Genomic DNA, 113,023 nt, shown 5'->3' with positions numbered 1-113,023 from the left:
GAGCCATGCCCAGAGATTGCCGAACAGGCCCTGCAGCAGGGTCAGCCCGACCCAGAGCAGCGTCCAGACCGTCAGCGACAGTGGATTGGACAGCGGATCGCGGCTGCCATTGAAGCCGGCGACGATCAAGGCGGCGAGCATGGTGAAGGACAGCAGGCTTACCGGCAGGCGCAGATCGGGAACCGTGCCAAGCCGGATGCGCCCGCGCCAGAAATCGCCAAGGCGCTGCGGCGGCAACAACGCCAGCACGATAAACGACGACGCCACCGCCATCGCCGCACCGGCGATGTAGTGCCCGGTGGGCAGGAGCAGGACATGGCCGCGATCCGAGGCATGTGCGAGGGCAGGGGAGATGGCCCAGCCATGTGCGACGGCAGCAGCGGCGACAGCCGTCGCCGCGCATCTGGAAATCCGGACCGATGCGCTGTTGTTTCCCCAAGCCACCAAGGAGGTTTGCCACACCCGCGACGCGGCGAAAAGGGTTGCGGGGCGGTGCTGGGGTGCGCCGGCGATGCGGCGTGGCTCTCAGCCGCCGGCAATGCGCCTGTATGCCAGACCGGCCAGGGCGATGTCCTGAAGCCCGACCCCGACCGACTTGTAGATGGTGATCTGCTCGCCTGTGGTGCGGCCCATCGACTTGCCGGCGAGGATCTTGCCGAGCTCGACGATCTTTTCCGCCGGCAGGGCCGCGGGGTCGGCCATGACCAGGTCGCCGGCTTCGCGCAGGCTCTGGTCGCGCCATTCGACGGCCACAAGAGACGCGCGCGCCATGGCACGGTCGTCAAGTTCACGCGTGTTGGGCAGACTCGAGCCGACGGCGGCAACGAAGCTGCCTGGTCTGAGCAGGTCGCCCGAAAACAGCGCGCTCGGCGAGCGCGATGCAGTGACGACGATGTCGGCCTCCGCCGCGGCTTCGGCGGCGGATGCCATGCGTGTCTCGACGCCGCAGGCGGCTTCGAGGTCGATCGCCAGTGCCGGGTCCGAGGAACGGCTCGCGAGCAGCACGCGCTTGAGCGCGAACGCCTGGGCCATCTGCACGGCGTGCGCTCGGCCGAGCGGGCCCGAGCCAAAGACCGAGAGCGTTGTGGCGCCGGCGCGCGCGAGATGTCTTGCTGCGATCACCGAGCAGCCGGCCGTTCGCAGCCTGGTGATGGCACCGGCGTCAAAGGTCGCCAGTGCTCGGCCGTCGACAGCCGAAAACAGCAGGATGACGAAGGAGAACTGACCCTTGATGGTGGTGTAGACCTTGGCGCCGACCACTTCCTGGCCGGGGATGACGGCGCCCAGCGTCGACAGCTTGACGCCACCGGCCTCGCTGCGGATGCGTGCCTGCATCGCGGCGTCGCCGTTGCCGAATTGCAGGAAGGCATCCGCCAGCACCTGTTGCGCGTCGGCAGGGCTGACCGCCGCTTCGACCATTTCGTCGGTGATGTGGATCATCATGACACCAGCGCCCGGGCGAGGATGCCGAGCGCGCCGAGCCCGGACATGGTGAGAAGCAGGATGCGCACGCCGCGCGGCGAAAAATAACGATGAAACCGTCCCGAGACGAAGAAGCCGCCCAGCATCAGCGGAAAAAGCAGAATGCCGAGCCAAAGCTGGGGCAGGGTGAACCGGTCGACATATGCCAGCATCATCAGCGACAGGATGGCGCCAGCGAAGAACACGCAGCTGATGGTCGCGCGCATCTGGCGCGGGGGCACATATTGCATGACGATGGCGAAGGGCGGCGCGCCCGAAGAGGTGATGGTGCCCATCAATCCCGAGGCGACGCCGGCCAGCGCCAGGTTTGGATGCGAGGCCTCGACCTTCCAGCCGGCGAAGCTCAAGCCGACGCCGGCAAGGATCAGCAACGCAAAGACGATCGAAAAGGCATTGGTAGGCAAAGCCGCGAGAGTGGCGCCGGCAAGCAGCGTTCCGCCGACACGTCCCACCATCAGCGTGGTGACCGACGCCCAGTCGACGGCGTCGAAATCGCGCAGCACGCCGAGCAGCGCCAGGCCAGCGCCGAGCACCAGCAGCGGCCCGGGCGCCATCTCGGGAAAGAACAGCACGGCCAGCGGCGCCGAAACCATGGCGAAGCCGAGCCCGCCTATGCCCTGCAGGAGGGCGGCAACGAAGACCATGAGCCCCATGCCGAACAGATGACCCGGCACGAAGGTGCCGGGCATCGACGACATCAGGGTCTGCAGCATGTCATGCCCCAAGATAGATGCTTTTGATGCGGCTATAGAAGTCCATGACGTTGGCGCCGCCCTGTTCCTTGGCGGCCTGGTTGCTCGAGTGCTTCAGCCCGCCGAACGGCGCGTTCAGCGACACGCCGGTTGTCGGGCTGTTGACCTTGACGATACCGTGCTGGGTTTCGCGGGCGAAGCGCAACACCGAAGGCAGGTCGTTGGTGACGAGCGAGACAGCGAGGCCATATTCGGTGTCGTCGGCGAGTGCGATCGCCTCGTCGAGGCTGTCGATCGGGCGAATGGCGACCACCGGCCCGAAGATTTCCTCGCGCCACAGGCGGCTGTTCTCAGGCAGTCCCGATACCACGGCCGGGCGGACGAAGTAGCCATGCGCCAGTGCTTCGTCGCCGCTGTCGCGCAACGCTTCGCCACCGACGACCCTGCCACCCTCCTCGCGGGCGATGGCGACATAAGACAGCACCTTGTCGTATTGCGCGCGGGTGGCGAGCGGGCCCATCTGCACGCCATCCGACGTGCCGGGGCCGACTTTGATGGCGCTGGCGCTTGCTTCCAGGCGGGCGACGAGCTGGTCATGGAGCGAGCGGGCGACCAGCACGCGGCTGGTGCCGGTGCAGGCCTGGCCAGTCAGGCCGAAGGCGCCGCGCTCGATTGTTGCAACTGCCTTGTCGATGCTGGCGTCGGCCAGGATGACGGTGGCGTTCTTGCCGCCCATTTCCAACTGGACGCGGGTGTCGGTCGACAGCGACGCCGCGATCTGCTTGCCCACCGCATAAGAGCCGGTGAAGGTCAGCGCATCGACGCCGGCTTGCGCGGTGATCGCCTGGCCGACCCTGGCGCCCTTGCCCTGCACAAGCGCGACGAGCTTTGGCGGCAATCCGGCATCGAGCAGCACTTCGACCAGGCGCTGGCCCATCAAGGGCGTGATTTCGGACGGCTTGAAGACGACGCCATTGCCAGCGGCGAGTGCCGGCCCAAGCTTGCGCGCTGCCATCGACAGCGGGAAATTCCACGGCGTGATGACGGCGACGACGCCGACCGGCTGGCGCAGCGACAGCACCATCTGTCCGCTCTCGCTGGGATAGGTCTCGCCATTGAGGCGCAGCGCCTCGCCGGCATAGAGGCGGAAGTTGGCGGCGATGCGCCTGGCCTCGTTGCGCGCCTCGTTAAGCGTCTTGCCCTCCTCGCGGGTGAGCTCGGCGGCAATCGTGTCGGCGCGCTGCGACATCAGGTCGGCGGCCTTGAACAGGACGTCGGCGCGCACCTCCGGCGACTGGGCGGCCCAGACCGGCCATGCCGAAGCGACCGACGACACCGCGGCGGCGACATCGGCGGCATCGGAGTCCGGGAAAAGCCCGATCACGTCGCGTTCGTCGGCGGGGCTGCGGTCTTCGAAGGTGGCGCCGCTGCGTGAAGGCTGCCATTCGCCGCCGATATAGTTCAGGTGTCGCTCGGTCATCGGTCGTTTGCTTTCGAAATCGTCGCGTCAGCGCGTCTTGGGCACCCAGGAAACGCTGACGTCGCCAAGCACGAAGGTCTGGCAGGCCATGCGGAAGCCGGCGGCCAGGTCCTCGGGGGTCAGGTGGTTGCGTTCCTTGGGCTTGACCGCATCGGTGTTTTCGATGCCGGTCTCGATCTTGCACTTGCAGGTGCCGCACAATCCACCGCCGCACTTGAACGGGATGCCGCCTTTTTCGCGCAGCGAGACGCGCAACAGATTGCTGTTGTCGGGCGCGGTCGCCTGCTTGCCGTCATTGGTTATGAAGGTGATGGTGATCATCGGCGCATTCGGTACAAGGTTGGCGATGCAAGGTTATGAGGCTAGCGGCTTCAAGCGCGTCAGACGCGCTTGAGCTGGATGTCCATGCTGCCGTAGGTGGTGAGCGTCTTGAGCTCGTGGCGGGCCTCCTCGACGGAGTCGAATTTCTCGAACAGCTTGGAGGGGACGTTGTTTTCGATCTGCGGCGGCTCGTCTTCGACGATGCGGATGCGGGTCTGTTCCTGGTCATTCAGCTTGGCGATCGTGAAAGACGCCCGCTTGCGGCCATAAAAGATGTAGTCATAGGTTTCGACCGCCTGCACGCCAGGGCTCATTTCGGTCCGGAATTCGCCCGGCTTGGTCGTCAGAACCACATACATAGTTTTACCTCATGCTGAGTTTGCTTGCTCGCGTCCGTGTGCGCGAACGCATCCACGGTCGGTGTCTCTTCACGCCACGCCAGCGGCGTGGCGCATCTGGGGGCTAGGCCTGCGGCTCCGTCACCTTCTCCTGGCGAAGCTCGATGTCATGCTTGATCCATAGCTGGCAGACGAGCCGGAAACCCTCGTCGATCTTGTCGCCGAGTTGCTTCTTTTCCTTCCAGTTTGGCGGCGGCAGATGCTCGGCGCCGGCGAGGATGCGGCTGGCGCAGGTGCCGCATTTCCCCATGCCGCATTTGTAGGCCAGATGCGGAAAGGGAAACTGCTTGATACCGGCGCGGACGACGAGGTTGGTGTCCTCCTTGACCTCTCCGGTATAGGCCTCGCCCTTGCTATGGATAATGACTGTCGGCATGTCTGACCTCAGACGCCGCCGATGCCGGCGAGTTCCGGCTCCATCGGCGCCACGCGCCCAAGCTTCACGTCGCCAGCGACATAGTCGTTGTAGAGCGCGGTGGTGTAGAGCAGGCGCATCTGGGCGCCGACTTCGCAGATCTTGAGGCAGCGCTGCTGCATCTCGACGGTGCGTGCGTGCTCGAGCACGATCTGGTAACCGCGCTCGCCATGGATCTCGTCGGAGACGATGTGCAGGTCGAAGAATTCGACCTCCTCGTCGGTGAAGCCGTAGCTGTCGCGCAGGGTCGGCGTCTGCTTGCGGTAGATCGACGGCACCTGCGATTCGAGGCCGACGACGAGGCCGGCAACGGCGACGATCGGGTCCTCGCGCATGGCAACCGCGTAGCACCAGCTCTGCAGTCCGCGCGTGGTCGCCGACATGTTCTCCGGATCGGTCATGCGCTCTCTAGACGTGCCGCAGGCCTCGCCGAAGCGGATCAAAAGGTCGGTGTGGCGGTCGCCGCCGATCTCTTCCTCATACATGTTGGCGAGCAGGAAGTCCTTCGCTTCGACATACTGCTCCGGCATGCGGGCATAGATGTAGCCGAGATAGTCGGCGAACGGCCCGACATAGTGGTAGTGGTTCTCGGCCCAGCGCGAGAGATGGTCGCGGCTGAGCTTGCCGCTCGCCCAGGCCAGGCTGAAGGGCGACTTGTTGGCGCTCTTGCCTTTGATGGCGTTTTCCAGCGCGGTACGAAATTCATCCGGGTTCATCGGAGCAGTCATGGCGTTCCCCTGTCGTCTCAACGGATATTCGAAATCGATTTAGAATACTGTATACCAAATTGACATGAGCGCAAGTCGCATTCTACTGTTCGAACAGTGAGAGGCTCACGGCCTCGCATACAATATTGCGCTGGCTGAAATGCCTGGGCGAGCGGAGAGGAAAAAGCCGATGACCATTTCGTCCCGGGGCATGGGTGTACGAAGCGACTCCGCGATGGTTGCGACCGGCCATCCGCTTGCGGCACACGCTGCCAAGGACATGCTGGCGTCGGGTGGTTCCGCCATCGATGCGGCGATCGCCGCGGATGCGATCCTCGGGGTCGTCGAGCCAATGGCAACCGGGATCGGCGGCGACCTGCTTGCCATGCTGGTCGAGCCCGATGGCCGAGCCATCAGCTACAATGGTACCGGGCGCTCGCCGAAGGCATTGTCGCTTGACGTTGTGGAGAAGCTCCCCAACCAGCGCATCCCGGAACGGCATGCGCTTTCTGTTACCGTGCCGGGAGCCGTGCGGGGGTGGTTCGACCTGCATGCCCGCTACGGCCGCCTGCCGATGGCCAAGCTGCTGGCTCCGGCGATCGCGCTTGCGGCGGAAGGCTTTGCTGTCCTGCCGATCACAGCGCGTGAATGGGCCGTGTTCGAACCGGTCATCAGGCTGGATCCCGCCTGCGCGGAACTTTACCGGGCCGGCGGCACGCCGCAGGCCGGCGATCAGTTCGCCAATCCGCTGCTTGCCGCGGTGTTGCGGGCCATCGCGACCGAAGGTCCCGACGCATTCTATCTCGGAGACCCGGCGCGCCACGCCGCAGCCGCCAACCAAGCCAGGGGTGGAGTGCTTTCGGCGGACGACTTCGCGGCGCACCGCGGCGATTTCACCGTGCCTCTCGAACGACAGTTTCGCGGGCTGAAGGTGCTCGAATGTCCGCCCAATACGCATGGCGTTGCCGTGCTCGATGCGCTGGAAGAACTCGACGGCCTGGCCCTCGACCGCAACGACCCAACGACGACGCTCGCAATGGTCGAAGCCGTCGGGCGTGCAATGGCCCAGGCCCAAAAGACCGTCGCCGATCCTGCGGGCAACACCGTCTGCACCGTTGTCGTCGACCGCGACGGGCTGGCGGTGACGCTGATGAGCAGCGTCTTCAAGCGCTTCGGTTCGGGCATCGCCGTGCCCGGTGGCGGCTTTGTGTTGCAGAACCGCGGATTCGGGTTTTCAGAGCCGGGCCACATCAATGGGCCCGGGCCGGCCAAGCGTCCTTATCATACGGTGGTTCCGGGGGCCGCACTCAAGGACGGGCATTTTTACGCCGGGTTTGGCGTTGTCGGCGGTGCGATGCAACCACAGGGGCATGTTCAGCTGCTTGTGCGGCTCGCTGCCTGGGGCGAAGACCTGCAGTCGGCAATCGACGCGCCACGCTGGCGGCTGGAGGGAGCCAAGGCTTTGGCCATCGAACCGGGAACGCCTGACACTATCGCCAAGGCCTTGCGCGCTGCCGGCTACACCGATCCCGTTGGGGCTGGCGAACTGGCGGGGCGCAGCGATTTCGGCGGCGCGCAATTCGTCTTGCGCGCCGAAGACGGAAGCCTTCATGGCGGCTCGGACAAACGCAAGGATGGCGTGGCTCTTGGGGCTTGAGCCGCAGCCGTCAATCATCGATCTCAAACAGCCTAGGGGGCCAGGAATTGACCACAACATTTGATCGCATCGTCCTTATCACAGGTGCCGGCAGCGGCATCGGCGCCGAGACGGCGCGACGGCTCGCAGCACCCCGAACAGGTCTGGTGCTGCACACGCGCAAGAACGCCGAGGGGCTGAAGGCGGTGGCCGAAGCCTGCCAGGCGGCAGGCGCATCCACGGAAATCGTGCTCGGCGACCTTGCCGATCCTGCGGTCCCAGCCGCGATGATTGCTGCCGCACGCGCCCGTTTCGGCCGCGTCGATCAGATCGTCAGCAATGCTGCCCAGGCGGCGCGTTCGACGCTTGCGGAGGTCCGGCCAGAGGACCTCGACCAGGCTTTCGCCACCATGCCGACCGCCCTGCTGCGCATGGTCGATGCGGCGATGGACGACCTCATATCTTCAAGCTGGTCGCGCGTGGTGGTGGTCAGCTCCTTTGTCGCCCATATCTTTGGCACGGCCGGCATTCATTTCCCTGCGACGACAGCGGCCAAGGGCGCGCTCGAGGCGTTGGCCAAATCGATGGCGGTGCAGCTCGCGCCAAGCGGCGTGACGGTCAATTGCGTCGTACCCGGCTTCACCCGAAAGGATCCGACCGGGCATTTCGCCGCTACGACCTCGGCACTGGAAAAGGCTGTTGCCGTGACCCCGACCGGGCGGCTGACCGAGCCGGCCGATGTTGCCGCTGCGATCCTGTTCCTGCTGTCGCGCGAGGCAAGGCAGATTACCGGCCAGTCACTGCATGTCGACGGCGGACTGACATTGCCCTGAGAGCGTCGGCGCGGGGGTGGAGGACGGTGCGCCTGCACGGGGCACCGACCCTGCTAGCGCGGCTCCGGCGCGAACCGAAAATCGGCTCGCCCCTCCCGCTATGTGATCAGCACCCGAACCGCGCCGGCGAGAAGGCGTCAATGGGAAACGCGGCGCGTTCGCCTTTGATGAGGCCAGCCACGATATCGCCAGTCATCGGACCGTTGGCAAAACCGATATGGCCATGCCCGAAAGCAAAGATCAGGTGCGGATGGCGGACAGCGCGACCAATCACCGGCAGGCCGTCGGGTGTCGACGGGCGACTGCCCAACCAGGGTTTTTCTTCGACCGGCGCGGTGAACCGAAGCGTCTTGCGCGCATCGGGCTCGACGCTCTCTATCTGCGTGGCGTTGCCCGGGTCGTCGGGTCGCGCCAACTCAACGCCGGACAGCAGGCGCACCTTGCCGTTCATCGGCGAGAGCACGTAGCCGCCAGCGGCATCGTATACCGGGCGACGCAGTTCGATGCCTTCGGCAAGTTCGAAATGACGATGATATCCGCGCTCGGCTGCTAGCGGAAACCGATAGCCGAGCGATCTTGCCAGTGCAGCCGAGCGCGCGCCGGCCGCGAGCACGACATGGCTGCCCTCGATCCGCTCGCCGCCGACATAGACCGCCATGCACCCATCAAGCTGCGAAATCGCATCCGCCGTGCCGGCCACGAAGGTCGCGCCCCTTGCTTCGGCAGCTTGGCGGTAGAGCTCAACCAGTTCGCCCGGGCTTTCGACGGATCCGGTGTCGGGGAAAAAGATGCCGTTCGAAAAGCGGTGGGCCAGGTGCGGTTCGAGCTGCCGGATCTCATCGTCGCCGAGACAATCGATGCGCACGCCATTTTCAGCCAGGACCTGTCGTTCCAACACGCTGCCATCGAAGGCCTGCTGGCTCCGGTAGAGCCTGAGCCAGCCGTTGCGCTTGATCAGGTGGCGGCCACCGACGAGATCGGCCAGGGCGACATGGCGGTCAAAAGCCTGTGCCACCATCGGGTTGAGCGCAGCAGCCGAACGACGCCATGCGTCCTCGTTGGCTGCGAGCAGAAAACGCGTCAGCCAGGGAAGCAGGAAGGGCAGCGAACGCAGGCGCGCCCGCACGGCGATGTCGCGGCCCATGGCATAGCGCGGCAAACGCGACCTGATGCCGGGTCCGGCCATGGGGAAGATCGAACCGCGGCTGAGTACGCCGGCATTGCCGTAGGACGCACGGCCTTCAGCTGATCCAGGGTCGACAATCGCAACTGTGCGCCCGCAAGACTGCGCTTCGAGCGCCACCGACAGCCCGACGATGCCCCCGCCGACAATGACCACGTCGAACCGCTTTTCATGCATTCTGCATTGCCTGATTTCCAACCGATTGGTTCCAACAATGCATGTTGGAGGTGTGCTGATCAAATCGCAATTGACGCCCCGAAGGCGACCAGGTCGAAAGAGATGGAAGGGGGTTGCAATGCTGCAAAGATGGAAGGGTTGCCATGCTGCCAGTCGGCGGGGTTGTCTTCTAGAAACGCGATAACAGTAATTAGGCCATTGCCATCAAGTAGCCTACGATAAGTAACAATCCAACTGGAAGTGATGGCGTTACCATCAAGTCGTCCTTGTCGGCTTGAAGCGGACGAAATGTACCGCCAATGCGTTGAAAGCTGGGCTCCGCATCCACTGTTTCGCGATGTATTGTGTGTCGGTCCGGCTCGCCAGGTCGCGCAAGCAACCCCAAACCCTCTCCATGAATGGTCATTTTTGGTATACTATATGCAAGAAATTGCCGAAACTCAAGGCGAAGTCCTGGAGTGGGTTGCCATCACTGAATGAAATTTCAGCAATCACGTTCTAATTTTTGTGCAATCTCAATGGCTTATGTGGTATTTTCGGCATCTCTGATACGCGACAGCGTCGAGGCTGGAAAAGTTGATCAACAAATGCTTGACAGTCAATTGCATACAATCCACTCTTGCCGGTGAGGGATGTGGCGACCCGCGATATCAGCGCAGCATAAGACTGCGAACATTCGCTCGTTTTTGTTGTTTTTGGCTAATGGGTGGACCAAATGAACTTACTGACGAGACTGGCAAGCAGCGCCGCCTTGGCGGCAATCATGGCGCTTTCGCCGCTTGCGGCGCAAGCTGCGGACATCACGATCGCGATCGGCTCCGAGCCGTCGACGCTCGACCCGCAGGTGCGGGACGACGGCGGCGAGCGCGCTGTCAATGACAACATCTATGAGACGCTGATGGCGCGTACGCCTGATGGCGAGCTCGTGGCCGGCCTGGCGGCGACGCCGCCGACCCAGGTCGATCCCAAGACCTGGGAGTTCAAGCTCAGGCCCGACATCAAGTTTCACAATGGCGAGGCGTTCAATGCCGACGCCGTCGTCAATAGCGTCAAGCGCGTCATCGATCCTGCCCTGAAATCGGAGCAGGCGGCCTATTTCGGAACAATTACCGGTGCCGAGAAAGTTGACGACCTGACGGTGCGGATCACCACGTCGGGCCCGGATCCGATCCTCCCGTCGCGCATGTACTGGATGAAGATGATCCCGGCGTCCTATTCGGCAGACGCCAAGTTCGCCGAAGCGCCTGTGGGGACCGGCCCCTACAAGTTTGCAAGCTGGAACCGCGGCCAGGATCTGGTGCTGGAAAAGAACGCCGATTACTGGGGTGCCCCGGCCTCCATCGACAAGGTGACGTTCCGCTTTGTCGGTGAATCGGGCACGCGCCTTTCCGGCCTGATGGCCGGCGAACTCGACGTGATCACCAATCTTCTGCCGGAGTTCGCACAGCAGGCGCCGAAATTCGCTGCCGTCAGCGGCATGGAAACCTCGGTGATCGTTCTTTCGGCTGACAACGAAGCTACCAAGGACGTGCGTGTTCGCGAGGCGATGAACCTTGCCATAGACCGGCAAGCGCTTGCCGAGAGCCTGTTCGGCGGTTACGCGAGCCCGGCCAAGGGCCAGCTCGTGAACCCGAAGGCATTTGGCTACAACAAGTCGCTGCCGGAATATAAGCACGACCTCGAAAAGGCCAAGGCGCTGGTCAAGGAGGCCGGGGCCGAGGGCAGGACCGTCCAGCTCGTGGGCGAAGCCGGCCGCTGGCTTAAGGACCGCGAACTGATCGAGGCGGTCGGCGCGTATTGGACGGAAGCGGGCCTCAAGGTCGACATTAAGATCGAGGACTTCTCGGAGTACCTCAACCAGTTGTTCGACAAGAACAAGCGGCCTGATGCGATCTTTGTCTCGAATTCGAACGAGCTGCTCGACGCCGATCGCGAGATGACCTCTGCCTATCAGAGCGGCGCCAGCTATGCATCGAACAGCGACAAGGAAATGTCGGATCAGATCAGCGCCGCCCGCGTCGAAACCGACGTCGAAAAACGCCAGGCGCTGTATGATGCCGTGACCACGAAGGCCTACGAGCAGTCGTATCTTGCCCCGCTGCTGAACCAGCAGGACATCTACGGCTTTTCCAAGCGCCTGGAATGGCAGCCCCGTGTCGACTCCAAGCTCCTCGTCAAGGAGATGAAGGTCACGGAGTAGCCTGACAACAAACGGGTTCGATACAAAAACAACAGCGAACCCGAACCGTTCCGAAGCCGGCTTGCATAGGGGGCCGGCTTCGGGCAATGGAGAGGAATATGGGTGGTTTTCTGCTCCGCCGCATCGGACAAGGCCTGCTTGTCGTCATCGGTGTGACTCTGATTGTTTTCATTGCGACCCGGATGGTCGGCGATCCGGTGAAGGTGATGTTGCCGCTGTCGGCGACCGACGCGCAGCGCGCGGCCTTTGCTCACCAAGTCGGGCTTGATCGACCGATCGGCACGCAGTTCGTCGATTTTGTCGGTGACCTGACCAGGCTCGATTTCGGAGAAAGCCTGTGGCAGCGCCGCCCGGCGCTGGACATCGTGCTGGAGAGATTGCCCAACACCTTGAAGCTCATCGGTGCGGGCCTCGGGCTGGCAATCCTGCTGTCACTTCCGCTTGGTGCGATTGCCGCGCTCAAGCCGGGTGGGTGGGTCGATCGCACGACAGTGTTCGTCGGCTTGTTCGGCCTGTCGCTGCCGCAATTCTGGTTCGGCCTGCTGCTGATCGTGTTCTTCTCGGTGACACTCGGCTGGCTGCCGACATCGGGCATGGGCGGCGCCGTCTACTACATCCTGCCGGCGATCACGCTCGCCCTGCCGTCATTGGCCCGGTTGGTCATGCTTGTCCGTTCCTCGATGATCGACGAACTCAACCAGCAATATGTCCGCACCGCACGGGCCAAGGGCTTGCGCTTCCCGCGCGTCGTGCTGGTTCATGCGATGCGCAACACGCTGGTGCCGTTCGTCACGCTTGCCGGCTGGGAGCTGATCAGCGCACTTGCGGGCTACACTGTGGTGGTCGAAACCGTCTTCGCCTGGCCCGGCCTCGGATTGACGGCGATGCAGGCCATCCAAAAGAGCGATTTGTTCTTGCTGCAGGCGATCGTGTTCACCGTCGCCGTGCTGATCGTGGTCATCAATGTCGGGCTCGACATCGTCTATAAACTCATCGACCCACGGATAAGGTTGGCTTGAAATGGCTATCCCCATGCCTGTGACGACACCTGCGGCGATCCTGCGCAACGCCGGACGCGGGCCGACCATGCTGAAAAGACTTGGCGAGCTTGGCCGCGAACTCTGGCAAGACAAGCTCGGTACGCTTGGCTTCGCCATCATTGTCGGCTTGCTTCTGATGGCGATCTTTGCGCCGCTGCTTGCGCCCTATGATCCGGCCGCCCAGTCGGTGGTATCGCGACTCAAGCCGCCGGCTTGGCTGCCCAAAGGCAGCTGGGAACATGTTCTTGGAACAGACCATCTCGGGCGCGATGTGCTTTCGCGTGTCATCTACGGTGCCCGCGCCTCGTTGCTCGTCGGCGTGGTGGTCGTGCTCGCGGCAGGCACGTTTGGCGTCGTTGTCGGCCTGTGGGCTGGCTTCAAGGGCGGACGCACGGACGCGATCCTGATGCGCATTGTCGACGTCCAGGTTGCGTTTCCGGGGTTGCTGCTCATCCTGCTGATCATCTCGGTGATTGGCCCGAGCATGATGACGATGATCATCGTGCTCGCCGTGACCAACTGGATGGTCTACGCGCGTGTCGTGCGTGGCATTGTGCTGTCGGTACGGCAGACGCCCTATGTCGAAGCGGCGGAGATGATCGGTTGCCGTACCTCGCGGGTGGTCTTCCGCCACATCCTGCCCAACCTCTCGTCGCCGCTGCTGACGCTTGGCATCCTCGAGTTCACCAACATTGTGCTTGCCGAAGCAGCACTGTCCTTCCTCGGCCTTGGCGTTCAGCCACCGGCGACAAGCTGGGGCCTCGATGTCGCCAATGGCCGCGACTACATCTTTATTGCCTGGTGGCTGATCACTTTCCCTGGCCTGTCGATCGCGATCACCGTGCTTGCGGTCAACCTGTTCGCCAGTTGGGTCCGTGTCACCACCGACCCTCAAGAGCGCGAGAAGCGCTACGCCTACCAACGCGCCAAGGCGGCAGCGCGCGGTCGTCGCCAGTCGCCAGCCAACAGCGAAGGAGGATCGGCATGAACATTCCCGCAATGAGCAGCCAGGAACCCCTGCTTGAAATCGAAAAGCTCAAGGTCGAGTTCGACACGAGGCGCGGCCTGGTGCAGGGTCTGCGCGGGGTCACGCTGTCGATCGGACGCGGCGAAACGCTTGGCGTGGTAGGTGAGTCCGGTTCGGGCAAAAGTGTCACGGCGCAGGCCGTGATGGGTTTGATCGACATGCCCGGACGCATTGCTTCGGGCGACATCAGGTGGAAGGGCCGCTCCTTTCTCGGCAACGAAGGCGAGCGCTATGCGCGCGACATCCGCGGCAAGGAAGTTGCGATGGTCTTCCAGGACCCGATGACGTCGCTCAATCCCGTGCTCAAGATCGGCACGCAGATCGGTGAGGTGCTGGAACGCCATCTCGGCATGACACGCAAGCAGGCGCTCAACCGCGCCGAGGAACTGCTCGCCGCGGTCGGCATCAGCGCGCCCAGGCGCAGGCTCGACCAGCATCCGCATGAATTCTCAGGCGGCATGCGCCAGCGCGTGATGATCGCCATGGCGATTGCCTGCGAGCCACAGCTGCTGATCGCCGACGAGCCGACGACCGCGCTCGACGTTACAATCCAGGCGCAAATCCTCGAGCTGCTTGCCGAATTGCAGCAGTCGCTTGGCCTGTCCATCATCCTAATCACCCATGATCTTGGCGTCGTCGCCGGCCTCTGCCACCGCGTCGCCGTGATGTATGCCGGCCAGATCATCGAAACGGGGCAGGCCGAAGACGTGTTCGAGCGTCCCGCTCATCCCTACACGCAGGGGTTGCTGCGCTCGACGCCGCGGCTCGACGAAGTCTCGGACCGGCTGATTTCAATCGAAGGTACCCCGCCCAATCTGGTGACGCCGCCAGAAGGCTGCTCGTTCCAGCAGCGTTGCCCGCTTTCGGGCGAAGCCTGCAAGAAGGCGCCGCAGCTGGCCCATATCCGCCCCGATGCGGAGGCCGCTTGCTGGCAGCCGTCGGTGCCGGCCTGGGCCAATCCTTTGATGTCGCCCACGTTCACCGGCTAGGAATTACCAATGCTCAATCCTGTGCCAGCCAACTCGCCAGCACCGCCGCTGCTCAGCGTGCAGGGGCTCGACGTCACCTACGAGACGGCAGCCCAAGGTTTTTGGGGGCGGCCCAAGGCATTCAAGGCGCTTGAGGATATTACATTCGATCTCCGGCCGGGCGAAACGCTCGGGCTGGTCGGCGAATCCGGCTCCGGCAAGACCACAACCGGCCGCGCCGTGCTCCGGCGCATCAAAGCGTCGTCTGGCAAGATCGTGTTCCAGGGCAACGACATCACCAACGTCAACGGTGAGGCGCTGCGCAAGCTGCGCCGCAACATGCAGCTCGTTTTCCAGGACCCCTATGCAAGTCTCAATCCGCGCATGCGGGTGATCGATCTCGTCGCGGAGCCGCTGCTGGTGCACGGGCTGGTGCGCCATGTCGACGAAGCGCGCGACCGCATCACCGAGCTTCTGCGCGTCGTCGGGCTGCCGGCCGACGCGCATGACCGGTTTCCGCACGCCTTTTCCGGCGGCCAGCGCCAGCGCATCGGAATTGCCCGCGCGCTGGCCTTGCAGCCTGAATTCATCGTCGCCGACGAACCGGTGTCGGCGCTTGATGTTTCGGTGCGGGCGCAGGTCGTCAACCTGATGCAGGACCTGCAGCGGGAAATGGGCTTGAGCTACTTGTTCATCGCCCATGACCTGTCTGTCGTACGCCACATTTCACATCGCGTGGCCATCCTCTATGCCGGCCGCATGGTCGAGATAGCCAACCGCGACGAGCTCTATGAGCACCCGATCCATCCCTATACCGAAGCGCTGTTGTCGGCGGTGCCGGTGCCCGATCCCAAGACCCAACGGCAGCGCAAGCGTATCATCTACGGTGGCGAGATCCCGGATCTGATCAACCCGCCGCCCGGCTGCCGTTTTTCCACCCGCTGCCCGCTGGCGACGGCGCAATGCCGCCAGGAAGCTCCGAAGCTCACCGAACGGTCGCCCGGCCATCTTGTTGCGTGCTGGAACAGATAAAGGTCAGTCGCCGAACTTGCCCGTCGCCAGCGCTGCGCGGCCGTATTTGTTGTTGGTCTCCAGCAGCTTGAGCAAGGTCGCCAGAAACGCTTCGCGTTCGTCGGCGCTGAGGGTGTCCATGAGGCGTTCTTGCGCGCGGCTCATCGCCGGATGCATGGCAGCCACAAGTTTTTCGCCTTGCGCAGTCAGCCGGGCAAGGACCATGCGCTTGTCTTCGGTGCTGCGGGTGCGCTCGACGAGCCCGCGCTGCGCCAGCCTCGTCAGCACATCGGCGACATTGGTGCGGTCGATGCCGAGCGCCTGGGCAAGCGATATCTGGTCGGAATCGGGATTGCCGGACAGGATGGTCAGCAGGCCGTACTGAACCGGAGTGATGCCGAACTCGTGGCATTCCTCGAAGAACAGCGCGTAGTGGATCTGATGCAGGCGGCGGATCAGATAGCCCGGCCGCTTCCATAGCGGCAGCCGCTCGATCAGTTGCTGCAGTTCGGGATTGGGCGCGGCTTCCGCCGCTTCCGCGACCCTGGTCCTGCCCACCTTTTCCGTTGTCGGTGCCTTGGCCAACCAGCCTCTCCCCACGAATGCCACGATCCTCTGTCTATCGCGTGTGGCCATGCCAAGAAAGAGCGGGGCCGCCTCATATTTTGGCGGCGGCATCCAACCCGTTGCCTGCCAGCCAAGGCGTTCCAGCACCTGTCGCAACCCGGAGAATTCAAGGCTTGCCGCGTTGCCAGCCTGAAAAAACGATGTATACTGATTAATATTGCACAAGACCCCGGAGGAATGCTGAATGGCACAAGAACCGCTGGCGACGAAGGGCAACTTCCTGCACATATACGACTTCCGCGTCGAAGCCGGGCGCGAGGAGGAATTCGTCCGCCTGTTCGAGGAATTCGACTATTCCGACGGCAACCCGATGCATAAATCCTGGGCCCAGGTGAAAGACGGCGTCTTGTGCCGCGATACCGAGGACCCGCAACGATTTTTCCTGATTGCCGAATGGTCGGACATCGTCGAGCACGCCAAGATCCGCAAGGTTCTGGCCGAGGACATAAGGCCGGCTTTTGTCGGCCTCATCGAGGGGCGCAAGTTTGTCCCCAAATATGTCGAGGTTGTTTCTTCTACGCCTGAGGACATCCTGAACGCGGCCGCCCAATAGATAGCTCGACGGTGCGCAAGCTCTACACCTTCTTCAGATCGTCGACCTCCTATCGGCTGCGCATTGCGCTGGCGCTCAAGGGGCTCGACTGGGAACCGCGGTTTGTCAGCCTGCCGCGGATGGAGCACCGAACCGCCGACTACATGGCGCTCAATCCGCAAGGTTTGCTGCCCGCGCTGGTGGAGGACGGCAGGCTGTTCGCGCAAAGCCTGGCCGTTCTCGAATATCTCGACGAAACCTATCCGCAACCGCCGATCCTGCCCAAATCCGCCGTCGACCGCGCCTATGTCAGGGGCCTGTCGCAGATCATCGGCTGCGACATCCATCCGCTCAACAATGTGCGCGTGCTGAAGTACCTGAAATCGCGCTGGCAGCTTTCCGACGACGACGCCACCGAGTGGTACCGCCACTGGATAACGGAGGGGTTCCGCTCGTTCGAGGCGACGCTGAAGGCATCAGGCCTGTCTGGCAGCTATTGTCTCGGCGACGCCATCACCATCGCCGACATCTGCCTGGTGCCGCAGGTGGCGAACGCCCGGCGCTTCCTCTGCGACCTGGCCGCCTTTCCGCTGTCGGTCGCCATCGCCGGCCGCGCCGCCGCCCTGCCGGCTTTCGAGGCGGCGCATCCGAGCCTGCAGGCGGACGCGTTTTAGCGCATCGGCCCGAAAATCGGACCCGATTTTCGGAAAGCACGATGCGCCAACTCAGTAAGTTAGAGCGTCCTTTGTGCGTCCATTCGGACGCACGGCGCTCTAGGGGCGCCGGACTGCGGGCTCACGCGTGTCGGCTTGTCGCCGTTCGGGTGCTCCCGTCGTCGCCCGAGATCTGCCATTCGTTCGGCTTCCCTTCGACGGCAAAGCCGAGGCCGCGAGCAGCTTGGAGGCGCGGATTTTCAGAAGCAGACGCTCAGGCAGCGGGGGCGCCGAGGTGAGATGACCCGTTGTTGGCCTCCGCTTTGGCGAAGATCGCACCCTGTAGAGCAGCAGAGCCTGTTTCAGTCGCTGGCACCGGGCTGCTTGCCAGAAGGTGTGCCATCAGGATTCATACCGTAGCGGCGGTAGAGAGCCTGCTCGTCGCGAGCCAGTTGGGCATCCATGCGCGCGTCAGCACTTTTCGCCAATGCGTTTCGTGCAGCAAGTCCAACCGGGGCCTTGATAAAGCTGGAAATGCCGGTCGGATCGACAGATGCGGCCAGACTTGCTGCGCCTTGGGCCGCGCCCAGTGCCGCAGCTTCCGCATCGTGTCGCTTTTCCAACGCTCTCGTTTCGTCAGAAAAATTCGATCCCTGGAAACTGGATGGGAACTCTGGCATGCAGTCAGCTCAAATACAGCCAGTGATAGAAGAACAATACAAGTGATGTGACCGTTCCAATACATGATCCAAACGCACCTCAATTCGTGCAGCGCCTAATAGCAGGCAATTCTGTATTGGCCCTGGCCACGTATCGCCATGCTGTTTGCTGGACCCATCGCGCGAGCGGCCAGTGCGCCACCTGGTCCAGCGAAGCTGACAGCGGCCAGTGCGCCTCTCGTCGCCATTTCCTGCGCCTGCACGGCTCGCGAATGCGCCTGAAGCTTATCGATGCAAGACTGCGCGGAGGCATAACCCTTGGCGCGTTCCAGATCCTCTGGTCTGCCTTCGGGGCGGCCAGCCGCCATTTCGGCAGCGGCCTGGCGACTGGCCATGTCGGCCCGCAGCGCCGTCATCCGGGCATCGCTGCTGCTGCAACCCATAGCAGGCAGGCAGAGTACAGCTGCAAAAAGCCATCTGGTATTCATTACAACTCTTCCTACGATGCGGTTTGATGTATCTGATGCTGTTCGTCGTCCAACCCCCGTCGTCAGGTGCGGGCGAAGATGTCCTGCGTGCTCCGCTGACGGCCCGTCTCCCGAGCCGCAGCAAGGTTCGCAACGAAGACTGGTCTTATCGAGCTATAGCGGGCCTCGCAGAGACGCCGAAGGGGCAATCAATTACAATTCTTCTGTCAATTTCGGAGCGTCGAGCCGGGTGCCAGCACGCTTTGGTTCGAACAGCCGACCACACTGAAGCGTATTCATTGCGCCAGATGACTGGCGAAACACGATTGTCGTGTCTGGCTTCTAAGGCATAGACACAATGCCAGCCGTCACGAGGAAATCGTCTTATGGGGAACAAGAAAACGCCACTGCCACCGAAGGAAGTATTTGATGAAGTGCTGTCTATCGACCTGCATTCGGAGGTGGCGCTCGATCAGGAGCACCGCGCCGTGCTCGCTTCGGATGTGTCATGGCTTGAATACCGGGCCGAGTTTCGCAAGCAGATGATCAAGAGCGGCTTCCTCAAGCATCCATGGCGCAGCATCTTCGAGGCGGATATGATCTTCACCCTTATCGGCCACAAATGGCTACAGGGCGACATACTGACGGTGAAGGAGGTGGCGACCTATTTCGAGGCCTTCACCAGCAATGTCACCATCACCCGCCACATCGACGACATGGTAGCATCCGGCACGCTCGTCCGCACGCCAGACCCCAAGGATCGCCGGCGGTTGCTCTTGATGCCGACCCAGCGCCTTTTCGAGATCGGCCGGATATTTCTGGAGGCGCGTAAGGAAATCGGCCGCAAACACGGCTTCGTCTACGATCCCGATCGCGCCAAGGCGGAATAAGAGTTGTCGCGATTGCCAATTCGCCATGATTGGCCCTGGGCCAAGCCTGATCGCATGCGGTGTAAGCTGCCCGACCGTTTGCGATGGAAGCTGACGCCACATAGTATCCGACAGAGTCGATACCTCAACGACAACGAGCCGCGCGCGAGCGTTCTACATGCGCAGCAGACCATCGGCGTCGGCTGCGCCGTGTCCTCTCTTCGGCCTTCGAAAACGGGCGGCCAGCGACCGGCTTCAGGGCGGCTGCCGCCGAAGCTCGTTGGCCCGATGATGGCAGCTTCCCGAAGTAGCCGCCCGAAACCTGCCAGTCCGCTTCCCACCCATGGGCGACCTCGCCCCTGCTCCCCTCACGCACTCCGCCGCGCGGCCACTGTCGCCTTGTCGTAGCCCGCGACCTTCTTGTAGCTGTTCGACAGCGCTGCCAGCTCGTCCTGGGTGATGACGTCGTCGAGGCGCGCGAACGGCCGGTCGCCCGTGCGCTCGTAGACCTCCTTGAGGATGACGTCGGGCGGGGTTGTGCGGTTGGTGCGTACGACGGTCGCCGTCGCCTCCAGCCGCTTGTCCTCATAGGCCTTGAGCACGCCGCCGACGTCGCCGCCCGCCGCAAAGCTGTCGGCCAGCGCCCGCGCGTCGAGGATCGCCTGGCCAGCGCCATTTGAACCGCGCGGATACATCGGATGGGCGGCGTCGCCCAGCAACGTGAGGCGGCCAAAACTCCAGCGGGCGAGCGGGTCCTTGTCGACCATCGGGTATTCGAGGATCGCTTCCGCGCCGCGGATCAGGCCAGGTACATCGAGGAAATCGAAGTTCCAGTCGGCGAAGGCACCGATGAAGTCGTCGATCTGGCCGCGGCGGTTCCAGTCCTGCTGGTGGTAGCGCGGCGTCTCGATCTCGGCGACCCAGTTGATCAGTTGCCGCCCGTCGGCATCGAGCTTGTTGCGGATCGGGTAGATGACCATCTTGCCATGGGTCAGCCAGCCCGCGCGCACATAGCTTGCGCCGCCGAGATAAGGCTTCCACCAGGTGGTGCCGCGCCACATGTTGACGCCCGAATAGATCGGCGCGCCATCGTCGGGCACGAGTTGGCGGCGCACGACGGAATGGATGCCGTCGCAGCCGATGATGGCGGCGCCTTGCTGGATCGGGCGGTCCTCGCCGGTGCGGCCGTCCACGAAATGGGCGACCGCCGCGTCCGTGGTTTGTTCGGCGCGGATACATTTCCAGCCGGTGACGACACAATCGGGCCCGGCACGCTCGACCAGTGCATGGTAGAGGATCTGTTGCAGGTCGCCGCGATGAATCTGGAACTGTGGATAATCATAGCCGGCAAAGGTTCCGACAGGCTCCTTGTAGATCAGCTGCCCAAACCGGTTGAAAAAACAGGATTCGCGTGCCGTTACCGCCACCTCGGCGAGCGCGCCCCGCAGGCCGAGTTCGCTCAGCTCACGGCTGGCATGCGGCAGGATGGAGATGCCGACACCGATCGGCCTGATTTCTTGTGCGCTCTCGTAGACCTTGAAGGGAACGCCGGCCTTCTCCAGCATCAATGCAAGCGTCAGCCCGCCGATGCCTGCCCCTATGATCATAACCGTCATGCGGTTCTCCATGAGATCAACAGTATACTGACTAGTTTGCTGCAAGATGACGGCACTGGCCGCTTCTCGAGCGGCTAGACCGCTTCCCGGAATGGCAATTCGAACTCCTGGCGGGCGTTGCGGTCGAGAATTTCCTTGGCGAGTGCGGCGGCAACCCCCGTCGGCTCGTTGGCCGCGCTGGTCAGGATGAATTCGACCTCTTCCAGTTGCGGCAGCAGCGGGCTGGTCGGCAGCACCATCAACCCCGATGACACCATGCTCCGCGGCTGGACCATGATGCCCAGTCCGGCACGCGCGGCTGCCTGCAGTCCGCTCAGGCTGCCGCTGGTGCACACGATGCGCCAGGCAATGCCCTTGCGGTCAAGCGCCTCAATGGCGGCCACACGGGTGATGCCGGGGCGGGAGAAAAGGATCAGCGGCAGCGGTTTTCCGGCTTCGACAACGGAGGGGTCGCGCGCCGCCCACACCAGCCGTTCCGTGCGCACCGCCACGCCACTTCGCGCCTCGCGTTGCTGGTTGAGCCCGACGCGGCGTTTGGCGATGACAAGGTCGAGGGCGCCTTCGTCGAGAAGATCAAACAACGTACTGGAAAGCGCCACGGTGAGTTCAAGCTCGACCGACGGGTGGCGCTCGGTGAACTTGTGCAGCACGTCGGCCAGCCGGGTGGTGACGAAATCCTCCGATGCGCCGAAGCGGATGCGGCCGCTCAAGCGCGCGCCTTGAAGGTAGCTGCGCGCGCGTTCGTTGGCATCGAGGATCGAACGGGCGAAGCCGAGCATCGCCTCGCCATCGGGCGTCAGCATCACCGAATGCGTGTCTCGAACGAGCAGGCGCCGCCCGGTGCTGACTTCGAGCCGGCGGATGTGCTGGCTGACAGTCGACTGGCCGAGCCTGAGATGCACGGCCGCACCGGTGAAGCTGCGCGATCCGGCGACGGCTACGAAGGTCTGGAGGAGTATCGGATCGAACATGATCCCTCCCTGTGTTCACGAAACGAAATGAGCATCATTTTTGTATGCGCCATTCACAATGCAGTTCGCGTTTGGCATACTGTATACAAATTTAGCTCGCTGCCAAGGGATCAACCGCTTGTTCGCACGATTTCGCCCAGACACATTCATCCTGCTGATGATCGGCTGTATTGCCCTGGCCTCGCTATTGCCTGCCCAGGGCAGTTTCGCGCGCCATTTCGGCACGGCCACCAATATTGCCATTGCCCTGCTGTTTTTCCTTCACGGAGCGAGGCTGTCGCGCGCGACCGTGCTTGCCGGCATGACGCACTGGCGCCTGCATTTGCTGGTCTTCTCCTCGACCTTTGTGCTGTTTCCCATCATCGGCCTCGCGATCGGCCTGCTGGTGCCGACGGTGCTGCCCGCCGCCCTCTACGCCGGTGTGTTGTTCCTGTGCGTACTGCCCTCGACGGTGCAGTCGTCGATAGCCTTCACGGCGCTCGCCGGTGGCAACGTGCCGGCCGCCGTGTGCTCGGCGTCGGCCTCCAACATCATAGGCATGTTCCTGACGCCGCTGCTGGTCGGGCTGTTGTTCACCAAGACGGGCGGCGGCGGCGTGTCGCTATCGGCCATCGAAGGAATCATGCTGCAGCTGCTGGCCCCCTTCATCGTCGGGCAGATCATGCAGCCATGGCTTGCAGGCTGGCTCGGCCGCCACAAATGGCTGACCACCGCCGTTGACCGTGGCTCGATCCTGATGGTGATCTACCTTGCCTTCTCCAAGGCGATGGTCGCCGGACTATGGCAACAATTGCCTGTGCAGTCGCTGGTTGTGCTGCTGCTGATCGCCGCCTTCCTGCTGTCGAGTGTTCTGGCCATCACCATCTTGGCCAGCCGGTTTTTCGGCTTCTCCAGGCAAGACGAAATCACTGTCGCCTTCTGTGGCTCGCACAAGAGCCTGGCGTCGGGCATACCGATGGCCAACGTCATCTTCGCCGGCCAGGACATAGGCGCGATCGTGCTGCCGTTGATGCTTTACCACCAGATGCAGCTGATGGTCTGCGCATGGATGGCGCGGCGCTATGCCGAACGCACGGCCGCCGAGGCGCTGGTTCCCCGGCCCCAGGGCGCCGAGTAGCTGCCTGCAGTAGACCTCGCCCATCAGACGGTTCCGTGCATCTGCCGCGTGGGTCGAGGCCTGGCAGGTCTTCGGCGGCCGGGGCGGGCCTTGCGGGATTGCGTAGATGTCAAAGTTCGCCGGCCAAGGCGCGGCGGTCCGCCAGACCATCTGATTTGCGGTGGCATTGCCGAAAAAGTAGTGGCGCACCCGACAGGATTCGAACCTGTGACCTCTGCCTTCGGAGGGCAGCGCTCTATCCAGCTGAGCTACGGGTGCCTGTCCGCGGGCAGGCCGCGAACCACGCCCGGCGCACCGGACGACGCGCGTTCATAACCGATGCTGCGGCAAGCTTCAACGGGGGAAATGGCGTTGCGCATTCCTAGGCAGAGGTCACAGGGTTCGAGCCCTGTCGCAGGCTCAACGCGCACGCGGTCGGAATGTTCATACATCAGGCGTCGGGAATGCTCCCCGGCACCTCGCCATTTGTCGAATGCTCGGAGTTTCGGGAGAAAACGACCACCTCGGTTCGGTTCGTCGCATGTAGCTTACGCATGATGTGCGAGATGTGCGACTTGACCGTATTCTGCGACAGATTCAGCTCGCTGGCGATGATCTTGTTCGACAGGCCACGCAACAAGGCCGCGAGCACCTGCCGTTCGCGTTCGGTGAATGCGACGTTGGTCCTGGTGCCGATGGCGGGCAGGTCATGTGTCTCGCCATTGCAGGTCAGGGCCGGTTGCAGGGCAACGATGCTCTCGGATGAGATGGACATCGATCCCGCGCTGCCCACCAGCACCATTCGTGGAAAGTAGACACCACCAGCCATCACCAGCCGAAAGGCGGCCAAAGCGATCTCGACGGATGCCGATTCCGTAATGAAGCCCCTGACGCCATAACGCGTCACGTCCGAAATCATCGCATCCGATATCGTTGCTTCGTCGAGCTGGGTAAGAAGCATGACTGGTGCCTCGGCCAGAGACCGGCGAAGGTGGGCGAGACAATGCAGCACACCATCGTCTGTCATCGCCGAGCTCCCTATGTTGAGAGCGACAAGACCGATATGCTTCGTAATGATGCTTTCCAGTCGGTGGGCAGTCTCAACCTCCAGGATGGTGTAGTCCTGGAATTCGCTCCGAAGAATCCGGGCGAGACTACTTCGCGACAGCGGATGGCAGTCGATGACGACTATGGAAGGATTTTCGTGAGCAAAGCCGTTCTGTTCGGCCGAAAACGAGATAGTCAATCGCTTACCCGTTATTGCCGCCCAAAAACATTTAAGCCCATTAGGCAAATCTAATCTACTCCTAGTTCGGCATATGGTTAAGATGGTCGCATTTTAGATAAATTTTCCGCAGTTGCCGGCTCGTTGGCGTAGACATTCAGCAATATCGGCGCGTTGCCCGGAGGGCTTTCTAGGCCAGGGCAAAGTCGGCGCGCACGATGATTTCCTGGTCGACGGCAGCCGTCTGCATGGCATCCACGTCCATGTCGATCTCGCCATTCCAGTCCGAAATGTCCACCGCCGCGTCCTGGACCGCATCGACGTCGCGAAGGACGTCGACATCCAGCTTGATGTCATAGCGCTCTTCCAGTTCGTCCTCGATATCGATGTCAATGCGGACGTCCTGGTCGAGATCGATGTCCTGGTTCACCTCGACCGTGCCGCCAGCAGGCCCGTCGCTGATGCGGATGTCGATTGATGTGTCCTGTTCGACGTCGATCGAGTCGCGCAGGAAGACATCCACATACAGCACGCCGTCTTCATCATAGATATTGACGTCCAGCTCGGTCTCCTGGTCGATGTGCATGCTTTGATCGAGCAGAACCGCGAAGTGTCCGTCACCGTCGATGGTGACGGAAATGTCCACATCCTGGTCCATCGTCAGGTCCTGGTCGATGTGCAGGCGCGCCACCACGTCGCCGACATAGCCGTTGACGGTGATGCTCGCGTCCTGTTCGACCTCCGCGACTTGCGTCACCCGAATGCTGTGGCCGCCATCGGATGCACAGTCGCCGGTGCCCGGTTCGGCCTGCAGTCCTTGCGTGGCTTCATGGTGGTCACGGCTGTCGCCGGCGCCCGGATGGGGGATCTTGGTCAAGGTCGCCGCGAGCAATTCGGGAGGCAAAGACATGGAAATGACGTGAAGTCCCCCTGCCTCGCCCACTGGGGTCTCCGGGCCGTGGGCCGCGGCAAGCGACGTCGGCGGCAGCTTGATCGGCATCGTGGCGTGCGCTCCATCGGCGTGATCCTCGGCTGCGGGCAGGTCGGCAGGTCGGTGCATTGCCGAGGGGGTGGCCGCGTGCGGGAATTCTCCGGCAGGAGCGGGGGCGCCACCGAACGCCGTCTCTTGACCGGGCATCTCTTGGCGACCAGCGTCGATGACCGGCAACAGATCGCGCGTGCCCTTGTCGAAGGGGATCATCCGGCCTCAATCCTCCCTGAAGGCCCGGTTGAAGCTGTCGAGGACGGGGCGCAGGGCGTAGTGGGCGACCGTGAAGGTCCCCGTGTTGATCAGCACCTCGACCGGCATTCCGGGCATGATTTCCACTTCAGGCAGCGCGCGCAGCGACGCCTCGGAAAGGCGGATGCGCGCGGTGTAGAATGCCCGCTTCGTTTCGTCGTCGACAAGGCGGTCGGCAGAGACATAGGTGAGAATTCCGTCTACCGGCGGCACGCGACGGTGCTTGTAGGACAGGAGGCGGACGCGGGCCTGCAGCCCGGGATGGACCAGGTCGATGTCCTCGGGCTTGACCAGGGCCCTGACGATCAGCCGGTCCTGGCTCGGAACGAGGTCCACCAGAGGTTCTCCCGCAGCGATCACCCCGCCCGGTGTGTGGACGCGCAGGTCCGTCACAGTGCCGGCCTCAGGCGCGCGCACCACCGTTCTCGCGAGGACGTCGCTCGCTGCCTGGAGGCGCTCGAGGATCTGGATGATCTGGGCCTGCGTGTCGCGCAGGCTTTGTGCGATTTCCGTCTGGTAGTCGCTCTCCAGCTTGAGGATCATCGCCCTGGACTCCCCGATGGCTTGCCCCGCTCGCGACATCTGGGACATCGTGTCGCCAATGCGGCCGTCGATCTCCGCCTGTTCGCGTTCGAGCTGCAGGAGGCGCGCACGCGTCTGCAGGCGCTTGGCGACCAGCGGCGCTACCGCGGCGATCTCTCCCTTGATGATGGCCGCGCGCGTCGCCGCCGCCGTCGCCTGAAAACGCAGCCCGGCGATCTCCTGCTCTGTCTGGGCCTTGCGCTGCTGGATGATCTCGATCCGCGACGCCTGGAGTTTGCGCCGGGTGTCGAAGATCTTGTTCTGTCCGACGATGATCCCAGCCACGGCCGGGTTAAGCCCCGCGGTCGACATGAGGTCCTGCGGGAACCGGACGGTTTCGCGGCCGTCGCGTTCCGCCACCAGCCGCGCCTCCAGGGCCTGTGCGTCCCAGAGCTGGCCCTGAAGCATCTGGACGGTGGCGCGGGCCCTTGTGTCCTCCAGGCTTATCAGCGCCTGTCCGGCAGCCACCTCGTCGCCGTCGCTCACCAGGATGTGCCCGATGATGCCTCCCTCCAGATGCTGGATTGTCTTGCGGCTCGACTCGGCCTCGATGGCGCCTCCCGCGATGGCAGCGCTTTCCAGCGGGGCATAGGTCGCCCAGACCCCGAAACCAATTACAAACACCCCGACGACCGCGAAGGCGCTTGCAGCAAGGAGACGCAACCGGTGGAACGGCGTCGGCGGCGTAGCGTCCGCACCATGCGCATCGTTGACGGTGCGTGCGTTCCGGAGCAGCCCCGCGGGTGGGTGCGTCCCTTCGCCGTCTTGAGGGAGCCAGGAACCCTCCTGAACCACGGATGTCGCTGCGATGGGGGCTGGAGGGTTGGTGATGAAGCCGCTCAGCCCGCCCCACAGGTAAGACAGCCGCGACCTGGCGGATCGTCCGGCCGAAAGCAGCAGGCGCCCGGAGGCTGCGCCGTGCCTTGCGGCGAAGATGCCGAGGTCAGTAACTGTCGCATCGACCAGATGGCGCAGCCGGTCGAACGACCTTGCCGTCGCCGGCCGGATGGCTGCAAGGTGCGCCGCAGTCCGGTTTCGGCCGGCCGAGAGAAGGTCCCGTGCCGCCGCGCCGGCGAGACCCATCTTGCCGCTCAAGGCGGCGATGACCTGCCGGAGCCGAGTGTTTGCAAGCGCCAGCGCCTGGGACGTGAAGGAAGAAAAACGTAGGGCGCAACTTGCCAGGCTTGCTCGCGAGCGCGCGCCATGCCTCGCCAGAGCCTGGCTCGAGACAACGCAGATGCCCAGCGCCTGGCTGCCGGCGGTCGTGGCGAGGCTTGCGGCGCGGTGACCCTGCCGCCGCAACGATCCGATAACGGCCAGGCAGAGTGCAACAACGCGGTCAGGACGTCTCATGAGCCGACCCTTTCGGTGTCTTCGGCAACGTGTCCGTTCGCCGTCCCGGATCGCCCCGATTGCGCGCCCAGTTGCTTGACGGTCTTGCGTGTGGTGATGATCTGCTGGCGCCTGACCGGAATGGCGGTGCGCCCGCTCTTGATCTTTCCGGCGATGTCCCGCCGGTTCCCGAAGGCGTTCATCATGCCGTTGTCGAGCACCAGGATCTTGTCGGACAGGCTCAGGATCTGAAGGCGCTGGGCGATGATGATGATCGTCGATCCGCGCTGGCGCATGTTCTGGATCGCCTCCCGCAAGGCTTCTTCGCCTTCGGCGTCGAGGCTGGCGTTCGGCTCGTCCAGGACGATGATGCGCGGATGGCCGAAGAAGGCCCGCGCCAGCCCGAGGCGCTGCCGCTGTCCCCCCGACAGCCTGACGCCGCTCTCGCCGATGTCGGTCTCGTAGCCCTGGGGAAGCCGCATGATCGTCTCATGCAGGCCCACCATCGAAGCGGCCGCGATCACGTCGTCGGCCGAGGCGTTCTGCAGCCGGGCGATGTTTTCGCGGACCGTGCCGCCGAACAGTTCGATGTCCTGGGGCAGATAGCCGAAATGGCGGTGGCCGCCAGAGGCGAGCCAGATAGACATGTCGGCGTTGTCGAGGCGGACATGCCCGGCGGTGGGACCGATCGTGCCGGCAATGAGGCGGCCAAGGGTCGATTTCCCGGCGCCCGAAGGACCGACCACGCCGAGCACTTCGCCCGGATTGACCAGCAAAGTTAGCCGGCGCAGCGCCGGCGTGGTCGCGCCGGGTGGCACGAACGTCACCTGCTCAATCGAAAGCTGCCCATTGGGGCGCGGCAATTCCATGGCCTTTCGAGGCTTCGGCGCGGCCGCCAGGATCTTCCGGAGGCGGCCATAGCCGAGACGCGCGCTGGTCACCGCCTTCCAGGTGCCGATGGCCCCCTCCACCGGCGCCAGGGACCGCCCGAGAAGGATAGAGGTCGCAAAGATGGCCGCCGGGCTGACGGTGTTCAGGATCACCAGCCAGGCAGCGCAGGCCATGACGACGACCTGGGCAAAGAGGCGGACGAAGCGGGCGAGGGCCTGGATGGCGCTGGCTCGCGCCGCGGCGGACCGCTGGGCTTGTTTTGCCTCGGACTGTCCATCGTGCAGGAGGCTGGCTACGCCCGGCAGCATGCCCATGGCGCTGATGGCTTCGACATTACGCAGAAGCGCTTCGAACCGGTGCTGGTTTTCAGCCCAGGCGGCGCTCGCGCGCGCAAATGGCTTGCGCGTCACCATCTCGTTGAGCAATGCCAGCCCGAACAAGGCAAGCGATGCGACGAGGCCGATCGCCCCGAGAAGCGGATGCACGACGATCATCGCGAGAATGAAAATCGGTGTCCAGGGAAGGTCGAACAGCGAAGTGCTTGCGGTGCCGCCGAAGAACGATCGCAAGCCCCCGACATCGCGCCAGGCCTGCGCTGCCGCGGCGGCATCGTTGCGCAAGGCCGATTGCACGGCCGCTACGAGAACCGATGCCTGTAGGCGGTCGTCCAGCCAGACTCCGATCCGGGCGAGCATGGCGCGGCGCAGCGCCTCCAGGATCGCGTGCACCGCAAGCGCCACGATGACGATCAGGGTCAGCATCACCAGCGTGTCGAGGCTGTGGCTCGACAGGACGTGATCATAGACATGGAGCAGGTAGAGCGGAACGGTCAGGGCGAGGAGGTTCACGAAGAAGCTCAGCGCAAAGACCATCAGCAGGGAGGCCTTGCAGCGATGGAAAGCACGCTCGACTTCGGTGGTTGCTCGGTCCTTGGAGAGAGCCATGAATGTCTCCGCGAGGGCGTCACGGCCGGGACCGGGGCCTGCAGCAAGGGCAAGTCCGTCCGGCATGGCTCGCCGCCATTGCAGCACGAGCCGGCGCCCGGATGAGGTCCGGGCGCCTCTTTGCAGCAAGACCAATCAAGCGAAATCGAAGTCAAAATCGATGTCTATGTCGGCGTTCTGCTCTGCGGACTGATCCTGATCGACATCCACGTCGACGTCCTGATCCTGGTCGACATCCACGTCGTTGTCGTTGGATTGGGTGACGTCGTTGTCGTTGTCGCTGTCATTGTCGGCATCTGCGTCCGCATCTGCGTCGCTGCCGTCGTCAGCATCGGCGTCTGCATCGGCATCAGCGTCCTGGTCGGTGTCATTGTCGACATCCGAATCGTTGTCGTTGTCGATATCGACGTCGGAATCCTGATCAGTATCGACGTCCACATCCTGGTCCTGGTCTTGGTCGAGGTCCTGATCGATGTCGGCATCGATGTCGATGTCGAAATCGTTGTCTTTGATGTCAGGCATGGGTTTACCCTCCCTGTTCGAGCAACGCCGCCCTGGCGAGCGCCTGCTTCCGGAGCGGATCGACAGCTACCGGGTCCATCCAAACGGATCCTGCGACAACCCATCGATGCTGCGGAGCATCCCTGTTTCGAGCCGTGGAAAATAGTTGCCAATTTGCACCCGGCCCAAACGGCATTCCCAATGCAAATTGGCTCATCCGAACGGGTGAAAGTGACCCGAACAGGCTAACCGTTCCGGGTCGTTCAGCATGGCGGCAGGGGCCAGAGCAACTGCAAATACCAAGAAAGCCGGGAGAGCCCCGGCTTTCTTGGCGTTGCAGCGTCGAAACTCAGGCGTCGACGTCGTTCAAGTCGACGACGATATCGACATCCGCGTCAGTGGCGGCTTCGTCTTCGAGATCGACATCGATCGCGGTGCCGTCATCGTCTTCTTCGAGCGCCACGGCGCCCTGTGCCAGGGTGCCGATCAAGGAAGCAATATACACATCGACCTCGGCGTCGAGGTCGTCGCGGATTTCGACGTCGACATCGACATTCCCGTCGCTTTCGCTGTCCTGGTCGAGCTCGGCATCGATACTGTCTTCGTCGTCATCTTCCACATCGACATCCAGGTCGCTTTCGATTTCGACATCGTCTTCCACGTCGGCGTCTATCTCGACAATGATGTTCCCGTCGTCATCTTCACTGACTTCGACATCGACATCGATCCGCTGGTCGACTTCAGGCCGTTGTGCGCCGGCCACTTCGATGTCGCGGCCTCCGGGGTCTCCTGCTTCAGTCTCGATATCCGCATCCTGGTCCAGCTCACCATTCTGGTCGATCTCGGTATCGAGTTCGACGATGGCGGGGCGCGAGCCGATGACCAGCACGCCGATGTCGACGTCGTCGTCGATTTCGGAGTCCTGCTTCAGGTCGAGGTCGATGTCACGAACGTCGCCAACGGTGTCGTCGGCTTCGTGGTCGCGCTCGTTGCCCGCAATGGTTTCGCTCTCTTGCCGGCCATCCTCGTCGAACGCATCGCGCGCGCCTTTGTCGTCAGGCTCCATCATGCGTCTCCATGGTGCGTGCCAACCGTTGGCCCAGCATCACATCTTCCAAAAAGCGGAGATAGACACCAAGTCGGGTGACGAGCGGCGACACGAGCAACGATGGTGGAACTCCTCCGCGTTAGCTCATCTGTATGTGAACCCACGCTGCCAGAAGTGGTATCAGCAGTCGTGCCGGGAGAGGCGAATGGCGAACCGTTGAAAGAACAGCCGGCGGGTCGCGTCGGCCGCGAGCCACGCCCGCGCACCGGACGACGCGGCAAATTACCTATGCGGCGCGCAGGCCAAATGTCCGGGCCAGCAGTTCATAGTTACGCAGCCGCAGTTCCTGATCGTGCAGCACGTCCTGAACCATGATTTCGCTGGCACCGGTGACGGCGACCATCCGCGCGATCGTCGCTTGCACGCGCTCGGGCGAGCCCACGACATAGGCAGGCCACGCGGCGTCCTCGGCCGGGAGCACCCCGCCCATCAGGGCGATCGCCTCGTCAGGCGTCGGCATCTTGTCCAGCATGAGGTTGTCCTTGCGCCGGAGCTTGAACAGGGCGCGCATCGGCATGGCCAGCCGCTCGGCCTCCTCCTGGGTTTCGCCGATGATCAAGCGGATGGCGAGCAGGGTCTCGGGCTTCGAAACACCGGCGGCAAATCGCGACGGCCGGAAGTTGTCGAGATAGGCCTTGAAGGCGCCGGGCGCGTTCTCGGGCACGTGGAAGGCGCTGCAGGCCAGGGGCAGGCCCAGCCGCGCCGCGCGCACGGCGGTGCCTTGCGTTGCCGCCAGCACCCATGGGTGCGGCCCCGCGGCCTCGTCGGGCATGATGCCGATCGAGCGGAAGGACGAGCCTGCGGGAAGATCGTTTCCCAGCCAGCCGACGAATTCCTCGGTCTGGCTGTCGTGGTCGTCAGGCGTTTCAACGTCGCGGTGGCGCTTCAGCGCGGTGTCGGCGTTGGGCCCCGCGGTCGAGCGGCCGATGCCGACATCGATGCGCCCCGGAAAGAGCACGCCGAGCGTGCGTGCGGCTTCCGCCGCCTTGTAGGGGCTGTAGTGGTTGAGCAGGACACCGCCGAGACCGACGCGGATGGAGTTGGTGGCACAGGCGATCACCGTCGCCAGGACCTCCGGAGCGGGGTTGGCCTCGTAGGCGACGTCGTGGTGCTCGACGAGCCAATAGCGATGATAGCCGAGCCGCTCGGCGGCCTGCGCCAGGGCGATGGACCCGCGCATCGCTTCGCCAGACGTCTGGCCGACGGGGATCTGCACGGGGTCGAGAATGGAGAACTTCATTGCAATATCTGGAACGGGGGCGCGCCTTTGCGCCCCCGACCGCCCTGACTGGTTACTTGATCGAGAAAGCGGAAGGCGCGACGAGATCGGCCCTGATGTCGATGACGTTGTCCTTGGGCATCATGCCGGTATCGACCATGAAGCTCTGGTCGGCCGTCAGGTTGGCGATGTCGTCGTCGCTCATGACCGGGTTGAAGTCATAGAGCGGCATCTGCCTTGCCGCTTCCTCGACGGAGATCTTCTGTTCCTTGGCGGCGATTGCGAGGGCATCCTGCGGATGGGCCGCAATGAAGTCGAGCGCCTTGAGGTGCGCCGCGAAATAGGCCTTGACCAGATCGGGATGCTCCTCGGCAAACGTGCTGCGCGCCGCAACGACGTTGGTCGGCTTGATCAGGCCTTCGCCGCCGACCAGCACCTTGCCGCCGGCCTGCTCGACCATCACAGCGTTGTTTCCGGCAAGGGTAGCCACGTCGACCTGCCCGGAAAGCAGGGCGGCGCGCGCCGTCGGCAGATCCATGTTGATGTATTCGACATCGTCGAGCGTCAGCTTCTGCGAGGCAAGCGCGGCGGCCAGAAGCTGGTTGAGAACAGTGCCTTTCGGTCCGGCGATCTTCTTGCCCTTGAGGTCGGCAAGGGTCGCGGGGCCATCGGCGCGCGTCATCAGGAAATAGGCCTTTGGCGAGCGGGCATAGGCCGAGACGACAGTGAGATCGACGCCGTTGGCCTTGGCCAGAATGGCCGACGTGCCGCCCAGTACCGAGGCGATGTCGATCTCGCCCGCCGCTATGGCCTGCGTCTGCTGCGCGCCGGAGGTGATCTCCGGGCTCTCGACCTTGACGCCATGGGCGGCGAAGGCCTCATCGAGGAAACCCTTTTCGCGCATCACGATCGACGGCACGTTGAACGGCGCCGATACATAGGTGATGCGCACGGTCTCGGGCTTGTCGGCGGCGAATGCGGGGGCGGCGATCATCGAAAGGGCGAGCGCGAAGCAGGCGAGGGTTTTCATGGTGTCTCCTGACTGAGAGCTGGGGTGGAAGGAGGGGATGACGGCTGCGGCGCAAGCAGGCGCTCGAGAATGCGCCTGCGGTACTGCGTAACAGCCGGGTCGGTGGGGTCGCGCGGATAGGCGGCCTCGATGGCGTCCTGTCCGACCAGCCGTCCCCGTTCGAGTTCGAGCACGTGCTGGCCGAGCAGCACGGCCTCTTCGACGTCGTGGGTGACAAAGACGATCGTCGGCCGGCGCTTTTGCCAGATGTCGACAAGTTCGTTCTGCATGGCGCGCCGGGTGAAGGCGTCGAGCGCGGCGAAGGGCTCGTCCAGCAACAGCAGATCGGGTTCCATGACGAGCGCCCGCGCTATCGCCACGCGCTGCGCCATGCCGCCGGAGAGCTGCGCGGGCATGGCTGCGCGGAAACTTTCAAGGCCGACGAGTTCGAGGACGGCACTGCAGCGCTGCTCGATGATTTCGGGCGCGAGCCTGCCCTTGAGGCCGAAGCAGACATTGTCGAACACCGAGAGCCACGGCATCAGCCGCGCCTCCTGAAACACCACTCCCACCTTGGGCGGCGAGCCGGCGCCATGGCTGACCGTGCCTTCGCTCGGCGCCGTCAGGCCGGCAAGGATGCGCAACAAGGTGGTCTTGCCGCAGCCGCTGCGCCCGACCACTGTGGTGAGGCTGCCACTTGGCAAGGTCACGCTGATGTGCTCGAGCGCCACCACCGCGCGCCCGGCAACGTCGTAGCGCCGGCCGATGTTGCGCAGTTCAAGCACGCGCCATCTCCAGGTCTGATGCAAGCCAGGGCGCAGCCCTCGATACGCTCCATTTCAGCAGCTGGTCGGCAACGAGGCCGATGACACCGATCACCAGGATGCCGGCCAGAACGATGTCGGTGCGCGCCAGGTTCTCGGCGTCGACGATCAGGTAGCCGAGCCCCGCCGACGAGGCGATCAGTTCGGCCCCGACCAGCGCGCGCCAGCTGTAGCCGAGCCCGATGCGGAGGCCGACGACGATGGAGGGCAGCGACGATGGCAGGACGATGCGTCGCATGATCTCGCCATGGCCGAGACCGCAGACCTTGCCGACCTCGACCAGCTTGGGGTCGACCTGGGCAATGCCGCCGCGAACGCCGAGGAAGATCGGGAAGAAGCACGACAGCACGATGATGCCGACCTTCTGCATTTCGCCGATGCCGAGCCACAGCATCAGCAGCGGCATCAGGGCAAGGGGCGGCACCTGGCGCAGGAATTCGAGCAGCGGGTCGAGCAGGCTGCGCAGCGCGGCACTTCTGGAGAACACCACGGCCAGAACGATGGCCGCCACCACGGCAATCCCGTAGCCAAGCCCGACGCGCTGCATGCTGACCAAGGCATGCCGCGCAAGCGCCCCTGACAGGGCGAGATCCGAAAGCGTTGCGGCAACCTTGCCCGGCGAGGGCAGCAGGAACGCGTTGACCCAGCCGAGCGCGCTCGCCAGCCACCATAGGCCGAGCACCGCCGCGAAGACGGCTATCGTAAGGAGTCGGCGGGTGGGGCGCATTGATCACTTGGCAAGTTTTGGTTCCCGGCCGGGATAAGCCATAAACATGATTGTTCCAATCATATTATATTCCCGTGCGACAATCGGCGCAGCGCGCCGACTGCGAACGGAGCCGATCCCCCGCGATTGACGATTGCTGCCGGCCATTGTCTAACGGCGGCCGAGATGTTCACCCTCGCCCGCACCGAGAGCCTGTCGCAGGAGATCAGGAAAAGCCGATTCCTGGCGGTTGCCGGACCGGTGGCGGACGAGGCTGCGGCGCGCGCTTTCGCCGCCGCCCACGCGCACGCCGACGCCAACCACAATTGCTGGGCCTGGCGCGTTGGCCAGAACTACCGTTTCAGCGACGACGGCGAGCCGAGCGGAACCGCGGGCAAGCCGATCCTGCAGGCCCTAGACGGCCAGGATCTCGACAATGTCGCCGTTGTCGTCACGCGCTGGTTCGGCGGTGTGCTTCTCGGCACCGGCGGACTGGTGCGCGCCTATGGCGGCACCGCGGCGATGTGCCTGCGGGCCGCGGCGAAAGTGGAGCTCGTGGCGACCGTCTCGGCGAAGGTCACCTGCGGCTTCACCGACCTGGCGCTGGTGCAGGCGCGGCTGGCGGCGTCGCCCGGCGTCCGCATCGAGGCAGAGACCTTTACCGGCACAGGCGCCGACCTCACCGTGTCGCTGCCCGAAGCCAATGTCGACGCCATCGTCCGGATGCTTGGCGACCTGACCAGCGGCCGGGTCATCGTCGCGTTGCCCGACTGGAAGTTCCGGCACGAACGTGCAAGCAAGCCGCCTTTGTCATAGGGTGAAGACAGACAGGCCGAATGCCAATCCGGCGGAGGGAGAGAACAATGGAAATCAAGCGCTGCGGCTCGCGCCCGTCATCAAGACCGTCGCCGGATTATTTCACCGGGAGCGTGCGTCAGGACCCGATCTTCGAGGCGCCCGCCCCGGCGCGGATGCGCTCGTTGTCGGTCACCTTCGAACCGGGCGCCCGCACGGCCTGGCACACCCATCCGCTCGGCCAGACGCTGATCGTCACGTCAGGCATCGGCTGGGCGCAGGTCTGGGGTGAAGCAGCCCAGGAGATCCGCTGCGGCGACGTGGTCTGGTTCGCCCCCGGTGAAAAGCACTGGCACGGCGCTTCGGCGCTGACGGCAATGTCGCACATCTCGATCCAGGAGGCGGTCGACGGCAAGGCGGTCGACTGGCTGGAACATGTGACGGACGCACAGTATATGGCGGCTGTGTAGCCGCCTCTGGCTCAGCGCATCTCGGCTACGGGGACTGGCGCGCTCACGCCCATCGGGACCGGGGTGCCATCGGGCATCGGCGCGGCCAAGGTCTGCGGCTGCGAGGTGACGACGTCGACGGGCATGGCAGCAGCAGGGGCAGCCGGCGCCGGCGTGAACAGCGACGAGGCGAGGCTCCCGCCCGAAGCCTGCGGCAGGTAGCGCACGATCAGCTCCTCGACATGGTCGTTGCGCTTGCGGGCGCTGTCACCGCCCATCACCACCACGACCAGCTTGCGGCCGTCGGCATTGACGGAGGTGACAATGTTGAAGCCCGAAGCCCTGATGTAGCCTGTCTTGATGCCGTCGACGCCGTTGACGCGACCCAGTAGGTCGTTATGGCCGCGCACGCGCTTGCCACGGAAAGTGAAGTCGGTCGCCGAGAAATAATAGTAGTGCTGCGAAAAATGCTTGCGCAGCGCCATGCCCAGCACCGCCATGTCGCGCGCGGTGGTGCGCTGCTCCGGATCGGGCAGGCCCGAGGCGTTGCGGAAGGTCGTCGCCGTCATGCCGAGCTGGCGCGCCTTCGCTGTCATCTGGCGGGCAAAGCCCTCTTCGCTGCCGCCAAGATATTCGCCGACCGCAACGGCCACGTCATTGGCCGACTTGGTCGCAAGCGCGCGGATCGCCGCTTCCGTCTCGATCTGCTCGCCGCGCCGCAAGCCGAGCTTGGACGGCGGTTGCGATGCGGCATGATCGGAAACCGGGATCATCGTCGTCTTGGAAACGCGCCCTTGCTGCATCGCTTCGAACAACAAGTACAGCGTCATCATCTTGGTCAGGGACGCGGGGTAGCGCGGCGCCGTGGAATAGGCCTGGAACAGCGTGCGGCCATTGCTCGCGTCGACGACGATCGCGGCGTATTTCTCCGGCGCGGCCTGGGGCGCGACGTTCAGCGTCTCCGATGTCGTCGAACAACCGGCAACCAGGGCGGCGACGACGAACAGCGCCGCGATCCGCCGAACGATCCCGGCGAGCGGCAGCCGGTGGTAGCTGAAGGACGTCGGCAATGAATGGGCCTGGACTAGCAAAAGGGAAACCTGTCGATTGTCGCCGGTGGGCTGTCTGAATCACGTGCCGGGCGGCGGCAGCAGCCGAAAACTACTAAAGCAGCGGCGCGCCGTCCATTTGCGACGCGGCCGCAGGCTCATCTAATGCCTTCAGTGTTGAACATTGGTTACACTTTTGCTTGCACAGCCAGCGCCAACGCGGCTTGCTGGGGCAAACGCAGCGAGGTGATTTGGCAATGAGCGAGCATGAGTTCCAGGCCCGGGGCATCAGGGCCAAGATCGATCTTGCCGTCGGCCACATCGCCGATTTCGCCATCGACGATGGCGGCCGGACTCTGCGGCCGCTGCATCGCGCGCCGTGGATCGGAGAACCGGACCTGCCCGCCGGGCTGCCGGAGGGCGTGGTGAGGCTGTCGGGAGATTTTCTCTGCGCGCCGTTTTCGACCAGCGACGTCGAGCCGGCGCCGCTGCACGGCTGGCCCGCCAACAGCGCCTGGGACCTGGTCTCCGACGAAGCGTTTTCGGGCGGCCGCACGGTGACGATGCGGCTGCAGCGCAAAGTTCTGGGGGCCACTGTGGACAAGGTGCTGACGCTGCGCGACGGCCATGCCTTCCTCTACCAGCAGCATGTCTTTACCGGTGGCTCCGGCGCGATTTCGGTTGCCCATCACCCGATGACCGGGATGCGCGCCGGCGGACGCCTGGCATTCTCGCCCAAGCGGCTGGCGGCCACGCCCGACAACACTCCCGAGCCCGATCCGGCGCGTGGCGCCTGTCTTTTCGCCTATCCGGCGCGCTCGCAGGACCTCGGCCGTTTTCCGGCGGCCGCCGGCGGCACCGTCGACCTTGGCGACTACAGCAGCGAAATCATGCACGAGGATTTCATCACCCTTGTCGAGGCGCCGCATGGCGGCATGGGCTGGACGGCCGTGGCGCGCAAGGCGGAAGGCGACGTCGTCCTGGTGCTGAAGAACCCGGTCGAACTGCCCGTGACGATGCTGTGGGTCAGCAATGGCGGCCGCTTCTATGCGCCGTGGAACGGTCGCGCCGGCGTGCTCGGCATCGAGGATGGCCGAACCGCCGTCGGCCACGCCGCCTCGCTCGGCGACAACTGGCTGAAGCGCGAGGGCGTGGCGACCGCTTTTGAGCTCGGGGCCAGCGTATCGTTCCGCCAGGTCGTCGGCGCGCTGCCGCAGAAATCCACCGCCGCGCCGGTTTCGGTGACGGCGGGAGAGGGCCGGCTTCGGCTCGGCTTTTCCGATGGTTCGGCCGAAGAGACGCCGTTCGACGACAAGTTCCTGCGGATCGGCGAGCGGCCCTTGAACTGACGTCACCGCCGCCTCAATTTTGACTGATGCGACGTCAGGATATCACGCGAAACGATCGGGAAGGCCTATGTCTGAAATAGCCCACATCGCCGCTACCCTGTTCAAACGCGCCCACCATGCCCAGCGCTTCGTGGTCGGCATCGCCGGCCCGCCCGGCTCCGGCAAGTCGACGCTGTCGGCCGCGCTGTACGGCGTCCTGCCGGAGGGTTCCGCTGCCGTGGTGCCGATGGACGGCTTTCACTTCGACAACGCGGTGCTGGAGGAGCGTGGCCTCAGCTCTCGCAAGGGCGCGCCGGAAACATTCGACTTTGCCGGCTTCGAGGTCTTGCTCAAGCGCCTGCGCGCCTCAGAGCCGGATGTCGCGATCCCGGTGTTCGACCGCAGCATTGAATTGTCGCGAGCCGCAGCCGCCGTCGTCGGCTCGGACGTCAAGTTCATCCTGGTCGAGGGCAATTACCTTCTGCTCGACGAGGCGCCCTGGCAGCGCCTCGAGTCGTTGTTCGACTTCACCATCTTCGTCGATGCGCCGCGCGAGGAGCTCGAGCGCCGGCTGGTCGAGCGCTGGCGTGAGCATGGGCGCTCCGACGACGACGCGCGCAACTGGATCGACACCAACGACATGCCCAACATCGACCGGGTCCTTGCGGCCCGCCGCAAGGCCGACCTGGTGATCTGATCCTTCGAACGTAAGGGGGCCGGAGCGGGGCTCCGGTCCCGCGTCAGGGGCGAGCCGGGATGTTCAGGCCAGCCTGCACCGCCGGCCGCGCCAGACCGCGCTCCAGCCACGCGGCGACATTCTTGAAGCTGTCGAAACCGACGAGATCGCGCGCCTCGTAGAAGCCGATCAGGTTGCGCACCCAACCGAGCAGCGAGATATCGGCGATGGTGTAGTCGTCGTCCATGATCCACTTGCGGCCTTCGAGCCGCTGGTCGAGCACGCCGAGCAGGCGGCGCGACTCGTCGCGGTAGCGCTCGAGCGGTCGCTTGTCCGCGATCTCGCGGCCGGCGAACTTGTGGAAGAAGCCGAGCTGGCCGAACATCGGGCCGACCGAGGCCATCTGGAAAAACACCCACTGGATGGTCTCGTAATAGCGGGCGCGGTCGGCTGGGATGAGGCGGCCGGTCTTTTCGGCGAGATAGAGCAGGATGGCGCCCGACTCGAACAACGCCAGCGGCTTGCCGCCCGGGCCGTTCGGATCGAGGATCGCAGGGATCTTGCCGTTCGGGTTGAGTGACAGGAATTCCGGCGTCCAGCTCTCGTTCTTGCCGATGTTGATGGCATGCGCCTCATAGGGCAGGTCAAGCTCCTCCAGCGCGATCGACACCTTCACGCCGTTCGGCGTGGGGAAGGAATAGAGCTGGATGCGCTCGGGATACTTGGCCGGCCAGCGCGCGGAAATCGGAAATGGGGTCAGGTCGCTCATCGACAGGTCCTTGTGGGGGTGGCCGGCGATGCGCTGGCCGAAAGGTGGGGCATGCAAGAGTTAGGCATGCTGCCGCGCTGCATCAATATGCAGTTGCCGAGATTTATCGAGTTGATTGCCAGAGGTTCGAAGACGGTCAGATCGCCCTGACCGCCACCACCGCGTTGGTGCCGCCGAAGGCGAAACCGTTGCTGATTGCCACGCGCACATCGCGCAGCTTCGCCATGTTGGGCGTAACGTCGAGATCGCAGTCGGCATCCGCTTCGCGGTAGTTGGCTGTCGGCGGAACCACTCCCTCGCGCACGGCCATGACGCAGGCGATCAACTCCAGAGCTCCGGACGCGCCGAGGCAGTGGGCATGCATCGACTTGGTCGACGACACCGAAAGCTTGTGGGCATGGGCGTCGAACACGCGCTTGATGGCCGCAGTCTCGATCTGGTCGTTGGCCTTGGTCCCGGTGCCGTGGGCGTTGATGTAATCGACGTCCTCGGGCGCGAGCCCGGCGTCGAGCAGGCAAGCGCGCATGGCTGCGGCAGGGCCTTCGATGGTCGGGGCGACGATGTCGGACGCATCGCCCGACATGCCGGCGCCGGCGAGCTCGGCCAGGATGGTCGCGCCACGCGCGACGGCGTGTTCGTAGGTCTCGAGCACCGCCATGCCGGAGCCTTCGCCGAGCACCAGGCCCTGGCGGTCGGCCGAGAACGGACGGCAGGTGTCGGGCGACAGCACGCGCAGCGCTTCCCAGGCCTTGACGATGCCCCAGACCAGCGGCGCATCGGTACCGCCGGCAACCATCACGTCGGCGCGGCCGAGGCGAAGTTGGTCCATGGCGGCCGAAAACGCGTGATTGGACGAAGCACATGCCGAGGTGACGCCAAACACCGGACCGCGAAGTCCCAGGCTCATGCTGACCTGTCCGGCAGCCGCACCGGGCATGACCTTCGGTACGGTGAAGATGCCGGCGCGGTTTTTGCCTTCCAGCAGGATGGCTCGATAGTTCTCTTCGATGGCTTCCCAGCCGCAGACGCCTACTCCGACGACGGTGCCCATGCGATAGGTGTTGGTTTCGTCCGAGACCAGTCCCGCCTGCGCCATGGCCTCGCGCGCCGAAATGACGGCGAGCAGGCTGAAGCGGTCCATCGAGACCAGTTGCTTGCGGTCGATGCCGTGGTCGGGCAGTTGCGCGATCTCGGCGCCGCTGCGGGTCTTGAGGTCGTGCAGCGGCGAATGCACCAGCGGACCGATGGCCGAACGGCCGTTGCGCATGGCATCCCAGATGGCAGGCGCGCCGGAGCCGAGCGCGCACAGCCCGCCGATGCCGGTGATGACGATACGCTGGCGGGTCATGTCAGGCTTTTTGCGCGATCAGGCCGCGAACGGCTTCAACCATGTCGCCGACGTTCTTGAGGCTGGCCCAGGCATCAACCGTGTTCATCTCGATTTCGATGCCATAGTCCTCCTCGAGATCGAAGATGATCTCGGTGAGTTCCAGCGAATGGATGCCAAGCGCGGTCAATTCAGTGTCGAGCGTGATCTCTTCGCCGCCAGACTCGGCATGCGCCTTGATCTTGTCGATGATTTCCGTCGCCAGCTGATCAGCCATCAGTACTCTTCCCCGAAACTCTTAAACTTGGCGGGTGCGTGACGCGCCGCTGCCGGCGGGCAAATATGCTGCCCAAACTCGCAATACGCCCCCGAAATGAGCCCAAAAGGCTTCCCTGTATAGAAACCGAAACGCCTACAGGCAACAAGCTTATATATCGACCGGCGCGCAAACGACGCGGTCGCATGTCGAATCTGTGCACGATCCCTGACAAAACCCGCTTCTGCTGTCCGACGGCACGCGCTGGCGCAAAACGTTGGCTCATGATCCCCCGCTCCTCATAATCGGCGGCGGCGGATGCAACTGCGATGTCGTCGCAACGCGTGTCCGCCATCGGCAGGCTCGACATCGAACACCGGGCCGGCCGTAGCCGCCTCGTCACCTGTATCGCTGGTGGTGTCACCACACTCGGCGGCTGGCGCTCGGGGCTTGAGACTGAAATCATCCCGCCGAGGGCTTGATCGAGATCAGCAACGGCTTGAAATTCGACCGCGAACAGGCGCGCGGCATGCGGTTAGACATCGCCGCCGGCATTGCCGTGCGCTTCGAGCCCGGCCGATGGCGCGACGCTACTTCCTGTTCTGACATTCCTTCGGGCGGGTCGAAATCCTCCCGGGGTTTCGTCTCGTCCCCGCGACCTGATGCCACGCCGTCAATGCTGGATCAGGTTCCGGCCAGTTGTTATCTAGCCCTCGCTAGCCAAAAATTCGGCAGGATTCCCCGAGCCCCAAGATCGGGGATCCCGTTATCTTGGAAATGGAGTTTCAAATGATCGGCAAGAAAGTTCCTGCTGTCACTTTCCGTACGCGCGTGCGCGACGAGGCCGTCGGCGGCCCGAATCCCTTCCGCTGGGAAGACAAGACCTCGGCCGACTATTTCGACGGCAAGCGCGTCGTCCTGTTCTCGCTGCCGGGCGCCTTCACCCCGACCTGCTCGACCTACCAGCTGCCCGACTTCGAGAAGCTGTTCGGTGAGTTCCAGGCGCAGGGCATCGCCGAAATCTACTGCGTCTCGGTCAACGACGCCTTCGTCATGAACGCCTGGGGCAAGTCGCAGAACCTCGACAAGGTCAAGCTGATCCCCGATGGCTCGGGCGAGTTCACCCGCAAGATGGGCATGCTGGTCGCCAAGGACAATCTCGGCTTCGGCATGCGCTCGTGGCGCTATGCCGCCGTCATCAACAACGGCCAGATCGAGAAGTGGTTCGAGGAAGAAGGCTTCTCCGACAACTGCGACAGCGACCCCTATGGCGTGTCGTCGCCGCAGAACATTCTTGAGGCGCTCAAGAACGACGACGTCGCCGAAGCCGCATAAGCTTCAGCATCTCGCTGAGCACGAAACCCCGGCCGCATCCGCGCGCCGGGGTTTTTTTGTTTGCGCCTCTGCCTGGTGGCACCTTGTCGCCATTCCTCCCGGCTACGGGCGTTTCCCTCACGCCCTCATCGCGGCTAGCTCAGGCCAGACCGAGCAGCGCCCGCACCTCCTCGGCGCTGTGGGCGACGAGCGCCCCAGCCGGCCCATCGATCTTGTCCTGCGGCCAGAAGATGGTCTTCATGCCGGCGGCAAGCCCGGCCTGTGCGCCGGTGACGCTGTCTTCCATGACGAACGTGTCGGCGGGATCGATGCCGGTCAGCCAGGCGGCCCGCAGATAGGGCTCGGCGTCGGGCTTGCCATTGCGCACGTCGTTGCGGCTGATGGTCCTCATGGCCGGCTCGTGGATGCCGACGGCGCGCAGGTTGACGTCGACGACCATGCGGTCGGAGTTCGACACGATGGCCTGCACCACGCCGCGTGCCTTGAGGTCGCGAAAAATCTCAATCGCGCCTTCGCGCGGCAGGAGATTGGGCGCGTGTTTCATGTAGTGGTCGTATTTGCGGTTGATCCATTCGGCGAACTCAAGGTTCAGCCCGAACTGGTCGCGCAGCACCTCATAGACCGGCTGCGCCGCCTGGCCGACGACGCGGGCGTGCAGATCCGAGGGCGGTTCGACCCCCGCGCTGCGCAACGCGGCGATCAGCGATTGCTCGTGCAGCGGCTCGCTGTCGATCAGCGTGCCGTCCATGTCCCAGTACACTGCCTTGGCTATCATCTGACCGACCTTTCCTCGTTGCCTTGGTCATAGGACCTTTGGCCGGGAAAATGAACCGCTCAGGTGATGGCGTTGACATGGCCATGGCTTCGAACGCCGTCAGAGACGGCGTCCGCACGGGTACTTGCCGTCGAGAAAGCCCATGTCGCGCTTGAGGTGGTCGGGCAGATCGCGAATGTCGAGTATGCGCCTGCGCGCGCGCAGCCCGAACGTGCTTGCCAGCCGTGACATCAGGGAAACCGGTTCGCAATGAATGAGACTTGCCTGTGCCGTGTTCATGATCGTCAACCTCCATCGACGCATCAGGCAAGGAGTCGCGCGCCGGCCAGGCTGGCCGCGCGTTGTTCCGATACTTGCAACTTGCTGATGCGTTGGAATAGATATTGGTTCAGAAAACCTAGATATTCCAATCAAACGTCGATCAAGGTCCATAAAGGGGCCTTATGTATAGGAGGTCCTGCCCGATGACACTCCAGCTGCCGCCCCTGACGGCCATCCGGGTCTTCGAAGCCGCTGCGCGGCACGCCAGCTTCACCAAGGCCGCTGCCGAGCTGGGCATGACCCAGGCGGCCGTCAGCTACCAGATCAAGCTGCTCGAGGAGCGCGTCGGCGCGCCGCTGTTCCTGCGCAAGCCGCGCCAGGTGGCGCTGACCGAGATCGGCCAGCGCCTGGCGCCTTCCGTCAGCGAGGCGTTCAACATACTGAGCGAGGCCTATGCCGCCACGCGCACCGGGTCGCGGGGCACATTGAGCATCTCGACCGTCCTGACCTTCGCCTCGAACTGGCTGGCCCGTCACATCGGCTCGTTCCAGATGCAGTACCCCGAAATCGCGGTGCGTCTCGACACCTCCAGCCAGATGGTCGATTTTGCCCGCCAGGAGGTCGACATCGGCATTCGTTCCGGCGATGGCAACTGGCCCGGCCTGGCCAGGCACCTGCTGTTTCGGGCCGAGTACACGCCGATGCTGACGCCTCGGCTTGCCGACAGCATCGGCGGGGTCAAGGAGCCGGCCGACCTGCTCAAGCTGCGCATCCTCGATCCTGGCGACATCTGGTGGCGGCGCTGGTTCGAGCTCGCCAACGTGGCGTCGGACAGCCTCGACGGCCGGCCCGACGCAAGCATGGGCTCGCAAGCCTATGAGGCGAGCGCCGCGATGGCCGGGCAGGGCGTCGCCATCCTGACGCGCGCGTTCTTCACCACCGAACTCGCCGAAGGCCGGCTGATCCAGCCTTTCGAGCTGACCAGGTATGACGGCCACGGCTATTACCTCGTCTATCCGGAATCGCGCCGCAACGTTCCCAAGATCAAGGCGTTCCGGGAGTGGATTCTGGCCGAGCTGGACTGCGCCGAAAGCTGAGACGGCGTGTCAGGAGCATCGCCCTGGCTCAACGCTTGAGGGCGTTGACGCCTTGCCAGTTCGGCCGCATTGCGTCAAAACCCGCGAAGTGGCGAGGCAAATCGGCGGAATTTGCGGCCAAAACACCCGATATCTGCATCAAAAACCGGCGATATCGGCACCGAAAGACGACAACTATGTCTGCGATTGACACCGGCGCGCAAACACCGGCGAACCCTTGGCGTGACGAACTTCGTGCGATGCTGGCGCTTGCCTGGCCGATGATCCTCACCAACCTCGCGCAGACGGCGATGACGGCGACCGACGTGATGATGCTCGGCCGGCTCGGGCCGCAGGCGCTTGCCGCCGGTGCGCTCGGCTCCAACCTCTACTTCGCGCCGCTGATCTTTGGCCTCGGCCTGATGTACGCGACCTCGCCGATGATGGCGGCCGAGCTCGGCCGCAAGCGCCATTCGGTGCGCGATGTCCGCCGCACCGTGCGCCAGGGCCTGTGGCTTGCCGTCATGGTTTCGGTTCCGATCTGGATCCTGCTGTGGTTCACCGAGTCTCTCCTGCTGGTCATGGGCCAGGAGCCCGAACTGGCCAGGCAGGCCGGCATCTACGTGCATCACCTTCAATGGGCGGCGTTGCCGTTCTTTGGCTATATCGTGCTGCGCTCGTTCATTTCGGCGCTGGAGCGCCCGGGTTGGGCACTGGCCATCATGGCGATTGCGGTGGCGGCCAACGCGCTCGGCAACTGGCTTCTGGTATTCGGCAAATGGGGTTTCCCGCAGATGGGAATCGCCGGCTCCGGCCTCGCCACCAGCATCGCCAGCGCCATGATGTTCGTAGGCATGGCGGCAGTCGTGATGATGGAACCGAAGTTCCGCCGCTACCGCCTGTTCGGCCGCTTCTGGCGCGCCGACTGGCCGCGCTTCAAGGCGCTGCTCAAGCTCGGCGCGCCGATCTCGGGCATCCTCGCCTTCGAGGTGACGATCTTCAACGCGGCGGCGTTCCTGATGGGCCTCATCAATTCGGCCTCGCTGGCCGCGCACGCCATCGCCATCCAGATCTGCGCGGTGACCTTCATGATCCCGCTTGGCCTCGGCCAGGCCGTCACGGTACGCGTCGGCCTCGCTTTCGGCGCAAAGGACCGCGACGGCATAACCCGTGCCGGCTGGACGGCCTATGTGCTCGGTGTCGGCTTCATGGCGCTGATGGCGCTGGTGATGGTGTTCTGGCCGCATCTGCTGATTTCGGCCTTCATCGACACCAGCGACCCGGCCAACGCCCAGGTGATCGGTCTCGCCGTCAGCTTCTTGGTATTCGCAGCACTTTTCCAGGTTGTCGACGGCGCCCAGGCGGTGTCGGCCGGCCAGTTGCGCGGCCTACAGGATACGACTGTGCCGATGATCCTGGCGGCAATAGGCTATTGGGGCATCGGCCTGCCGCTCGGCGTCATCCTCGCCTTCCACTTCGGCTTCGAGGGCCGCGGCATCTGGATCGGCCTGTTCTCCGGCCTCGCGGTGGTGTCGGTGCTGTTGCTGTGGCGCTGGCTCAGGCGCGACCGGCTTGGCCTGATGGACAAGCCGGTGATCTGACGAAGAATTGCCGCGAAAATACCCCAGCCCTTCTTGCGTCAGCTCTCGGAAGACATCGCGCCGAGCAGCTTCCTGATGTCGCCATACCTGGCGATCAGGCCGAAGACCAGCGCCGCCAATGCGACGAAGAACACCGACACCGATGCCATGGTCGGCGTGTAGCCGTAGCGCAGCGCGTTGAATATCTTGATCGGCAGCGTCTCGATGGTGAAGCCGACGGTCATGTAGGCGACGATGTATTCGTTGAGCGACAAGACGAAGGCGAAGGCGTAGCCGGAGACCAGATAGGGCCTGATCAGCGGCAGTACCACGGTCTTCAGCACCGTGCGATCGTCGGCACCCATCGTCGCTGCCGCCTCGACCAGCGAGCGGTCGATCGACGAGAAGCCGAGCGACAGGGTGACCAGCGGCAGCGTGACGAAGAAGATCGCGTGGCTGATGACGGCCGTCCACGGCTGGCCGTAGAAGCCTGTCGTCGCCCAGAAGGTCAGCATGCCGAGCGCGGTGATAACAGGCGGCAGGATGAACGGCGCCAGCCCGAGGACCTGGAAAACGCTGGCCCAGGGCGCGATGCGCCGCCACTGGAACCAGGCCAGCGGCAACGCGATGGCGACGGCAAGCGCCGCCGCCGTCACCGCAAGGGTGACCGAGGCGAAAAGCGCGGCGCGCCATTCGGGGTCGAAGAAGATCTGGCCGTACCAGGCGAGCGAGAACCCTTTCGGCGGGAAGGCGAGGTCCTGCTTTTCGTTCACCGACACGCCGGCGACGACGATGATCGGCGCCGACAGGAACAGCGCAACGAGCGTGAAGTAGAGACGGCGAAGGAAGGTCTGTTTCACAGCGCGTTCTCCTTGCGGCCAGCCAGCATCGTCAGGCCGACGAGCGCCAGCGACATCAGCACCAGGAACACCGCCATTGCTGCGGCAAACGGCATGTTGGACTGGTAGATTGCCTGGTCGGTGATCAGCACCGAAAGCGTCCAGTGCGACGGCCGGCCGAGGATCTGCGGCAAGAGATACGAGCCCAGCGCGAAGACGAAGACCATGATCAGCGTGGCGACGATGGTGTTGCGCAACGCCGGCACCACCACGTTGAAGAAGGCGCGTGTCGGTGATGCGCCGAGCGTGCGCGCCGCCTCCAGAAGCTGCGGATCGAGGCGGACGAGAGCGGGATAGAGCACCAGGATTGTGTAGGGCAGGGCCTGGTAGACCATGCCGGTCAGCACCGCCCAGAAGCTGGGCAGCAGCGCCACCGGCTCGTTCATCAGGCCGACGGCGACGAAGAGGTTGGTGATGCCCGCCGTGCGCGAGAACAGCGTCGACCAGGCAAAGCCGATGATGACCTCCGACAGCGACAGCACCGACAGCAGGCAGACGAGCCAGACGGTCTGGACCTTGCGCGGGCTCTTGGTCAGCAAGAAGGTGAAGGGGAAGGCGATCGCCACGCAGCAGATCGCCACCATCACCGCCAGCATCAGGGAAAAGCCCAGCACCTTGCCGAAGAACGGGGTCAGGAAGCGCGCGTAGTTGGTGAAGACGAAATCGGGCGTGTAGAAGCCCGACGGGTCGCGCTGGAAGAAGCTGACGGCGATCATCGTCGAAAACGGGATGACGAAGAAGACGATCAGCATCAGCCCCGGAAAGAACAGCGGGGTGTAGTCCGCAATCGATTTCGGCGCTTCGCGTTTCATGACTTGAGCACCACGCAGGCTTCGGCCGGCAAGATCACGCCGACCTGCTGGCCGGCGACGACATTGGGCCGTTCGCGCGGGGTTGCCACCGCGATGATCGTCTTGCCGCCAGCCTCGACGAACGTCTCGATGGTGCCGCCAAGGTCGCGCACGAAGGTTACCGTGCCAGAAATGGCGTCGCCCCCGACCGGGCCGAGATGGACGTCCTCGGGGCGGATCGACAGGGCAGCCTTGGCCAGGCCTTCGGGCATCGCAAGGCCAGGAATTGCCTGGCCGAGTACCGAGACGCGACCGGCGCGGTCGAGGTCCGCGTCGAGCAGGTTTGTCATGCCGATGAAGTCGGCGACGAAGGCATCGGCCGGCTTGCGGTAAATCTCGATCGGCGGCGCTGCCTGCAGGATCTTGCCGTGGCCCATGACCACGACGAGATCGGCCATGGTCATCGCCTCGCGCTGGTCGTGGGTGACGACGAAGGTGGTGATGCCGAGCCTCTGCTGCAGTTGCCGCAACTCGACCTGCATCGCTTCGCGCAGCTTGGCGTCGAGCGCCGACAGCGGCTCGTCGAGCAGGAACAGTTTCGGCGACAAAGCGAGTGCGCGGGCGATCGCGACGCGCTGGCGCTGGCCGCCGGACAGCTTGGCCACCGGGCGGTCGGCGAAGCCGGGAAGATGGATCAGCTTCAGCAACTCGTCGGCGCGCTTGTTCTGGTCCTCGCGCGAGGCGCCGCGGATGCGCAGTGGATAGGCGATGTTGTCGCCGACCGACAGGTGCGGAAACAAAGCCAGCGACTGGAACACCATGCCGAGGTTGCGCTTGTGCGTCGGCACCGGTGTGATGTCGTCGCCGTCGAGCAGGATCGTGCCGCGGGTCGGGTTTTCGAGCCCGGCGATCATGCGCAAAAGCGTGGTCTTGCCGCAGCCGGAGGGGCCAAGCAGGCAGACGAACTTGCCATGCGGCACAGTCAGGTTGGCGGAGTCGACGGCAGTGAAGTTGCTGAAAGACTTGGTGATGTCCTTAAGCACGAGTCCGGACATGAGGGGGGCCTTGAAACGTTGGAACGGCGTTGCGGAAAGCGTCCCTTCTCCCCGCGAGCGGGGAGAAGGGCAGATCCAGATCAGCCGACGATCAGCTCGGTCCACTTCTGGTTAATCCAGTCGGCCTTGGTGGTGTAGAGGTCGTAGCGCGGGATGATCGGCGCGATATCAGAGGAAACCGCCGCGAACTCTTCCGGCGTCAGGTCGAGCAGTTCGCGCTTGACCGTCGGCGAGGTGCCGACCTTGCGCGACATCAGCGCCTGCACCGCCGGCTGGCTCATGTGGTCGATGAAGGCGTGCGCCTCATCCGACTTCTTCGACGCGCGCGACAGAACCCACGAACCCGAATCCTGGATGCCGCCTTCCTTCGGGAAGGTCGAGCGCACCGGCTGGCCCTCGGCCGCGGCGAGGCCAGTGACGTCGTGGTAATACTGGCCCATCGGGATTTCGCCCGACTTCAGCGCCTGCTCGAACTGGGCCTCGTCGCGATACCACAGCCGCACGTTCGGCTTGACCTCGGCGAGCTTGGCGAAAGCTTTTTCGATGCCCTCTTCGGTGTCCAGCGCGTTGGTGCCGCCCATGAAGGTCTTGGCCGTCACTTCGAGCAGGAACGAGTTGGAGGCAAGCGCCAGAAGGCCGAGCTTGTCGACATTCGCCGGATCCCAGAACGCTGCCCACGAGTCGGGCGCAGTGGGGAAAGCGTAGGTGTTGGTGACCAGCGTAATGTACCAGGCAACCGCTCCGATGCCGGCGACGCGGCCGTCCGGATACTCGTTGACGAAGTGGTCGATGAGGTTTGCGCTGTTCTTGATCTTCGCCAGGTCGAGCGGCGCCCACAGCTCGGTCGACTGACCCTTGAGCACTGACGTCTGCGACATCATCGAGAGGTCGGCGGGCGCCTGGCCGGCCTTGGCCGCCTGCTCGAGCTGCACCAGCCACGCTTCGCCGGTCGGCTCGGCGACGGACTCGACTGCGATGCCGGTGGCCTTGGTGAACTCGGGGAAGATGTGCTCGTCGAACGACTTCTTGAAGTAGCCGCCATAGACGCCGATCTTGATCGACTTGTCCTGCGCCCTCAGGATCGAGGGCATGGCGAGCAGGCTGGCGGAAGCAACGCCGGCGCCGAGCACGGCACGGCGGCTGATCGGGGTATCCAGTAGCTTTTTCATTGGTCTTCTCCTCATTTGCTGCCGGATCGTTCCGGCTGTTCCCATTCTTGTCTTGATGACGGAGGTACGGATCAGCGTGCTGTGGCGCGGGCCTCCAGCGCGCGAGCGTATTGGGTCAGCGGGTAGCAGATCACCAGGAAGATCAGGGCGACCAGGCCATAGACGATGAAGGGTTCGAAGGTGGCGTTGTTGATCGCGTTGGCGGTTCGCAACAGCTCGTCGAAACCGATGATCGAGGTCAGGGCCGTTGCCTTGACCAGCTGGACTAGGAAGCCGACGACCGGCGCGCGGGTGATCGCGAAGGCCTGCGGCAGGATGATCAGGCGCAGTTCCTGCAGATGGTGAAGCCCGAGGCTGGCGCCGGCATCCCACTGGCCCTGCGGCAGCGCGTCGACGCCGCTGCGCCAGATTTCGGCCAGGTAGGCGCTGGCGAAGAAGGTCAGGCCGAGCATCGCCGCCGTCCACGGCTCGATGCGGAAGCCGAGCATCGGCAGGCCGAAGAACATCAGGAAAAGCTGCAGCAGCAGCGGCGTGCCCTGGAACAGCGCGATGTAGCCGCTGGCGAAGCGGCGCATCCAGTTGGTCTTGGAAATGCGCAGGAACAGGATGGCTATGCCGACGATGCCGCCGCCGATGAACGCGGCGATCGACAAAAGCACGGTCCAGCGGGTGGCGAAGACGAGATTGCGCAGGATGTCCCAGAAGGTGAACTCGATCATGAGACACCTGGGGAAAGCGTGCGGCGGCCGATGCCGACGAGAATCCGGCGCAAGGCGATGGACAGGCCAAGGTAGATCATGGCGACGACGAAATAGGTCTCGAAGGGGCGGAAGGTCCGCGCCTGCAGCATGTCGGCCTCGTAGGTGAGTTCACGTACGGCGATCTGCGACACGACTGATGACTCGAGCATCATGATCACGATCTGGCTCGTCAGCGCCGGGAAGATGACCTTCATCGCCTGCGGCAGGACGATCTTGACGAAGACCAGGCGTGGCCGCAAGCCCAGCGCCAATGCTGCCTCGCGCTGGCCTTTCGGCACGGCGTCGAGGCCGGCCCCGACGACCTCGGTGGTGTAGGCGGCCATGTTGAGCGTCATCGCCAGGATGGCGGCGAACACCGGGTCGAGCCGGATGCCGAGGCTCGGCAATCCGAAGAAGATGAAGAACAGCTGCACCAGGAACGGCGTGTTCCTGACCACCTCGACATAGACCGTGATGGCGCGCTTGAGCCACAGCGGACCGCTGCGGCGGCCGGCGGCGGCCAACACGCTGATCAGCGTGCCGGCGAGCGTTGTCACGGCGATCAGGAAGACCGTCATGGCAGCGCCTTGCGCTATTGCGCCCGCCGCGCCTTCGAGCCAGCCGAATTCGAGGCTGTAGCTCACCGATCAATCCTTGAGGTTGTCGGGGTTGAGCGGGGTCTTGAGCCAGGCTTCCGAGGAAGCGTTGAGGCGTCCGTCGTCGTAGCCCTTGAGGCTCATGTCGGCGCTCGCCGACGAGAACGGCGGGAAGTCGGCGAAGACGCCGACATTGAGCTGGCCCGCCTTGGCGATGTCTTCGAGCGCGTCTGCATTGGCCGGAGCTGCGGCAAGGAGCGCGGCGCCCGCGACAACCAGGGCTGCGACCGTCGGCTTCAGAAACGTCATGTTCATGTGCTGGGTCCCTTTCGAGCGGGTTGGAGGCTGTCGTTGCATTCTGGCCGGCGGCAACTGGACCGCCGGCCGCTGGAAACAGTTGGTCAGGCGCCCTTGCCGGTGACGAACGGGCTGAACATCATCAGGCTCAGGATTTCGAACAGAACCTGCGCGCCGGCATGTGCCGTGTTGGTGGTCGAATCGTATTGCGGCGCCACCTCGACGACGTCGCCGCCGACCAGGTTGAGGCCCTTGAGACCACGGATGATCTCCAGCACCTCGCGCGTGGTCAAGCCACCGACTTCGGGCGTGCCGGTGCCGGGCGCAAAGGCCGGGTCGAGGCTGTCGATGTCGAAGGACAGGTAGGTCGGGCCGTCGCCGACGATCTGCTTGGCCTTCTCGATGACCGCCGGGATGCCCATGCCGGTGATCTCCTCGGCATGGATGACGGTCATGCCGGATTCGTAGGAGAACTCCCACAGATATTCGGCCGAGCCGCGGATGCCGATCTGGATGACGCGGGTCGGGTCGAGCACGCCGTCGAGCACCGCGTTGCGGAACGGACCGCCGTGGTGGAACTTGGTCAGGTCGTAGGCACCGCCGGTGTCGCAATGGGCGTCGATGTGGATCATGCCGACCGGACGCTTCTTGCCGACGGCCTTGAGGATCGGGTGGGTGATCGAATGGTCGCCGCCGACCGACAGCGGCACCACGCCGGCATCGACGATCTGACCGACGCGGCGCTCGATGTCCTCATGGCTGAGTTCGAGCCGGTAGCGGCTGCGGAACTGCACGTCGCCGATGTCGGCGACGCGCAGTTCCTGCACCGGGGCGCAGTCGAGGACATGGTTGTAGGGGCCGATGCGCTCGATGGCGCGAACGGCGCGCGGGCCGAAGCGCGAGCCCGGACGGTTGGTCACACCGAGGTCCATCGGCACGCCGACCATCGCCACCTGCAGGTCGCCGAAATCGGGATTGTCGTTGTCGACCGGCACGTAGGGTGCGGTCAGGAAGGTCGGGATGCCCGAATAGGGTGCCAGGCGCGTGCCCGACTTGTTGAAGATCTTGTCGGCGACGCGGCGGAATTTGGGGTCGAACAGGTCGCCGCCATGGCCTTCGCCATATTTCTTGCGCAGCTCATCGAGCTTGTTGCCGTCGAAACCCATGATTGCCTCCTGCAGGTCAGGTCGCAATGCGGGAACGCGCTGGTGCGGCGGACCGCTGTCCGCTGCCGTCGCTGTCAAATGTTCCCCGCATGCTTTTTGGTTTTATCAGGCGATCTTCCGGCAGCGGCTTTGAATTGGCAATTGATATTGTTAAGCTCTTCGGTGTGAGAATTTCTCACAAACTGGAAGCCTCCGGAAAGGGATCGATTGTCCAGGCGCCTGCCTCCGCTGAACCCGCTGCGCGCCTTCGAGGCGGCGGCGCGGCACGGCTCGCTGACCAAGGCTGCGGGCGAGCTCAACGTCACCCATGGCGCCATCAGCCACCAGATCCGCGCGCTTGAGGCGACACTCAAGGTCAGGCTCCTGGAACGCTCGGGCTCGCGCCTGAAACTGACGCCGCAGGGTGCGGAGCTGTTGCCGGCCGTGTCTGGCGCGTTCGAGAGCATCGCAGCAGCGACAGCGCGCATGACGCGCCCGACCAGTTCCGGCAAGCTGACGGTCAGCTGCGTGCCGGCCCTGCTGTCGTTGTGGCTGGTACCGCGGCTTGGCGGCTTCACTGCGCAGTATCCGGGTATCAGCCTGACGCTGAACGCCACCAACGACCCCCGCGATATCCATTCGCCAGATACCGATGTCTGCCTGCTCTATGGCGATGGCCGGTGGAGCGACTGCTGGACGAAGAAGTGGTCGACGCTGGAGCTGTTTCCGGTGGTCAGCCCGACGCTGATCAACAACCGCCCTATCCGCAGTGTACGCGACCTTGCCGACCATGTGCTCCTGCATGCCGACGAAGGCCGCGAGTGGCACACTTGGTTGGCCGCCGCCGACGCGCTCGACATCAAGCCGCTGCAGCAGCACCGCATGGCCGGCGCGAGCCTGACCACGGAAGCCGCGGTGCACGGCCACGGCCTGGCGCTGGGCGACAGCGTGACGGCAAGCTCGCTGCTCGCCAAGGGCCAGCTGGTGACGCCGTTCAATTTCTCGGTTCCGGCGGTCGATGCCTTTTATGTCGTGTGCCGCAACGAGGTGCGTTCGGCGCCGATTGCCCAGGTGTTCATCGACTGGCTGTTTGCCCAGCGCGAGGAGCTTCCGGCCCGCACCGAACAGGCGGTCACCGGGCAGATCAGCATTCGCAAGCGGCGCGGGCAGAAGCAGGTCCAGGCCGCTGGCTGAAGGCGATACCGGCGGCTACTTCATTCAGCCGATGCAACCAATGAGGCCACGGTTGCTTTTTTGATGCCTGCAGCTTGATCGCCCGGACGCGATATCCCAATGCTGTCAGCGACGATGCGGTGCGCGCCTGCAGGACGGGCTTATGCGCCAGGGAGGAATGAAGCGGCATGGCCAGGACCGACATTGCGAGGCGTGTGTACAACCACACCTGGAAGCTCGACCCGATCGTCCGCTCGCTGCTCGACACCGACTTCTACAAGCTTCTGATGCTGCAGATGATCTGGGGCATGCATCCCAAGGTCGACGCCACCTTCTCGCTGATCAACCGCGCCACAACGGTCAAGCTCGCCGAGGAGATAGACGAGGGCGAACTGCGCGAACAGCTCGACCATGCCCGCACGCTGCGTTTCTCCAAGAAGGAGATGATCTGGCTCGGTGGCAACAATTTCTACGGCCGCAAGCAGATCTTCGAGCCGGAGTTCCTGGCCTGGCTGGAGAACTTCCGGCTGCCGCCCTACCACCTGGAAAAGCGCGACGGCCAGTATGAGCTGACCTTCGCCGGTCCCTGGGTGATGACCTCGATGTGGGAAATCCCCGCACTTGCCATCATCAACGAGCTGCGCTCGCGCTCGGCGATGAAGGCCTTCGGCCCCTTCGCGCTCGATGTGCTCTATGCCCGCGCCAAGGCCAGGATGTGGGACAAGACCGAGCGGCTGAAGATGCTGCCCGACATCAAGATTTCGGATTTCGGCACCCGTCGCCGGCATTCCTTCCTGTGGCAGCGCTGGTGCGTCGAGGCGCTGAAGGAAGGCATCGGCGACGCCTTCACCGGCACCTCCAACGTGCTTCTGGCGATGGACACCGACCTCGAGGCGCTCGGCACCAACGCGCACGAGCTGCCGATGGTCTATGCCGCGCTCGCCGACAGCGAGGACGAGCTCAAGCAGTCGCCCTACAAGGTGCTGCTCGACTGGCAGCGCTATTATGGCGGCAACCTTTTGATCGTGCTGCCCGACGCCTTCGGCACGGCCGCCTTCCTGCGCGACGCGCCCGACTGGGTGGCGGACTGGACCGGCTTCCGCCCCGACAGCGCCCCGCCGATCGAAGGCGGCGAGCGCATTCTCCAGTGGTGGCGCAAGAAGGGCCAGGATCCGAGGAACAAGCTGCTGATCTTCTCCGACGGTCTCGACGTCGACACGATCATCGAAACCTACCGGCATTTCGAGGGCAAGGTGCGCATGTCGTTTGGCTGGGGCACCAACCTGACCAACGATTTCGAAGGCTGTGCGCCCAAGGAAACCGACCGGCTCAACGCCATCTCGCTGGTCTGCAAGGTCACCGAGGCGAATGGCCGTCCGGCAGTCAAACTCTCCGACAATCCGGCCAAGGCCACCGGCGACAAAAAGGAGATCGCGCGCTATCTCCGCATCTTCGGTGAGAAGGATCGCGTCGAGCAACTGGTCAAGGTGTAGGAAAGAAGCATTCCGGCCGCCTTCCGGCATTTCTCGCCGGGGTGACAGATCTAGCTTTTGTTTTCGAAGCACCACCGGTTGGCGGCGCGCCAAGACAGTGCCCATCGGGCCGCGCTGTCGAAAGATGCGATGGCGAGGATCGCCCGCCACCGGTCCTTGCTAGAGCGCAGTGCGTTCGAATGGACGCACAAAGGACGCTCTAACTTACTGAGTTGGCGAATCGTGCTTTCCGAAAATCGGGTTCGATTTTCGGGCCGATGCGCTAGTCCTGCGGGATCTCGGCCGCGTTGTAGACATGGCGTGCCGCGAGGAGGGCTGCCAGTTCGCTGTCGCCGGCAATCACCGCGCGCAGGATATTGGCGTGCTCTTCCCAGTTCTGGCGGCCGCGCCGCCGGCTGATCGGAGCAAACAGCATCACCGTGCGGTCGCGCAGCGAACGCACCATGTCCTGCAGCACAGAATTGGCGGCAACGGTTGCAAGGGCCTCGTGGAATTCGGTGTTCTGCCGGGACAGCAGAACCGGGTCGTCGGTGTCGGCCAGCTTTGCGCCGTCGTCGAGGATCTTCTGAAGGGCAGCTATCTGCTCTGGATCGTGGCGCTTGGCGGCAAGCTTGGCGTTCAGCGCCTCCAGCGTCGCGCGCACTTCGACCAGCTCGCGCTTTTGCTCTTCGGTGAAGATCGTGACCGATGCGCCACGGCGCGGCTCGATGGTGACGATGCCCTCGGCGGCGAGTTCGCGCAGCGCCTCGCGAACCGGCATGCGCGACACGCCCATTTCTTCCGAGAGCCGTCCTTCGACCAGCCGTTCGCCGACGCCGATCTCACCACTGACGATACGCTCGCGCAACGCGGCGGTTATCAGCTTGGTAAGCGGAGCGTGGATTTCTCCAAGTATGACGGTCATGTCCTGCACTTCCTGGGAGTAGAGGGCGAATCAGCCGACGGAAGCGACTCCTGATTGCAAATGATATAGCCTCCGCGGTTTGGATTACAATATTCAATCCGCGCTGCGATCACCGCCATCCGCCGTCGCGCCGTGGGCCAAGGTCCCGACTGCCCTCCAGGGTCGCGTTTCGATACCGGCCTGACAACAAGGCCCGGCGGGGATGTCATGCCGGCGCCAGGGTGTGCTGGAAGTTGAAGGCGTCGGAATAGATGAAGCCGGGGTTTGCCCCGTTTTCGATGAAGAGCTTTTTCGCGCTCGAAATCATGCTGGGCGAGCCGCACATGTAGATGGCGTGCTCGGAGAAATCGCCAAGGTCTTCCAGGGCGGCGTCCTGCACATAGCCTTGGCGCCCGGTCCAGGACGAACCGGGGCGCGACAGCACGGGCACATACTGGAAGTCGCACAGCCGGTCGGTCCACGACAGGATTTCATCGTGCAGATACAGGTCTTCCTCGGTGCGCATGCCCCAGTAGAGCGATACGGGCGGACAATCAGGATCGTCCATCAGGGATTCCAGGATGCTTTTGATCGGCGCCAGCCCGGTGCCCGTCGCCACCATCACCAAGGGCCGAAAATCTTCCTTGCGGCAACAGAACAGGCCATGCGGCAGTTCAACGTCGACCCGGTCTCCGGGGCTCAGTCGCATCAGTTGGCCTCCGGTGAAATGGCCGTCGCGGACACGACGTATGTGGAGGTCGACAGTCCTGCCGTTTTGCACCGAAGCCATGGAAAAGCTTCGCTTGTTGCCATCGCCCAGCAGCACGTTGAGATATTGGCCCGGCCTGTAGACGAGGTCCTCGGCCCCGGGCAGCGCCAATGTCAGATGCACCACGTCGCGGCCAAGATGGCGTACCGACTCCACCACGGCAGCATGGCGTTCGGGATCGGAGCAGGGCTCTACCGGTCGCTCGGTGCTGATCACAAGGTCGCTTTCCGGGCGCGCCTGGCAGGCGAGGGCGAAACCCAGTTCCTCGTCTTCCGGCGTCAGCGCCAGGGGGTATTCCTCGTAGCGCACGCAGCCTTCCGTCAACCGTACGCGGCATGTTCCGCATCCGCCCTCCGTGCAGTCGTGCCGCAGCGCAATGCCCTGGCGCAAGGCGGCTGTCAGGACGGATTCTTCCGAATCCACGGTGAATTGGTCCTCGGTTTCGAGAACGCGCACAACATGGCTCATCCATGTCTCCACTGAAGCAGGGGGTCGGGCCGCGTGTCGCGGCCGCCTGTCATTTCTTGATGTCGGCCTGCACCATGACCTTGTGGCCCTTTGGTTCCAGCAACGCCTGCAGCGCGCCGAGTGCCGCCACACCGCAGGCAATGTCCTGCTCGCCATTGCCCCCGCTAAGGCCCACACCGCCTATTACCTCACCGTCGACGACGACAGGAAAACCACCGACAAACGCGGCGAAGCGGCCCTCGAAGCTGAGCTGGATGCCGAAGGCTTCGTTGCCGGGCAGGGCCGGGCCGTTTGGCGGCGTGGTGAAGAGGTGCGTCGAACGCTTGTGGCCCGCGGCGGTAAATGCCTTGTTCCAGGCGATCTGAGGCCCGGTCACGCGAGCGCCGTTCATCCGCTCGAGGACGATCGGATAGCCGCCGTCATCGGCGATGCACACCGTTTCGGGAACATTGAGTTCCAGGGCCTTGGCGACAGCCGCCGCCGCCATGACGCGAGCTTCTTCGATTTCGAGTTTGAGAACCTGTTTCACTGTTACGCGCCCTTGTTATGTCATGTCTTTGCTGTTTTCGAGGGGAACGCGCTGACCGGCCCCTCCACCGGTCCGCGCGCTTCCCCCCGCGCCAAGAGTGTTGGCTCAGGCGGCGAGGAGTTCCTCGAGCGGCAACTCTGCGGCGACATAGTCGTTGTAGAGTGCGGTGGTGTAGAGCAGGCGCATCTGGGCGCCGACTTCGCAGATCTTGAGGCAGCGCTGCTGCATCTCGACGGTGCGTGCGTGCTCGAGCACGATCTGGTAGCCGCGCTCGCCATGGATCTCGTCGGAAACGATGTGGAGGTCGAAGAACTCGACCTCCTCGTCGGTGAAGCCATACTTGTCGCGCAGGGTCGGCGTCTGCTTGCGGTAGATCGACGGCACCTGCGATTCGAGGCCGACGACGAGGCCGGCAACGGCGACGATCGGGTCCTCGCGCATGGCAACCGCATAGCACCAGCTCTGCAGGGCGCGTGTCGTCGGCGACATGTTGTCGGAGTCGCGCATCCTGTCGCCCGTCGTGCCGCAGGCTTCGCCGAAACGGATCAGCAGGTCGGTATGGCGGTCGCCGCCGATCTCTTCCTCATACATGTTGGCGAGCAGGAAATCCTTGGCCTCGGTATAGCCCTCCGGCATGCGGGCATAGATGTAGCCGAGATAGTCAGCGAACGGCCCGACATAGTGGTAGTGGTTCTCGGCCCAGCGGGCGAGGTGCTCGCGGCTGAGCTTGCCGCTCGCCCAGCCGACGCTGAAGGGCGACTTGTTGGCGCTCTTGCCCTTGATGGCGTTTTCCAGCGCCGTGCGGAACTCGTCCGGATTCATTGCAACGGTCATTCACTGCTCCCTGGCAAAGTCGAAAGATTGATTTGGAATACTGTATACCAAAATTGCCTTGGCGCAAGTGTTCGCTGCTGCTCCGGCAGCGCTGCTTCCTGGTGAAGTCCGGATGATGCGCTCCGAAGGCCACCGACAAGGCTGGTCACGGTGCGAATCCCCGTATCGCGACAACGCGATGCCTTTCGCATTTTTGTGCACTGCACCCAGAAAACGAGCGATGCGGGACGTTCTGCGCATTCGTGTTGTCGTCGGTTGGGGTTCGTGTGCTTTCGTTTTCGCGTTGACTCTAGAAAGGCTCTTCACTACGACACGTTCTGCATTCTATAGAATGTAGAACATAGGCATTGGCGCACCGGTCAGGTCGCGGCATGACATGCGGTCATGCTCCCTGTTGGCCGGAGCCATAAGGGAGGCTCATGTGAAGCAGACGAGTACGGGCAAGTTTTCCGTGTCGCGCCGCGCGGTTTTCGCCGCAGGCCTGTCGGCGGTTGCCGCAATTTCCATTCTCGCGACCGGCGCCAGCTACGCGCAGGACGCTCTCGGCACAGCCGAGCAGCCGGTCGAGATCCGGATGATCGCCAACGAGGCGTTCGCCAATCAGTGGCAAACCAACATGGTGCCCGAGTTCAACAAGGTGTACCCGAACATCAAGGTCACCATCGACGGCGTGCCGTATGCCGAGCTGCTGGCCAAGAGCCTGCTCGATGCGACCGGTCCGGCTCCGACCTACGACATCATCATCGCCGACGATCCCTGGATCCCCCAGCTCGCCAGTGCAGGCGTCCTCGTCGATCTGAAGAAGGATGCGGCAGCATGGACGTCCGCCGACTACGACTGGGCCGATTTCAACGCCGCCCCGCTCGCCGCCGGTGAATGGAATGGCGTGCAGTACGGCGTGCCGCTGCGCTCGAACCTGCTTTTGATGTTCACCAACAAGGCGCTCTACGAAAAGGCCGGCCTGCCCGCGCCGACACCGGAGCTGACCTGGGAGCAGTTCTTCCAGCAGGCCGAGAAGCTGGTGCAGGACACCAATGGCGACGGCAAGGTCGACGCCTGGGCAGTCGACACCTACTTCATGCGCGATGCGCTGACCCCGACCATCTGGCAGACCATTCTCAATTCGAATGGCGGTGCGCTGCTCGACGCCGGCAACAAGCCGACCTTCAACAACGAAGCCGGCGTCAAGGCGCTGCAGACCCATATCGACCTGCTGAAATACGCGCCGACGGGCGCCGTCAGCCACGGCTTCAACGAGTCGCTGCAGGCGTTCCGCCAGGGCCAGGTTGCTTCCATGTTCATGTGGGGCAGCGTGTTCAAGGGCACGGCCGTCGATCCATCGACCACCACGCTCAAGCCTGAACAGGTCGGCATCCAGGTCATGCCGGTCGGTTCGAAGAGCGCCGGCGCGCACCGTGGCATCTGGAGCGGCGCGATCAACAACAAGAGCGAAAACCAGCAGGCAGCCTGGGCGCTGCTGCAGTGGCTCAGCTCCAAGGAGGGCGAAGTCTGGCAGTCGAACGCTCTTGGCGTCTTCCCGGCGCGCAAGTCGACCCTTGCAACCACGCCCGAGCATGAGTGGCTGAAGCCGGTATTCGCCGCCCTGCAGCAGGGCTATGACGCCGCCGGCGAAGGCCAGATGTGGCGTCCGCGCCATCCGAAGTCCGACGCCGTGCAGCAGGTTCTCGCCGACGAGACCGCCCGCGCCGTGGCCGGCCAGGCGACGCCGCAGGAAGCGCTGCAGGCTGCTGCCGAAAAGATCGAGAAGCTGCTCGACTGATCTGCCAAGAAGGCGCCGCGCGTTCCACGGATGCGCGGCGCTTCGTCCTTCGATTTCGAATTCTGGGGCCAGGGCCTCGAGGAGCATCAGTCACATGGCAACTGTTGGACGTAGTCGCTCGCGCGGCGCCGCCAAGCTGGCGGACCTGACCAGCCGCTGGGCGTTCATGGCGCCCGCGACCATCATTCTGCTGGCGATGCTTGCCTATCCCATCCTCTACACCATCGAGATTTCCTTCTCGGAACTCGACCTTGCCACGTTCACCGCCACCGAATGGGTCGGCTGGGACAACTACATCGAAGTGCTGAACGACGCCCGTTTCTGGGAATCGCTCCGGATCACCGGCATCTATCTGGTCCTGGCGCTGCCGCTGCAAATGATCCTCGGCTTCGGCATTGCATTCCTTATCAACGCCAACTGGCAGGGCCGCGGCCTTGTCCGCGCGCTGTTCATCATCCCGATGGTCGTGGCGCCGGTGGTGGCCGGCGGTGTCTGGCGCATGATCCTCGACCCGCTGTGGGGCCTCGCCAACTATGTCATCGGCCTTGCCGGCTTCGAGCCGCTTGACTGGCTCGGCAACCCCAGCCTCGCCATGCTGACCGTCGTCATCATCGACACCTGGCGCTGGACGCCTTTCGTCACCCTGATCGCCACCGCCGCCCTGATGTCGCTGCCCAAGGATGTCTTCGAGGCGGCCGAGATCGACGGCGCCAACTGGTGGACCATGTTCTGGTCGATCACCCTGCCGCTGCTGCTGCCGATCATTGCCGCGACCTTCGTCGTGCGCTGGCTGGGTGCGGTGAAGATGTTCGACATCGCCCTTGCGGCGACAAACGGCGGTCCCGGAGCGGCGACCAAGGTCATCAACCTGTTCATCTATGAAGAAGCGTTCCGATCGCTGAAATTCGCCGAGTCCGCGGCGATGGCCGTGATCATCCTCGTCCTGACCATGGTTCTGACGGCGCTGTTCCTGCGTGGCAGCCGCAAGCTGGAGGAAATGTATTGAGCGCCGCCGTTTCTGTTCGCCGTCGCAAGGTTCCGGTCGGTCACTATGTCCGTGTCACCTCGGGCGTGGTTGCCTGCCTCTTGTTCCTGTTCCCGGTGTTCTGGATGGTGCTGACATCGTTCAAGATGCCGCGCGACATCTTCACGACGCCGCCGACGCTGTTCTTCACGCCGACGCTCGAGACCTACATCAGCTACATGTCGCGGGCCGACATCCCTTATCGGATGCTCAACACAGTCATCGTCGCCTTCGGCTCGGCGTTCATCTCCATCATCGCCGGCTCGATGGCCGGATATGCCCTGGCGCGCATCCGCCTGCGCGGGGCGGGCATGCTCGGCGCGCTGATCCTCCTGTCGCGCGGCGTGCCGCCGATCGCACTGGCGGTGCCGATGTTCCTCGTCGCCCGCAGCCTCGGGCTCACCGACAAGCACATCACTCTGATCCTCGCCTACTGCACCTTCCTCATCCCCTATGTGATGTGGCTGATGCGCGGGTTCTTCATGGCTTTGCCCAAGGAGCTCGAGGAATCGGCGATGATCGACGGCTGCACCCGTTTCGGCGCCTTCTTCCGCATCATCGTGCCGATCTCGCTGCCGGGCATCCTGTCGACCATGATCTTCAGCGTCATCCTCGCCTGGGAAGAGCTGCTGTTCGCCCTGGTGCTGACCAATCGCAACGCCTCGACCATTCCGGTGTCGATCGCCGGCATCGCCGGCGACTCGGTCAACGGCGCCAACTGGGGCGCACTGACGGCTGTCGGCACTCTGACCGTCGTGCCTGTGGTCATCTTCGCGCTGCTCGTTCAGAAATGGCTGATTCAGGGGCTGGCCGATGGCGCGACGAAGGGATGACGCCAATGGCCTGTTCGCACAATTGCCAGCCGGGAGGACAGCGATGAAACCGAAAGCGGTCTTCATGACCAAGGCGGAGCTGGCGCGCCAGCATATCCAGGAGATGATCGTCTCCGGCGCGGTCCGCGCTGGAGCCCGCATCACCACGCGTGAAATCGCCGAGGCCCTCGGCATGAGCGAGACGCCCATCCGCGAGGCATTGCGCAGCCTGTCGGCCGAAGGCTGGCTCGACTTCCACGCTCATCTCGGCGTCGTCGTCGCCTCTTTCAACAGCGACCACGTGCATGAAGTCTATGCACTGCGCGGCATGCTTGGCGCGCTTGCCATCGAACTTGGCGCGCCGAGCTACGACGTGGACAGGCTGGCCGAGATTGATCGCAACATAGCGGAGAGCGAAGCTGCCGTGTCTTCAACCGACGCCGGTCTCTACGCCCGTCTCAATCACGATTTCCACGTCCTGTTGTGCGACACGCCGCACTCGCAGTGGAGCCTCAAGCTGCTGGTAAACCTGCGCGCCCAGACGATGGCCATGCATCGTGGCTTCGAGGCGGTGCCTCAGCGCATGCGCGCTTCGCTCGACGAGCACCGCGACATCCGCAAGGCGATCAGCAGCGGTGACTACGATCGCGCCGCGACCCTGGTGCGCCAGCACGAAGAGGCCGCCGGGCTTGCGCTGATCGGCGAGCTCGACCGTTCGCGGGCGGAGCTGGCCGCGAAGTGAACCAGGTAATCGACCCAGCGACGCGCGCCACCGCAGCGCGACTCGAGCGCGAGCTGACTGCGCCCGTGGACATCTGCCTGCCGAGCGGCCGGCTCAATCCGGCCGCCGTCGGCTGGAGCCGCAGGCCGTTGCATCGCGCCAACCTTCAGGGCTGGGGCCGCAACAAGCGTTTCGAATACTGGTGCATCGTCGCCCGCGACTTCATCGTAACCGCCAACATCTCGCATCACGACTACCGCGCCAACGTCGCCTCGACCTTCATCGACCTGAAGTCCGGGCACACCATCTCGAAGCGCCAGAACCGCTGGTTCCCGCCGGCCGGCACGCTCTCCGGCCACGATCCGTCGGCTGCAATGGAGGCTTCCGCCGAAGGCATCACGGTGCGCCTTGCGCCCATCCGGAATGGCACGCAGATCCGCGTCGACAACGCATCGGTCCACGTCGACCTGCAGGTGACCGAAGAGCCCGGCCGCGAATCGATGGGCGTGCTGGTGCCGTGGAGCGAGCGCCTGTTCCAGTACACGCGCAAAAACAACTGCCTGCCGGTCGAGGGTTCGGTCTGGGTCGACGGCGTCGAGCGCCGCGTCCGCCGCGGCGAGGCCTACGCCATCCACGATCACGGCCGCGGCCGCTGGCCCTACAGCACCTGGTGGAACTGGGCGGCCGGCAGCGGCGTCACCGACGGCCATGAGATCGGCCTGCAGTTCGGCGGCAAGTGGACGGCCGGCACGCCCTCGACCGAAAACGCGCTGCGCATCGACGGACGCCTGCACAAGATCAGCCAGGAACTGACCTGGACCTACGACCGCTCCAACTGGATGGCGCCCTGGCGCATCCAGGGCGACAGGGTCGAGCTGACCTTCACGCCCTCGATCTATCACCACCACTTTTTCAATCGCTACGTCATCAGCGCCCGGGGCGACCAATGCTTCGGCAATTTTGACGGCGAGATCGTTTCCGACGCGGGAAAGACGTTGCGGGTGCGGAGTGTATTCGGACTGGCTGAGGAGGTTCACCGCAAATGGTAGGCGGCGTAATGAAGACTGAACGCGAGATCACCGAGCCGGTGGACCTGTGCTTGCCCAACGGGCGCCTGAACCCGGCTGCCGTCGGCTGGACGCGCAAGGCGCTGCACACGGCCAATCTCCAGGGCTGGGGCCGCAACAAGCGTTTCGAATACTGGTGCATCACCACGCCGGACCTCACGGTTGCGGTCAACATCTCGCACAGCGACTATCGCGTGACGCTTGCGACCTTCTTCCTCGACATGAAGACGCTTGCGACCTTTTCGCAGGCCGAGATCCACTGGCTGCCGCGCGGCCGCGTCACGCCCATGCCGCAGAAATCCGGCGACGGCTCGCTCGTCGGCCAGGGCGACGCGATGAAGATCGAGATGCTCGAGATCGACAACGGCACGCTTTTGCGCGCCGCAACGCCGCGTCTCGACCTTGAAATCGAGGCGGTCAGGGAGCCCGGCCACGAGGCCATGGGCGTCGTCGTTCCGTGGGACGACAAGCGGTTCCAGTACACGCTCAAGGACAACTGCATTCCGGCGCGCGGCTGGGTCAAGGCCGACGGCAAGCGTTACGAGCTTTCCGCCGATACGGCATTCGCCACGCTCGACCATGGCCGCGGCCGTTGGCCCTACTCGATCGTCTGGAACTGGGGCGCGGGCAGCGGTCGCACCGCAGATGGCGAGGTCATCGGCTTGCAGTTCGGCGCCAAGTGGACCGATGGCACGCCCTCGACCGAGAACTGCCTGCGCATCGACGGGCGCATCCAGAAGATCAGCCAGGAGCTGGAATGGATCTATGACCGCAACGACTGGATGGCACCGTGGCGCATCAGCGGCGAGCGCGTCGACCTGACCTTCACCCCTGTCCACGATCGCTATTCGTGCTTCGACCGCCTCGTCGTCATCTCGAAGGAACATCAGGTCTTTGGCTGGTACGACGGCACGATCGTCAGCGAGGACGGCCGACGGATCACGGTCGAGAAGATTTTCGGTTGGGCCGAAGAGGTCAAGCGGCGGTGGTAACGCCGCCCGACACGCCCGCGCCAGTCACACGAATTCCAGGAAGCAATCATGAGCAATGTTGAAATCAGGGACGTCCGCAAGGCCTATGCCGGCCATGCCGTCATCCATGGCATCACGATCGACATTCCCGATGGCGAGTTCGTCGCCCTGGTCGGTCCGTCCGGTTGCGGCAAGTCAACCCTGCTGCGCATGATCGCCGGCCTAGAGGAGATCACCGACGGCGAGATCGCCATCGGCGGCCGCGTCGTCAACGATGTCGCGCCCAAGGATCGCGACATCGCCATGGTGTTCCAGAACTACGCGCTTTATCCGCACAAGTCCGTGCGCGAGAACATGGGCTTTGCCCTGCGCATGCGCCGCACGCCGAAGGCCGAGATCGACACGCGCGTCAACGAGGCGGCCCGCATTCTCGGGCTGGAAGCTCTGCTCGACCGCAAGCCGCGTGCCTTGTCCGGCGGCCAGCGTCAGCGCGTCGCCATGGGCCGCGCCATCGTGCGCAACCCCAACGTCTTCTTGTTCGACGAGCCGCTTTCCAACCTTGATGCCAAGCTGCGCGGCGAGATGCGCTCCGAGCTCAAGGAACTGCACCAGCGCCTCGGCACCACCACCGTCTACGTCACCCACGACCAGATCGAGGCGATGACCCTGGCCGACCGCGTGGTCGTCATGAATGGCGGCAGGGTCGAGCAATCCGGTCCGCCGCTCGAACTCTACGATCGTCCCCACAGCCTGTTCGTCGCCGCCTTTATCGGCTCGCCGCCGATGAATTTCCTCGAAGGCAAGATCGACGCGGCGGGCAAGCTGGCGCTCGATACGGGCGAGGCGCTCGATCTGCCGGCACTCGGCCACCCAGCCGGTACTGCCGTGACCATCGGCGTTCGGCCCGAACATTTCGCGCTCGCCGACAAAGGCTGGCCAGCGACCGTTTCGGTGGTCGAGCCGACCGGTTCGGAAACCCAGATCACAGCGCGCCTGGCAGGTCGGGTCATCCGCGTGCTGATCCGCGGCCGTACCGATGTCGGTCCCGGCGACACCATCCATCTGCATGCGGACCCGAAGGACGTCCATGTGTTCGACACGTTGACGGGCAAGCGCATCTAGACCTCGTCGAAGAGCCTGGCGGCAGGCAGGCGCAAGCCTGCCACTGTCGATGCGGTCTTGTGGACGGCGGCGGGCTAACCGGTCCCGCCGCCGTTGCCGTTCGTGCGTTGTCGCACGGACTCGCCATGCCTCGAAACTTCGGTTAGCTTTCTTCATCCGAAACATTCCGGTGAACCTTTTTGCGGCGAGCAACGACCAAGCAGACAGGAGCCCGGCGGTTGCACCGGCCATGAACATCGCATCTGACCCGATGTCCGATCGTGATCTCGTGAGCCGCGTCGCAAACGGCGATCGCGCCGCTTTGCGGCTTCTGTTTACGCGCCACCATGCACGGGTCTACCGTTTCGTGGCGCGCCAGACGGGATCGGAAGCCGTGGCGGATGATGTAGCAAATGAAGTGTTTCTTGAGCTGTGGCGCCAGGCGCCGCAATTCGAAGGCCGCTCCGAAGTCTCGACCTGGCTGCTCGGCATTGCTCGCTTCAAGGCGCTTTCGTCGCTGCGCAAGCGCAAGGAAGAGTGGCTCGACGACGACGATGCGGCGGCGGTGCCTGATGGTGCAGACACCCCGGAAGTGGTGGCCATGAAGCAGGACAAGGGCGCCGCCCTTCGTCGCTTCGTCGACGGGCTTGCCGAGGAACATCGCACCGTTATCGACCTCGCCTATTATCATGGCAAGTCGGTGACCGAGATCGGCGACGTCCTCGACATTCCGGTCGCCACGGTCAAGACGCGGATGTTCTACGCCCGCAAGAAGCTCGGCGAGGCCTTGAAGGCCGCCGGATACGACAGGGGCTGGCCATGAGCGCTGCCGAAAAGATGACCCGCCGCGACGAGATCGAAACGCTGCTGCCGTTTTATCTGAACGGCACGCTGGAAGGCTCGGAACTGGCGACCGTGGAAGACTGGCTCGCCGGCGATCCGGCCGCCATGGGTGCGCTTGAGGCTGCCGAAGCCGAGTTCTCCGGCACGATGGCCGCCAACGAGGCGATCCGTCCGCCCGCCGATGCGCTGAGCCGCTTCTCCAAGATGCTCGAGGTCGAGGCTGGCCCGGTGCGCGAACCGAGGGCACAATCGTTCTTGGCGCGCGCCTGGCAGGGCTTCATGGGCCTGCCCGTCGGCGTCGCCTGGGCCGCGGCCGCCGCCATGCTTGCCTTCGTCGCTGTCCAGGGCGTGATGGATCGTCCCGGTGCCGGTGGTGGCTCCAACTTCGAGGTCGCCGGCACCGGCGGGGACGCAGCCAAGCTGCCCTTCGCGCTGGTCACCTTCAAGCCGGACGCCAGGATGTCGGATGTCGCGACCCTGCTTGGTGACAATGGCGCCTCGATCATCGACGGTCCGACCGCGAGCGGCGTCTTCCGCATCGCCATCCCGGCCGAAACTGTCGCCGAATACGACCGCATCCTCGGCCTCATCGCGGCCGCACCCTTCGCCGACACCGCCACGGCCGGCAGGAAGCCGGCCGGATGACGCGCGGGGGCAGGGTCTTTTTCATGACGATAGTGGCGGCGCTGTTTGTCGCCAGCCCTGCATTCGCCCAGACCAACGACCCGAACATCACGCCCGAGCAACTCGACTGCCTGAGCAGGGCCACCGCCGCGAATGCCGCCGATTGCCTCAAGCCTGGCGGCGGTGGAGGTGGCGGTGGCGGAGCGGCGGGCGAAGGTGCTGCCGGTCCCGTCGGTGTTCCAGACATGCTGGTCGATCTCTTCCCCGCGCCCGGTGGCCCGTCGACTGCCGCCCCCCCGACCACGGCACCGCCTGCGGCAGTGCCGGTCCCCACGCCCAACCCGCGGGGCCCGAATGGCCAAGCGGCAGTGTCCGATCTCGCCGCTTCGCCGCCGGTTCCGCCGTCGCCGAATGCCGCCCTTGCGATTTCGCCCCGGGCCATCGCGGGCGCCTTCGTGCCCGACGAGGTGCTGGTGACCATCGACGGCGGTCCTGCCGTGGCGCAGGCGGTTGCCGCGAGTCTCGGACTCGACATCCGCTCGCAGCGGCAGTCGACCCTTTTGGGCACCAGCGTCGTGCGCTTTGGCATTCCCGACGGTCGCCCGGTGCCGGTCGTGCTTGCCCAGCTCGCCGGCGACGGCCGCACCGCCGAGCGCGCGCCCAATCACATCTATGAACTGCAGCAGGCGGCTTCTACGCCCAATTTCGCCTTCCAGCGCATCGCCCTCGACGAAAGTGCCGCCAATGGCGAGAATGTCGACGTCGCCGTCATCGACACCGCCATCGACGAAACCCATCCGGCGCTGAAGGACGTCGTCGTCGGCATCTTTGACGCCATGCCGGGCGTCGCCGTCAGCGCGCGCGACCATGCCACCTCCGTTGCGGGGCTGATTGCCGGGGTCGGTCCGTTCAGGGGCATGGCGCCGGGATCGAAGATCCATCACGCCCGTGCGTTCGAGGGCGGCAAGTCGAACATGGAAATCATCCTCAACGCGCTCGACTGGGCTGCGGAGCAGGATGTCCAGATCGTCAACATGAGCTTCGTCGGGCCAAAAAACGCGCTTTTGGAGCAGGCCGTTCGTGCGGCACGCGGGCGCGGCCTGATCCTTGTCGCTGCCGCCGGCAACAATGGGCCTGGCGCACCCTATGGCTATCCGGCGGCCTACAAGGGGGTCATTGCGGTGACCGCCACCGACGCCAGGGATGCGCTGATGAAACAGGCCAATCGCGGCCCCTACGTCTATGTCTCGGCGCCCGGGGTCGATGTGATTGCGCCGGTCGGCGGCGGTACCGACCTGGTCACTGGCACATCCTTTGCCGCAGCGGTTGTCAGCGGTGCGATCGCCAATCTATTGCACAAGGAGCCGGGGCGTTCGGCCGACTCCGTCGAAAAGGCTTTGGCCGACACGGCGACCGACCTCGGCGACAAGGGCCGCGACGCCGATTTCGGCTTCGGGCTGATCAACACCAAGGCCGCCGAAGCGGCGAAGGAGTAGGCTTACTCCCCGCCTCACGAGGAAGCGGAGTAGCTTACCCCCCGTCCTAACCCGCCCCCACGAGGGGGAGGGCTAACTGGTTACAGCCTCGCACCGGCGATGGACCCCCGCACGACCAGGTCCACCGGCCAGACCTCGCCGCGCGCGCCATCTTCCAAACCCGAAATCCGCGCCGCCAGCCGCTCGGCGACGCGCGCGCCGGCGGCCCGGATCGATGAGCGCGTCGTCGTCAGCGGCACCGAAAAATGCTCGGGCTTGAGCCAGGGGAAGACGTCGTCATGGCAGATCAGCGACAGGTCGCCCGGCAGCGACAGGTTGAGATCGCGCGCCGCCCGCACCACGCCGAGCGCCATGATCAGGCTCGAGCAGACGATCGCCGTCGGCGCATCCGCGCCTTCCAGCAGGCTGCGCGTGGCGCGGTAGCCGTTCTCCTCCGTCATGACCTCGGAACGAATGTGCCTGGGGTCGAGCGCCAATCCGTTTTGCGCCAGCGCCCGCCTGACGCCGCGTTCGCGGAAAATCGCAAAGGTCTGGGCGTCGTCGCCGTTGATGAGCCCGACGCGCCGGTGCCCGAGCTGCACCAGCAGCCGCGTCGCGTCATGGAACGCCCCTTCATTGTCGATGTCGATGAAGGGATAGTCGAAGTCGAGGCCTTCGCTGCGCCCGTGCACGATGAAGGGGATGCCAAGCTGGTGGACCAGCGTCAGGCGCTTGTCGGCTCCGCGCGGCGCCGAGATGTAGAGTGCATCCACCTGCTTGTTGGCGACGATGCGCCGGTAGGTCGTCTCTTCGTCCTGGGCGTCGGCGGGGCTGAGCACGAGGTCGAGTTCGTGGCCGCGCGCATAGTCGCCGAGACCCGACAGGAATTCGACGAAATGCGGATCGATGTCGACGGCGGCCCCTGTCGGCAGAACGTAGCCGATCATCCCGGCCTTGCCTGTCGCCAGTCTTCGCGCGCTCGGGTTTGGCCGGTAGCCGTGGCGCTTGGCGGCATCCGTGACGCGCCGGCGCGTTTCCTCGTTGACCTCGGGATAGCCGTTCAGGGCGCGGCTCACCGTCGTCTGCGAAAGCTCCAGCATCAGCGCCAGTTGCTTGAGGTTCACCTCGGCTCCAATTCTCAAAGCGCTTTAAACGACAAGCGGTTGTCCAGCATTCTAGCGGCAGAGGATAAGGCTGAATTGCAGGGCTTTGAAGCAAAATGTTCTGCTGCGATGCCCAAAAACGTGCTGCATCGCACGCTAGCGCAAAATTAAATCGATTAGCTATGCATGGCTCTTGACTCGTCAGGAATTCGATGGCGTGATGAAGAAAGCCAAAGCGCTTTGAGATGCCGTAACGTGAAGCGAGTTGCAGGCTGCGCGATCATGGGGCAGAGTTCGAGGCGGTGCCGGCCGGCGGAATGGAGGTTCCGTCCGGAGTTTTTCGATCCACTGGGAGGAAGACCATGAGGAAGACCCTGTTGCTGGGCGTGGCTTTTGCTGCCGTCGCCCTGAGCGCGCCCGCGTCTGCGGAGCTGAAGTTCAAGCCGGGCGAAGACGCCCGTTTCACCTGGTCCAATTTCGACGACCTCAAGAAGGTCGACCTGAAGGGCGAGACGCTCTTGATCTTTGGGCCGTGGCGCGGCGAAGACGAGGCGCTGGCCCGCTCGGTGCTCGACTATTTCAGCGAGGCCACCGGTGCGACGATCAATTATTCGTCGTCCGAGAACTACGAACAACAGATCGTCATCGACACCCAGGCCGGCAGCCCGCCGAACATCGCCATTCTGCCGCAGCCGGGTCTGATCCAGGACCTGGCCTCGAAGGGCCTGCTGACGCCGCTCGACGAGGGCACCGCCAACTTCGTCAAGGAGAACTACGGCGCCGGCCAGTCCTGGGTCGATCTCGGCACCTACAAGGACAAGGACGGCAAATCAGGCTTCTACGGCTTCCCCTTCAAGGCCGACCTGAAGTCGCTGGTCTGGTACGTGCCGGAGAATTTCGAGGAAGCCGGCTACAAGGTGCCGGCGACCTGGGAAGAAATGCAGGCTCTGACCGACCAGATCGTCGCTGATGGCGGCGTGCCATGGTGCATTGGCCTGGGCTCCGGCGGCGCCACCGGCTGGCCGGCCACCGACTGGGTCGAAGACATCATGCTGCGCACGCAGTCGCCCGAAACCTACGACAAATGGACCAGGAACGAGATTCCGTTCAACGATCCCGCCGTCGTCAACGCGCTCGACATCTTTGCCAAGATCGCCACCAACGACAAATATGTCGACGGCGGCAAGGCAGCGGTTTCCGCAACCGACTTCCGCGACAGCCCCAAGGGCCTGTTTGCGGTTCCGCCCAAGTGCTACCTGCACCGCCAGGCGTCGTTCATCTCGTCCTTCTTCCCTGAAGGCACCAAGCTCGGCGAAGACGCCGACTTCTTCTACCTGCCGCCGATGGCGGCGAAGCCCGAGCTCGGCAATCCGGTGCTCGGCGGCGGCACGCTGTTCACCGTCGCCAAGGACTCCAAGGCCGCGCGCGCCTTCATCGATTTCCTGAAGATGCCGCTGGCCCACGAGATCTGGATGGCGCAGTCCGGCTTCCTGACCCCGCTCAAGACGGCGAACAAGGAGGCCTACGCCAACGAGGCGCTGAAGAAGCAGGGCGACATCCTGGTCAATGCGTCGACCTTCCGCTTCGACGGGTCGGACCTGATGCCGGGCAAGATAGGCGCCGGTGCATTCTGGACCGGCATGATCGATCTGGTCGGCGGCAAGCCGGCAGCCGATGTTGCGTCCGACATCCAGAAGAGCTGGGACGCGATCAAGTAAGCAAGGATAGCGCTTAGCCCCTTCATCTCGCCGCTTCGCGGCCGCCTTCTCCCCACAAGGGAGAGGGCACCGGCGGCGCCGTTCCCGGTTCCTCTCCCGCTGGGTAGAGGCTGCCCCCGGGGCGTCGTGGAGCGCGGGTGAGGGGGCATCTTTCCTGGCCTGGCAGTCTGCTCGAACCAGCCCGTTGAAAAGGGCCCGTTGAAAAGGGACTGATTCCCATGACGGCACAGATACTTTCGGCGATTTTCACGATCATTGTCGGCGTCGGCGGCTGCGTCATCTATTACTGGGGCGCCAACAAGCTTCTTGACGCCATTTTTCCCTCGCGCGGCGTGTCCGGTGCGGCTGCCGTCGACAACCTGCGCCGCCAGGGCTTCATCCGCCCGTGGCTGTTTGTCGGACCCGCGCTGCTCATCGTCACCGTCTATCTCGTCTATCCCGTCATCGAGACGGTGCGCCTGTCGTTCATGGATCGCAGCGGCGAGAATTTTGTCGGCCTTGCCAATTACAGCTGGGCGTTCGGCGATCGCGAGTTCCGCAATTCGATCTTCAACAACTTGCTGTGGCTTGCCGTCGTGCCGGCCGCCTGTACCTTCTTTGGCCTGGTCATCGCCGTGCTCACCGACAAGATCTGGTGGGGCAACATCGCCAAGAGCCTCGTCTTCCTGCCGCTCGCCATCTCGTTCGTCGGCGCCAGCGTCATCTGGAAATTCGTCTACGAATACCGTGCCGAAGGCCAGACCCAGATCGGTATCCTCAACGCTGCCGTGCAGCATCTCGGCGGCAACCCGCAGGTGTGGATCTCGACCCCGTTCTGGAACAACTTCTTCCTGATGGTCATCCTGATCTGGATCCAGACCGGCTTTGCCATGGTCATCCTGTCGTCAGCCCTGCGCGGCATTCCCGAGGAAACCATCGAGGCCGCCGTCATCGACGGCGCAAGCCCGTTCCAGATCTTCTGGAAGATCATGGTTCCGCAAATCTGGGGCACGATTGCGGTTGTCTGGACCACCATCACCATCCTGGTGCTCAAGGTATTCGACATCGTCCTGACGATGACCAACGGCCAGTGGAACAGCCAGGTGCTGGCAAACCTGATGTTCGACTGGATGTTCCGTGGCGGCGGCGACTTTGGCCGTGGCGCTGCGATCGCTGTCATCATCATGCTCGCCGTTGTGCCGATCATGATCTGGAACATCCGCCAGGCCAACCGCGAAGGCGGGGGAGGGCACTGACATGGCCGCAACCGGAAAGTCCTTTCTTGGCCGCTTCGGCGTCCACATCGCCGTCTTCGTCTTCGTCGCCATCTGGACCATCCCGACGCTCGGCATCCTCGTCAGCTCGCTGCGCGACAAGGACCAACTCATCGTCTCGGGCTGGTGGACGGCGCTCGGAACATCGTCGCAAACCGACGCCGGTCGCACCGACACCGCCGAAAAGCAGGTCCAGAAGGACGGCAAATTCCACATCGTGGGCAACCTGTTCGAAGCAGGCGATGCCCGTACCCTGACCCATTTCGGCACCAAGGCGCAGCAGCCGACGCAGCATCCGGCGGGCGAGGTTGCCGATCTCGGCGAGGGCATGACGCTGCAGGTCAATGATGACGGCTCGTACGTCATGTCGTCGCCCGAGGCGTTCGAGGGCACACGCGGCCAGCGCGTCTATTTCTCGGCTTCGTCGCCGCCGCGTTTCACCACCGACAACTACCGCACCGTGCTGTTTTCGGAGGGCATCGGGCGCTCGTTCATCAACTCGCTGACGGTGACCATTCCGGCGACCATCATCCCGATCCTGATCGCCGCCTATGCCGCCTATGCGCTCGCCTGGATGCGCTTTCCCGGCCGCGCGCTGCTGATCGCCGTCATCATCGGTCTATTGGTCGTGCCGCTGCAGATGTCGCTCATCCCGCTGCTCAAGCTCTACAATGGCGTCGGCCTGTTCTTCGGCGTGCCGGCCAAGACCTATCTCGGCATATGGCTGGCGCATACCGGCTTCGGCCTACCCTTCGCCATCTACCTGTTGCGAAGCTACATCGCCGGTTTGCCGCGCGAGATCATGGAATCCGCCCGCATCGACGGCGCCAGCGATTTCGAGATCTTCGTCAAGATCGTGCTGCCGCTGTCCTTCCCGGTGCTCGCCTCCTTCGCCATCTTCCAGTTCCTCTGGGTCTGGAACGATCTTCTGGTGGCGATGGTGTTCCTTGGCTCAGGCTCCGACCAGCTGGTGCTGACCGGCAAGCTCAATGCCCTGCTCGGCTCGCGCGGCGGCGACTGGGAAATCCTCACCACCTCGGCCTTCGTCACCATCATCGTGCCGCTGATCGTGTTCTTCTCGCTTCAACGTTATTTCGTCCGCGGCCTGCTCGCGGGTTCAGTCAAGGGAGGCTAGCGCCATGCAAGCCGCAATGCGCAGAAACGAAAACCCTGAAACCGCTGTCGATCGCGACTGGTGGCGGGGGGCGGTGATCTACCAGATCTACCCCCGCAGCTTCCAGGACTCCAACGGCGACGGCATTGGCGATCTCCAAGGCATCATCGAGCGGCTGCCGCACATCGCCGACCTTGGCGCCGACGCGGTCTGGATCTCGCCCTTCTTCAAGTCGCCGATGAAGGATTTCGGCTACGACATCTCGGACTATCTCGACATCGACCCGATGTTTGGGACGCTTGCCGACTTCGACGCGATGATATCAGAGGCCCATCGCCTCGGCCTCAAGGTGATGATCGACGGAGTCATCTCGCACACCTCCGACCTGCACCCCTGGTTCAAGGAAAGCCGGGCGAGCCGCGACAACGCCAAGGCCGACTGGTACGTCTGGGCCGACGCCAAGCCCGACGGCAGCCCGCCCAACAACTGGCTGTCGATCTTCGGCGGCTCTGCCTGGCAGTGGGACACCAGGCGTATGCAGTACTACCTGCACAACTTCCTGTCCGAGCAGCCCGACCTCAACTTCCACAACCGCGACGTCCAGGACGCGTTGATCGACGTCACCCGCTTCTGGCTCGACCGCGGCGTCGACGGTTTCCGGTTGGACACCATCAACTTCTACTTCCACTCGGCCGGGCTTGAGGACAATCCGGCACTGCCGCCGGAACAACGCAACGACCAGACCGCACCGGCGGTGAACCCGTACAATTTCCAGGACCACATCTTCGACAAGAGCCGGCCGGAGAACCTCGAATTCCTCGCCCGCTTCCGCGCCGTGCTCGACGAATATCCGGCGGCAGCTGCGGTCGGCGAAGTCGGCGATTCCCAGCGCGGCCTCGAAGTCGTTGCCTCCTACACCGCCGGCGGCGACAAGGTGCAGATGTGCTACGCCTTCGACTTCCTGGCGCCTGAGAAGATCTCTGCTGCCAAGGTTCGCAGGGTGCTGGAAGATTTCGGCAAGGCCGCCAGCGACGGCTGGTCGTGCTGGGCCTTCTCCAACCACGACGTCGTCCGCCATGCCTCGCGCTGGGGCATGGGCGAAGCCGACGGCACCGCCTATCTCAAGGTGATCTCGGCGCTGATGATGTCGCTGCGCGGCTCGGTCTGCATCTACCAGGGCGAGGAACTTGGCCTCACCGAAGCCGGTCTCGCCTTCGAGGATTTGCAGGACCCCTATGGCATCCGCTTCTGGCCCGAGTTCAAGGGCCGCGACGGCTGCCGCACGCCGATGGTCTGGAACAAGGACGCCAAGAACGGCGGCTTCTCCAGCGCCAAGCCGTGGCTGCCGGTGCCGGCGGATCACCTGGCCAAGGCCGTCGACACGCAGGAGGGCGACGACGCCTCACTGCTCGAACACTACCGCCGTTTCCTTGCCTTTCGTCGTGCCCATCCCGCGCTCACCAAGGGTGACATTTCGTTCCTCAAGGCCGAGGGCGACACGGTTGCCTTCACCCGCCGCGAAGGCAACGAGGAAATCGTCTGCGTCTTCAACCTTGGCGGTTCGCCGGCTAACGTCGACCTTGGAGGTCGAGGCCTGCAGCCCTTGCCGGGGCACGGACTCGATGGAAATGCCAATGCCGGTGCCGTCCGGCTCGGTGGTTACGGCGCCTGGTTCGGGCGCTTCGTCTGACCGCAAATTCTGGGAGGAAATCATGGCCGATCTAACGCTCAGGGACGTCAAGAAGTCCTACGGCAATCTGCACATTCTCCACGGCATCGACCTCGACATCAAATCCGGCGAGTTCATCGTCTTCGTCGGCCCCTCGGGCTGCGGAAAGTCGACGCTGCTGCGCTCGATCGCAGGTCTTGAGGAGATCACCGGCGGCACGCTGGAGATCGCCGGCGAGAAGGTCAACGACGTGCCGCCATCCAAGCGCGGCATCGCCATGGTGTTCCAGTCCTACGCGCTCTACCCGCATATGACCGTCTACGACAACATGGCCTTCGGCATGAAGATCGCCAAGGAAAGCAAGGCCGAGATCGACAAGCGGGTGCGCGCCGCCGCCGAAATCCTGCAGCTGACCAAGTATCTCGACAGGCTGCCCAAGGCGATGTCGGGCGGCCAGCGCCAGCGCGTCGCGATCGGCCGCGCCATCGTGCGCAATCCCAAGGTCTTCCTGTTCGACGAGCCGCTGTCCAACCTTGACGCAGCACTTCGCGTCGCCACCCGCATCGAGATCGCCAAGCTCAAGGAATCGATGCCCAACACAACGATGATCTACGTCACCCACGACCAGGTCGAGGCGATGACGCTTGCCGACCGCATCGTCGTGCTCAAGGACGGCCGCATCGAGCAGGTCGGCACGCCGATGGAGCTCTACAAGCATCCCGGCAACCTGTTCGTCGCCCAGTTCATCGGCTCGCCGGCAATGAACATCGTCGCTGGCAGCATCGACATGGCAGGCGAGACCAGCCTTGTCAGCCATGTCGGTGGCCACAAGACTTCAGTGCCGGTGGCAACGCCTGCCGAGGCCCAGGACAAGGCGGTCAGCTTCGGAGTGCGGCCCGAAGATCTCTATGTCGCGACCGGCGACGATTATCTGTTCGAGGGGCTCGTCGACTATGTCGAGCAGCTCGGCGAGGTCCAGCTCGTCTATGTCGACATCGGCCGCGCCGACCAGCCGCTGGTTGCCAAGCTGCCGGGCAATGTCGAGATCAAGCGCGGTGCCAAGATCCGGCTCGCCGCCAGCCCCGACGAGCTGCATATCTTCGACAGCGACGGCCATTCGTTTGCCCGCCGCCGCACGGCCGCGGCGGCGTAGGCTTTTTTTTGACCAAGCCGCTTGTGGCACTGCCTTTGTGGTGCCCCGATAGCAGGTTCGAGGGTGAGGCTGGACGTTGACGTCCCCCTCTCCCCGCCTGCGGGGAGAGGGTAAGGGTGAGGGGCAATCTGCAACGCTTGCGCCGCCCCTCATCTGCCTGCCGGCATCTTCTCCCCGTAAGGACGGGGAGAAGAGCGCTGGTCGCCGTCGCTCACTCCGCCACCACCTGCCTCTGCCGCAGCGCCGATTTGCGCGTGGCGACGAAGAACGCCACCACGAAGGCCAGGCTCATCAACAGAACGATGGTCGGTGCCGGCGCGCTGTCGATGAAGAAGCTGAGATAGACGCCAAAGAACGAGCACAGCACCGCCACCAGCACCGACACCAACAGCATGCGCTCGAAGCGGTCGGTGAGCAGGTAGGCGATCGCACCCGGCGCGATCAGCATGGCAATGGCGATGATGATGCCGACGGCCTTCAGTGCGCCGACGATGGTCAGCGACAGGATCGATAGCAGCCCGTAGTGCAACAGCTTGACCGGCAGGCCGATGGCCTGTGCGTGCTGCGGGTCGAAGGCGTGCAGCAACAGGTCGCGGCGGAAGATGCCGATGGCACCCGTGGCGACCAGCGCGATGACAGCAGTCTGGCCGACGTCGCTCCAGCTCACGCCGAGCATGTCGCCGAACAGGATATGGTCGAGATGCACGTCGGTCTGGATCTTGGTGTAGAGCACGATGCCGAGGCCGAACATGCCGGAGAAGACGATGCCCATGACGGTGTCTTCCTTGATCCGGCTGTTCTGCTTGAGATAGCCGGTCGCCAACGCGCAGGTCATGCCGGCGGCGAAGGCACCCATCGCCAGCGGCAGGCCGGCGATATAGGCCAGCACCACGCCGGGCAGGACGGCATGGCTGATAGCGTCGCCCATCAGCGACCAGCCCTTGAGCACCAAAAAGCACGACAAAAGCGCCATCGGCACCGCGACCAGAAGCGCAATGGCGAACGCCTGCTGCATGAACGGGAAGGCGAAGGGGAGGAAGAGGTTCTCGATCATGGTCGTGCCTCGCGTTGCAAAGACACGCGGCCTTCAAAGCCCCTCATCCGCCTGCCGGCACCTTCTCCCCGTGAAGAACGGGGAGAAGGGACAAGCGGCGACGTCGGCGATCTCCCTCTCCCCGTCATTACGGGGAGAGGGTAAGGGTGAGGGGCAGCGATGACGGTCGCAAATTCGCTCATGCCCCCGCCTCCAGTTCCAGCCTTGCCCGCCGCTTCGCCGCCAGCAATCCGTGCTTCGGCGCGAAGACAAAGGCGATCAGGAAGATCAGCGTCTGGGCCACGACAATGATGCCCCCCGTTGCGCCGTCGAGGAAATAGCTGGCATAGGCGCCGACAAAGCTGGTGACTGAGCCGATGGCGACACTGATGACGATCAGCCGGGGAAAGCGGTCGGTGAGCAGATAGGCGGTGGCCCCCGGCGTCACCACCATGGCGATGACGAGGAAGGCGCCCACGGTCTGCAGCGCCGCCACCGTCGAGGCCGACAGCAGCATGAAGAACAGCACCTTGAGCAGATCGGGCCTGAGCCCGATCGAACGCGCATGGTTCTCGTCGAAGAAGGCGACCATCATGTCCTTCCATTTGGCGAGCAGGATGGCGAGCGAAATGCCGCCGATCAGCACAAGCTGCAGCGTATCGGAAGGCGTCACCGCCAGGATGTTGCCGAGCACGATGGTCTGGATGTTCACCGAGGTCGGCGACAGCGAGATCATGAACAGGCCAAGCCCGAAGAACGAGGTGAAGATCAGCCCGATGATGGCGTCCTCCTTCAGCTTGGTGCGCTGGTTGAGGAACAGCATCGCGCCCGCCGCCAGCCCGCCCGACAGGAAGGCGCCGAGCGCGAAGGGCAGGCCGAGCATGTAGGCCCCGGCGACACCCGGTACGATCGAGTGCGAAAGCGCGTCGCCGATCAGCGACCAGCCCTTGAGCATCAGATAGGCGGAGAGGAAGGCGCAGACGCCGCCGACCAATGCGGACACCCACATGGCGTTGACCATGTAGCCATAGCCGAAGGGTTCGAGGAGCAAAGCCGTCATTTCTTGCGCCCGCCCTTCTTGGCCGTGGCGTCGTTCTCGGCGTCGTCGCCATAGATGACGAAGGGGCGCTCGTCGTCGGTCAGCACCGTCACCTGGCGCGTGTCGGCGGCGTCCTGGTGCAGTTCGGCGCCGCCGAGGATGAACTGGCGCAAGACGCCGCCAAAAGCCTTTTCGAGATTGGCCTTGGTGAAGGTTTCGGCCGTCAGCCCGGAGGCAAGGACGGTGCGGTTGACCAGCACGGCGCGGTCGCAGAAGCGCGGGACAGAGCCGAGATTGTGCGTCGACACCAGCATCACCCGGCCTTCGTCGCGCAAGCCCTGCAACAGCGTGATGATCGCTTCTTCGGTGCGCACGTCGACGCCGGTGAACGGCTCGTCGAGCAGGATGACCTGGCCTTCCTGGGCCAGCGCGCGGGCGAGGAAGACGCGCTTCTTCTGCCCGCCCGACAACTCGCCGATCTGGCGCTTGCGGAAGTCGGCCATGCCGACGCGTTCCAGTGCGGCATCCACGGCGTCACGGTCGATGGCGCGGGTCATGCGCAAGAAATTCATGTGGCCGTAGCGGCCCATCATAACCACGTCTTCGACCAGCACCGGAAAGTTCCAGTCGACATCCTCGCTTTGCGGCACATAGGCGACGAGGTTTTTCCTCAAGGCTTCTCGCGCCGGCTCGCCGAAGATCGACACGCTGCCTGACGCGAGCGGCACGAAGCCCATGATCGACTTGAACAGGGTCGACTTGCCGCTGCCGTTGACGCCGACCAGCGCCGTGATGGTGCCGCGCGGAATGGCGAAGGAGGCATTGCGGAGCGCGGTGTGGCCGTTGCGGTAGGTCACCGAGATGTTGTCGACGCGCAGGCCCTCGCCAGCCGGCGCAGTGGTGGCGGGGCGGCCTTTCAGCGGCACGTTCATTGGGCGAGCCCCTTGACGATGGTCTGGGTGGTGACGCTCAGCAGGTCGAGATAGGTCGGCACAGGGCCATTGGCATCGCTCAACGAGTCGACATAAAGCACGCCGCCATATTTGGCGCCGGTCTCGCGTGCCACCTGCTCGGCCGGCTTCGACGACACGGTGCTTTCGCTGAACACGGCCGGAATGCTGTTGGCCTTGACGAGATCGATCACCTTGCGCACCTGCTGCGGCGTGCCTTGCTGGTCGGCATTGATCGGCCAAAGATAGACCTCCGTCAGGCCGAAGTCGCGCGCCAGATAGGAGAAGGCACCTTCGCTGGTGGCGAGCCAGCGGCGCTCAGCGGGAATGGTCTCGATGGCCTTGTGGATCGGTGCCACGGTCGCCTTGATCTTCTCGGCATAGGCGGCGGCGTTTTTGGCGTAGACCTCCGCATTGGCAGGGTCCTTGGCGGCAAAGGCCTTGCGGATGTTTTCGACATAGATGAGCGCTGCCTCCGGCGACATCCAGGCATGCGGATTGGGCTTGCCGGTGTAGGGTCCCTCGGCGATGCCCATCGGCGACACGCCATCCGACACCACGGCCTGGGAAACGCCGTCGAGATTTTCGAAGAACTTTTCAAACCACAGCTCGAGGTTCAGCCCGTTCCACAGCACCAGGTCGGCCTTCTGGGCGCGCATGATGTCGCCCGGCGTCGGCTGGTAGTTGTGGATCTCGGCATTGGGCTTGGTGATCGACTCCACCTCGGCCGCGTCGCCGGCGACGTTGCGGGCGATGTCGGCAATCACGGTAAAGGTGGTGACCACCTTCATCTTGCCGCCGGCCTCGCTCTCCTGGGAGCAGGCCGAAAGCCCGAGCATGGCCGCAAGCATGGCGATGGCGGCAAGGGTGGTGCGAAGCGCTGTCATGGAAATCCCGTTCGAGAATACCGCGCCGAACGGGCGGCAGATACGATGCCTTACCTAATGGCACGTAGCGTGCTTGTCAATGCAATTGCAAATCGTTTGCAACTAGATGTCAACAAGGCAACGCTTCTGAGCGCTGGCAGGCATCCAATTGGGGGCTGGCGCGTTGTCGTTTGTGCCAATCCAAGCCAAGGAGAGCGATCGTGTCAGCCACCACAGGAATTCGCGAGCATATGGAAGTGATCGGCGCCGACGGCGTTCACATCGGCACTGTCGACGGGGTCGAGAACGGCCGCATCAGGCTGACCAAGAAGGACAGCGGCGAAGGCAGCCATCGTGGTCATCACCATTACATTCCCGCCGCCCTTGTCGCCGAGACCGAGGGCAACAAGGTGCGCCTGTCGGCCAATGCCGATGTCGCGGTGACCTTCGAGGAAGAGGCGAAATCGACGCGGTAGCCCTGCGACGGCTGCGGCCGTTGGATGCCGCGATTGCGGCGTGTGGCCGTCCCGCGAACTCCGGCGGCGTCGGCTGAGGGCGGCCTGCGATGGCCTTCCGTTTGCAGGGATTGCGCACTCGTCTGGGGATGAACGCGCACATAACCTTTTGCAACTGGGTGTCATCTGGCACATAGTCGCGCCATGACGAAGACTGCCGCAAAGCCCGCTTCCAAGAAGCCCGACTACGAAAAAGCGCTACGCAAGGCGGGTATTCGCATCACCCGTCCGCGCAAGGTCATTCTTGGCATCCTGGGAGAGACGGAGGACCATCCGGACGCGCTCGAGATCTTCCGCCGCGCCGAGCAGGTCGACAAGAGCATCTCCTTGTCGACGGTCTATCGCACCATGAAGCTGCTGGAGGAAATGGGTGCCATCCATCGCCATGCATTCGAGGGCGGTCCATCGCGTTTCGAGCAGGCCGGCGGCGACCACCACGACCACCTGATCGACATCGAAACCGGCGACGTCATCGAATTCCGCTCCGACCGCATCGAGCAGCTGCAGCAGCAAATCGCCGCCGAGCTGGGCTACGACATCGTCCATCATCGCCTCGAACTCTACGGCCGCCGCCGGCGCCCGGTCTAGGACCCCATCCGCACGGCGCGCCGATCACCTCTTGCCTGCCTGTCCGGCGGCGCGAGTTGACCTCGGCGCGCGAGCCGGTCAATCATGCCGCGCACGCCTTTCAACGACATCAGCACAAGGGATCGGGAACCATGGAAAAAGCCGAAATCGGACTGATCGGCCTGGGCACGATGGGCTCGAACCTGGCGCTGAACATCGCCGAGAAGGGCCACCGCATCGCCGTGTTCAACCGTACGCCGGCGCGCACCGATGCCTTCATGGAGAACGCCGGCGCCCTGCGCGACAGGATCGTGCCCTGCAGCTCGATCGCCGAGCTGGCCGCGGCGATCCGCCCGCCACGCCCGATCATCATCATGGTGGTGGCCGGCGATCCGGTCGACCAGCAGATCGCAGCCTTGCGCCCGGTTCTCGCCGCCAACGACATTATCATCGACGCCGGCAACGCCAATTTCCGCGACACCATGCGCCGCTTCAAGGAGCTTGATGGCTCGGGCCTTACTTTCATCGGCATGGGCGTGTCGGGCGGGGAGGAGGGCGCGCGCCACGGCCCCTCGATCATGGTCGGCGGCACGCCGGAATCCTGGACCCGCGTCGAGGACGTGCTGACCGCGATCTCGGCCAAGTACAAGGGCGAGCCCTGCGCTGCCTGGCTCGGGCCTGATGGCGCCGGCCATTTCGTCAAGACCATCCACAACGGCATCGAATATGCCGACATGCAGATGATCGCCGAGATCTACGGCGTGCTGCGCGACGGTCTCGGCATGGCGCCGAAGGAAATCGCGCAAGTGTTCGCCGGCTGGAACAAGGGCAGGCTCGAATCCTATCTGATCGAGATCACCGCGACCGTGCTCTCGGCCGACGATCCCAAGACCGGTCGTCCAGTGGTCGACATCATCCTCGACCGTGCCGGCCAGAAGGGTACCGGCAAGTGGTCGGTCATCGAGGCGCAGCAGCTCGGCATTCCTGCGACCGCCATCGAGGCGGCCGTCGCGGCTCGCGTGCTGTCGTCGATGAAGGACGAACGCCTTGCCGCCGAGAAGGCCTATGGCGCCCGCACCGGCAAGCTGGCCGGTTCGAACGACGAATTGCTCGCGGACCTCGAACTGGCGCTGTTTGCCGGCAAGATCGCAGCCTACGCGCAAGGCTTCGCCGTCATGGCCGGCGCGTCGAAGGAGTTCGGCTGGAACCTGCCGATGCCAGCCATCGCCAGGATCTGGCGCGCCGGCTGCATCATCCGCTCGCAGTTCCTCGACACCATCGCCGAAGCCTTCGGCAAGGCCGATCGGCCGACCAACCTTCTGATGGCTCCGGCCTTCGTCGAGATGATGGGCAAGGCGCATCCGTCGTTGCGCCGCATCGTCGCCCGCGCCGCCGAGGCCGGGCTGCCAGTGCCGGCGTTGTCATCGGCGCTGGCCTACTTCGACGGCTATCGCCAGGGCCGCGGCACCTCTGACCTCATCCAGGCGCAGCGCGACTTCTTCGGCGCCCATGGTTTTGAGCGTATCGACGCGCCGGGCGCGCACCATGGGCCGTGGGGCAGTGAAGGGTAGGCTGGCAGCGTAGGGGGCTTTGCTTTCGCGTGCTGCTGAACACCATCCAAGGCGATCTCAGTGCTGCCCCTCAACCGCCTGCCGGCACCTTCTCCCCGTAAGGACGGGGAGAAGGAACAATCGGCAATGCCGACGCCCCCCTCTCCCCGTTCTTCACGGGGAGAGGGTAAGGGTGAGGGGCAGCTCAGCCGTTTGACTTTACAGGCGCCGGTGTCTCGTATGCCTCGACCGCCCTGGGCTTGCTCAGGCTCTGCAGCGAGCCGATGTCGCGGCCGGCGATGCGGCCGAGCACGGCGGTCGCAAGCTCGCGACCGGCGAGCCGCACGTCCTCATTGACGACATAGAGCTGCGGGCGCAGCAGGTGCAGCAGCCGCGACGACTGCTTGGAGACGATGTCGACGTCCTGGCCGACTTTGAATCCCGCGTCCTCGACGCCGGCGACCAGCGCAAACGTGCCGGCGCCCGCGCCACTGACAAAGGCATCGGGGCGGTTTGGCCGGCGCATCAGCTCTGATGTCACCGCGCGAATCTCGTCGATCGAATGGTCGACAGTCGCGGTCGGGAAGGGCACCTCGGTCAAGCCGTGCTCCATCAGCGCATCGGCAAAGCCATCGCGCATGTGGCGGTAGTAGCTGAGGTTCGCCGGCGGGGCGAGCAGTGCCAGCCGTTTGCGGCCGAGGCTCGCGAGTTTCTTCACCGCCTCGACCGAATAGGCATGGTTGTCGAAATCGTGGAACGGGTGCTCGATGCCCATATGGGTGCGCCCGTGCGTGGCGAAGGGAAAGCCGCGCTCGGTCATGTAGCGCACGCGCTTGTCGTCGGGCTCGGTGCGCGAGATGATGACGCCGTCGGCCGACGCCGTCTCGACGACGTATTTCACCGGCTCCAGCGAGTCGTTGTTGCGCGAATAGGGCGTCACGACCAGATGATAGGGCGTCTGCGCCAGCGCCTCCGAGACGCCGTAGATAAGGTCCGAGACGAAGCCGCCGACCTGCTCTTCGGTGTCGAGCACAAGGCTGATGACGTTGGTCTTGCCGGTGCGCAGGCGCACGCCGGCGCGGTTGGGCCGGTAGCCGATCTGGCGCGCGACGAGCTGCACCCGCCGCCGGGTCTCGGCGCCGATCTCGGGCGCGTCCTTCAGCGCCCGCGACACCGTGGTCACGCCAAGCCCGGTCATGAAGGCGATGGTCTTCAGCGTCGGTGGCTGGCTGCCGCCCGCTGCCTGCTCGCCGTTGTCATCAGGCGGAGTCCGCTCGTCCATGGTCCAATAGCCCGCCATCTCGTCTCAACGCGCATATCGCACCGGGATCATGGACCTGGCAAGCCATATGGACAACAACTGTATCGTTACAGAATATTATTTTGATCGATGGCTTCGAACGGCAAGTACATTCCGGCCGACCGATTTTCCCGCATTGCAGCATCGCTAATGTCGGTTGATTCCCCTGGTGATTTTCGTTGAGAATGCTGCAGCGCAAAGGAGAATTTGCGCGCCTGTTCGGCTGCCGAGCGGAAGCCTCTTTAGTTTGTGTCTCGAAAAAATCAGGTTCGCGCGGCTTTCGGCCATTGCGCCAAGCCACAACTTCGCCTAGCCTGAAATCTGTAACGTTTCAGATTCAGGGAGGAGTACGATGCGTTATAGGCTTCTGACCGCCGCGTTTGCGGCGGGGGTCGCGTGCGGGGCAGGGCCTGCCGCGGCGACTGACCTCGAGGTGACCCACTGGTGGACGTCGGGCGGCGAGGCGGCGGCGGTCGCCGAACTCGCCAAGGCATTCGACGCCACCGGCAACAAATGGGTCGATGGTGCCATCGCCGGTTCCGGAGATGTCGCCCGGCCGATCATGATCGGCCGCATCACCGGCGGCGATCCGATGGGCGCCACCCAGTTCAACCATGGCCGCCAGGCGGAAGAACTTGTCCAGGCCGGCCTGATGCGCGATTTCACCGAGCTGGCCGAAAAGGAGGGCTGGACCAAGTTCATCCATCCCAAGAGCCTGCTCGACGGCTGTACGCTCGATGGCAAGATCTACTGCGTGCCGGTCAACATTCACTCGCAGCAGTGGCTGTGGCTGTCCAACAAGGCCTTCGCCGATGCCGGCGTTCCCCTGCCGAAGAACTGGGACGAGTTTGCGGCTGCGGCGCCGGCGCTGGAGAAGGCCGGCATCGTGCCGCTCGCCATGGGCCAGCAACCCTGGCAGACGACGCTTGCCTTCCAGGTGCTGCTCGTGGCGTTGGCCGGTCCTGAAACGTTCCAGAAAGTGTTCGGCGACAAGGATGCGGCTGTTGCGGCCGGACCCGAGATGACCAAGGTCTTTGCCGCCGCCGATCAGGCGCGTGCCATGTCGGCCAAGTCCAGCGTCCAGGAGTGGAACCAGGCCACCGCGCTCGTCATCAACGGCAAGGCCGGCGGCCAGATCATGGGCGACTGGGCCCAGGGCGAATTCCAGATCGCGGGCCAGACTGCCGGCAAGGACTACACTTGCCTGCCCGGCCTCGGCGTCAACGAGATCATCTCGACCGGCGGCGATGCCTTCTACTTCCCCACGCAGAAAGATCCGGAAAAGGCCAAGGCTCAGGAGGCATTGGCCTCGGTGATGCTGTCGCCGGCGACGCAGGTTGCCTTCAATCTCAAGAAGGGCTCGCTGCCGGTGCGTGGCGACGTCGACCTCAACGCCGCCAACGACTGCATGAAGAAGGGCCTGGAAATCCTCGCCAAGGGCAACGTCATTCCGGCGCCGGACCAACTGATGTCGGCCGATGGCGTGACCCAGGTAAACGACCTGTTCGTCGAGTTCTTCGGCAACCGGAACCTGACCGCCGCAGACGCCCAGAAGCGCTTCGTCGACATCATTGCCGCTGCTGACTAGGGCAAGGCCGTCCGGGTTTCCCGACCCGGGCCTTCGCTCGAGATGCTGCAGTCACGACAGCGGCTCTCTGCCGGTCCCGGCTCGCACCGGGACCGGCAGAGCGTCAGATGATCCGGATATGGATGCCGACCGATGACCCCTGCACTACAGGGCCGGCCGAGCCGGTTGTTTCGAAATCTCAATGCCAAGATCGCCTCGATCCCGATGGTGCTGACGGCGCTTGTCATCTTCGTCGGCGGGACGGCGTGGACGGTCGTCTACTCCTTCACCAACTCGAAGCTGTTGCCGCGGCTCAACTTCGTCGGGCTCGACCAGTATGAGCGGCTGTGGGTGACCCCGCGCTGGCTGGTGGCGGTCGAGAACCTTGCCATCTACGGCGTCTGCACACTGGTCTTCTCGCTGGTCGTCGGCTTCCTGCTGGCCGCGCTGATGGACCAGAAGATCCGCTTCGAAAACACCTTCCGCACCATTTTCCTCTACCCTTTCGCGCTGTCCTTCATCGTCACCGGCCTGGCCTGGCAGTGGATCCTCAATCCGAATTTCGGCATCCAGCAGGTGGTGCGCAATCTCGGCTGGGAGAGCTTCACCTTCGACCCGCTCTACAATGCCGACATCGTAATCTATGGCATCCTGATCGCCGGGCTGTGGCAGGGCACGGGGCTGATCATGTGCCTGATGCTGGCCGGCCTGCGCGGCATTGACGGCGACATCTGGAAGGCGGCGCGCGTCGACGGCATCCCGACCTGGAAGACCTATGTCTTCATCGTCATCCCGATGATGCGGCCGGTGCTTGTCACCACGCTGGTCATCATCGCCAGCGGCATCGTCAAGGTCTACGACCTCGTCGTCGCCCAGACCAGCGGCGGCCCCGGCATCGCCTCCGAAGTGCCGGCAAAATACGTCTACAACTACATGTTCCTGGCGCAGAACCTGGGCCAGGGCTTCGCCGCCTCGACGATGATGCTGCTCTCTGTGGTGATCGTCATCGTGCCATGGGCCTATCTCGAATTCGGCAGGAAGCGCCGCCATGACTGAGCAGGTCCTACGCGCCGCCCCCGACCTTGCCGTGGCCAGCACCTCGCTCGCCCGCGCAAGCGCGCTGTCGGGACCGCAGGGGCCGAGACCGCGCCGCCGCTTTTCCCGCCGCAACATCTTCATCTACGGCACGCTGGCGCTGGTTGCCGTCTACTACCTGTTGCCGCTTTACGTGATGGTGGTGACGTCGCTGAAGGGCATGCCCGAGATCCGGCTTGGCAACATCTTCTCGCCGCCGGTCGAGATCACCTTCGAGCCGTGGGTCAAAGCCTGGTCGCAAGCCTGCACAGGTCTCAATTGCGACGGGCTCTCGCGTGGCTTCTGGAACTCGGTGCGCATCACCGTGCCGTCGGTGTTCCTGTCGATCGCGATTGCCTCGGTCAACGGCTACGCGCTCGCCAACTGGCGCTTCAGGGGATCGGAGGTGTTTTTCACCATCCTGATCGTCGGCGCCTTCATCCCCTACCAGGTGATGCTCTATCCGATCGTCATCGTGCTGCGCGAGATCGGCCTTTATGGCAGCCTGTGGGGCCTGGTGCTGGTGCATACGATCTTCGGCATGCCCATCCTGACGCTCTTGTTCCGTAACTATTTCGCCTCGCTGCCGGAGGAACTGTTCAAGGCGGCACGCGTCGACGGGGCCGGCTTCTGGACGATCTATCTCCGCATCATGCTGCCGATGTCGCTGCCGATCTTCGTGGTGGCGATCATCCTGCAGGTCACCGGCATCTGGAACGATTTCCTGTTCGGCGTCGTCTACACCAAGCCGGACACCTATCCGATGACCGTCCAGCTCAACAACATCGTCAACGCCGTCCAGGGCGTGAAGGAGTACAACGTCAACATGGCGGCAACGCTGCTCACGGGACTGGTCCCGCTCGTCATCTACTTCATTTCAGGCAAGCTTTTCGTCCGCGGTATCGCCGCCGGCGCGGTGAAGGGGTGAGGCGATGACGAGTGTCCAGGTCAGGGACGTGTCGCTCAGCTTCGGCTCATATGATGTGCTCAAGCAACTCAGTCTCGACGTGCCCGAGGGCGAATTCCTGGTGCTGCTCGGGCCGTCGGGCTGCGGCAAGTCCACGCTGCTCAACTGCATAGCCGGCCTGCTCGACGTGTCCGACGGACAGATATTCATCAAGGGCAAAAACGTCACCTGGGAGGAGCCCAAGGACCGCGGCATCGGCATGGTGTTCCAGTCCTACGCGCTCTATCCGCAGATGACTGTCGAGGGAAACCTGTCCTTCGGCCTGAAGACGGCGGGCATGGCGCGCGACGAGATATCAAGCCGCGTGTCGCGTGCCGCCGAAATCCTGCAGATCGAACCGCTGCTCCAGCGCAAGCCGGCGGCGCTTTCAGGCGGCCAGCGCCAGCGCGTGGCGATCGGGCGTGCCCTTGTCCGTGATGTCGACGTGTTCCTGTTCGACGAGCCGCTGTCCAACCTCGACGCCAAGCTGCGCTCCGAGCTGCGCGTCGAGATCAAGCGCCTCCACCAGAAGCTTGCCAATACCATGATCTACGTCACCCACGACCAGATCGAGGCGATGACGCTGGCCGACCGCATTGCCGTCATGAAGGGCGGCGTGATCCAGCAGCTCGATGCGCCGCAGGTGATCTACAACAAGCCGGTCAACCGCTTCGTCGCCGGCTTCCTCGGCTCGCCCGGCATGAATTTCCTGGACGGCGAGGTCGAGGGCGGTGCCGAGCCGGCCTTTGCCATTGCCGGAGCAAAGATCCCGCTCGATCGCTATGGCTTCGATCGCGTCGCGGCCCCCGGCAAGGCAGTGCTGGGCGTCCGCCCCGAGCACATCGCGCTCGGCGAGGCGGCACGGGCCATGCCATTCTCGGCCGACGCCGGCGTCGAGCTGGTCGAGCCGATGGGCTCGGACACGCTGGTCTGGACGAAGCTCGGCGGCCAGGGTTTCGCCTTCCGCGTCGAGGCCGAACGCCATCTGACATCAGGCGACCAGCTGCGTATCGGCTTCGACCCGGCGCGCGCCTCGCTGTTCGACGGCCTAAGCGGCAACCGCATCTGACATCCCCCAAGCAAACGGACAGAACCATGGACTGGTCATTCCAACTCTACAGCGCCCGCAACTTCCAACCCTGGGACAAGGTTCTCAAGACTTTAGGGACTCTTGGCTACTCGCAGGTCGAGGGGTTTGGCGCGGTCTACGAAGAGCCCGAAGCCTTCCGCGCCGAACTCGACAAAAACGGCCTCGCGATGCCGAGCGGCCATTTCGGCATCGACCTTCTGGAGCAGGATTTCGGCAGGGCGGCTTCGATTGCCGAGACGCTCGGCATGAAGCTGATCGCTTGCCCGTGGCTCGAGCCGTCGGAGCGGCCGACCGACGCCGAGGGCTGGCGGGCGTTCGGCAGGCGCCTTGCCGCGATCGGTGCCAAGGCCAGGGACGCAGGCTTCGACTTCGCCTGGCACAACCATGACTTCGAGTTCTCGGCCGTCGGCGGGCTGGTGCCGCAACGCCTGATCCTGGAGGCCGCCCCCGATGTCGGCTGGGAGATGGACGTCGCCTGGGTGATCCGCGGCGGCGCCGACCCGCTGCACTGGATCGAGGAGTTCGGCCAGCGCATTCTGGCGGTCCACGTCAAGGACATAGCCCCACAGGGCGAGGCAACTGATGAGGACGGCTGGTCCGATGTCGGCCACGGCACTGTCGACTGGGCCGGGCTGGTGACGGCTTTGCGCAACCGCACGCCGGCGAAATTTTTCATCATGGAACATGACAATCCGGCCGACTTCGAGCGCTTCGCGCGCCGTTCGATCACAGTCGCCAAGCGTTTCTAGGGGACGACGGACATGGCAAGGAAACTCGGGGTCGGGGTGATCGGCTGCGGCAACATCTCGAAGACCTATTTCAAGCATGCGCCCGATTTCAAAGGCATCGAGATGCGCGCCTGCGCCGACATCAACATGGATGCCGCAAACGCCCGGGCGAAGGAGTTCAAGCTGCGCGCCGAGACGGTCGAAGGGCTGTTGGCGTCGAAAGATATCGACATCGTCGTCAACCTGACCATTCCGGTGGTGCACTACGAGGTGTCGAAGCAGGCGATCGAGGCCGGCAAGCACGTCTATTCGGAAAAGCCCTTCGTGCTCGCCATCAAGGACGGGCTCGACCTCAAGAAGCGCGCCGACAAGAAAGGCGTGCGCATCGGCTCGGCGCCCGACACCTTCTTGGGCGGCTCGCACCAGCTGGCGCGCCACCTGATCGACACCGGCAAGCTCGGCAAGATCACCTCGGGAACCTGCCATGTCATGAGCCACGGCATGGAGCACTGGCATCCCAACCCCGATTTCTTCTTCCAGCCGGGCGGCGGGCCGATCCTCGACCTCGGACCGTACTACATCGCCAACCTGGTCCAGCTCATCGGGCCGGTTGCGCGGGTGGCAGGGCTGTCGTCGATCCCGGCGAAGGAGCGGACCATCTCGTCGAAGCCCCGTGCGGGCGAAAGGATCCCGGTGACGACGCCGACGACGATCCTGGCGCTGATGGAATTCGAGAACGGCGCGGTGTTCACCTTCAACGCCAGCTGGGATGTCTGGGACAACGGCCATGCGCCGATGGAGCTCTATGGCGAGTTGGGCACGATCCACATGCCCGACCCCAACTTCTTCGGCGGTGATCTCAGTTACACCAAGGGCGAAAAGCCGGTGAAGGCGCTGCCGAAATGGGATCATCCCTTCGGCGTGCCCAACGAGAAGCACGACCACGGCATGATGGCCAACTACCGCACCGCGGGCCTCGCCGACATGGCGCTTGCGATCATGCAGGGCCGGCCGCACCGCTGCTCGCTGGAGCTCGCCAACCACGTCATCGACATCATGACCGGCATATTGAAGTCGGGCGAGACGAAGAAGTTTGTCGAGATGCAGACGACCTGCGAGCGGCCCGAGCCGCTGGGGCCGGCGGCGGCGAGGGGGCTGCTGGCGAAGTAGCTTTGCCGGGTGTGCTCAGCGCGCGGCGAAACCCCCACCCCTGACCCTCCCCACAAGGGGGAGGGGGATGCCTTCGTCGCTTACAACGCAAATCGTCTACGACTGGCTAGGCACTGGCCAACCAAAGTCGATGGCGTGTGGTGTCCCCAAAGTCCCCCTCCCCCTTGTGGGGAGGGGTTAGGGGTGGGGGTATCTTCGCCCGCCGAGCCTCGCGGGGGGAGTGACAGGTGATGGTGGGACCAAGTATTGAGGAGCGAAGCACCAGTGCTGGGCACCCCCACCCCGTTTCGTACGATCCTCCCCACAAGTGGGAGGGTGATGCGGCGGCGGCGCCACGCCGATTCTGAAGGACCTGATATGTCTTACGCGCCCGCCCCGAACCGCTACGAAAACATGGTCTACAACCGCTGCGGCAGGTCTGGGCTCAAGCTGCCGGCGATCTCGCTCGGCCTGTGGCACAATTTCGGCGAGGATACGCCGCACGCGACCAAGCGCGCCATCTGCCAAAGGGCTTTCGACCTCGGCATCACCCATTTCGACCTCGCCAACAACTATGGGCCGCCGGCAGGCTCGGCCGAGACTGCATTCGGCGAGATCCTGCGCACCGACTTCGCTGGCCTGCGCGACGAGATGATCATCTCGACCAAGGCCGGCTACGACATGTGGCCGGGGCCCTATGGCGAGTGGGGCAGCCGCAAATATGTGCTGGCGAGCCTCGACCAGAGCCTCAAGCGCATGGGCCTCGACTATGTCGACATCTTCTATTCGCACCGCTTCGACCCGGACACTCCGCTCGAAGAGACGATGGGTGCGCTCGACCATGCCGTGCGTTCCGGCAAGGCGCTTTACGCCGGCATCTCGTCCTACAACGCCCAGCGCACCCGAGAGGCCGCCGATATCCTGAAGCGGCTCGGCACCCCTTGCCTGATCCACCAGCCGAGCTATTCGCTGATCAACCGCTGGGTCGAGGATGACGGCCTGCTCGATGCGCTCGACGGGCTCGGCATCGGCTCGATCGTGTTCTCGCCGCTGGCGCAGGGCATGCTGACGGGAAAATATCTCGGCGGCGTGCCGGAAGGCAGCCGGGCGTCGCAGGGCAAGTCGCTGCGCCCGGCCTTCCTCAACGACAAGAACCTGGCCAACATCCGCGTGCTCAACGCCATAGCCGAGCGTCGCGGCCAGACGCTGGCGCAGATGGCGCTGGCCTGGGTGCTGCGCGGCGGCCGCGTCACTTCGGCGCTTATCGGCGCCAGCCGTCCCGAGCAGGTCGAGGACTGCGTCGGCGCGATCAGGAACCTCGCCTTCAGCGAGGCCGAGCTGGCCGAGATCGACACCTATGCCCGCGAGGCTGACATCAATCTCTGGGCCCGTTCGTCCGAGCGCGAAGGCCCGGCGCGGCAGAAGAAGTAAGGGGTTGTCCTTCGGCGCGGTTGCGTCTGTGAGGATACCCCCACCCCTAACCCCTCCCCACAAGGGGAGGGGAAATTGCGCCGTTGCGCCACTCAAGGCATGAAGGCAGCCGTCCCTCAACGATCGTAGAAGTTTGGCGCAGGACGCGAGCTCAAATCCTCCTCCCCCTTGTGGGGAGGGGCTAGGGTTGGGGGTACGGCCGCTCAACTCCAATGCGGGATCGGCCTGAAGGGCTCCAACATTGTCTTTGACGGCCGGACGCGCTAGCAAAACCCTTGTCCAATCGCCATCTTAGGCGATTGGTTGTTCCGTCCAGGCATTGGCCTGGTCGAGGAAGGTGAAAACGGAAAAATGGCGGCGCGGGTTACGCTGACGAAGAACCAGCAAAAGGTGCTCGGCAAGCTCGAAGCTGCGACCGGGCCGCTCAGTGCCTACACGCTGCTCGACCAACTGCGCGACGACGGTTTTCGCGCGCCTTTGCAGGTCTACCGTGCCCTTGAAGCGCTGATGAAGGACGGGCTTGTCCACCGCCTCGAAAGCCTCAACGCCTTCGTCGCCTGCTCGGAGCCGCACGACCACAGCCATCACAACCATCGCATGACGGCCTTTGCCATCTGCGACACCTGCGGCCAGGTCACCGAGATCTCCGACGAGCTGATCGGCAAGCGCCTGGACGATTGGGTCGGCTCGACCGGCTTCGTCGCCAAGAAGGCGGTCATCGAGTTCCGCGGCACCTGCGCCAAGTGTGCCGCGATCGCGGCATAGTTCTCAGCGCGCTGTCGAAAACGCAAACCAGATCGCCACGGCAGCCAGCAGTGCCGACAGTGCCCGCCGTGCGATCTTCTCGATCCTTGCATTGTTGAGCAGCGGCTCGAGCTGGCTTGACAGCACCACGATCAGGGCATGGATGATCGTTGCCACCGCGACGTAGATGGCGGTCAGCGCCAGCGTCTGCGACAGAACCGGCCTCTCCGCTGCAATGAAGGTCGGCAGCACCGCGATGTAGAACACTGCGGCCTTGGGGTTCAGCAGATTGGTCACCAGCCCGCGCGTGAAGTAGCGCCGGTCGGCATCGTTGCCTGCGGGCACCGCCTCGCCGGAGCCTCTCCAGCCTTCGTAGGCGAGGTAGAGCAGGAACAGCACGCCGGCCCAGCGCAGGCCCTCGTAGAGCAGCTGCGATGACTGGATCAGCTCGGTGACGCCCAAGGCGGCGACAAGCCCAATGACCAAAAGCCCGAGCGCGATGCCGGCCACCGTGGCGAAGCCGGCGCGGCGGCCCTCGCCAGCCGACACCAGCGCCAGATAGGTCATGTTCGGCCCCGGCGTCAGTTCGATGATGAGTGACGTCAGGGCAAAGGAGACGAGCGTCGACGTCTCCGACGACGTCGCGAACTCCATCTCAGTGCGCCTCGTCCCAGCTGTTGGCGGCGTTGGCGTCGACATGCAGCGGCACCGACATCGACACCGCCGGCATGGCGGCGTTCTCCATGACGTGACGGACAACAGGGATCGTTGCCTCGACCTCGCCATCGACAGTCTCGAAGATCAGTTCGTCGTGCACCTGCAGCAGCATGCGTGCCGACAGCTTCGCTTCGGAGAGCGCGCCTTCCATCCGGATCATTGCGCGGCGGATGATGTCGGCGGCGGTGCCCTGCAAACGCGCATTGATCGAGGCGCGCTCGTTGAAGGCGCGCACCGACGGGTTGGATGAGCGGATTTCCGGATAGTGGATGCGGCGGCCGAAGATGGTCTCGACATAGCCATTGTCGCGGCAGAACGCCTTGGTCTCGTCCATGTAGGCGCGGATGCCGGGGAAGCGCTCGAAATACTTCTTGATGTAGTCGGAGGCTTCCTCGCGCGGGATCGACAGCTGGTTGGCCAGCCCGAAGGCCGAGATGCCGTAGATGATGCCGAAATTGATCGCCTTGGCGCGGCGGCGCACGTCCGACGGCATGCCCTCGACCGGCACCGAGAACATCTCGGAGGCGGTCATCGCATGGATGTCGACGCCGTCGGCGAAGGCCTGCTTCAGCTGGGCGATGTCGGCGACATGGGCGAGCACGCGCAGCTCGATCTGGCTGTAGTCGGCCGAGATCAGCTTGTTGCCCTTGTCGGCGATGAAGGCGGTGCGGATCTTGCGGCCTTCGGCCGTGCGGATCGGGATGTTCTGCAGGTTCGGCTCGGACGACGACAGCCGCCCGGTGGTCGTTGCGGCCAGCGCGTAGGAGGTGTGGACGCGCTTGGTCTCCGGATTGATATAGCCGGGCAGGGCGTCGGTGTAGGTCGACTTGAGCTTGGTCAGCTGGCGCCAGTCGACGATCTTGCGCGGCAGCTCGTGGCCCTCGGCGGCGAGGTCTTCCAGCACCTGCGCCGAGGTCGACCACTGGCCGGTCTTGGTCTTGGTGCCGCCCGGCAGGCCCATGCGGCCGAACAGGATGTCGCCCAACTGCTTGGGCGAGCCGATGTTGAATCGCTCTCCGGCCAGCGTGTTGATCTCGTCCTCCAGGCGTGCCGCGCCCTGTGCAAGTTCGCCCGATAGCCGCGACAGGATCTGCCGGTCGACCGAGATGCCGCGTTGCTCCATGTTGGCCAGCACCGGTACCAGCGGCCGCTCCAGCCGCTCGTAGACGGAAACCAGCCCCTTGGCGGCCAGTCGCGGCTTGAGCACGTTCCACAGGCGCAGGGTCACGTCGGCGTCTTCACTGGCGTAGGCTGCGGCCTTTTCGATGTCGACCTGGTCGAAGCCGATGAAGCTCTTGCCGGAGCCTGCGACGTCCTTGAACGGGATCGGCGTGTGGCCGAGCCATTTTTCCGACAGGGAATCCATGCCGTGGCCGCCATTGGTGCCGCCATCGAGCACGTAGGACAAGAGCATCGTGTCGTCGAAGGAGCGCACGTCGATGCCGTGGCGGTTCATCACCACCAGATCGTACTTCAGGTTCTGCGCCACCTTGAGGACGGAAGCGTCTTCGAGCAGCGGCTTGAGCAGCGCGATGGCGTCGCGGGCCGGAATCTGGTTTTCGACCAGCCCGCCGCCAAGCAGGTCGCCGCGGCCGCTCTTGTGCGCGAGCGGCACATAGGCGGCGCGACCTGGTGCGGTGGCGAGCGAGAAGCCGACAAGCTCGGCCTGCATCGGGTCGAGCGACGTGGTCTCGGTGTCGAAGGCGACGACGCCCGCCTCGGTCGCCTCGTTGACCCAGGCCTCCAGCGTGGCCAGGTCGCGGATGATGACATAGTCGCTGTGGTCGAACTTTTCCGCGACTGCGGCGGCTGCGATCTTGTTGGCGAGGGCTGTGGGCGTGTCGCCTGAGTCACCCTCCCCTTTGTGGGGAGGGTCGGCGCGCAGCGCCGGGGTGGGGGTGCCTGTTGCGACAACGCTACCCCCACCCGCGCTCCCTTCGCTTTGCTCGGGCGCGCGACCTCCCCACAAGGGAGAGGTAGAAATTCCCGCGCCAACATCAGGCCCATGCGCATCGGCGCCCCATTGCACTGATACCGGCACGGCCTCGATCTCGCCGGCTTCAGTGCCGGTGGCCTCGGCGACGCGCCGGGTCAGCGTGGTGAATTCCATCGCCTTGAGGAAGGAAATCAGCCGCGCGCCGTCAGGCGGCTGCAGCGCGAAGTCGTCGAGCCCGTCGGTCACCGGCACGTCGTTCTTCAGCTTCACCAGCTCGCGGCTGATGCGCGCCTTGTCGGCGTTGTCGATGATCGACTGGCGGCGCTTGTCCTGCTTGATCTCGGATGCGCGGGCGAGCAGGGTGTCGAGGTCGCCGAACTGCTCGAGCAACTGGGCGGCGGTCTTCGGGCCGATGCCGGGCACGCCGGGCACGTTGTCGACCGAGTCGCCGGTGAGCGCCTGCAGGTCGATCATCTTTGCCGGCGGCACGCCCCATTTCTCGATGACTTCGGGGATGTTGACCTGGCGGTCTTTCATCGGATCGTACATCGACACCGTCTCGCCGACGAGCTGCATCAAGTCCTTGTCGGAGGAGATGATGGTGGTGTCGGCGCCGGCTTCGCGCGCCAGGCGGGCGTAGGTGGCGATCAGGTCGTCGGCTTCGAAGCCCTCCATCTCGATGCAGGGCAGGTCGAAGGCCTTGGTCGCGTGGCGGATCAGCCCGAATTGCGGCACGAGGTCCTCCGGCGGGGCCGAACGGTTGGCCTTGTATTCGGGGTAGAGTTCGTTGCGGAAGGTTTTCGAAGAATAGTCGAAGATGACGGCGAAATGGGTGGGCGTCACGCCAACATCGGTGTTGCGCGCGTCCTGCATCAGCTTCCACACCATGTTGCAGAATCCGAGCACGGCATTGGTCGGCAGGCCGTCGGATTTGCGGGTGAGCGGCGGCAGCGCGTGGTAGGCGCGGAAGATGTAGCCGGAGCCGTCGACAAGAAAGAGATGATCGCCTTTTTTCATGGCGATACGGGTAGCTTGGCGCGGCTCGCCTGTCCATGGTCAAGCTGGCCTTGCCACGGTCTCCTGACAGGACTTCCAGCTTGCCTGCCGCAACATCATGCGGCCCATTCGGCTTGGCGGGGGCAGCACCACCAACGGTTCGCTTGGAAGATTTTCGGCGCCGCCAGGCAATCCAGACAGCGATTGCCGGCAGCTTGCGCCAGAATGCGTTTGGTCGATCTCAAGATGATCTGCGGGGAACTGGCGATGACACAGATACACGCTGCGGCAACAGTCCATTTCGACCCCTTTGGTAGCTGTGCCCAATCGAGCGTTTGATACCGAATGGGCGCCAATCAAAGAGGAAAATCATGTGGTGGCAGACGAGATACGAAGTGCCTCTTCCACAATACAGCCGGAGCCGATTGAGCGCCCAAATTCGGGCTTCCGTCGCTCACGCATATGTTACAAAAGCGTAATCTTCGTGCCCTTGAATCGCCACGTTCGAAGGAACAAATAAGGGGCATCGGCAGTTTATGCCGAAGTCCGGTCTCAGGCCCGTCCCCCGCCTATCCGGACCCTGCGGCAGCCTCATCCCCCTCTCCGGGCTGCCGCACCGTTTAAAGATGTGCCGCCGTGGTCTCCCCTCCTCCACGGCGGCACTTTTTTGTCCGGGGCAATCAATCCTGATCGGCAGCTTCCAGGCGATCGCCCTGCTGGCCTAATCCTGCCTGCTTTTCGTTTCCTTGTTGGCCCACTAGGTTGCGCCCAGAAGAATCGAAAGGCACCCCAATGTCCGCTATCGCGCCGGTCCTCGACCGCATCGACGAAAATCTCGACCAGTCGCTGGAGCGCCTGTTCGGCCTGCTCCGCGTCAAGTCGATCTCCACCGATCCCGCTTTCGCTCCGGATTGCCGCAAGGCCGCCGAATGGCTGGTCGCCGACCTCAAGACAATCGGCTTCGACGCCAGCGTCCGCGACACACCCGGCCACCCGATGGTCGTCGCCCACCATGACGGCCCCGAAGGTTCGCCGCACGTGCTGTTTTATGGCCACTACGACGTCCAGCCGGTCGACCCCCTGAACCTCTGGGAGGACGATCCGTTCGATCCCAAGATCAAGGAAATGGCACCGGGTATCAAAGTCATCACCGGTCGCGGATCGTCCGACGACAAGGGGCAACTGATGTTGTTCGTCGAGGCCTGCCGCGCCTGGAAGGAAGTCCACGGCGGCCTGCCCTGCAAGATCACGCTGCTGTTCGAGGGCGAGGAGGAGTCCGGCTCGCCGTCGCTCAAGCCGTTCCTCGAGGCAAACGCCCAGGAACTGAAGGCCGACTTCGCCATGGTCTGCGACACCGGCATGTGGGACCGCGAGACGCCGGCAATCTGCGTTGGCCTGCGCGGCCTCGTCGGCGAGGAAGTGATCGTTCACGCCGCCAACCGTGATCTGCATTCGGGCGAATATGGCGGCGCCGCCGCCAACCCGGTGCGCATCCTCGCCAAGGTATTGGCCGACATCCACGACGACAATGGCCGCGTCACGATTGCGGGCTTTTACGATGGCGTCGAGGAAACGCCGGCGCAGGTGCTGCAGTCCTGGGAGGCGCTTGGCGAGACAGCCGAGAATTTCCTCGGTGAAGTCGGGCTGGCGATCCCGGCCGGCGAAAAGGGCCGCTCGGTGCTCGAACTGACCTGGGCGCGTCCGACCGCCGAGTTCAACGGCATCATCGGCGGCTACACCGGCAAGGGCTTCAAGACGGTGATCGCCGCCGAGGCCTCGGCCAAGGTTTCGTTCCGCCTCGTGCACCAGCAGAACCCCGACAAGATCCGCGCCGCCTTCCGCGATTTCGTCAGGGCGCGCATCCCTGCCGACTGCAGCGTCGAGTTCCACGAGCATGGCGGCTCGCCGGCGATCCAGCTGTCCTACGACTCGCCTTTCCTCGGCAAGGCCAAGGACGCGCTGTCGGACGAATGGCCGAAGCAGACGGTGATGCTCGCCATGGGCGGCTCGATCCCGATCGTCGGCGACTTCCAGAATTTCCTCGGTATGGAATCGCTGCTCGTCGGCTTCGCTTTGCCGGACGACCGGATCCATTCGCCGAACGAGAAGTACGACCTGACCTCGTTCCACAAGGGCCAGCGTTCGTGGGCCCGCATTCTCCACGCTCTGACCCGTTCGTGAGCCTCTGGTGTATGACCCCGAAGATCGGAATCGATTTTCGCCAAGGATCATGCGTTACGGCGTCCTTGGCAGGTCCAAGGGGACGCGCGGCGCCGTAACATCAACTTTCTGTTGATTTTTCATCCGATCGCGGCGAGGACGAACCAAGCCGCGATCGGAGACGAATATGACCATCCGCTTTCACAACCACGACCTGCCTGACCTCAGCAACTACAACGTCGATGCCGTTGCCATCGACACCGAGACGCTGGGGCTCAACCCGCATCGCGACCGCCTCTGCGTCGTGCAGATCTCGCCGGGCGACGGAACCGCCGACGTCATCCAGATCGCGCCCGGCCAGAAGAAGGCGCCGAATCTGGTGAGCCTGCTCAAGAACCGCAAGATCGAGAAGCTGTTCCACTACGGCCGCTTCGACATCGCGGTCCTCTACAACGCCTTCGGCGCCATGGCCGAGCCGGTGTTCTGCACCAAGATCGCCTCGCGCCTGACACGCACCTACACAGATCGCCACGGCCTCAAGGACATCTGCAACGAACTGCTCGGTGTTTCCTTGTCGAAGCAGCAGCAGTCGTCGGACTGGGCGGCGGAGACGCTGTCGCCGGAACAGCTCGAATACGCCGCCTCGGACGTGCTCTACCTGCACCGCCTGCGCGACGTGCTCACCGGCCGCCTCGAGCGCGACGGCCGCGCCAAGGAGGCCGAAGCCTGCTTCCGCTTCCTGCCCACCCGCGCCAAGCTCGACCTGATGGGCTGGGACGAGGAAGACATTTTCGCCCACAGCTGACCGCCTGTAGCGGCGTCCTGAGGCACAGCTTCGGTTCGTCCGGGAAGATGGCTCGATCCTCGGGCCGTCTTGCTGTCTGGAGCAACGCCGCGTGGGCATGGCCAGGCATTGTCGCAGCATGGAACGAACCAGCGGGTTTCGCCGTTTGAAGTGCGTTGTCTATGAAAGGACGCATCGAATGGCTTCGACTCGCGAAGAAATCCAGTCTGAACTTGAAGATCAGGTCGCCCAGCTGAGCAAGCAGGTGGCGGCGCTTACGAAAACGATGTCAAAGCGCAGCGCCGATGTGCTTGCCGATGGCCGCGAAAGCGCTTCGGAGCTTTATGGCGAGCTGCACGATCGCTTCTACGAAGCGCTGCCGGGGATCCGCAAACAGGCACGCGTCGCCCAGAAGACGGCGCAAGACAATCCGGTAGCCGCTGCTTTGGTCGGCGTTGCGGTGTTTGGCCTGCTCGCCGCACTTCTCGTTCGCCGTTGATCGGCAGAGCCATGGCGCGCCTTTACCTTGGCGCGCCGGCGGCTATTGTCGAGCGCAGTTGCCAGGGGAGCATGCATGAGCGCCAAGAGACCCATCGCTACCGCACCGAAGGATGGCGCCAAGGTTACCGTCTACTGGACGGACCGGGACGGCCAGGAAAACGAATCCATCGCCCAATACCGTTCGCTGGCCAGGTTGCAGGCGACGGGCGGCCAGTGGGATGCCAGCGACGAAGGCTGGTGGGCCTTTGTCGACAGCGACACGCAAAAGCGCATCGAGCCTCATTCATGGTCAGTGCCGGGTGGCGACGACGACGAGGAATAGGCGTATCTTCGCGGGAGTATCTGCCTGTGGAGGAATTGCCATGGCCGAGAAACCTTCGAAGGATTCACATGAGTTCATGGTCGCGGCGGTCGAACCCGCCCGTGACGACATGCTCGACGGGGTAGCCCTTACCCTCGTCGACGCGCGCGGCGGGCGCGTGCGTCTGCACATGCACACCGACATAGCCGAGGTCTTGCGCGAGCGCATCTCGGCAGCGCTCAGCAAGACAACCGGGCCGTAGCAACCCCGCCGGCACAGGCGTCCATCGACGTGCTGACATGACCTATGCGCGCTCGCCTGCGCATCTCCTCTCCCTCGTTTGAATTTCTTTCCCAGCCTTCGTGAACCTTTCTCCCGCCGGGCGCGACACAGCCTTGTGGACGGGGAATGATCCCCAAGGAGAGAGAAACATGCGAGCATTCACCAAGATACTTCTGGCGGTCGCGACGGCGTCCGTCGTCACCGCCTGTCAGTCGACCGAAATTCGCCGCTGCGAATGGAAGCCGAAGGACCCGCGCTATCTGCAGAGCAGCAATTGCTGCGACCGCAACAACCCCTCGAGCCCTTGCTACAAGCTGAGCAGCGACAAGCCGAACCGTCCCGATCCGGACAAGCCGAACCGTCCCGATCCGATCCCGCAATGATTTCGGATTACCTATGCCGTCGCTGAAATTGCGGCGGCATATGCTTGATTGGATCCGCCCAATGACTTGCGTGCCATAACTTCCAGAGTATTGCGGAATCGCAATGTTGCGCAAATGCCACGTTGGCAGAAAAACAAAAGCGTAATCGCCCAGGTAATACCGGCGGTGTTGCAAGCAATGCTATCATTTTTGTCTGGTAGGCAGGGGTATTTGCGATGAAAATATTGCTTTCCGCCTTGATACTTTCCCTGGCCTTGGCAGGCCGGGCAACCGCAGCCGATGCGGCATTGCCCGCCGCTGCCCCACATGACTGGACTGGTGCCTATGTCGGCGGCGTCATCGGCTATGGCTGGGGAACCACGCAGGCTCGCGACAATCTCGGCGCCCCGTCATCGGATATCGACTATGATGGATTCCTGGGTGGCCTGGCCATCGGCTACAACAAGCAGTTCGGCGACTTGGTCGTCGGTGCCGAAGCCGACATCGCCTATGCAGGTCTGTCGGGCTCCGGCAATGGCGGGATCTGGGGCTGCGGTCCACCCGATATCGACACCTGCGCTTTCGATGTCCGCGCCTTGGGCACCGTTCGTGCCCGCCTCGGTTATGCCTTCGACAATGTCCTGCCCTATCTCACCGGCGGCCTGGCCGTCGGTCGTGTCGAGGGTGAACTTGTCGGCGTCTGCGTTACCGGCAACTGGTGCGGCAGCGACACGAAAGCCGGCTGGACGGCGGGCGCGGGTCTCGAACTGGCCCTCGACGAAAAATGGTCGGCTAAAGTCGAATACCTCTACGTCGATCTCGGAACGGGACATTTTGCACAGGGCAGCGGCGGTGAGGGCTTCAGGGCCGATTTCAGGTTCCACGCATTGCGGCTGGGCTTGAACTATCGGTTCTAGGCCAGCTTGCTTCATTGTGGGGCGCAGTCGCCCATCATTTGCCGCTTAACGCCCCCTTAAATCGCCGCATTTACTGTCCAACCGGAACGCCATTGGCATGGGGGCCGGACTTTAGACATGGCGAACCGGAACGACAGACGCATCGAGCCCAGCTTCGATGGACCGCGCAATGAAGCGGAGGACGATGTCTTTTCGGTCCGCGACGAGGACCGAGTCGTGCCCAATCGCCGCAAAGCTCCCGCCACCAGGCGCAAGTCCTCGAAGGCACGCTCCGCCGGTCGCGGCCGCCAGCCAAAGAAGCGCCGCGGCATGTTCGGCTCTTTCGGCCGGCTCGTCTACTGGTGCTTCGTTCTTGCCATCTGGGGCGGCATCGCGGCAGCGGGCGTGGTCGTCTATTACGGCGCCAAGATGCCCAGCGCCACGACTTGGGCCATTCCAGACCGGTCGCCGAACATCAAGATCGTCGGCGTCGACGGCCGCCTGATCGCCAATCGCGGCATGACCGGCGGCGAGGCCGTCGGCCTGCATGAGATGTCGCCGTACATCCCGCAAGCGGTGATGGCGATCGAGGACCGCCGCTTCTATTCGCATTTCGGCGTCGACCCGATCGGCCTGGCGCGTGCCGTGTCGCAGCGCGCGCTGAACGGACGTTTCACGCAAGGCGGATCGACGCTGACCCAGCAGCTTGCCAAGAACCTGTTCCTCAAGCCTGACCGCACGTTGGAGCGCAAGGTCCAGGAAGTGCTGCTCGCCTTCTGGCTGGAGCAGAAGCACACCAAGGACCAGATCCTCGAAATGTACCTGAACCGGGTCTATTTCGGCTCGGGCTCCTATGGTGTCGAGGCCGCCTCCAGGCGCTATTTCGGCAAGTCCGCGCGGGATGTCACTTTGGCCGAAGCAGCGCTGCTTGCCGGCCTGCTCAAGGCGCCCTCGCGCCTGTCGCCGGCGCGCGATCCCAAGGCCGCCGAAGCCCGTGCCCAGCTGGTGCTTGGCGCCATGCGGGGCGAGGGCATGATCGGCGAGAAGGAACTCAAGACGGCGATGAGCGCGCCGGCGACGCGCGCCGCCTCGTTCTGGACGGGGTCGGAAAATTACGTCGCCGACCGCGTGATGGAAGAGTTGCCCGGACTGATCGGCGAAGTCCGCTCCGATATCATCGTCGACACGACGGTCGACATGACGTTGCAGGACCTTGCCGAGAAATCGATCCGCCGCCTCATCGACCAGAACGGCCAGAAGCTCAATGTCAGCCAGGGCGCACTGGTGTCGATCGACAATTCGGGAGCCGTGCGCGCCATGGTCGGCGGCTACGACTACTCGACCAGCCAGTTCGACCGCGCCTCGGAAGCGCGTCGCCAGCCCGGCTCGGCCTTCAAGCCGTTTGTCTACATGGCCGCGCTCGAGCAGGGCCGCACGCCCGACAGCGTGCGCAACGACGCACCGATCAAGATCGGCAAATGGACGCCGGAAAACTACAACGGCAAGTATTATGGCCGCGTCACGCTGAAGACCGCACTCGCCAAGTCGCTGAATTCGGTGGCGGCGCAATTGGCCATGGAGGTCGGTCCCAACTCGGTGGTCGAGGCCGCCCATCGCATGGGCATCGAATCCACCCTCCAGCCCAACGTTTCGATCTCGCTTGGCACTTCCGAGGTGACGCCGCTCGAGCTGACGGCGGCCTATGTGCCGTTTGCCAACGGCGGATATCGTCCCGAGGTACACATGATCCGGCGCATCACCACCGCCGACGGCAACGTGCTCTACGAAAACACGGCTGGCGGTGGGCCGCGCGTCATCAGCCCGGAAATCGTCGGCATGATGAATGCGATGATGACCGGCGCCGTCGAGGAGGGCACCGCCAAGAAGGCGGCCTTCGCCTGGCCGGCTGCCGGCAAGACCGGCACCAGCCAGAACTCGCGCGACGCCTGGTTCGTCGGCTTCACCGCGAACCTGACCACCGGTGTCTGGTTCGGCAACGACGATGGAAAGCCGATGAAGAAGGTCACCGGCGGTGCGCTGCCGGCGCTCGCCTGGCACGAGTTCATGGTCGCCGCCCACGAGGGCGTGCCGGTCGCGGCCCTGCCCGGTTCATGGTCGTCGCAAGGGGCCGCGCCCGAAATGGCGGTGGGTGGCCAGCACATGGATGAGGACGCGTTCCCGCCGGCACCCCAGCCGGTCGGCCAGCGCCAGCAGCCTGCAAGCGGCCAGCAGGATCAGCCGACGGCCTCGATCGGCCGCCCGGTGCCGCCTGCGGAGGTCGGCGTGCGACGCCCGGTCGCCGAGGTCGGGGGCCAGCCGCAGCGCCGTGAGACTTCGATCCTCGACGTGCTGCTGGGGAACTAGCTAGGCCGCCGGTGGATCCTGCGGCCTAGGCTCCTCGATGGGTACGGTTGCTTCTGATGTCGCACGCGCCATCACCTGGTCGACGATACCGCGTGCGATCTCGCGCTCGCCCATGATGACCTTGTCGGCGCCAAGCCCGGTCAGGTGATCGACCTCCGCGTCCGAATGGGCGCGGGCGATGATCGTGATCTGGGGATTGACGGCCTTGGCCTTGAGGATGATCTGGCCGGCCTCGAAGGCGTTGGGAATGGCCAGGATCAGCCGCCTGGCACCGGCCGCATTGGCGGCGGCGAAGACTTCGCCCTTGACCGCGTTCCCGGCGACCGTCTCGATCTCTTCGGCCCGCAATCTGGCGATGGTCTTGTTGGAATCCTCGATGACCAGGAAGGGCAGGCCGGCTTGCTTCAGCGCTTTGCCGACCAGCGAGCCGACGCGGCCATAGCCGATCAGGATGGTGTGGTCGCAAAGCCTGGTCGGGGGCGGGGCTTCGTCGTCGGTCGGCGCGGCAGGCGCGACGGTGGCGACTTCGCCCGGCTCGGTCGCCGGTCCGACAGGCACCGGCTCGGCGGGCTCCGGCACCTTGCCGGTGCGCTTCTCGAGCCAAGGCTTGAGGCGGGCCGCGCCGGCAAAGACCAGCGGGTTCAGCACGATCGACAGGATCGCCCCTGCCAGGATCAGGTCACGGCCTTTTTCCGGCAGCAGGTCGAGGCTGACCCCAAGGCTTGCCAGCATGAACGAAAATTCGCCGATCTGCGCCAGGCTCGCCGAGATGATCAGCGCGGTTGCCACCGGATAGCCGAAGGCGAGAACGATCAGCAAGGCGGCGACCGACTTGCCGATGACGATGATGAACAGCGTGGCCAGGATCGGCCAGGTGTCGGTCAGAAGGCTGGTCGGGTCGAACAGCATGCCGACCGAGACGAAAAACAGCACCGAGAACGCGTCGCGCAGCGGCAGCGTTTCCTCTGCCGCCTGGTGGCTGAGTTCGGATTCGCTCATCACCATGCCTGCGAAGAAGGCGCCGAGCGCCAGCGACACGCCGAACAGCTTGGCCGCGCCGAAGGCGACGCCAAGCGCGATGGCCAGCACCGCGAGGCGGAACAGTTCGCGCGAGCCGGTATGCGCCACATAGTGCAGCATCCACGGGATGACCCGGCGGCCGACGACCATCATCAGGGCGACGAACGCGGCCACCTTGGCGAGCGTGATGCCGAGCACGCCCCAGACGCCGAAGTCGAAGCGCAGGGCGAAGATGTTCGGTGCCTGCGCGGCCTGCTCCTCGCCACCCAGGACACCAGCGAGCGCCGGCAGCATGACCAGCGCCAGGACCATCGCTAGGTCTTCGACGATCAGCCAGCCGACCGCGATGCGTCCGCGCTCGGTCTCGATCATGCGGCGTTCCTGCAGCGCGCGCAGCAGCACCACCGTCGAGGCCACCGACAGCGCCAGGCCGAAGACGAGGCCGGCGCCGACGGACCAGCCGAGCATCCAGGCCAGGCTCGCGCCGAGCGCCGTCGCGAAGCCGATCTGCACGATGGCTCCAGGCACGGCGATGGCGCGCACCGACAAAAGATCCTTGAGCGAGAAGTGCAGCCCGACGCCGAACATCAGCAGGATGACGCCGATTTCGGCGAGCTCGAGGGCAAGACCCTGGTCGGCGACGAAGCCGGGCGTGTTCGGCCCGACCAGCATGCCGGCGATCAGGTAGCCGACGAGCGGCGGTATCCTGAAGCGATTGGCGAGAGCGCCGAAGATGAATGCCAGCCCCAGACCGGCGACGATTGTTGCGATAAGGGGCGTGTCATGCGGCATTGTCCCGGCGGCACCTTTGAATAGCGATTTCAGTTTGGGATGCTGCGGAGAAATCCGCTGCATTTACAATATGGTGGGCGCAAGCAGGCATGCGCAACCCTGATTGGCCGAGAAACTGAATTCCCGGCGAAAAAACTTGTCCCGTTTGACGGACCGTCGCTTCGGCGCGCTGCCCGAAGTCCCTGATGACGCAGCGGCTATGCGGCAAAGGATGTTCCCCGGGGCGCATCGGGCCAAATTCTACTGTTTTGGTAGAAATTAGAAATCTCGTTTGCGCCGCGGTGCTGCGGATCGTTGGCGCCATGCGTCGGGCCAGCGCTTAGTGCCGACGCGAATCCAAGCATTTGCAAGGATCTGGATTCCGCGTGCGGCGGTGTGGGGCCAACGTGGCCAAACCGACGGGTGGGAGGGCGATGGCCGCTGGTTGGAATAATATTCTCTTGCCGTATCGGGCGAGGCAAAAGCGATTGCCTCCCCATCCAGCCCGCGCGAGTGCATTTCTTCTACCGCCAGGGTAGGGCGGCTAGAAATGGCAGGTCTTGTGGAACCCGCTCGCCATGCCGCATGCCGTCGCAAAGCTGAACGCATTCCCGATCTTTCTCAAGGTCGAGGGCCGCGCCGTGACCATCGTCGGCGGCGGCGACGAGGCTCTGGCCAAGGCGCGCCTGCTGGCCCAGTCGAGCGCTGAAATTCGCATCATTGCCGACGAAATCGAGCCGCAGCTGCGCGACTGGATCGCCGCCAATGGTGCGCTGCGCGTTCATGCTGCCTACGACGCTTCGCTCATCGAAGGGTCGGTGATGGTTTTTGCCGCGACCGGCGACGAGGCGCTTGACCGAAGCGTCTCCGATGACGCCCGCCGCCTTGGCATTGTCGTCAATGCCGTCGACCGGCCTGAATTGTGCGACTTCTTCACCCCGGCTCTGGTCAACCGCGCCCCGGTTGCCGTCGCTGTCGGCACCGAAGGGGCGGGGCCTGTGCTCGCCCAGATGATCCGCGCCCGCATCGATCGCATGCTGTCGCCGAATCTCGGCGCGCTGGCGACGCTCGCGGCGAGCTTCCGCGAGACCGTCGAAAGCCTGCCGAAGGGCGTCGTTCGCCGCAGCTTCTGGCGCGAGTTCTTCGAAGGCGCACCCGCCAGGACGCTGGACAACGGTAGCCTTGCCGAGGCACATGACGCCGCCACGGAAATGCTGCTGCGCAGCGCGCCCGGCGGCGGCCATGGCGCAGGCCATGTCGCACTGGTCGGCGCTGGCCCTGGCGCCGAAGACCTGCTGACGCTCCGCGCCCATCGCTTGCTGATGGAGGCCGACGTCATCCTTTACGATGCGCTGGTGCCGGAAGCTGTCATCTCGATGGGCCGCCGCGACGCCGAACGCCTGCCGGTCGGCAAGCGCAAGGGCTGCCATTCCAAGACGCAGAGCGAGATCAACGGCCTGCTCGTCGAGCTGGCGCTGGCCGGCAAGCGCGTGGTCCGGCTCAAGTCCGGCGATCCGCTGGTCTTCGGCCGCGCCGGCGAGGAGATGCAGGCGATGCGCGATGCTGGCGTCTCCTACGAAGTGGTGCCGGGCGTGACCTCCGCCTTTGCCGCCGCCGCCGATTTCGAACTGCCGCTGACGCTGCGCGGCGTCACCTCCTCGATGGTCTTCACCACCGGCCACGACCTCAAGGGCGGTTCGCTGCCCGACTGGGCCAGGCTCGCCATCACTGGCGCGACCGTTGCTGTCTACATGGGCCGTTCCGTCGCCGCCGATGTCGCCGGACGACTGATCGAGGCCGGGCTCTCGCCCGACACGGCGGTCGCCGTGGTCGAAAACGCCAGCCTGAAAAGCCGTCGGCGCTTCCACGGCACGCTTGCTGATCTGCCGTCGCTGGAGGGCCGCAGTGACCTCGACGGCCCGGTGATGACCATCATCGGCGACGCGGTTGCCGGCGCCAATTTTGAACGCTCCGAGCCGCTTTCGGCTCACAGGCAGGAGGTGGCGGCCGCCGCCAGGGAAGGACAAAGGGCATGAAGATCCTGACCGCCAACCGGCTGACCGACGGCGAGGCCGTGTGGTTTTCTGCTGCCGGCCTCTGGGCCGAAACCATCGATGGCGCCGACGCCGTCGCCGACAAGGACGGCGAGGCCAGGCTCGAAGCCATCGGCAGGCGGGCCTACGACGACAACGAGGTGGTCGACGTCAACCTGATCGACGTCAACGTGGTCGGCGGGGTCATCCAGCCGCTGCGCCTGCGCGAAGTGATCCGCGCCGCCGGCCCCACCAATCGCCTCGACCTCGGCAAGCAGGCGCGCTCCACCGCCAACGCTGCCGCCTGAAGACAGACCGGAAGACGACCATGTACCGCTACGATGAGTTCGACCATGATTTTGTGAAGGCCCGCGTCGCCGATTTCAGCGACCAGGTCGAGCGCCGACTTGCCGGTGAGATCACCGAGGACCAATTCCGCCCGCTGCGCCTGATGAATGGCGTCTATCTGCAGCTGCACGCCTACATGCTGCGCATCGCCGTGCCCTATGGCACGCTGAGCTCGAAGCAGATGCGCATGCTCGGCCACATCGCCCGCAAATACGACAAGGGCTACGGCCACTTCACCACGCGCCAGAACATCCAGTTCAACTGGCCGGCGCTGTCCGACATCCCGGCGATCCTCGCCGACCTCGCCTCGGTCGAGATGCACGCCATCCAGACCTCCGGCAATTGCATCCGCAACGTCACGGCCGACCATTTCGCCGGCGCCGCCGCCGATGAGGTCGCCGACCCGCGCCCCTATGCCGAAATCCTGCGCCAGTGGTCGTCGGTGCATCCGGAATTCTCGTACCTGCCGCGCAAGTTCAAGATCGCTGTGACCGGTGCCGAGCGCGATCGTGCCGCCATCCAGACCCACGACATTGGCCTGCACCTGAAGAAGAACGACAAGGGCGAACTCGGCTTTGCCGTCTATGTCGGCGGCGGCCAGGGCCGTACGCCGATGGTCGGCAAGAAGATCCGCGACTTCCTGCCGGAAGAGCACCTCTTGTCCTACACGACCGCGATCCTGCGCGTGTACAATCTCTTCGGCCGCCGCGACAACAAGTACAAGGCACGCATCAAGATCCTGGTCCACGAGACCGGCGTCGACGAGATCGCCCGCCAGGTCGAGGCCGAATGGCAGGCATTGAAGGACGGCGAACTCAAGCTGCCCGAGGCCGATGTCCAGGCCATCCAGTCCTATTTCGCGCCGCCTGTCCTCGTCTCACGTCCCGAGGGCGACGAGGCGCTGAAGGTCGCGCGGCTGGACTCCAGGAGTTTCGGAGAATGGCTGGACCAGAACGTCTTTACCCACCGCGATCCCGACTATGCCGCGGTGACCATTTCACTGAAGGGTATCGGCGAAGCGCCTGGCGATGCCACCGACAGCCAGATGGAAGCCGTCGCCGATATCGCCGAGCAGTACGGCTTCGATGAGATCCGCGTCAGCCATGAGCAGAACCTGATCCTGCCGCATGTCGCGCGCGCCGATCTCAAGGCGGTCTATGATGCGCTGGTGGCGATCGACCTCGCCACCGCCAATTCCAACCTGATATCAGACATCATTGCCTGCCCCGGCCTCGACTATTGCGCGCTGGCCAACGCCCGCTCCATCTCGGTGGCGCAGGACATCTCGCGCCGCTTCGCCTCGCTCGAGCGCCAGCGCGACGTCGGCGAACTGAAGCTCAAGATCTCGGGCTGCATCAACGCCTGCGGCCACCACCATGTCGGCCATATCGGCATCCTGGGTGTCGAGAAGAAGGGCGCGGAGCTGTACCAGGTGACGCTCGGCGGCTCGGCCGACGAGCACACGACCGTCGGCGAGATCATCGGCCGCGGCTTCGGCCCGGAAGAAATCACCGACGCCATCGAGACCATCGTCGACACCTATCTTCAGGTCCGCAGCGGTCCGGCGGAAAAGTTCCTCGACGCCTATCGCCGCGTCGGTCCCGCGCCGTTCAAGGAGGCGCTCTATGCTAGCGAAGCCAAGGCAGCCTGACGCCGGGACCGAAGCGCAGGTTCTTGCCGAAGCTGCGGCGCTCGATGCGCTCTATGGGCACCTGACGCCCGTCGAGATCATCGCGCGCGCCGCAACCGGGCGCTTTGCCGGCGAGATCGCAGCCGTCTCGTCCTTCGGGGCGGATTCGGCTGTCTTGCTGCACATGATCGCCGAAGTCGACCGCAAGCTGCCAGTCGTCTTTCTCGACACGGGCAAGCATTTCGGCGAGACGCTCGACTATCGCGACGCACTGGTCGCCGACTTCGGACTGACGGATATCCGCATCATCACGCCGGACGAATCGGCGCTGGCTCGGGTCGATCCGACTGGCAAGCTGCACCAGAGCGACACCGACGCATGCTGCGATGTCCGCAAGGTCGAGCCGATGGCACGGGGCGTCGAGCCTTTCCGCGCCTGGTTCACCGGCCGCAAACGCTTCCAGGCGGCAACGCGCGCTGCACTCCCGGTGTTCGAGCAGGTTGGCCCGCGTTTTCGCATCAATCCGCTGGCACGCTGGACCACCTCCGACCTCGCCGACTACATGCGCCGACATGCCTTGCGCGAAAATCCGCTTGTCGCGTACGGTTATCTCTCCATTGGCTGCTTTCCCTGTACGCAGGTGGTCAAGCCGGGCGACGACGCCCGCTCGGGCCGCTGGGCCGGGCAAGGCAAGACCGAATGCGGCATCCATCTTTCCGGTCTCGAGCAGTCGCTGACCGACGCGTCCCTTTAGGAATTCTGCAATGACCCAAGCGACACCGGAGACGACCGCCCGCCTCTGGACACCTGAAGGTTTTCGTGACGACGCCTGGATACATGCGGAGGAGGCGGATGCTCTTGCCGGCAACAGCCGGGTGATCCTGCCGCTGCATGCTTTTCTCGATCTCGATGCGAAGCAGCGAAAGGAGGCGGCCGAGCGCCTCGGCGTTCTGCTGCAGCCCGGCGACCAGCTCGACGCGATCGTCGATCATCTCGATCAGCTTGCGCTCGTGGCCCTGGCCTTTCCCGCCTTCAATGACGGCCGCTCTTTCTCCAAGGCGGAGCTGCTGCGCAGCCGCCATGGCTACAAGGGGGCAGTGCGCGCAACCGGTCAGGTGCTGATCGATCAGTTGCCGCACATGTTGCGCGTCGGCTTCGACGAGTTCGAAGTGTCGCATCCCGTGCTGTTGAAGCGGCTGGAAGCGGGGCAGGTTGGTGGGTTGTCGCTATATTATCAGCCGGCGGCCAGGCCCGAAGACGTCTCGGACAAAGGCTCGAAATATTCGTGGCGGCGTTCGGCCGGCCACTGATCAGCGCCTTGTCGGCGCCGGCTCCTCGCGTTCGTCAAGCTGTTCGAGCAGCGCCTTCAGCTTCTTCGGCAGCTTGCTGTCGACCTTGAACGCCGGCAGAGCCTTGAGCACGCGCACATTGACGTCCGTTGCGATCTCGCGCCGGATGCCTGCGGTCAATCTTGCTGCGCTCTGCTGTCTGCGGGTGCCCATTGTGACCTGACCTTTCTTGTCGGCACAACTCCTGCGAGCTGCAAATGGTTCCTATCTAGAGCGCCGTGCGTCCGCATGGACGCACAAAGGACGCTCCAACTTACTGAGTTGGCGCATCGTGCTTTCCGAAAATCGGGTCCGATTTTCGGGCCGATGCGCTAGGTCGTGTGGACAATTACCGGATCCATAGGACAATTGCAGCTATTGTGACGACGGCGAGGTAGTGTCTCGCGGTTTTCTCGAAACGTGTAGCGACCCTTCGGAACTGTTTGAGCTTGGAAAAGC

The 113,023-nt window shown here is 64.2% G+C and carries 111 protein-coding genes, 1 tRNA gene and 3 pseudogenes (1 of these 115 cut by a window edge); 62 read left to right on the top strand and 53 right to left on the bottom strand.

Translation table 11 applies throughout. The annotated features are described in order from the left end of the window. From PCJ21_RS17270 to PCJ21_RS17235, 8 genes are all read right to left on the bottom strand, one after another. A protein-coding gene (locus PCJ21_RS17270) for a hypothetical protein (protein ID WP_442866036.1) crosses the window boundary here: on the bottom strand, positions 1-444 show its beginning. Its footprint begins 1,011 nt before the window's first position; only the first 444 of its 1,455 coding nucleotides appear in the window; the start codon lies at positions 442-444; the stop codon falls past the left edge of the window. Positions 445-525: 81 nt separating this feature from the next. Further along, positions 526-1,443, bottom strand: a complete 918-nt coding sequence (locus PCJ21_RS17265; protein ID WP_269932660.1) for an ornithine cyclodeaminase family protein — start codon at positions 1,441-1,443, stop codon at positions 526-528. After that, on the bottom strand, positions 1,440-2,195 hold the full coding sequence (locus tag PCJ21_RS17260) for a sulfite exporter TauE/SafE family protein (protein ID WP_269932659.1): 756 nt from the start codon (positions 2,193-2,195) through the stop codon (positions 1,440-1,442). The genes PCJ21_RS17265 and PCJ21_RS17260 overlap by 4 nt, the downstream gene beginning before the upstream one ends. Position 2,196: 1 nt before the next feature. Continuing rightward, on the bottom strand, positions 2,197-3,654 hold the full coding sequence (locus PCJ21_RS17255) for an aldehyde dehydrogenase family protein (RefSeq protein ID WP_269932658.1): 1,458 nt from the start codon (positions 3,652-3,654) through the stop codon (positions 2,197-2,199). 27 nt (positions 3,655-3,681) lie between these two features. Then, positions 3,682-3,975: a 2Fe-2S iron-sulfur cluster-binding protein gene (locus PCJ21_RS17250; protein ID WP_269932657.1), complete on the bottom strand. Its 294-nt coding sequence runs from the start codon at positions 3,973-3,975 to the stop codon at positions 3,682-3,684. A 59-nt stretch (positions 3,976-4,034) separates the two neighbouring features. Beyond that, positions 4,035-4,334 carry a ferredoxin gene (locus PCJ21_RS17245; protein ID WP_269932656.1) on the bottom strand — a complete coding sequence of 100 codons (300 nt, stop codon included), beginning with the start codon at positions 4,332-4,334 and terminating at the stop codon, positions 4,035-4,037. Positions 4,335-4,437: 103 nt separating this feature from the next. Next, positions 4,438-4,749, bottom strand: a complete 312-nt coding sequence (locus tag PCJ21_RS17240) for a 2Fe-2S iron-sulfur cluster-binding protein (RefSeq protein WP_269932655.1) — start codon at positions 4,747-4,749, stop codon at positions 4,438-4,440. 8 nt (positions 4,750-4,757) lie between these two features. Then, complete coding sequence (locus PCJ21_RS17235; protein WP_269932654.1) at positions 4,758-5,516, bottom strand: TenA family transcriptional regulator; 759 nt, start codon at positions 5,514-5,516, stop codon at positions 4,758-4,760. A 169-nt stretch (positions 5,517-5,685) separates the two neighbouring features. On the opposite strand from PCJ21_RS17235, the gene PCJ21_RS17230 reads away from it, so the two are divergent. Together PCJ21_RS17230 and PCJ21_RS17225 are read left to right on the top strand one after the other, a co-directional pair. Further along, positions 5,686-7,152: a gamma-glutamyltransferase family protein gene (locus PCJ21_RS17230; protein ID WP_269932653.1), complete on the top strand. Its 1,467-nt coding sequence runs from the start codon at positions 5,686-5,688 to the stop codon at positions 7,150-7,152. 47 nt (positions 7,153-7,199) lie between these two features. Further along, positions 7,200-7,964, top strand: coding sequence for an SDR family NAD(P)-dependent oxidoreductase (locus tag PCJ21_RS17225; RefSeq protein WP_269932652.1), 765 nt, complete (start codon positions 7,200-7,202; stop codon positions 7,962-7,964). Between the two features lie 106 nt (positions 7,965-8,070). Here PCJ21_RS17225 and PCJ21_RS17220 read toward each other — a convergent pair whose 3' ends face one another. Continuing rightward, positions 8,071-9,324 carry an NAD(P)/FAD-dependent oxidoreductase gene (locus tag PCJ21_RS17220; protein ID WP_269932651.1) on the bottom strand — a complete coding sequence of 418 codons (1,254 nt, stop codon included), beginning with the start codon at positions 9,322-9,324 and terminating at the stop codon, positions 8,071-8,073. Positions 9,325-10,039: 715 nt separating this feature from the next. Here PCJ21_RS17220 and PCJ21_RS17215 point away from each other — a divergent pair. The 5 genes from PCJ21_RS17215 to PCJ21_RS17195 all read left to right on the top strand — a co-directional run bounded on the left by PCJ21_RS17215 (position 10,040) and on the right by PCJ21_RS17195 (position 15,591). Continuing rightward, entirely contained in the window at positions 10,040-11,524 is a 1,485-nt protein-coding gene (locus PCJ21_RS17215) for an ABC transporter substrate-binding protein (RefSeq protein WP_442866035.1), read from the top strand. Positions 11,525-11,622: 98 nt separating this feature from the next. After that, positions 11,623-12,543: an ABC transporter permease gene (locus PCJ21_RS17210; protein WP_269932650.1), complete on the top strand. Its 921-nt coding sequence runs from the start codon at positions 11,623-11,625 to the stop codon at positions 12,541-12,543. A gap of 67 nt (positions 12,544-12,610) precedes the next feature. Then, entirely contained in the window at positions 12,611-13,552 is a 942-nt protein-coding gene (locus PCJ21_RS17205) for an ABC transporter permease (RefSeq protein WP_333474406.1), read from the top strand. Continuing rightward, positions 13,549-14,580, top strand: coding sequence for an ABC transporter ATP-binding protein (locus tag PCJ21_RS17200; protein ID WP_269932648.1), 1,032 nt, complete (start codon positions 13,549-13,551; stop codon positions 14,578-14,580). The genes PCJ21_RS17205 and PCJ21_RS17200 overlap by 4 nt, the downstream gene beginning before the upstream one ends. Positions 14,581-14,589: 9 nt before the next feature. Further along, entirely contained in the window at positions 14,590-15,591 is a 1,002-nt protein-coding gene (locus tag PCJ21_RS17195; RefSeq protein WP_269932647.1) for an ABC transporter ATP-binding protein, read from the top strand. Positions 15,592-15,594: 3 nt separating this feature from the next. On the opposite strand, the gene PCJ21_RS17190 is transcribed toward PCJ21_RS17195, so the two are convergent. After that, the gene (locus PCJ21_RS17190) at positions 15,595-16,155 is read right to left on the bottom strand and encodes a MarR family winged helix-turn-helix transcriptional regulator (RefSeq protein WP_269932646.1); all 561 of its coding nucleotides are present in this window, start codon (positions 16,153-16,155) and stop codon (positions 15,595-15,597) included. A 226-nt stretch (positions 16,156-16,381) separates the two neighbouring features. Here PCJ21_RS17190 and PCJ21_RS17185 point away from each other — a divergent pair, with 226 nt between their 5' ends. Beyond that, positions 16,382-16,750 (top strand): hypothetical protein, encoded by a 369-nt coding sequence (locus PCJ21_RS17185; RefSeq protein ID WP_269932645.1) that lies wholly within the window; start codon positions 16,382-16,384, stop codon positions 16,748-16,750. Positions 16,751-16,761: 11 nt separating this feature from the next. Continuing rightward, positions 16,762-17,403, top strand: a complete 642-nt coding sequence (gene maiA / locus PCJ21_RS17180; RefSeq protein ID WP_269932644.1) for a maleylacetoacetate isomerase — start codon at positions 16,762-16,764, stop codon at positions 17,401-17,403. A gap of 341 nt (positions 17,404-17,744) precedes the next feature. Here maiA and PCJ21_RS17175 read toward each other — a convergent pair whose 3' ends face one another. Beyond that, positions 17,745-18,062 (bottom strand): hypothetical protein, encoded by a 318-nt coding sequence (locus tag PCJ21_RS17175; protein ID WP_269932643.1) that lies wholly within the window; start codon positions 18,060-18,062, stop codon positions 17,745-17,747. 116 nt (positions 18,063-18,178) lie between these two features. Between PCJ21_RS17175 and PCJ21_RS17170 the strand changes: the two genes are divergently transcribed. Together PCJ21_RS17170 and PCJ21_RS17165 are read left to right on the top strand one after the other, a co-directional pair. Further along, the gene (locus tag PCJ21_RS17170) at positions 18,179-18,556 is read left to right on the top strand and encodes a hypothetical protein (RefSeq protein WP_269932642.1); all 378 of its coding nucleotides are present in this window, start codon (positions 18,179-18,181) and stop codon (positions 18,554-18,556) included. A gap of 338 nt (positions 18,557-18,894) precedes the next feature. Then, entirely contained in the window at positions 18,895-19,398 is a 504-nt protein-coding gene (locus PCJ21_RS17165) for a MarR family transcriptional regulator (RefSeq protein WP_269932641.1), read from the top strand. 347 nt (positions 19,399-19,745) lie between these two features. Here PCJ21_RS17165 and PCJ21_RS17160 read toward each other — a convergent pair whose 3' ends face one another. Both PCJ21_RS17160 and PCJ21_RS17155 read right to left on the bottom strand, forming a co-directional pair. Beyond that, positions 19,746-20,993: a flavin-dependent oxidoreductase gene (locus tag PCJ21_RS17160; RefSeq protein WP_269932640.1), complete on the bottom strand. Its 1,248-nt coding sequence runs from the start codon at positions 20,991-20,993 to the stop codon at positions 19,746-19,748. Positions 20,994-21,067: 74 nt separating this feature from the next. Beyond that, the gene (locus PCJ21_RS17155) at positions 21,068-21,964 is read right to left on the bottom strand and encodes a LysR substrate-binding domain-containing protein (protein WP_269932639.1); all 897 of its coding nucleotides are present in this window, start codon (positions 21,962-21,964) and stop codon (positions 21,068-21,070) included. 118 nt (positions 21,965-22,082) lie between these two features. Here PCJ21_RS17155 and PCJ21_RS17150 point away from each other — a divergent pair, with 118 nt between their 5' ends. After that, positions 22,083-23,081: a bile acid:sodium symporter family protein gene (locus PCJ21_RS17150; RefSeq protein ID WP_269932638.1), complete on the top strand. Its 999-nt coding sequence runs from the start codon at positions 22,083-22,085 to the stop codon at positions 23,079-23,081. 181 nt (positions 23,082-23,262) lie between these two features. Here the strand turns inward: PCJ21_RS17150 and PCJ21_RS17145 are convergent. From PCJ21_RS17145 to PCJ21_RS17095, 11 genes are all read right to left on the bottom strand, one after another. Then, positions 23,263-23,339: transfer RNA gene (locus PCJ21_RS17145), tRNA-Arg, on the bottom strand. Positions 23,340-23,511: 172 nt separating this feature from the next. Continuing rightward, positions 23,512-24,354 carry a response regulator transcription factor gene (locus PCJ21_RS17140; RefSeq protein ID WP_269932637.1) on the bottom strand — a complete coding sequence of 281 codons (843 nt, stop codon included), beginning with the start codon at positions 24,352-24,354 and terminating at the stop codon, positions 23,512-23,514. Between the two features lie 121 nt (positions 24,355-24,475). Next, positions 24,476-25,486 (bottom strand): hypothetical protein, encoded by a 1,011-nt coding sequence (locus PCJ21_RS17135; RefSeq protein ID WP_269932636.1) that lies wholly within the window; start codon positions 25,484-25,486, stop codon positions 24,476-24,478. A gap of 6 nt (positions 25,487-25,492) precedes the next feature. Next, positions 25,493-27,202 carry an HlyD family type I secretion periplasmic adaptor subunit gene (locus PCJ21_RS17130; RefSeq protein WP_269932635.1) on the bottom strand — a complete coding sequence of 570 codons (1,710 nt, stop codon included), beginning with the start codon at positions 27,200-27,202 and terminating at the stop codon, positions 25,493-25,495. Positions 27,203-27,456: 254 nt separating this feature from the next. After that, positions 27,457-29,274, bottom strand: a complete 1,818-nt coding sequence (locus PCJ21_RS17125; RefSeq protein ID WP_269932634.1) for a type I secretion system permease/ATPase — start codon at positions 29,272-29,274, stop codon at positions 27,457-27,459. A gap of 135 nt (positions 29,275-29,409) precedes the next feature. Next, entirely contained in the window at positions 29,410-29,796 is a 387-nt protein-coding gene (locus PCJ21_RS17120; protein ID WP_269932633.1) for a hypothetical protein, read from the bottom strand. A 328-nt stretch (positions 29,797-30,124) separates the two neighbouring features. Beyond that, entirely contained in the window at positions 30,125-30,841 is a 717-nt protein-coding gene (locus tag PCJ21_RS17115; RefSeq protein ID WP_269932632.1) for a hypothetical protein, read from the bottom strand. 268 nt (positions 30,842-31,109) lie between these two features. Next, positions 31,110-32,123: an MsnO8 family LLM class oxidoreductase gene (locus PCJ21_RS17110; protein WP_269932631.1), complete on the bottom strand. Its 1,014-nt coding sequence runs from the start codon at positions 32,121-32,123 to the stop codon at positions 31,110-31,112. Between the two features lie 52 nt (positions 32,124-32,175). After that, on the bottom strand, positions 32,176-33,132 hold the full coding sequence (locus tag PCJ21_RS17105) for an ABC transporter substrate-binding protein (RefSeq protein ID WP_269932630.1): 957 nt from the start codon (positions 33,130-33,132) through the stop codon (positions 32,176-32,178). Further along, complete coding sequence (locus PCJ21_RS17100; RefSeq protein WP_269932629.1) at positions 33,129-33,896, bottom strand: ABC transporter ATP-binding protein; 768 nt, start codon at positions 33,894-33,896, stop codon at positions 33,129-33,131. Before PCJ21_RS17100 ends, PCJ21_RS17105 begins: the two co-directional genes overlap by 4 nt. Beyond that, complete coding sequence (locus PCJ21_RS17095; RefSeq protein ID WP_269932628.1) at positions 33,889-34,662, bottom strand: ABC transporter permease; 774 nt, start codon at positions 34,660-34,662, stop codon at positions 33,889-33,891. Before PCJ21_RS17095 ends, PCJ21_RS17100 begins: the two co-directional genes overlap by 8 nt. 165 nt (positions 34,663-34,827) lie before the next feature. On the opposite strand from PCJ21_RS17095, the gene PCJ21_RS17090 reads away from it, so the two are divergent. Together PCJ21_RS17090 and PCJ21_RS17085 are read left to right on the top strand one after the other, a co-directional pair. Beyond that, entirely contained in the window at positions 34,828-35,457 is a 630-nt protein-coding gene (locus PCJ21_RS17090) for an IMPACT family protein (RefSeq protein ID WP_269932627.1), read from the top strand. Positions 35,458-35,504: 47 nt separating this feature from the next. Beyond that, on the top strand, positions 35,505-35,906 hold the full coding sequence (locus tag PCJ21_RS17085; protein WP_269932626.1) for a (R)-mandelonitrile lyase: 402 nt from the start codon (positions 35,505-35,507) through the stop codon (positions 35,904-35,906). A gap of 11 nt (positions 35,907-35,917) precedes the next feature. On the opposite strand, the gene PCJ21_RS17080 is transcribed toward PCJ21_RS17085, so the two are convergent. Beyond that, positions 35,918-36,928 (bottom strand): D-alanyl-D-alanine carboxypeptidase family protein, encoded by a 1,011-nt coding sequence (locus PCJ21_RS17080; protein ID WP_269932779.1) that lies wholly within the window; start codon positions 36,926-36,928, stop codon positions 35,918-35,920. Between the two features lie 263 nt (positions 36,929-37,191). Here PCJ21_RS17080 and PCJ21_RS17075 point away from each other — a divergent pair, with 263 nt between their 5' ends. After that, complete coding sequence (locus PCJ21_RS17075) at positions 37,192-38,283, top strand: hypothetical protein (protein WP_269932625.1); 1,092 nt, start codon at positions 37,192-37,194, stop codon at positions 38,281-38,283. A 67-nt stretch (positions 38,284-38,350) separates the two neighbouring features. Continuing rightward, the gene (locus tag PCJ21_RS17070; RefSeq protein WP_269932624.1) at positions 38,351-38,959 is read left to right on the top strand and encodes a nucleoside triphosphate hydrolase; all 609 of its coding nucleotides are present in this window, start codon (positions 38,351-38,353) and stop codon (positions 38,957-38,959) included. A 43-nt stretch (positions 38,960-39,002) separates the two neighbouring features. Here PCJ21_RS17070 and PCJ21_RS17065 read toward each other — a convergent pair whose 3' ends face one another. The 3 genes from PCJ21_RS17065 to PCJ21_RS17055 form a co-directional block, all read right to left on the bottom strand. Further along, on the bottom strand, positions 39,003-39,707 hold the full coding sequence (locus tag PCJ21_RS17065) for a glutathione S-transferase family protein (RefSeq protein WP_269932623.1): 705 nt from the start codon (positions 39,705-39,707) through the stop codon (positions 39,003-39,005). Between the two features lie 136 nt (positions 39,708-39,843). Then, a complete protein-coding gene (locus tag PCJ21_RS17060) occupies positions 39,844-41,055 on the bottom strand; it encodes a beta-ketoacyl-[acyl-carrier-protein] synthase family protein (RefSeq protein ID WP_269932622.1) in 1,212 nt (403 codons plus the stop codon). 1 nt (position 41,056) lies between these two features. Further along, positions 41,057-41,311, bottom strand: coding sequence for an acyl carrier protein (locus tag PCJ21_RS17055; protein ID WP_269932621.1), 255 nt, complete (start codon positions 41,309-41,311; stop codon positions 41,057-41,059). 308 nt (positions 41,312-41,619) lie between these two features. Between PCJ21_RS17055 and PCJ21_RS17050 the strand changes: the two genes are divergently transcribed. The 3 genes and pseudogenes from PCJ21_RS17050 to PCJ21_RS17040 all read left to right on the top strand — a co-directional run bounded on the left by PCJ21_RS17050 (position 41,620) and on the right by PCJ21_RS17040 (position 42,625). After that, positions 41,620-41,772: a hypothetical protein gene (locus tag PCJ21_RS17050; RefSeq protein WP_269932620.1), complete on the top strand. Its 153-nt coding sequence runs from the start codon at positions 41,620-41,622 to the stop codon at positions 41,770-41,772. 2 nt (positions 41,773-41,774) lie between these two features. Beyond that, positions 41,775-41,933 (top strand): annotated as a pseudogene (locus tag PCJ21_RS22115) (urease subunit beta); the annotation flags it as partial. 146 nt (positions 41,934-42,079) lie between these two features. Then, a complete protein-coding gene (locus tag PCJ21_RS17040) occupies positions 42,080-42,625 on the top strand; it encodes a peroxiredoxin (protein ID WP_269932619.1) in 546 nt (181 codons plus the stop codon). A 139-nt stretch (positions 42,626-42,764) separates the two neighbouring features. Here the strand turns inward: PCJ21_RS17040 and PCJ21_RS17035 are convergent, their stop codons facing one another. After that, positions 42,765-43,400, bottom strand: coding sequence for an HAD family hydrolase (locus tag PCJ21_RS17035; RefSeq protein ID WP_269932618.1), 636 nt, complete (start codon positions 43,398-43,400; stop codon positions 42,765-42,767). Positions 43,401-43,499: 99 nt separating this feature from the next. Next, positions 43,500-43,679, bottom strand: a complete 180-nt coding sequence (locus PCJ21_RS17030; protein ID WP_269932617.1) for a hypothetical protein — start codon at positions 43,677-43,679, stop codon at positions 43,500-43,502. 185 nt (positions 43,680-43,864) lie between these two features. On the opposite strand from PCJ21_RS17030, the gene gcvA (PCJ21_RS17025) reads away from it, so the two are divergent. Together gcvA (PCJ21_RS17025) and PCJ21_RS17020 are read left to right on the top strand one after the other, a co-directional pair. Next, the gene (gene gcvA, locus PCJ21_RS17025; RefSeq protein WP_269932616.1) at positions 43,865-44,758 is read left to right on the top strand and encodes a transcriptional regulator GcvA; all 894 of its coding nucleotides are present in this window, start codon (positions 43,865-43,867) and stop codon (positions 44,756-44,758) included. Positions 44,759-44,934: 176 nt separating this feature from the next. Next, positions 44,935-46,338, top strand: a complete 1,404-nt coding sequence (locus PCJ21_RS17020) for an MATE family efflux transporter (RefSeq protein ID WP_269932615.1) — start codon at positions 44,935-44,937, stop codon at positions 46,336-46,338. Between the two features lie 38 nt (positions 46,339-46,376). Here PCJ21_RS17020 and PCJ21_RS17015 read toward each other — a convergent pair whose 3' ends face one another. The 8 genes and pseudogenes from PCJ21_RS17015 to speB form a co-directional block, all read right to left on the bottom strand. Then, positions 46,377-47,177, bottom strand: coding sequence for an ABC transporter permease (locus PCJ21_RS17015; RefSeq protein WP_269932614.1), 801 nt, complete (start codon positions 47,175-47,177; stop codon positions 46,377-46,379). After that, the gene (locus tag PCJ21_RS17010) at positions 47,174-48,028 is read right to left on the bottom strand and encodes an ABC transporter permease (RefSeq protein ID WP_269932613.1); all 855 of its coding nucleotides are present in this window, start codon (positions 48,026-48,028) and stop codon (positions 47,174-47,176) included. Before PCJ21_RS17010 ends, PCJ21_RS17015 begins: the two co-directional genes overlap by 4 nt. Beyond that, positions 48,025-49,062 carry an ABC transporter ATP-binding protein gene (locus PCJ21_RS17005; RefSeq protein WP_269932612.1) on the bottom strand — a complete coding sequence of 346 codons (1,038 nt, stop codon included), beginning with the start codon at positions 49,060-49,062 and terminating at the stop codon, positions 48,025-48,027. The genes PCJ21_RS17010 and PCJ21_RS17005 overlap by 4 nt, the downstream gene beginning before the upstream one ends. 80 nt (positions 49,063-49,142) lie before the next feature. Next, positions 49,143-50,231 (bottom strand): ABC transporter substrate-binding protein, encoded by a 1,089-nt coding sequence (locus PCJ21_RS17000; protein WP_269932611.1) that lies wholly within the window; start codon positions 50,229-50,231, stop codon positions 49,143-49,145. 71 nt (positions 50,232-50,302) lie between these two features. After that, positions 50,303-50,950 carry an amino acid ABC transporter permease gene (locus PCJ21_RS16995; protein WP_269932610.1) on the bottom strand — a complete coding sequence of 216 codons (648 nt, stop codon included), beginning with the start codon at positions 50,948-50,950 and terminating at the stop codon, positions 50,303-50,305. After that, entirely contained in the window at positions 50,947-51,615 is a 669-nt protein-coding gene (locus PCJ21_RS16990; RefSeq protein WP_269932609.1) for an amino acid ABC transporter permease, read from the bottom strand. The genes PCJ21_RS16995 and PCJ21_RS16990 overlap by 4 nt, the downstream gene beginning before the upstream one ends. Before the next feature lie 21 nt (positions 51,616-51,636). Beyond that, positions 51,637-51,882 (bottom strand): annotated as a pseudogene (locus PCJ21_RS16985) (transporter substrate-binding domain-containing protein); the annotation flags it as partial. An 86-nt stretch (positions 51,883-51,968) separates the two neighbouring features. Continuing rightward, positions 51,969-53,030 (bottom strand): agmatinase, encoded by a 1,062-nt coding sequence (gene speB, locus PCJ21_RS16980; RefSeq protein ID WP_269932608.1) that lies wholly within the window; start codon positions 53,028-53,030, stop codon positions 51,969-51,971. Between the two features lie 207 nt (positions 53,031-53,237). Here speB and gcvA (PCJ21_RS16975) point away from each other — a divergent pair, with 207 nt between their 5' ends. Both gcvA (PCJ21_RS16975) and pncB read left to right on the top strand, forming a co-directional pair. Next, positions 53,238-54,203 carry a transcriptional regulator GcvA gene (gcvA, locus tag PCJ21_RS16975; protein ID WP_269932607.1) on the top strand — a complete coding sequence of 322 codons (966 nt, stop codon included), beginning with the start codon at positions 53,238-53,240 and terminating at the stop codon, positions 54,201-54,203. Positions 54,204-54,370: 167 nt separating this feature from the next. Further along, positions 54,371-55,675, top strand: coding sequence for a nicotinate phosphoribosyltransferase (gene pncB, locus PCJ21_RS16970; protein WP_269932606.1), 1,305 nt, complete (start codon positions 54,371-54,373; stop codon positions 55,673-55,675). A 262-nt stretch (positions 55,676-55,937) separates the two neighbouring features. Here the strand turns inward: pncB and PCJ21_RS16965 are convergent, their stop codons facing one another. The 4 genes from PCJ21_RS16965 to PCJ21_RS16950 form a co-directional block, all read right to left on the bottom strand. Then, positions 55,938-56,579 carry a GntR family transcriptional regulator gene (locus PCJ21_RS16965; RefSeq protein WP_269932605.1) on the bottom strand — a complete coding sequence of 214 codons (642 nt, stop codon included), beginning with the start codon at positions 56,577-56,579 and terminating at the stop codon, positions 55,938-55,940. 205 nt (positions 56,580-56,784) lie between these two features. After that, the gene (locus PCJ21_RS16960; RefSeq protein WP_269932604.1) at positions 56,785-57,795 is read right to left on the bottom strand and encodes a 2Fe-2S iron-sulfur cluster-binding protein; all 1,011 of its coding nucleotides are present in this window, start codon (positions 57,793-57,795) and stop codon (positions 56,785-56,787) included. Between the two features lie 49 nt (positions 57,796-57,844). Further along, the gene (locus PCJ21_RS16955) at positions 57,845-58,324 is read right to left on the bottom strand and encodes a GlcG/HbpS family heme-binding protein (protein WP_269932603.1); all 480 of its coding nucleotides are present in this window, start codon (positions 58,322-58,324) and stop codon (positions 57,845-57,847) included. A gap of 105 nt (positions 58,325-58,429) precedes the next feature. Continuing rightward, positions 58,430-59,158 carry a TenA family transcriptional regulator gene (locus PCJ21_RS16950; protein ID WP_269932602.1) on the bottom strand — a complete coding sequence of 243 codons (729 nt, stop codon included), beginning with the start codon at positions 59,156-59,158 and terminating at the stop codon, positions 58,430-58,432. Positions 59,159-59,579: 421 nt separating this feature from the next. Here PCJ21_RS16950 and PCJ21_RS16945 point away from each other — a divergent pair, with 421 nt between their 5' ends. The 10 genes from PCJ21_RS16945 (at position 59,580) to PCJ21_RS16900 (ending at position 69,597) form a co-directional block, all read left to right on the top strand. Then, positions 59,580-60,938, top strand: coding sequence for an ABC transporter substrate-binding protein (locus PCJ21_RS16945; protein WP_269932601.1), 1,359 nt, complete (start codon positions 59,580-59,582; stop codon positions 60,936-60,938). A gap of 94 nt (positions 60,939-61,032) precedes the next feature. Beyond that, positions 61,033-61,944, top strand: coding sequence for a carbohydrate ABC transporter permease (locus PCJ21_RS16940; protein WP_269932600.1), 912 nt, complete (start codon positions 61,033-61,035; stop codon positions 61,942-61,944). Then, a complete protein-coding gene (locus PCJ21_RS16935) occupies positions 61,941-62,795 on the top strand; it encodes a carbohydrate ABC transporter permease (RefSeq protein WP_269932599.1) in 855 nt (284 codons plus the stop codon). The genes PCJ21_RS16940 and PCJ21_RS16935 overlap by 4 nt, the downstream gene beginning before the upstream one ends. A gap of 43 nt (positions 62,796-62,838) precedes the next feature. Further along, positions 62,839-63,516, top strand: coding sequence for a GntR family transcriptional regulator (locus tag PCJ21_RS16930; RefSeq protein WP_269932598.1), 678 nt, complete (start codon positions 62,839-62,841; stop codon positions 63,514-63,516). Next, entirely contained in the window at positions 63,513-64,544 is a 1,032-nt protein-coding gene (locus PCJ21_RS16925) for a DUF2804 domain-containing protein (protein ID WP_269932597.1), read from the top strand. The genes PCJ21_RS16930 and PCJ21_RS16925 overlap by 4 nt, the downstream gene beginning before the upstream one ends. A gap of 8 nt (positions 64,545-64,552) precedes the next feature. After that, positions 64,553-65,554, top strand: a complete 1,002-nt coding sequence (locus PCJ21_RS16920) for a DUF2804 domain-containing protein (protein ID WP_269932596.1) — start codon at positions 64,553-64,555, stop codon at positions 65,552-65,554. Between the two features lie 48 nt (positions 65,555-65,602). Continuing rightward, the gene (locus PCJ21_RS16915; RefSeq protein WP_269932595.1) at positions 65,603-66,655 is read left to right on the top strand and encodes an ABC transporter ATP-binding protein; all 1,053 of its coding nucleotides are present in this window, start codon (positions 65,603-65,605) and stop codon (positions 66,653-66,655) included. Positions 66,656-66,884: 229 nt separating this feature from the next. Further along, the gene (locus tag PCJ21_RS16910; RefSeq protein ID WP_269932594.1) at positions 66,885-67,457 is read left to right on the top strand and encodes a sigma-70 family RNA polymerase sigma factor; all 573 of its coding nucleotides are present in this window, start codon (positions 66,885-66,887) and stop codon (positions 67,455-67,457) included. Next, complete coding sequence (locus PCJ21_RS16905) at positions 67,454-68,122, top strand: anti-sigma factor (protein WP_269932593.1); 669 nt, start codon at positions 67,454-67,456, stop codon at positions 68,120-68,122. The genes PCJ21_RS16910 and PCJ21_RS16905 overlap by 4 nt, the downstream gene beginning before the upstream one ends. Further along, positions 68,119-69,597, top strand: coding sequence for a S8 family serine peptidase (locus PCJ21_RS16900; protein WP_442866034.1), 1,479 nt, complete (start codon positions 68,119-68,121; stop codon positions 69,595-69,597). The genes PCJ21_RS16905 and PCJ21_RS16900 overlap by 4 nt, the downstream gene beginning before the upstream one ends. Before the next feature lie 80 nt (positions 69,598-69,677). On the opposite strand, the gene PCJ21_RS16895 is transcribed toward PCJ21_RS16900, so the two are convergent. Continuing rightward, entirely contained in the window at positions 69,678-70,700 is a 1,023-nt protein-coding gene (locus PCJ21_RS16895; protein ID WP_269932591.1) for a substrate-binding domain-containing protein, read from the bottom strand. A 341-nt stretch (positions 70,701-71,041) separates the two neighbouring features. Between PCJ21_RS16895 and PCJ21_RS16890 the strand changes: the two genes are divergently transcribed. The 5 genes from PCJ21_RS16890 (at position 71,042) to PCJ21_RS16870 (ending at position 77,586) form a co-directional block, all read left to right on the top strand. Then, positions 71,042-72,397, top strand: a complete 1,356-nt coding sequence (locus PCJ21_RS16890; protein WP_269932590.1) for an ABC transporter substrate-binding protein — start codon at positions 71,042-71,044, stop codon at positions 72,395-72,397. 218 nt (positions 72,398-72,615) lie between these two features. After that, positions 72,616-73,632: a carbohydrate ABC transporter permease gene (locus PCJ21_RS16885; protein WP_269932589.1), complete on the top strand. Its 1,017-nt coding sequence runs from the start codon at positions 72,616-72,618 to the stop codon at positions 73,630-73,632. 1 nt (position 73,633) lies between these two features. Beyond that, positions 73,634-74,785 (top strand): carbohydrate ABC transporter permease, encoded by a 1,152-nt coding sequence (locus tag PCJ21_RS16880; protein WP_269932588.1) that lies wholly within the window; start codon positions 73,634-73,636, stop codon positions 74,783-74,785. A gap of 16 nt (positions 74,786-74,801) precedes the next feature. Beyond that, positions 74,802-76,454 carry a beta-galactosidase BglA gene (bglA, locus tag PCJ21_RS16875; protein WP_442866033.1) on the top strand — a complete coding sequence of 551 codons (1,653 nt, stop codon included), beginning with the start codon at positions 74,802-74,804 and terminating at the stop codon, positions 76,452-76,454. Between the two features lie 22 nt (positions 76,455-76,476). Beyond that, on the top strand, positions 76,477-77,586 hold the full coding sequence (locus tag PCJ21_RS16870; RefSeq protein WP_269932586.1) for an ABC transporter ATP-binding protein: 1,110 nt from the start codon (positions 76,477-76,479) through the stop codon (positions 77,584-77,586). 211 nt (positions 77,587-77,797) lie between these two features. On the opposite strand, the gene PCJ21_RS16865 is transcribed toward PCJ21_RS16870, so the two are convergent. The 4 genes from PCJ21_RS16865 to PCJ21_RS16850 form a co-directional block, all read right to left on the bottom strand. Further along, positions 77,798-78,640 (bottom strand): metal ABC transporter permease, encoded by an 843-nt coding sequence (locus PCJ21_RS16865; protein ID WP_269932585.1) that lies wholly within the window; start codon positions 78,638-78,640, stop codon positions 77,798-77,800. Between the two features lie 178 nt (positions 78,641-78,818). Next, positions 78,819-79,679, bottom strand: a complete 861-nt coding sequence (locus tag PCJ21_RS16860) for a metal ABC transporter permease (protein ID WP_269932584.1) — start codon at positions 79,677-79,679, stop codon at positions 78,819-78,821. Then, complete coding sequence (locus PCJ21_RS16855; RefSeq protein WP_269932583.1) at positions 79,676-80,590, bottom strand: manganese/iron ABC transporter ATP-binding protein; 915 nt, start codon at positions 80,588-80,590, stop codon at positions 79,676-79,678. Before PCJ21_RS16855 ends, PCJ21_RS16860 begins: the two co-directional genes overlap by 4 nt. Continuing rightward, entirely contained in the window at positions 80,587-81,447 is an 861-nt protein-coding gene (locus PCJ21_RS16850) for a metal ABC transporter substrate-binding protein (RefSeq protein WP_442866038.1), read from the bottom strand. Before PCJ21_RS16850 ends, PCJ21_RS16855 begins: the two co-directional genes overlap by 4 nt. A gap of 278 nt (positions 81,448-81,725) precedes the next feature. Between PCJ21_RS16850 and PCJ21_RS16845 the strand changes: the two genes are divergently transcribed. The 3 genes from PCJ21_RS16845 (at position 81,726) to gndA (ending at position 84,127) form a co-directional block, all read left to right on the top strand. Beyond that, a complete protein-coding gene (locus PCJ21_RS16845; protein ID WP_442866037.1) occupies positions 81,726-81,950 on the top strand; it encodes a DUF2171 domain-containing protein in 225 nt (74 codons plus the stop codon). Between the two features lie 183 nt (positions 81,951-82,133). After that, complete coding sequence (locus PCJ21_RS16840; protein ID WP_269932581.1) at positions 82,134-82,577, top strand: Fur family transcriptional regulator; 444 nt, start codon at positions 82,134-82,136, stop codon at positions 82,575-82,577. A gap of 131 nt (positions 82,578-82,708) precedes the next feature. Further along, on the top strand, positions 82,709-84,127 hold the full coding sequence (gene gndA, locus PCJ21_RS16835; RefSeq protein WP_269932580.1) for an NADP-dependent phosphogluconate dehydrogenase: 1,419 nt from the start codon (positions 82,709-82,711) through the stop codon (positions 84,125-84,127). A 184-nt stretch (positions 84,128-84,311) separates the two neighbouring features. Here gndA and PCJ21_RS16830 read toward each other — a convergent pair whose 3' ends face one another. Further along, on the bottom strand, positions 84,312-85,388 hold the full coding sequence (locus PCJ21_RS16830; RefSeq protein WP_269932777.1) for a LacI family transcriptional regulator: 1,077 nt from the start codon (positions 85,386-85,388) through the stop codon (positions 84,312-84,314). A gap of 370 nt (positions 85,389-85,758) precedes the next feature. Here PCJ21_RS16830 and PCJ21_RS16825 point away from each other — a divergent pair, with 370 nt between their 5' ends. From PCJ21_RS16825 to PCJ21_RS16790, 8 genes are all read left to right on the top strand, one after another. Continuing rightward, positions 85,759-86,994: an ABC transporter substrate-binding protein gene (locus PCJ21_RS16825; protein ID WP_269932579.1), complete on the top strand. Its 1,236-nt coding sequence runs from the start codon at positions 85,759-85,761 to the stop codon at positions 86,992-86,994. Between the two features lie 132 nt (positions 86,995-87,126). Then, complete coding sequence (locus PCJ21_RS16820) at positions 87,127-88,029, top strand: carbohydrate ABC transporter permease (protein WP_269932578.1); 903 nt, start codon at positions 87,127-87,129, stop codon at positions 88,027-88,029. Further along, positions 88,022-88,975, top strand: a complete 954-nt coding sequence (locus tag PCJ21_RS16815) for a carbohydrate ABC transporter permease (RefSeq protein ID WP_269932577.1) — start codon at positions 88,022-88,024, stop codon at positions 88,973-88,975. The genes PCJ21_RS16820 and PCJ21_RS16815 overlap by 8 nt, the downstream gene beginning before the upstream one ends. Positions 88,976-88,979: 4 nt before the next feature. After that, entirely contained in the window at positions 88,980-90,062 is a 1,083-nt protein-coding gene (locus PCJ21_RS16810; protein ID WP_269932576.1) for an ABC transporter ATP-binding protein, read from the top strand. A 26-nt stretch (positions 90,063-90,088) separates the two neighbouring features. After that, positions 90,089-90,832: a sugar phosphate isomerase/epimerase family protein gene (locus PCJ21_RS16805; protein WP_269932575.1), complete on the top strand. Its 744-nt coding sequence runs from the start codon at positions 90,089-90,091 to the stop codon at positions 90,830-90,832. Positions 90,833-90,844: 12 nt separating this feature from the next. Then, a complete protein-coding gene (locus PCJ21_RS16800; protein ID WP_269932574.1) occupies positions 90,845-91,981 on the top strand; it encodes a Gfo/Idh/MocA family protein in 1,137 nt (378 codons plus the stop codon). A 357-nt stretch (positions 91,982-92,338) separates the two neighbouring features. Next, entirely contained in the window at positions 92,339-93,391 is a 1,053-nt protein-coding gene (gene mgrA / locus PCJ21_RS16795; protein WP_269932573.1) for an L-glyceraldehyde 3-phosphate reductase, read from the top strand. A 351-nt stretch (positions 93,392-93,742) separates the two neighbouring features. Further along, complete coding sequence (locus PCJ21_RS16790) at positions 93,743-94,156, top strand: Fur family transcriptional regulator (RefSeq protein WP_269932572.1); 414 nt, start codon at positions 93,743-93,745, stop codon at positions 94,154-94,156. Between the two features lie 3 nt (positions 94,157-94,159). On the opposite strand, the gene PCJ21_RS16785 is transcribed toward PCJ21_RS16790, so the two are convergent. Then, on the bottom strand, positions 94,160-94,789 hold the full coding sequence (locus PCJ21_RS16785) for a LysE family translocator (RefSeq protein WP_269932571.1): 630 nt from the start codon (positions 94,787-94,789) through the stop codon (positions 94,160-94,162). A gap of 1 nt (position 94,790) precedes the next feature. After that, positions 94,791-97,805: a DNA polymerase I gene (gene polA / locus PCJ21_RS16780; protein WP_269932570.1), complete on the bottom strand. Its 3,015-nt coding sequence runs from the start codon at positions 97,803-97,805 to the stop codon at positions 94,791-94,793. 771 nt (positions 97,806-98,576) lie between these two features. Here polA and PCJ21_RS16775 point away from each other — a divergent pair. The 8 genes from PCJ21_RS16775 (at position 98,577) to PCJ21_RS16740 (ending at position 105,434) form a co-directional block, all read left to right on the top strand. Further along, positions 98,577-99,965, top strand: coding sequence for a M20/M25/M40 family metallo-hydrolase (locus tag PCJ21_RS16775; RefSeq protein ID WP_269932569.1), 1,389 nt, complete (start codon positions 98,577-98,579; stop codon positions 99,963-99,965). A gap of 166 nt (positions 99,966-100,131) precedes the next feature. After that, positions 100,132-100,749: a ribonuclease D gene (locus tag PCJ21_RS16770; RefSeq protein WP_269932568.1), complete on the top strand. Its 618-nt coding sequence runs from the start codon at positions 100,132-100,134 to the stop codon at positions 100,747-100,749. 118 nt (positions 100,750-100,867) lie between these two features. Further along, positions 100,868-101,227 carry a hypothetical protein gene (locus PCJ21_RS16765; protein ID WP_269932567.1) on the top strand — a complete coding sequence of 120 codons (360 nt, stop codon included), beginning with the start codon at positions 100,868-100,870 and terminating at the stop codon, positions 101,225-101,227. Between the two features lie 75 nt (positions 101,228-101,302). Continuing rightward, positions 101,303-101,551, top strand: coding sequence for a hypothetical protein (locus PCJ21_RS16760; RefSeq protein WP_269932566.1), 249 nt, complete (start codon positions 101,303-101,305; stop codon positions 101,549-101,551). Positions 101,552-101,591: 40 nt separating this feature from the next. Further along, positions 101,592-101,792 (top strand): hypothetical protein, encoded by a 201-nt coding sequence (locus PCJ21_RS16755; RefSeq protein WP_269932565.1) that lies wholly within the window; start codon positions 101,592-101,594, stop codon positions 101,790-101,792. Between the two features lie 169 nt (positions 101,793-101,961). After that, positions 101,962-102,195: a hypothetical protein gene (locus PCJ21_RS16750; protein WP_269932564.1), complete on the top strand. Its 234-nt coding sequence runs from the start codon at positions 101,962-101,964 to the stop codon at positions 102,193-102,195. 215 nt (positions 102,196-102,410) lie between these two features. Beyond that, positions 102,411-103,091, top strand: coding sequence for an outer membrane protein (locus tag PCJ21_RS16745; protein WP_269932563.1), 681 nt, complete (start codon positions 102,411-102,413; stop codon positions 103,089-103,091). 117 nt (positions 103,092-103,208) lie between these two features. Next, a complete protein-coding gene (locus tag PCJ21_RS16740; RefSeq protein ID WP_269932562.1) occupies positions 103,209-105,434 on the top strand; it encodes a transglycosylase domain-containing protein in 2,226 nt (741 codons plus the stop codon). Here the strand turns inward: PCJ21_RS16740 and ybaL are convergent, their stop codons facing one another. Beyond that, entirely contained in the window at positions 105,435-107,246 is a 1,812-nt protein-coding gene (ybaL, locus tag PCJ21_RS16735; protein WP_269932561.1) for a YbaL family putative K(+) efflux transporter, read from the bottom strand. A 557-nt stretch (positions 107,247-107,803) separates the two neighbouring features. Here ybaL and cysG point away from each other — a divergent pair. The 5 genes from cysG to PCJ21_RS16710 are packed head-to-tail and all read left to right on the top strand — an operon-like array spanning position 107,804 to position 112,546. Further along, positions 107,804-109,261, top strand: a complete 1,458-nt coding sequence (cysG, locus tag PCJ21_RS16730; protein ID WP_269932560.1) for a siroheme synthase CysG — start codon at positions 107,804-107,806, stop codon at positions 109,259-109,261. Further along, positions 109,258-109,566, top strand: coding sequence for a DUF2849 domain-containing protein (locus PCJ21_RS16725; RefSeq protein ID WP_269932559.1), 309 nt, complete (start codon positions 109,258-109,260; stop codon positions 109,564-109,566). The genes cysG and PCJ21_RS16725 overlap by 4 nt, the downstream gene beginning before the upstream one ends. A gap of 20 nt (positions 109,567-109,586) precedes the next feature. Continuing rightward, on the top strand, positions 109,587-111,257 hold the full coding sequence (locus PCJ21_RS16720) for a nitrite/sulfite reductase (RefSeq protein ID WP_269932558.1): 1,671 nt from the start codon (positions 109,587-109,589) through the stop codon (positions 111,255-111,257). Next, entirely contained in the window at positions 111,232-111,990 is a 759-nt protein-coding gene (locus PCJ21_RS16715; protein ID WP_269932557.1) for a phosphoadenylyl-sulfate reductase, read from the top strand. The genes PCJ21_RS16720 and PCJ21_RS16715 overlap by 26 nt, the downstream gene beginning before the upstream one ends. Before the next feature lie 10 nt (positions 111,991-112,000). After that, positions 112,001-112,546 (top strand): DUF934 domain-containing protein, encoded by a 546-nt coding sequence (locus tag PCJ21_RS16710; protein WP_269932556.1) that lies wholly within the window; start codon positions 112,001-112,003, stop codon positions 112,544-112,546. Here PCJ21_RS16710 and PCJ21_RS16705 read toward each other — a convergent pair whose 3' ends face one another. Together PCJ21_RS16705 and PCJ21_RS16700 are read right to left on the bottom strand one after the other, a co-directional pair. After that, positions 112,547-112,738 (bottom strand): hypothetical protein, encoded by a 192-nt coding sequence (locus PCJ21_RS16705; RefSeq protein WP_269932555.1) that lies wholly within the window; start codon positions 112,736-112,738, stop codon positions 112,547-112,549. A 175-nt stretch (positions 112,739-112,913) separates the two neighbouring features. After that, positions 112,914-113,023: pseudogene (locus PCJ21_RS16700) on the bottom strand (IS5/IS1182 family transposase); the annotation flags it as partial.

The organism is Aminobacter sp. HY435, from assembly GCF_027568395.1.
Lineage (GTDB): Bacteria > Pseudomonadota > Alphaproteobacteria > Rhizobiales > Rhizobiaceae > Aminobacter.
This window is presented reverse-complemented; position numbering and strand designations above follow the sequence as displayed.

Coding starts and splice junctions, on each gene's coding strand:
- PCJ21_RS17265 (WP_269932660.1), bottom strand. CDS start 1,443: ATGATGATCCACATCACCGACGAAATGGTCGAAGCGGCGGTCAGCCCT.
- PCJ21_RS17260 (WP_269932659.1), bottom strand. CDS start 2,195: ATGCTGCAGACCCTGATGTCGTCGATGCCCGGCACCTTCGTGCCGGGT.
- PCJ21_RS17255 (WP_269932658.1), bottom strand. CDS start 3,654: ATGACCGAGCGACACCTGAACTATATCGGCGGCGAATGGCAGCCTTCA.
- PCJ21_RS17250 (WP_269932657.1), bottom strand. CDS start 3,975: ATGATCACCATCACCTTCATAACCAATGACGGCAAGCAGGCGACCGCG.
- PCJ21_RS17245 (WP_269932656.1), bottom strand. CDS start 4,334: ATGTATGTGGTTCTGACGACCAAGCCGGGCGAATTCCGGACCGAAATG.
- PCJ21_RS17240 (WP_269932655.1), bottom strand. CDS start 4,749: ATGCCGACAGTCATTATCCATAGCAAGGGCGAGGCCTATACCGGAGAG.
- PCJ21_RS17235 (WP_269932654.1), bottom strand. CDS start 5,516: ATGACTGCTCCGATGAACCCGGATGAATTTCGTACCGCGCTGGAAAAC.
- PCJ21_RS17230 (WP_269932653.1), top strand. CDS start 5,686: ATGACCATTTCGTCCCGGGGCATGGGTGTACGAAGCGACTCCGCGATG.
- PCJ21_RS17220 (WP_269932651.1), bottom strand. CDS start 9,324: ATGCATGAAAAGCGGTTCGACGTGGTCATTGTCGGCGGGGGCATCGTC.
- PCJ21_RS17215 (WP_442866035.1), top strand. CDS start 10,040: ATGAACTTACTGACGAGACTGGCAAGCAGCGCCGCCTTGGCGGCAATC.
- PCJ21_RS17210 (WP_269932650.1), top strand. CDS start 11,623: ATGGGTGGTTTTCTGCTCCGCCGCATCGGACAAGGCCTGCTTGTCGTC.
- PCJ21_RS17205 (WP_333474406.1), top strand. CDS start 12,611: ATGCTGAAAAGACTTGGCGAGCTTGGCCGCGAACTCTGGCAAGACAAG.
- PCJ21_RS17200 (WP_269932648.1), top strand. CDS start 13,549: ATGAACATTCCCGCAATGAGCAGCCAGGAACCCCTGCTTGAAATCGAA.
- PCJ21_RS17195 (WP_269932647.1), top strand. CDS start 14,590: ATGCTCAATCCTGTGCCAGCCAACTCGCCAGCACCGCCGCTGCTCAGC.
- PCJ21_RS17185 (WP_269932645.1), top strand. CDS start 16,382: ATGGCACAAGAACCGCTGGCGACGAAGGGCAACTTCCTGCACATATAC.
- PCJ21_RS17175 (WP_269932643.1), bottom strand. CDS start 18,062: ATGCCAGAGTTCCCATCCAGTTTCCAGGGATCGAATTTTTCTGACGAA.
- PCJ21_RS17165 (WP_269932641.1), top strand. CDS start 18,895: ATGGGGAACAAGAAAACGCCACTGCCACCGAAGGAAGTATTTGATGAA.
- PCJ21_RS17160 (WP_269932640.1), bottom strand. CDS start 20,993: ATGACGGTTATGATCATAGGGGCAGGCATCGGCGGGCTGACGCTTGCA.
- PCJ21_RS17155 (WP_269932639.1), bottom strand. CDS start 21,964: ATGTTCGATCCGATACTCCTCCAGACCTTCGTAGCCGTCGCCGGATCG.
- PCJ21_RS17135 (WP_269932636.1), bottom strand. CDS start 25,486: ATGATCCCCTTCGACAAGGGCACGCGCGATCTGTTGCCGGTCATCGAC.
- PCJ21_RS17125 (WP_269932634.1), bottom strand. CDS start 29,274: ATGGCTCTCTCCAAGGACCGAGCAACCACCGAAGTCGAGCGTGCTTTC.
- PCJ21_RS17120 (WP_269932633.1), bottom strand. CDS start 29,796: ATGCCTGACATCAAAGACAACGATTTCGACATCGACATCGATGCCGAC.
- PCJ21_RS17115 (WP_269932632.1), bottom strand. CDS start 30,841: ATGGAGCCTGACGACAAAGGCGCGCGCGATGCGTTCGACGAGGATGGC.
- PCJ21_RS17110 (WP_269932631.1), bottom strand. CDS start 32,123: ATGAAGTTCTCCATTCTCGACCCCGTGCAGATCCCCGTCGGCCAGACG.
- PCJ21_RS17105 (WP_269932630.1), bottom strand. CDS start 33,132: ATGAAAACCCTCGCCTGCTTCGCGCTCGCCCTTTCGATGATCGCCGCC.
- PCJ21_RS17095 (WP_269932628.1), bottom strand. CDS start 34,662: ATGCGCCCCACCCGCCGACTCCTTACGATAGCCGTCTTCGCGGCGGTG.
- PCJ21_RS17090 (WP_269932627.1), top strand. CDS start 34,828: ATGTTCACCCTCGCCCGCACCGAGAGCCTGTCGCAGGAGATCAGGAAA.
- PCJ21_RS17085 (WP_269932626.1), top strand. CDS start 35,505: ATGGAAATCAAGCGCTGCGGCTCGCGCCCGTCATCAAGACCGTCGCCG.
- PCJ21_RS17075 (WP_269932625.1), top strand. CDS start 37,192: ATGAGCGAGCATGAGTTCCAGGCCCGGGGCATCAGGGCCAAGATCGAT.
- PCJ21_RS17070 (WP_269932624.1), top strand. CDS start 38,351: ATGTCTGAAATAGCCCACATCGCCGCTACCCTGTTCAAACGCGCCCAC.
- PCJ21_RS17065 (WP_269932623.1), bottom strand. CDS start 39,707: ATGAGCGACCTGACCCCATTTCCGATTTCCGCGCGCTGGCCGGCCAAG.
- PCJ21_RS17060 (WP_269932622.1), bottom strand. CDS start 41,055: ATGACCCGCCAGCGTATCGTCATCACCGGCATCGGCGGGCTGTGCGCG.
- PCJ21_RS17055 (WP_269932621.1), bottom strand. CDS start 41,311: ATGGCTGATCAGCTGGCGACGGAAATCATCGACAAGATCAAGGCGCAT.
- PCJ21_RS17050 (WP_269932620.1), top strand. CDS start 41,620: ATGTCGTCGCAACGCGTGTCCGCCATCGGCAGGCTCGACATCGAACAC.
- PCJ21_RS17040 (WP_269932619.1), top strand. CDS start 42,080: ATGATCGGCAAGAAAGTTCCTGCTGTCACTTTCCGTACGCGCGTGCGC.
- PCJ21_RS17035 (WP_269932618.1), bottom strand. CDS start 43,400: ATGATAGCCAAGGCAGTGTACTGGGACATGGACGGCACGCTGATCGAC.
- PCJ21_RS17030 (WP_269932617.1), bottom strand. CDS start 43,679: ATGAACACGGCACAGGCAAGTCTCATTCATTGCGAACCGGTTTCCCTG.
- gcvA (WP_269932616.1), top strand. CDS start 43,865: ATGACACTCCAGCTGCCGCCCCTGACGGCCATCCGGGTCTTCGAAGCC.
- PCJ21_RS17020 (WP_269932615.1), top strand. CDS start 44,935: ATGTCTGCGATTGACACCGGCGCGCAAACACCGGCGAACCCTTGGCGT.
- PCJ21_RS17010 (WP_269932613.1), bottom strand. CDS start 48,028: ATGAAACGCGAAGCGCCGAAATCGATTGCGGACTACACCCCGCTGTTC.
- PCJ21_RS17005 (WP_269932612.1), bottom strand. CDS start 49,062: ATGTCCGGACTCGTGCTTAAGGACATCACCAAGTCTTTCAGCAACTTC.
- PCJ21_RS17000 (WP_269932611.1), bottom strand. CDS start 50,231: ATGAAAAAGCTACTGGATACCCCGATCAGCCGCCGTGCCGTGCTCGGC.
- PCJ21_RS16995 (WP_269932610.1), bottom strand. CDS start 50,950: ATGATCGAGTTCACCTTCTGGGACATCCTGCGCAATCTCGTCTTCGCC.
- speB (WP_269932608.1), bottom strand. CDS start 53,030: ATGGGTTTCGACGGCAACAAGCTCGATGAGCTGCGCAAGAAATATGGC.
- pncB (WP_269932606.1), top strand. CDS start 54,371: ATGGCCAGGACCGACATTGCGAGGCGTGTGTACAACCACACCTGGAAG.
- PCJ21_RS16965 (WP_269932605.1), bottom strand. CDS start 56,579: ATGACCGTCATACTTGGAGAAATCCACGCTCCGCTTACCAAGCTGATA.
- PCJ21_RS16960 (WP_269932604.1), bottom strand. CDS start 57,795: ATGAGCCATGTTGTGCGCGTTCTCGAAACCGAGGACCAATTCACCGTG.
- PCJ21_RS16950 (WP_269932602.1), bottom strand. CDS start 59,158: ATGACCGTTGCAATGAATCCGGACGAGTTCCGCACGGCGCTGGAAAAC.
- PCJ21_RS16940 (WP_269932600.1), top strand. CDS start 61,033: ATGGCAACTGTTGGACGTAGTCGCTCGCGCGGCGCCGCCAAGCTGGCG.
- PCJ21_RS16930 (WP_269932598.1), top strand. CDS start 62,839: ATGAAACCGAAAGCGGTCTTCATGACCAAGGCGGAGCTGGCGCGCCAG.
- PCJ21_RS16920 (WP_269932596.1), top strand. CDS start 64,553: ATGAAGACTGAACGCGAGATCACCGAGCCGGTGGACCTGTGCTTGCCC.
- PCJ21_RS16915 (WP_269932595.1), top strand. CDS start 65,603: ATGAGCAATGTTGAAATCAGGGACGTCCGCAAGGCCTATGCCGGCCAT.
- PCJ21_RS16910 (WP_269932594.1), top strand. CDS start 66,885: ATGAACATCGCATCTGACCCGATGTCCGATCGTGATCTCGTGAGCCGC.
- PCJ21_RS16905 (WP_269932593.1), top strand. CDS start 67,454: ATGAGCGCTGCCGAAAAGATGACCCGCCGCGACGAGATCGAAACGCTG.
- PCJ21_RS16900 (WP_442866034.1), top strand. CDS start 68,119: ATGACGCGCGGGGGCAGGGTCTTTTTCATGACGATAGTGGCGGCGCTG.
- PCJ21_RS16890 (WP_269932590.1), top strand. CDS start 71,042: ATGAGGAAGACCCTGTTGCTGGGCGTGGCTTTTGCTGCCGTCGCCCTG.
- PCJ21_RS16885 (WP_269932589.1), top strand. CDS start 72,616: ATGACGGCACAGATACTTTCGGCGATTTTCACGATCATTGTCGGCGTC.
- PCJ21_RS16880 (WP_269932588.1), top strand. CDS start 73,634: ATGGCCGCAACCGGAAAGTCCTTTCTTGGCCGCTTCGGCGTCCACATC.
- bglA (WP_442866033.1), top strand. CDS start 74,802: ATGCGCAGAAACGAAAACCCTGAAACCGCTGTCGATCGCGACTGGTGG.
- PCJ21_RS16870 (WP_269932586.1), top strand. CDS start 76,477: ATGGCCGATCTAACGCTCAGGGACGTCAAGAAGTCCTACGGCAATCTG.
- PCJ21_RS16865 (WP_269932585.1), bottom strand. CDS start 78,640: ATGATCGAGAACCTCTTCCTCCCCTTCGCCTTCCCGTTCATGCAGCAG.
- PCJ21_RS16860 (WP_269932584.1), bottom strand. CDS start 79,679: ATGACGGCTTTGCTCCTCGAACCCTTCGGCTATGGCTACATGGTCAAC.
- PCJ21_RS16855 (WP_269932583.1), bottom strand. CDS start 80,590: ATGAACGTGCCGCTGAAAGGCCGCCCCGCCACCACTGCGCCGGCTGGC.
- PCJ21_RS16850 (WP_442866038.1), bottom strand. CDS start 81,447: ATGCTCGGGCTTTCGGCCTGCTCCCAGGAGAGCGAGGCCGGCGGCAAG.
- PCJ21_RS16845 (WP_442866037.1), top strand. CDS start 81,726: ATGGAAGTGATCGGCGCCGACGGCGTTCACATCGGCACTGTCGACGGG.
- PCJ21_RS16840 (WP_269932581.1), top strand. CDS start 82,134: ATGACGAAGACTGCCGCAAAGCCCGCTTCCAAGAAGCCCGACTACGAA.
- gndA (WP_269932580.1), top strand. CDS start 82,709: ATGGAAAAAGCCGAAATCGGACTGATCGGCCTGGGCACGATGGGCTCG.
- PCJ21_RS16830 (WP_269932777.1), bottom strand. CDS start 85,388: ATGGACGAGCGGACTCCGCCTGATGACAACGGCGAGCAGGCAGCGGGC.
- PCJ21_RS16825 (WP_269932579.1), top strand. CDS start 85,759: ATGCGTTATAGGCTTCTGACCGCCGCGTTTGCGGCGGGGGTCGCGTGC.
- PCJ21_RS16820 (WP_269932578.1), top strand. CDS start 87,127: ATGACCCCTGCACTACAGGGCCGGCCGAGCCGGTTGTTTCGAAATCTC.
- PCJ21_RS16815 (WP_269932577.1), top strand. CDS start 88,022: ATGACTGAGCAGGTCCTACGCGCCGCCCCCGACCTTGCCGTGGCCAGC.
- PCJ21_RS16810 (WP_269932576.1), top strand. CDS start 88,980: ATGACGAGTGTCCAGGTCAGGGACGTGTCGCTCAGCTTCGGCTCATAT.
- PCJ21_RS16805 (WP_269932575.1), top strand. CDS start 90,089: ATGGACTGGTCATTCCAACTCTACAGCGCCCGCAACTTCCAACCCTGG.
- PCJ21_RS16800 (WP_269932574.1), top strand. CDS start 90,845: ATGGCAAGGAAACTCGGGGTCGGGGTGATCGGCTGCGGCAACATCTCG.
- mgrA (WP_269932573.1), top strand. CDS start 92,339: ATGTCTTACGCGCCCGCCCCGAACCGCTACGAAAACATGGTCTACAAC.
- PCJ21_RS16790 (WP_269932572.1), top strand. CDS start 93,743: ATGGCGGCGCGGGTTACGCTGACGAAGAACCAGCAAAAGGTGCTCGGC.
- PCJ21_RS16785 (WP_269932571.1), bottom strand. CDS start 94,789: ATGGAGTTCGCGACGTCGTCGGAGACGTCGACGCTCGTCTCCTTTGCC.
- polA (WP_269932570.1), bottom strand. CDS start 97,805: ATGAAAAAAGGCGATCATCTCTTTCTTGTCGACGGCTCCGGCTACATC.
- PCJ21_RS16775 (WP_269932569.1), top strand. CDS start 98,577: ATGTCCGCTATCGCGCCGGTCCTCGACCGCATCGACGAAAATCTCGAC.
- PCJ21_RS16770 (WP_269932568.1), top strand. CDS start 100,132: ATGACCATCCGCTTTCACAACCACGACCTGCCTGACCTCAGCAACTAC.
- PCJ21_RS16765 (WP_269932567.1), top strand. CDS start 100,868: ATGGAACGAACCAGCGGGTTTCGCCGTTTGAAGTGCGTTGTCTATGAA.
- PCJ21_RS16760 (WP_269932566.1), top strand. CDS start 101,303: ATGAGCGCCAAGAGACCCATCGCTACCGCACCGAAGGATGGCGCCAAG.
- PCJ21_RS16755 (WP_269932565.1), top strand. CDS start 101,592: ATGGCCGAGAAACCTTCGAAGGATTCACATGAGTTCATGGTCGCGGCG.
- PCJ21_RS16750 (WP_269932564.1), top strand. CDS start 101,962: ATGCGAGCATTCACCAAGATACTTCTGGCGGTCGCGACGGCGTCCGTC.
- PCJ21_RS16745 (WP_269932563.1), top strand. CDS start 102,411: ATGAAAATATTGCTTTCCGCCTTGATACTTTCCCTGGCCTTGGCAGGC.
- PCJ21_RS16740 (WP_269932562.1), top strand. CDS start 103,209: ATGGCGAACCGGAACGACAGACGCATCGAGCCCAGCTTCGATGGACCG.
- ybaL (WP_269932561.1), bottom strand. CDS start 107,246: ATGCCGCATGACACGCCCCTTATCGCAACAATCGTCGCCGGTCTGGGG.
- cysG (WP_269932560.1), top strand. CDS start 107,804: ATGCCGCATGCCGTCGCAAAGCTGAACGCATTCCCGATCTTTCTCAAG.
- PCJ21_RS16725 (WP_269932559.1), top strand. CDS start 109,258: ATGAAGATCCTGACCGCCAACCGGCTGACCGACGGCGAGGCCGTGTGG.
- PCJ21_RS16720 (WP_269932558.1), top strand. CDS start 109,587: ATGTACCGCTACGATGAGTTCGACCATGATTTTGTGAAGGCCCGCGTC.
- PCJ21_RS16715 (WP_269932557.1), top strand. CDS start 111,232: ATGCTAGCGAAGCCAAGGCAGCCTGACGCCGGGACCGAAGCGCAGGTT.
- PCJ21_RS16710 (WP_269932556.1), top strand. CDS start 112,001: ATGACCCAAGCGACACCGGAGACGACCGCCCGCCTCTGGACACCTGAA.
- PCJ21_RS16705 (WP_269932555.1), bottom strand. CDS start 112,738: ATGGGCACCCGCAGACAGCAGAGCGCAGCAAGATTGACCGCAGGCATC.